This window comes from Streptomyces sp. NPDC050504, from assembly GCF_044458065.1.
GTDB lineage: Bacteria > Actinomycetota > Actinomycetes > Streptomycetales > Streptomycetaceae > Streptomyces.
The window spans coordinates 56,814-172,156 of sequence record NZ_JBITHO010000013.1 but is presented as its reverse complement, the minus strand read 5'-3'; the positions used below and the strand labels follow the sequence as shown (position 1 = coordinate 172,156).

The 115,343-nt window shown below is 72.2% G+C and carries 91 protein-coding genes and 1 riboswitch (1 of these 92 only partly in view); of the genes, 23 read left to right on the top strand and 68 right to left on the bottom strand.

Features of this window, described 5'->3' with window-relative positions:
- A protein-coding gene (locus ACIBNE_RS36885; protein ID WP_399279644.1) for an APC family permease crosses the window boundary here: on the bottom strand, positions 1 to 1,635 show its 5' portion. Its footprint begins 414 nt before the window's first position; 1,635 of the gene's 2,049 nt are visible here — the first part of the coding sequence; the start codon lies at positions 1,633 to 1,635; its stop codon lies off the left edge, out of view.
- 272 nt (positions 1,636 to 1,907) lie between these two features.
- Between ACIBNE_RS36885 and ACIBNE_RS36880 the strand changes: the two genes are divergently transcribed.
- Positions 1,908 to 2,576 carry a potassium channel family protein gene (locus ACIBNE_RS36880; protein WP_399279642.1) on the top strand — a complete coding sequence of 223 codons (669 nt, stop codon included), beginning with the start codon at positions 1,908 to 1,910 and terminating at the stop codon, positions 2,574 to 2,576.
- The gene (locus ACIBNE_RS36875) at positions 2,576 to 3,253 is read left to right on the top strand and encodes a potassium channel family protein (RefSeq protein WP_399279640.1); all 678 of its coding nucleotides are present in this window, start codon (positions 2,576 to 2,578) and stop codon (positions 3,251 to 3,253) included. Before ACIBNE_RS36880 ends, ACIBNE_RS36875 begins: the two co-directional genes overlap by 1 nt.
- A gap of 90 nt (positions 3,254 to 3,343) precedes the next feature.
- Here ACIBNE_RS36875 and ACIBNE_RS36870 read toward each other — a convergent pair whose 3' ends face one another.
- The 15 genes from ACIBNE_RS36870 to ACIBNE_RS36800 form a co-directional block, all read right to left on the bottom strand.
- On the bottom strand, positions 3,344 to 4,075 hold the full coding sequence (locus tag ACIBNE_RS36870) for a DUF3159 domain-containing protein (RefSeq protein WP_399279638.1): 732 nt from the start codon (positions 4,073 to 4,075) through the stop codon (positions 3,344 to 3,346).
- Between the two features lie 3 nt (positions 4,076 to 4,078).
- The gene (locus tag ACIBNE_RS36865) at positions 4,079 to 4,513 is read right to left on the bottom strand and encodes an OB-fold nucleic acid binding domain-containing protein (protein ID WP_399279636.1); all 435 of its coding nucleotides are present in this window, start codon (positions 4,511 to 4,513) and stop codon (positions 4,079 to 4,081) included.
- Between the two features lie 34 nt (positions 4,514 to 4,547).
- Positions 4,548 to 5,234, bottom strand: coding sequence for a response regulator (locus tag ACIBNE_RS36860; RefSeq protein WP_399279635.1), 687 nt, complete (start codon positions 5,232 to 5,234; stop codon positions 4,548 to 4,550).
- A gap of 55 nt (positions 5,235 to 5,289) precedes the next feature.
- On the bottom strand, positions 5,290 to 7,833 hold the full coding sequence (locus ACIBNE_RS36855) for an ATP-binding protein (protein WP_399279633.1): 2,544 nt from the start codon (positions 7,831 to 7,833) through the stop codon (positions 5,290 to 5,292).
- Between the two features lie 189 nt (positions 7,834 to 8,022).
- Positions 8,023 to 8,763 carry an ABC transporter ATP-binding protein gene (locus ACIBNE_RS36850; protein WP_399279631.1) on the bottom strand — a complete coding sequence of 247 codons (741 nt, stop codon included), beginning with the start codon at positions 8,761 to 8,763 and terminating at the stop codon, positions 8,023 to 8,025.
- Positions 8,764 to 8,896: 133 nt separating this feature from the next.
- Positions 8,897 to 9,844 carry an ABC transporter ATP-binding protein gene (locus ACIBNE_RS36845; protein WP_399279629.1) on the bottom strand — a complete coding sequence of 316 codons (948 nt, stop codon included), beginning with the start codon at positions 9,842 to 9,844 and terminating at the stop codon, positions 8,897 to 8,899.
- Positions 9,841 to 12,690 carry a hypothetical protein gene (locus tag ACIBNE_RS36840; RefSeq protein WP_399279627.1) on the bottom strand — a complete coding sequence of 950 codons (2,850 nt, stop codon included), beginning with the start codon at positions 12,688 to 12,690 and terminating at the stop codon, positions 9,841 to 9,843. Before ACIBNE_RS36840 ends, ACIBNE_RS36845 begins: the two co-directional genes overlap by 4 nt.
- A gap of 56 nt (positions 12,691 to 12,746) precedes the next feature.
- Positions 12,747 to 16,163 (bottom strand): FtsX-like permease family protein, encoded by a 3,417-nt coding sequence (locus ACIBNE_RS36835; protein WP_399279625.1) that lies wholly within the window; start codon positions 16,161 to 16,163, stop codon positions 12,747 to 12,749.
- 155 nt (positions 16,164 to 16,318) lie between these two features.
- Complete coding sequence (locus ACIBNE_RS36830; protein ID WP_399279623.1) at positions 16,319 to 16,993, bottom strand: potassium-transporting ATPase subunit C; 675 nt, start codon at positions 16,991 to 16,993, stop codon at positions 16,319 to 16,321.
- Positions 16,994 to 16,999: 6 nt separating this feature from the next.
- Positions 17,000 to 19,108, bottom strand: coding sequence for a potassium-transporting ATPase subunit KdpB (kdpB, locus tag ACIBNE_RS36825; RefSeq protein WP_399279621.1), 2,109 nt, complete (start codon positions 19,106 to 19,108; stop codon positions 17,000 to 17,002).
- Positions 19,105 to 20,769 carry a potassium-transporting ATPase subunit KdpA gene (kdpA, locus tag ACIBNE_RS36820; RefSeq protein WP_399279619.1) on the bottom strand — a complete coding sequence of 555 codons (1,665 nt, stop codon included), beginning with the start codon at positions 20,767 to 20,769 and terminating at the stop codon, positions 19,105 to 19,107. The genes kdpB and kdpA overlap by 4 nt, the downstream gene beginning before the upstream one ends.
- A gap of 8 nt (positions 20,770 to 20,777) precedes the next feature.
- The gene (gene kdpF, locus ACIBNE_RS36815) at positions 20,778 to 20,867 is read right to left on the bottom strand and encodes a K(+)-transporting ATPase subunit F (RefSeq protein WP_362140970.1); all 90 of its coding nucleotides are present in this window, start codon (positions 20,865 to 20,867) and stop codon (positions 20,778 to 20,780) included.
- Between the two features lie 334 nt (positions 20,868 to 21,201).
- Positions 21,202 to 21,969 (bottom strand): DUF3710 domain-containing protein, encoded by a 768-nt coding sequence (locus ACIBNE_RS36810; RefSeq protein WP_399279616.1) that lies wholly within the window; start codon positions 21,967 to 21,969, stop codon positions 21,202 to 21,204.
- Between the two features lies 1 nt (position 21,970).
- The gene (gene dut, locus ACIBNE_RS36805; protein WP_399279615.1) at positions 21,971 to 22,483 is read right to left on the bottom strand and encodes a dUTP diphosphatase; all 513 of its coding nucleotides are present in this window, start codon (positions 22,481 to 22,483) and stop codon (positions 21,971 to 21,973) included.
- Complete coding sequence (locus tag ACIBNE_RS36800; protein WP_399279613.1) at positions 22,483 to 23,070, bottom strand: PaaI family thioesterase; 588 nt, start codon at positions 23,068 to 23,070, stop codon at positions 22,483 to 22,485. Before ACIBNE_RS36800 ends, dut begins: the two co-directional genes overlap by 1 nt.
- Positions 23,071 to 23,128: 58 nt before the next feature.
- On the opposite strand from ACIBNE_RS36800, the gene ACIBNE_RS36795 reads away from it, so the two are divergent.
- The gene (locus tag ACIBNE_RS36795; RefSeq protein WP_399279611.1) at positions 23,129 to 23,587 is read left to right on the top strand and encodes a DUF3093 domain-containing protein; all 459 of its coding nucleotides are present in this window, start codon (positions 23,129 to 23,131) and stop codon (positions 23,585 to 23,587) included.
- Positions 23,588 to 23,644: 57 nt separating this feature from the next.
- Here the strand turns inward: ACIBNE_RS36795 and ACIBNE_RS36790 are convergent, their stop codons facing one another.
- The 4 genes from ACIBNE_RS36790 to ACIBNE_RS36775 form a co-directional block, all read right to left on the bottom strand.
- Positions 23,645 to 24,559: a hypothetical protein gene (locus ACIBNE_RS36790; protein WP_399279610.1), complete on the bottom strand. Its 915-nt coding sequence runs from the start codon at positions 24,557 to 24,559 to the stop codon at positions 23,645 to 23,647.
- Between the two features lie 12 nt (positions 24,560 to 24,571).
- Positions 24,572 to 24,868, bottom strand: coding sequence for a DUF4193 domain-containing protein (locus tag ACIBNE_RS36785; RefSeq protein ID WP_399279608.1), 297 nt, complete (start codon positions 24,866 to 24,868; stop codon positions 24,572 to 24,574).
- Between the two features lie 394 nt (positions 24,869 to 25,262).
- The gene (locus ACIBNE_RS36780; protein ID WP_399279606.1) at positions 25,263 to 26,504 is read right to left on the bottom strand and encodes a sensor histidine kinase; all 1,242 of its coding nucleotides are present in this window, start codon (positions 26,502 to 26,504) and stop codon (positions 25,263 to 25,265) included.
- Positions 26,505 to 26,512: 8 nt separating this feature from the next.
- Positions 26,513 to 27,166 (bottom strand): response regulator transcription factor, encoded by a 654-nt coding sequence (locus ACIBNE_RS36775; protein ID WP_028424348.1) that lies wholly within the window; start codon positions 27,164 to 27,166, stop codon positions 26,513 to 26,515.
- 281 nt (positions 27,167 to 27,447) lie between these two features.
- On the opposite strand from ACIBNE_RS36775, the gene ACIBNE_RS36770 reads away from it, so the two are divergent.
- Positions 27,448 to 27,621, top strand: coding sequence for a hypothetical protein (locus ACIBNE_RS36770; RefSeq protein ID WP_399279604.1), 174 nt, complete (start codon positions 27,448 to 27,450; stop codon positions 27,619 to 27,621).
- Positions 27,622 to 27,761: 140 nt separating this feature from the next.
- Here the strand turns inward: ACIBNE_RS36770 and ACIBNE_RS36765 are convergent, their stop codons facing one another.
- A complete protein-coding gene (locus tag ACIBNE_RS36765) occupies positions 27,762 to 28,562 on the bottom strand; it encodes an inositol monophosphatase family protein (protein ID WP_399279602.1) in 801 nt (266 codons plus the stop codon).
- A gap of 63 nt (positions 28,563 to 28,625) precedes the next feature.
- A complete protein-coding gene (locus ACIBNE_RS36760; protein ID WP_399279600.1) occupies positions 28,626 to 29,750 on the bottom strand; it encodes a ferrochelatase in 1,125 nt (374 codons plus the stop codon).
- Positions 29,751 to 29,867: 117 nt separating this feature from the next.
- Between ACIBNE_RS36760 and ACIBNE_RS36755 the strand changes: the two genes are divergently transcribed.
- The gene (locus tag ACIBNE_RS36755) at positions 29,868 to 31,121 is read left to right on the top strand and encodes an MFS transporter (protein ID WP_399279598.1); all 1,254 of its coding nucleotides are present in this window, start codon (positions 29,868 to 29,870) and stop codon (positions 31,119 to 31,121) included.
- The gene (locus ACIBNE_RS36750) at positions 31,081 to 32,409 is read left to right on the top strand and encodes a D-arabinono-1,4-lactone oxidase (RefSeq protein ID WP_399279596.1); all 1,329 of its coding nucleotides are present in this window, start codon (positions 31,081 to 31,083) and stop codon (positions 32,407 to 32,409) included. The genes ACIBNE_RS36755 and ACIBNE_RS36750 overlap by 41 nt, the downstream gene beginning before the upstream one ends.
- Before the next feature lie 60 nt (positions 32,410 to 32,469).
- Here the strand turns inward: ACIBNE_RS36750 and ACIBNE_RS36745 are convergent, their stop codons facing one another.
- Complete coding sequence (locus ACIBNE_RS36745; protein ID WP_399279594.1) at positions 32,470 to 33,588, bottom strand: hypothetical protein; 1,119 nt, start codon at positions 33,586 to 33,588, stop codon at positions 32,470 to 32,472.
- 477 nt (positions 33,589 to 34,065) lie between these two features.
- Between ACIBNE_RS36745 and sepH the strand changes: the two genes are divergently transcribed.
- Positions 34,066 to 35,178 (top strand): septation protein SepH, encoded by a 1,113-nt coding sequence (gene sepH, locus ACIBNE_RS36740; protein ID WP_399279592.1) that lies wholly within the window; start codon positions 34,066 to 34,068, stop codon positions 35,176 to 35,178.
- 61 nt (positions 35,179 to 35,239) lie between these two features.
- On the opposite strand, the gene ACIBNE_RS36735 is transcribed toward sepH, so the two are convergent.
- On the bottom strand, positions 35,240 to 36,070 hold the full coding sequence (locus ACIBNE_RS36735) for a sulfurtransferase (RefSeq protein WP_399279590.1): 831 nt from the start codon (positions 36,068 to 36,070) through the stop codon (positions 35,240 to 35,242).
- Positions 36,071 to 36,326: 256 nt separating this feature from the next.
- Here ACIBNE_RS36735 and ACIBNE_RS36730 point away from each other — a divergent pair, with 256 nt between their 5' ends.
- Entirely contained in the window at positions 36,327 to 37,106 is a 780-nt protein-coding gene (locus ACIBNE_RS36730; RefSeq protein WP_399279588.1) for a VOC family protein, read from the top strand.
- Here ACIBNE_RS36730 and ACIBNE_RS36725 read toward each other — a convergent pair.
- Genes ACIBNE_RS36725 through ACIBNE_RS36710 form a run of 4 tightly spaced genes read right to left on the bottom strand, consistent with a single transcriptional unit; the run spans position 37,078 to position 42,451 of the window.
- Positions 37,078 to 37,764, bottom strand: a complete 687-nt coding sequence (locus ACIBNE_RS36725; RefSeq protein ID WP_399279586.1) for a thymidine kinase — start codon at positions 37,762 to 37,764, stop codon at positions 37,078 to 37,080. The two genes, ACIBNE_RS36730 and ACIBNE_RS36725, sit on opposite strands and share 29 nt — an antisense overlap.
- Before the next feature lie 43 nt (positions 37,765 to 37,807).
- Positions 37,808 to 38,998, bottom strand: coding sequence for an alkaline phosphatase family protein (locus ACIBNE_RS36720; RefSeq protein WP_399279584.1), 1,191 nt, complete (start codon positions 38,996 to 38,998; stop codon positions 37,808 to 37,810).
- Complete coding sequence (locus tag ACIBNE_RS36715; protein ID WP_399279582.1) at positions 38,998 to 39,582, bottom strand: DUF5998 family protein; 585 nt, start codon at positions 39,580 to 39,582, stop codon at positions 38,998 to 39,000. The genes ACIBNE_RS36720 and ACIBNE_RS36715 overlap by 1 nt, the downstream gene beginning before the upstream one ends.
- A 46-nt stretch (positions 39,583 to 39,628) precedes the next feature.
- Entirely contained in the window at positions 39,629 to 42,451 is a 2,823-nt protein-coding gene (locus ACIBNE_RS36710; protein ID WP_399279580.1) for a GNAT family N-acetyltransferase, read from the bottom strand.
- Positions 42,452 to 42,636: 185 nt separating this feature from the next.
- Between ACIBNE_RS36710 and ACIBNE_RS36705 the strand changes: the two genes are divergently transcribed.
- A complete protein-coding gene (locus tag ACIBNE_RS36705; RefSeq protein ID WP_399279578.1) occupies positions 42,637 to 42,918 on the top strand; it encodes an HPr family phosphocarrier protein in 282 nt (93 codons plus the stop codon).
- Positions 42,919 to 43,196: 278 nt separating this feature from the next.
- Here the strand turns inward: ACIBNE_RS36705 and ACIBNE_RS36700 are convergent, their stop codons facing one another.
- From ACIBNE_RS36700 to ACIBNE_RS36685, 4 genes are all read right to left on the bottom strand, one after another.
- Complete coding sequence (locus ACIBNE_RS36700) at positions 43,197 to 43,862, bottom strand: GntR family transcriptional regulator (protein WP_399279576.1); 666 nt, start codon at positions 43,860 to 43,862, stop codon at positions 43,197 to 43,199.
- Positions 43,863 to 44,060: 198 nt separating this feature from the next.
- Positions 44,061 to 44,834: a M23 family metallopeptidase gene (locus tag ACIBNE_RS36695; protein WP_399279574.1), complete on the bottom strand. Its 774-nt coding sequence runs from the start codon at positions 44,832 to 44,834 to the stop codon at positions 44,061 to 44,063.
- A 12-nt stretch (positions 44,835 to 44,846) separates the two neighbouring features.
- Positions 44,847 to 45,005, bottom strand: a riboswitch (cyclic di-AMP (ydaO/yuaA leader).
- Between the two features lie 243 nt (positions 45,006 to 45,248).
- Positions 45,249 to 46,616: a M16 family metallopeptidase gene (locus ACIBNE_RS36690; protein WP_399279835.1), complete on the bottom strand. Its 1,368-nt coding sequence runs from the start codon at positions 46,614 to 46,616 to the stop codon at positions 45,249 to 45,251.
- 17 nt (positions 46,617 to 46,633) lie between these two features.
- A complete protein-coding gene (locus tag ACIBNE_RS36685) occupies positions 46,634 to 47,977 on the bottom strand; it encodes a M16 family metallopeptidase (protein ID WP_399279833.1) in 1,344 nt (447 codons plus the stop codon).
- A 223-nt stretch (positions 47,978 to 48,200) separates the two neighbouring features.
- On the opposite strand from ACIBNE_RS36685, the gene ACIBNE_RS36680 reads away from it, so the two are divergent.
- Positions 48,201 to 50,660 carry a DNA topoisomerase (ATP-hydrolyzing) subunit A gene (locus ACIBNE_RS36680; RefSeq protein WP_399279572.1) on the top strand — a complete coding sequence of 820 codons (2,460 nt, stop codon included), beginning with the start codon at positions 48,201 to 48,203 and terminating at the stop codon, positions 50,658 to 50,660.
- Here the strand turns inward: ACIBNE_RS36680 and ACIBNE_RS36675 are convergent, their stop codons facing one another.
- Positions 50,661 to 51,761: a CobW family GTP-binding protein gene (locus ACIBNE_RS36675; protein ID WP_399279831.1), complete on the bottom strand. Its 1,101-nt coding sequence runs from the start codon at positions 51,759 to 51,761 to the stop codon at positions 50,661 to 50,663. It abuts the gene before it with no gap.
- A gap of 238 nt (positions 51,762 to 51,999) precedes the next feature.
- Between ACIBNE_RS36675 and ACIBNE_RS36670 the strand changes: the two genes are divergently transcribed.
- Positions 52,000 to 53,712, top strand: a complete 1,713-nt coding sequence (locus tag ACIBNE_RS36670; protein WP_399279570.1) for an ATP-binding protein — start codon at positions 52,000 to 52,002, stop codon at positions 53,710 to 53,712.
- The gene (locus ACIBNE_RS36665; protein ID WP_399279568.1) at positions 53,709 to 54,404 is read left to right on the top strand and encodes a response regulator; all 696 of its coding nucleotides are present in this window, start codon (positions 53,709 to 53,711) and stop codon (positions 54,402 to 54,404) included. Before ACIBNE_RS36670 ends, ACIBNE_RS36665 begins: the two co-directional genes overlap by 4 nt.
- A 48-nt stretch (positions 54,405 to 54,452) precedes the next feature.
- Here the strand turns inward: ACIBNE_RS36665 and ACIBNE_RS36660 are convergent, their stop codons facing one another.
- The 5 genes from ACIBNE_RS36660 to ACIBNE_RS36640 form a co-directional block, all read right to left on the bottom strand.
- A complete protein-coding gene (locus ACIBNE_RS36660) occupies positions 54,453 to 56,045 on the bottom strand; it encodes a cation acetate symporter (protein WP_399279566.1) in 1,593 nt (530 codons plus the stop codon).
- Complete coding sequence (locus ACIBNE_RS36655) at positions 56,042 to 56,425, bottom strand: DUF485 domain-containing protein (RefSeq protein WP_399279829.1); 384 nt, start codon at positions 56,423 to 56,425, stop codon at positions 56,042 to 56,044. The genes ACIBNE_RS36660 and ACIBNE_RS36655 overlap by 4 nt, the downstream gene beginning before the upstream one ends.
- Positions 56,426 to 56,901: 476 nt before the next feature.
- Entirely contained in the window at positions 56,902 to 57,573 is a 672-nt protein-coding gene (locus ACIBNE_RS36650) for a response regulator (RefSeq protein WP_399279564.1), read from the bottom strand.
- The gene (locus ACIBNE_RS36645) at positions 57,570 to 58,742 is read right to left on the bottom strand and encodes a sensor histidine kinase (protein WP_399279562.1); all 1,173 of its coding nucleotides are present in this window, start codon (positions 58,740 to 58,742) and stop codon (positions 57,570 to 57,572) included. The genes ACIBNE_RS36650 and ACIBNE_RS36645 overlap by 4 nt, the downstream gene beginning before the upstream one ends.
- A 78-nt stretch (positions 58,743 to 58,820) precedes the next feature.
- Positions 58,821 to 60,938, bottom strand: a complete 2,118-nt coding sequence (locus ACIBNE_RS36640) for a type IIA DNA topoisomerase subunit B (protein ID WP_399279560.1) — start codon at positions 60,936 to 60,938, stop codon at positions 58,821 to 58,823.
- A 451-nt stretch (positions 60,939 to 61,389) separates the two neighbouring features.
- Between ACIBNE_RS36640 and ACIBNE_RS36635 the strand changes: the two genes are divergently transcribed.
- On the top strand, positions 61,390 to 61,620 hold the full coding sequence (locus ACIBNE_RS36635) for a hypothetical protein (RefSeq protein ID WP_399279558.1): 231 nt from the start codon (positions 61,390 to 61,392) through the stop codon (positions 61,618 to 61,620).
- Positions 61,621 to 61,720: 100 nt separating this feature from the next.
- Here the strand turns inward: ACIBNE_RS36635 and ACIBNE_RS36630 are convergent, their stop codons facing one another.
- The 7 genes from ACIBNE_RS36630 to ACIBNE_RS36600 all read right to left on the bottom strand — a co-directional run bounded on the left by ACIBNE_RS36630 (position 61,721) and on the right by ACIBNE_RS36600 (position 72,706).
- Positions 61,721 to 62,566: a S1 family peptidase gene (locus ACIBNE_RS36630; RefSeq protein WP_399279557.1), complete on the bottom strand. Its 846-nt coding sequence runs from the start codon at positions 62,564 to 62,566 to the stop codon at positions 61,721 to 61,723.
- Between the two features lie 206 nt (positions 62,567 to 62,772).
- Positions 62,773 to 64,323 carry an RNA polymerase sigma factor gene (locus ACIBNE_RS36625; RefSeq protein ID WP_399279555.1) on the bottom strand — a complete coding sequence of 517 codons (1,551 nt, stop codon included), beginning with the start codon at positions 64,321 to 64,323 and terminating at the stop codon, positions 62,773 to 62,775.
- A 434-nt stretch (positions 64,324 to 64,757) separates the two neighbouring features.
- A complete protein-coding gene (locus ACIBNE_RS36620; RefSeq protein WP_399279553.1) occupies positions 64,758 to 65,645 on the bottom strand; it encodes a FadR/GntR family transcriptional regulator in 888 nt (295 codons plus the stop codon).
- Between the two features lie 205 nt (positions 65,646 to 65,850).
- Complete coding sequence (locus tag ACIBNE_RS36615) at positions 65,851 to 67,776, bottom strand: ATP-binding cassette domain-containing protein (protein ID WP_399279551.1); 1,926 nt, start codon at positions 67,774 to 67,776, stop codon at positions 65,851 to 65,853.
- Between the two features lie 170 nt (positions 67,777 to 67,946).
- Positions 67,947 to 68,711: an NUDIX domain-containing protein gene (locus tag ACIBNE_RS36610; protein ID WP_399279549.1), complete on the bottom strand. Its 765-nt coding sequence runs from the start codon at positions 68,709 to 68,711 to the stop codon at positions 67,947 to 67,949.
- 70 nt (positions 68,712 to 68,781) lie between these two features.
- Positions 68,782 to 70,875 carry a glycogen debranching N-terminal domain-containing protein gene (locus tag ACIBNE_RS36605; protein ID WP_399279547.1) on the bottom strand — a complete coding sequence of 698 codons (2,094 nt, stop codon included), beginning with the start codon at positions 70,873 to 70,875 and terminating at the stop codon, positions 68,782 to 68,784.
- A 133-nt stretch (positions 70,876 to 71,008) separates the two neighbouring features.
- A complete protein-coding gene (locus ACIBNE_RS36600) occupies positions 71,009 to 72,706 on the bottom strand; it encodes a DUF4192 domain-containing protein (protein ID WP_399279545.1) in 1,698 nt (565 codons plus the stop codon).
- A gap of 111 nt (positions 72,707 to 72,817) precedes the next feature.
- Here ACIBNE_RS36600 and ACIBNE_RS36595 point away from each other — a divergent pair, with 111 nt between their 5' ends.
- Together ACIBNE_RS36595 and ACIBNE_RS36590 are read left to right on the top strand one after the other, a co-directional pair.
- Complete coding sequence (locus ACIBNE_RS36595; protein ID WP_399279543.1) at positions 72,818 to 75,079, top strand: RecQ family ATP-dependent DNA helicase; 2,262 nt, start codon at positions 72,818 to 72,820, stop codon at positions 75,077 to 75,079.
- Positions 75,080 to 75,297: 218 nt separating this feature from the next.
- Entirely contained in the window at positions 75,298 to 75,924 is a 627-nt protein-coding gene (locus ACIBNE_RS36590; protein ID WP_399279541.1) for a hypothetical protein, read from the top strand.
- A gap of 255 nt (positions 75,925 to 76,179) precedes the next feature.
- Here the strand turns inward: ACIBNE_RS36590 and ACIBNE_RS36585 are convergent, their stop codons facing one another.
- The 3 genes from ACIBNE_RS36585 to ACIBNE_RS36575 form a co-directional block, all read right to left on the bottom strand.
- Complete coding sequence (locus ACIBNE_RS36585; RefSeq protein ID WP_399279540.1) at positions 76,180 to 76,770, bottom strand: hypothetical protein; 591 nt, start codon at positions 76,768 to 76,770, stop codon at positions 76,180 to 76,182.
- 73 nt (positions 76,771 to 76,843) lie between these two features.
- Positions 76,844 to 77,584 (bottom strand): ribonuclease HII, encoded by a 741-nt coding sequence (locus ACIBNE_RS36580; protein ID WP_399279538.1) that lies wholly within the window; start codon positions 77,582 to 77,584, stop codon positions 76,844 to 76,846.
- 219 nt (positions 77,585 to 77,803) lie between these two features.
- Positions 77,804 to 78,430: a TetR/AcrR family transcriptional regulator gene (locus ACIBNE_RS36575; RefSeq protein ID WP_399279536.1), complete on the bottom strand. Its 627-nt coding sequence runs from the start codon at positions 78,428 to 78,430 to the stop codon at positions 77,804 to 77,806.
- A 170-nt stretch (positions 78,431 to 78,600) separates the two neighbouring features.
- Here ACIBNE_RS36575 and ACIBNE_RS36570 point away from each other — a divergent pair, with 170 nt between their 5' ends.
- Positions 78,601 to 80,151: an MFS transporter gene (locus ACIBNE_RS36570; protein ID WP_399279534.1), complete on the top strand. Its 1,551-nt coding sequence runs from the start codon at positions 78,601 to 78,603 to the stop codon at positions 80,149 to 80,151.
- A 175-nt stretch (positions 80,152 to 80,326) separates the two neighbouring features.
- Here ACIBNE_RS36570 and ACIBNE_RS36565 read toward each other — a convergent pair whose 3' ends face one another.
- The 4 genes from ACIBNE_RS36565 to ACIBNE_RS36550 all read right to left on the bottom strand — a co-directional run bounded on the left by ACIBNE_RS36565 (position 80,327) and on the right by ACIBNE_RS36550 (position 85,592).
- Positions 80,327 to 82,123 carry a DUF4153 domain-containing protein gene (locus ACIBNE_RS36565; RefSeq protein ID WP_399279532.1) on the bottom strand — a complete coding sequence of 599 codons (1,797 nt, stop codon included), beginning with the start codon at positions 82,121 to 82,123 and terminating at the stop codon, positions 80,327 to 80,329.
- Positions 82,124 to 82,375: 252 nt separating this feature from the next.
- Positions 82,376 to 83,284, bottom strand: coding sequence for an ADP-ribosylglycohydrolase family protein (locus tag ACIBNE_RS36560; protein ID WP_399279530.1), 909 nt, complete (start codon positions 83,282 to 83,284; stop codon positions 82,376 to 82,378).
- A 12-nt stretch (positions 83,285 to 83,296) separates the two neighbouring features.
- Positions 83,297 to 83,956 (bottom strand): histidine phosphatase family protein, encoded by a 660-nt coding sequence (locus ACIBNE_RS36555; protein ID WP_399279528.1) that lies wholly within the window; start codon positions 83,954 to 83,956, stop codon positions 83,297 to 83,299.
- 25 nt (positions 83,957 to 83,981) lie between these two features.
- The gene (locus ACIBNE_RS36550) at positions 83,982 to 85,592 is read right to left on the bottom strand and encodes an ABC-F family ATP-binding cassette domain-containing protein (RefSeq protein ID WP_399279526.1); all 1,611 of its coding nucleotides are present in this window, start codon (positions 85,590 to 85,592) and stop codon (positions 83,982 to 83,984) included.
- Between the two features lie 125 nt (positions 85,593 to 85,717).
- On the opposite strand from ACIBNE_RS36550, the gene ACIBNE_RS36545 reads away from it, so the two are divergent.
- Positions 85,718 to 86,371, top strand: a complete 654-nt coding sequence (locus ACIBNE_RS36545) for a TetR/AcrR family transcriptional regulator (protein ID WP_399279827.1) — start codon at positions 85,718 to 85,720, stop codon at positions 86,369 to 86,371.
- Between the two features lies 1 nt (position 86,372).
- Here ACIBNE_RS36545 and ACIBNE_RS36540 read toward each other — a convergent pair whose 3' ends face one another.
- Together ACIBNE_RS36540 and ACIBNE_RS36535 are read right to left on the bottom strand one after the other, a co-directional pair.
- Positions 86,373 to 86,978, bottom strand: a complete 606-nt coding sequence (locus ACIBNE_RS36540) for a YdbC family protein (protein ID WP_399279524.1) — start codon at positions 86,976 to 86,978, stop codon at positions 86,373 to 86,375.
- Positions 86,979 to 87,011: 33 nt separating this feature from the next.
- Positions 87,012 to 87,845 (bottom strand): arylamine N-acetyltransferase, encoded by an 834-nt coding sequence (locus ACIBNE_RS36535; protein WP_399279522.1) that lies wholly within the window; start codon positions 87,843 to 87,845, stop codon positions 87,012 to 87,014.
- Positions 87,846 to 88,077: 232 nt separating this feature from the next.
- Here ACIBNE_RS36535 and ACIBNE_RS36530 point away from each other — a divergent pair, with 232 nt between their 5' ends.
- Positions 88,078 to 88,608: a TerD family protein gene (locus ACIBNE_RS36530; protein ID WP_399279520.1), complete on the top strand. Its 531-nt coding sequence runs from the start codon at positions 88,078 to 88,080 to the stop codon at positions 88,606 to 88,608.
- Between the two features lie 75 nt (positions 88,609 to 88,683).
- On the opposite strand, the gene ACIBNE_RS36525 is transcribed toward ACIBNE_RS36530, so the two are convergent.
- The 3 genes from ACIBNE_RS36525 to nrdR form a co-directional block, all read right to left on the bottom strand.
- Complete coding sequence (locus tag ACIBNE_RS36525; protein WP_399279518.1) at positions 88,684 to 89,799, bottom strand: hypothetical protein; 1,116 nt, start codon at positions 89,797 to 89,799, stop codon at positions 88,684 to 88,686.
- A 227-nt stretch (positions 89,800 to 90,026) separates the two neighbouring features.
- Positions 90,027 to 92,915 carry a vitamin B12-dependent ribonucleotide reductase gene (locus tag ACIBNE_RS36520; protein WP_399279516.1) on the bottom strand — a complete coding sequence of 963 codons (2,889 nt, stop codon included), beginning with the start codon at positions 92,913 to 92,915 and terminating at the stop codon, positions 90,027 to 90,029.
- Positions 92,916 to 93,134: 219 nt separating this feature from the next.
- The gene (nrdR, locus tag ACIBNE_RS36515) at positions 93,135 to 93,662 is read right to left on the bottom strand and encodes a transcriptional regulator NrdR (protein ID WP_399279513.1); all 528 of its coding nucleotides are present in this window, start codon (positions 93,660 to 93,662) and stop codon (positions 93,135 to 93,137) included.
- Positions 93,663 to 94,226: 564 nt separating this feature from the next.
- On the opposite strand from nrdR, the gene lexA reads away from it, so the two are divergent.
- Positions 94,227 to 95,021 (top strand): transcriptional repressor LexA, encoded by a 795-nt coding sequence (gene lexA, locus ACIBNE_RS36510; RefSeq protein WP_399279511.1) that lies wholly within the window; start codon positions 94,227 to 94,229, stop codon positions 95,019 to 95,021.
- A gap of 156 nt (positions 95,022 to 95,177) precedes the next feature.
- Here lexA and ACIBNE_RS36505 read toward each other — a convergent pair whose 3' ends face one another.
- The 5 genes from ACIBNE_RS36505 to ACIBNE_RS36485 all read right to left on the bottom strand — a co-directional run bounded on the left by ACIBNE_RS36505 (position 95,178) and on the right by ACIBNE_RS36485 (position 103,456).
- The gene (locus ACIBNE_RS36505; RefSeq protein WP_399279509.1) at positions 95,178 to 97,148 is read right to left on the bottom strand and encodes an ATP-dependent DNA helicase; all 1,971 of its coding nucleotides are present in this window, start codon (positions 97,146 to 97,148) and stop codon (positions 95,178 to 95,180) included.
- Between the two features lie 37 nt (positions 97,149 to 97,185).
- Positions 97,186 to 98,964, bottom strand: coding sequence for an IucA/IucC family protein (locus ACIBNE_RS36500; protein ID WP_399279825.1), 1,779 nt, complete (start codon positions 98,962 to 98,964; stop codon positions 97,186 to 97,188).
- 193 nt (positions 98,965 to 99,157) lie between these two features.
- Positions 99,158 to 99,910: a GNAT family N-acetyltransferase gene (locus ACIBNE_RS36495; protein ID WP_399279507.1), complete on the bottom strand. Its 753-nt coding sequence runs from the start codon at positions 99,908 to 99,910 to the stop codon at positions 99,158 to 99,160.
- Between the two features lie 43 nt (positions 99,911 to 99,953).
- Positions 99,954 to 102,038, bottom strand: coding sequence for an IucA/IucC family protein (locus tag ACIBNE_RS36490; RefSeq protein ID WP_399279505.1), 2,085 nt, complete (start codon positions 102,036 to 102,038; stop codon positions 99,954 to 99,956).
- A 38-nt stretch (positions 102,039 to 102,076) separates the two neighbouring features.
- Positions 102,077 to 103,456 (bottom strand): diaminobutyrate--2-oxoglutarate transaminase family protein, encoded by a 1,380-nt coding sequence (locus tag ACIBNE_RS36485; RefSeq protein ID WP_399279503.1) that lies wholly within the window; start codon positions 103,454 to 103,456, stop codon positions 102,077 to 102,079.
- A gap of 312 nt (positions 103,457 to 103,768) precedes the next feature.
- On the opposite strand from ACIBNE_RS36485, the gene ACIBNE_RS36480 reads away from it, so the two are divergent.
- Both ACIBNE_RS36480 and ACIBNE_RS36475 read left to right on the top strand, forming a co-directional pair.
- Positions 103,769 to 104,962, top strand: coding sequence for a trypsin-like serine peptidase (locus ACIBNE_RS36480; RefSeq protein WP_399279501.1), 1,194 nt, complete (start codon positions 103,769 to 103,771; stop codon positions 104,960 to 104,962).
- 237 nt (positions 104,963 to 105,199) lie between these two features.
- A complete protein-coding gene (locus ACIBNE_RS36475; RefSeq protein ID WP_399279499.1) occupies positions 105,200 to 106,372 on the top strand; it encodes a trypsin-like serine peptidase in 1,173 nt (390 codons plus the stop codon).
- 87 nt (positions 106,373 to 106,459) lie between these two features.
- Here the strand turns inward: ACIBNE_RS36475 and hflX are convergent, their stop codons facing one another.
- The 6 genes from hflX to miaA form a co-directional block, all read right to left on the bottom strand.
- On the bottom strand, positions 106,460 to 107,953 hold the full coding sequence (gene hflX / locus ACIBNE_RS36470; protein WP_399279498.1) for a GTPase HflX: 1,494 nt from the start codon (positions 107,951 to 107,953) through the stop codon (positions 106,460 to 106,462).
- Positions 107,954 to 108,090: 137 nt separating this feature from the next.
- Positions 108,091 to 109,539 (bottom strand): M1 family metallopeptidase, encoded by a 1,449-nt coding sequence (locus ACIBNE_RS36465; protein ID WP_399279496.1) that lies wholly within the window; start codon positions 109,537 to 109,539, stop codon positions 108,091 to 108,093.
- A gap of 147 nt (positions 109,540 to 109,686) precedes the next feature.
- Complete coding sequence (locus ACIBNE_RS36460) at positions 109,687 to 111,765, bottom strand: RelA/SpoT family protein (protein ID WP_399279494.1); 2,079 nt, start codon at positions 111,763 to 111,765, stop codon at positions 109,687 to 109,689.
- A gap of 141 nt (positions 111,766 to 111,906) precedes the next feature.
- Positions 111,907 to 112,806, bottom strand: coding sequence for a diaminopimelate epimerase (dapF, locus tag ACIBNE_RS36455; protein WP_399279492.1), 900 nt, complete (start codon positions 112,804 to 112,806; stop codon positions 111,907 to 111,909).
- 132 nt (positions 112,807 to 112,938) lie between these two features.
- Positions 112,939 to 113,460: a hypothetical protein gene (locus ACIBNE_RS36450; protein ID WP_399279823.1), complete on the bottom strand. Its 522-nt coding sequence runs from the start codon at positions 113,458 to 113,460 to the stop codon at positions 112,939 to 112,941.
- Positions 113,461 to 113,567: 107 nt separating this feature from the next.
- Positions 113,568 to 114,506, bottom strand: coding sequence for a tRNA (adenosine(37)-N6)-dimethylallyltransferase MiaA (miaA, locus tag ACIBNE_RS36445; protein ID WP_399279490.1), 939 nt, complete (start codon positions 114,504 to 114,506; stop codon positions 113,568 to 113,570).
- A 182-nt stretch (positions 114,507 to 114,688) separates the two neighbouring features.
- Here miaA and ACIBNE_RS36440 point away from each other — a divergent pair, with 182 nt between their 5' ends.
- Complete coding sequence (locus tag ACIBNE_RS36440) at positions 114,689 to 114,982, top strand: hypothetical protein (RefSeq protein WP_399279488.1); 294 nt, start codon at positions 114,689 to 114,691, stop codon at positions 114,980 to 114,982.
- Positions 114,983 to 115,004: 22 nt separating this feature from the next.
- The gene (locus ACIBNE_RS36435) at positions 115,005 to 115,265 is read left to right on the top strand and encodes an antitoxin (protein ID WP_399279486.1); all 261 of its coding nucleotides are present in this window, start codon (positions 115,005 to 115,007) and stop codon (positions 115,263 to 115,265) included.
- Positions 115,266 to 115,343: the final 78 nt, after the last annotated feature.

Genomic DNA, 115,343 nt, shown 5'->3' with positions numbered 1-115,343 from the left:
CAGCGCCTCCAGCTTGTCCGTGCGCATCAGCTTGGCGTAGGCCAGGGCCCGCAGCGTGGGCTTGTGGACCTTGGAGACCAGCACGATGGAGTGGACCCGGGAGGGGCGGATGCTGTCGTCGGACGGCCCGTCGGGCGCCGCGATCTCCTCGGCGACCCGGTCGTAGTGCTTGCGGATCGCGGTCATCGTTCCGTAGAAGATCACCATGCCGAGCAGTGCGACCCAGGCGCCGTGGGTGAACTTGGTGGCCAGGACGACCACCAGCACCAGGCCGGTGAAGAAGGCGCCGAAGGTGTTGATCGCGCGGGAGCGGACCATGCGGCGGCGCTTGGCCTGGTCCTTCTCGGTGGCCAGGTGGCGGTTCCAGTGCCGGACCATGCCGATCTGGCTGAGCGTGAAGGAGACGAAGACGCCGACGATGTAGAGCTGGATCAGCTTGGTGGAGTCGGCGCCGTAGATCCAGACCAGCAGTACGGCCGCGCCCGCCAGCAGCACGATGCCGTTGGAGAAGGCGAGGCGGTCGCCGCGGGTGTGCAGCTGGCGCGGGAGGTAGCGGTCCTGGGCGAGGATCGAGCCGAGGAGCGGGAAGCCGTTGTACGCGGTGTTGGCGGCCAGGAAGAGGACCAGGGCGGTCGCGGCCGCGAGGAGCACGAAGAAGAAGGTGCCGTCGCCGAAGACGGCGGCCGCGACCTGGGAGATCACCGGGTCCTGGACGTACTTCTCGCCGACCGCGACGCCGTTGTGGATCAGGTCCTTCGCGGGGTTCTCGGCCATCTTCACGTCGGTGGCCATCGCCAGGCCGATGATGCCGCAGAACATCGTCACGGCCAGGCCGCCCATCAGGGCGAGCGTGGTCGCGGCGTTCTTGGACTTCGGCTTGCGGAAGGCCGGGACGCCGTTGCTGATCGCCTCGACGCCGGTGAGGGCGGCGCAGCCGGAGGAGAAGGCGCGCAGCAGCAGGAAGACCAGCGCGAAGCCGGCGAGGCCCTGGTGCTCGGGCTTGATCTCGTACGAGGCGGTGGGCGCCCGCATGTCGTCGCCGAGGACCAGGCCGCGGAACGCGCCCCACGTGATCATGATGAAGACGCCCGCGACGAAGACGTACGTCGGGATCGCGAAGAGCTTGCCCGACTCCTTCACGCCGCGCAGGTTCATCAGGGTCAGCAGGACGATCACGCCGATCGCGCAGAGCACCTTGTGCTCGACGACGAACGGCACGGCGGAGCCGAGGTTCTCGATCCCGGAGGAGATGGAGACGGCGACCGTGAGGATGTAGTCGACGAGGAGGGCGCTGGCGACGGTGAGGCCGGCCTTGGGGCCGAGGTTGGTGTTGGCGACCTCGTAGTCGCCGCCGCCGCTCGGGTAGGCGTGGACGTTCTGGCGGTAGGACGCCACCACCGTGAACATCAGCACCACGACCGCGACCGCGATCCACGGACTGAAGTGGTAGGCCGACACGCCCGCAATGGAGAGCACCAGGAGCACTTCTCCCGGTGCGTACGCCACCGAGGACAGCGGGTCGGAGGCGAAGACGGGGAGTGCGATGCGCTTGGGGAGGAGCGTTTCTCCCAGCTTGTCGCTGCGCAGGGCCCTGCCGATGAGGATCCGTTTGGGCACGTCGGTCAGTTTGGACACGCAGAGGATCGTAAGCGCTCGCCACGGGCCCCGCCCACCCACCACCCCCACCGGTGCGGAACTCGATGAGGGCAACTCCCCGAACGACGCATAAGCTCGTCGTGAACACGGTGGTGAACGGCCGTGACGGGCTGTCCGAATTGTTGTCAGGTAGTTGTTCGGTCGTTGTTCGACCGTGGCTCCTTCATTTGCCCGGTAGGCCGGGAAGGAAGTTGTGAGCAGGGTGTTTGTGCAGGTCAGCTGGATGACCAGGAGTGCGGGGTAAACGGGACGTGCACATTGTCATCATGGGCTGCGGACGAGTGGGCGCCGCTCTCGCGCAGACCCTGGAGCAGCAGGGTCACACCGTCGCGGTGATCGACCAGGACCCGACGGCGTTCCGCCGCCTGGGTTCGGGCTTCGGCGGGCGCCGTGTCACCGGCGTCGGGTTCGACCAGGACACCCTGCGCGAGGCGGGGATCGAGGAGGCCGGCGCGTTCGCCGCGGTCTCCAGCGGCGACAACTCGAACATCATCGCGGCGCGGGTCGCGCGCGAGATGTTCTCCATCGAGAACGTCGCCGCGCGGATCTACGACCCCCGGCGCGCCGAGGTCTACCAGCGTCTGGGCATTCCCACCGTCGCCACGGTGCGGTGGACCGCCGACCAGATGCTGCGGCGGCTGCTGCCGTCCGGCGCCGAGCCGCTGTGGCGCGACCCCAGCGGGGGCGTGCAGCTGGCCGAGGTGCACATCTCGCCCGCCTGGATCGGCCACAAGATCAGCAAGCTGCAGGAGGAGACGGGCGTGCGCGTCGCGTTCCTCACCCGGCTCGGCGAGGCGGTCCTGCCGACGTCGCAGACGGTGTTGCAGGAGGGCGACCTGGTGCACGTGATGATGCGCACCGACGAGATCGAGAAGGTCGAGGCGGCCTGTTCGCAGGGGCCCGAGGAGGGCGGTCACTGATGCGCGTCGCGATTGCCGGGGCCGGTGCGGTGGGACGTTCCATCGCGGGCGAGCTCCTGGAGAACGGGCACGAGGTGCTGCTCATCGACAAGGCGCCCACCGCCATCTCGGTGGAGCGGGTGCCGATGGCGGAGTGGCTGCTGGCCGACGCCTGTGAGATCACCTCGCTGGACGAGGCCGCGTTGCAGCGGTGCAACGTGGTGATCGCGGCGACCGGTGACGACAAGGTGAACCTGGTCGTGTCGCTGCTCGCGAAGACCGAGTACGGGGTGCCGAGGGTCGTCGCCCGGGTGAACAACCCGAAGAACGAGTGGCTCTTCAACGAGTCGTGGGGCGTCGACGTCGCGGTCTCCACGCCCCGGCTGATGTCCGCGCTGGTGGAGGAGGCGGTGAGCGTCGGCGATCTGGTCCGGCTGCTGCGCTTCAGCCACGGCGACGCGAACCTGGTCGAGCTGACGCTGCCGCCGGAGTCCGCGGTGGCCGGTACGCAGGTGGGCGACGTGGCGTGGCCCGAGGACACCTCGCTGGTGACGATCATCCGGGGGCGGCGGGTGCTCACGCCGAGCCCGGAGGAGACGCTGGAGGCGGGGGACGAGCTGTTGTTCGTCGCGGCGCAGGCGCGCGAGGAGCAACTGGAGGACCTGCTGTCCGTGCGCAGGGAGGACTTCACCGGCTAGGGCACGTCGTCCTGGTGCGTGCGCGAAGGGGCCCGGTCGTCCGACCGGGCCCCTTCCGGGTTTCTAGGCCTCGCCCCGGGGTCCGGGTTTCTAGGCCTCGCCCCGGGCCTCCTGCTTGCGGGCGGCTTCCGCGGCCTCTTCCGCCTCCATCTCCGCGAAGACGTCGATCGGCGGCGGCGCCTTGGAGAGGAACACCCAGGTGAAGTAGATCGCCAGCAGCATCGGCGGCAGCTTCAGCGCGATCAGCACCCAGCCCAGCTGCGAGGTGTCGCCCCACCAGTAGATCGGGAAGAGGATCGCGTACTTCGCGAGGAAGATCAGGCCCCACGCCCAGCTCGACTTGGCGTACGCCGCCTTGCGGCCGGGGTTGCGGGTGCGCCAGGAGAGGTTCTCCTTGAAGACCGGCCCCAGGATCAGGCCGACCAGCGGGTACCCCACCAGCGTGGAGACGATGTACGCGAAGCCGAGGCCGACGCCGTACAGCATGCCCGGCAGGTAGAAGTCCTTGGCGTTGCCCGTGAGCATCGAGAAGGCGACGCCGACGGCGACGCCGAAGACCCCGCTGAACGCGTGCTTGGCCGTGTCCTTGCGGACCAGGCGGACCACGACGAGCACCAGGGACAGCCCCAGCGCGGCCAGCGCCGACGAGTGGAGGTCCTTGTTGATCGTGTAGATCATCACGAACAGCAGGCCGGGGAGGACGGTCTCCACCATGCCCCGTACACCGCCGAACGCCTCGAAGAGGGCCGCCTCTGTGACGGTCTTCGCATCCTGCTGCGAGTCCTGCGGGTCTGTCGCGGACGGCTTGTCGAGAGACGTCACCGGCTACTCCTTGCCGAGCGGTCGGAGTTCGTATTTGGGGTTGAACAGCACCCGGCGGCCGTGGCTCATGGAGATCCGGCCCGATGCGATGAGCTTGCGGCCCGGTTCTATGCCCACGATCGAGCGACGGCCGAGCCACACCACGTCGAGCGGGGCCGTGCCGTCGAACAGCTCGGCTTCGAGCGCGGGCACGCCCGCCCTCGGACGCAGGGTGACCGTCCGCAAGGTACCAGTCACCTTGACGATCTGGCGGTCGGAGCAGTCGGAGATGCGGGTGCACCCGGACGCCTCGCTGTCCTCCCGCAGTTCCTCGGACTCTATGTCCTCCTGCGAGCTGGACAGCCGGTCGAGCATGCGGCGGAAGCGGCCGGCCGGTCTGGCGGCCCGCTCCGCCTTCTCCGGTTTCCCGGGCTTCTCGGATCGGGGTGCTGCACTCATACAGAAAGCGTACCGGCCACCTCGGACGGCCTGATCACCGCTCGAAGCGGTAGCCCATGCCCGGCTCGGTGACGAAGTGCCTGGGGTGCGAGGGATCCGCCTCCAGCTTGCGGCGCAGCTGCGCCATGTAGACCCGGAGGTAGTTCGTCTCGGTGCCGTAGGAGGGGCCCCAGACCTCCTGGAGGAGCTGCTTCTGGCTGACCAGTCGGCCGGTGTTGCGGACCAGGACCTCCAGGAGGTGCCACTCGGTGGGGGTCAGCCGTACGTCACGGCCCTCCCGGTGCACCTTCTTGGCCGCCAGGTCCACCGTGAAGCCCTCGGTCTCGACCACCACGACGTCGTCGTCCCCGCCGCCCACCGGCTCCGCGCGCCGCACGGAGGCGCGCAGCCTGGCCAGCAGTTCGTCCATGCCGAAGGGCTTGGTGACGTAGTCGTCGGCGCCCGCGTCGAGCGCCTCGACCTTCTCGTCGGAGGTGTGGCGCGCGGACAGGACGAGGATCGGTACGCGGGTCCAGCCGCGCAGGCCCTTGATGACCTCGACGCCGTCCATGTCGGGCAGGCCGAGGTCGAGGACGACCACGTCGGGGTGGCGGGCGGCGGCGAGCTGGAGCGCGGTCGCCCCGTCGGGAGCGGCGTCCACCTCGTACTTGCGCGCCTTCAGGTTGATCACGAGGGCGCGCACGATCTGCGGCTCGTCGTCGACCACGAGCACCCGGGTCATTGCGGTCCTGCCTTTCTGCGGTGGTTCGGGCGGGTCAGGTGGGGCCGCGGCCGGGTCACGTGGTGACCTGGGCGGGCAGGTCGGGGCGGTACGGGGCGTGGCCGTCGGCCGCCCTGAGCGTGAGGACCATGGTCAGGCCGCCGCCCGGGGTGTCCTCGGCGTCGATCGTGCCGCCCATCGCCTCGACGAAGCCCCGGGCGACGGCGAGGCCGAGGCCCACTCCCGCGCCGCGCGGAGCGTCGCCGTAGCGCTGGAAGGGCTCGAATATCCGGTCCTTCGCCTCGTCCGGGACGCCCCGGCCCCGGTCGGCGACGCGCACTTCGACGCGGTCGCCGAGCGCGCTCGCGGAGACGCAGACCTTCTCGGAGTCCGGGCTGTACTTGACGGCGTTCTCGACGATGTTGGCGGCGGCCCGCTCCAGCAGGCCCCGGTCGACCGCGACCATCGGCAGGGTCTCCGGGATGTCGAGGACGACGCTGTCGTCGGGCACCCCGACGAGCGCCATCGGAATCACCTCGTCGAGGTCGGTCACGCGCAGCAGCGGGGTGACGGTGCCGGTCTGGAGGCGCGACATGTCGAGGAGGTTGCCGACCAGGTGGTCCAGGCGGTCGGCGCCGTCCTCGATGGCCTCCAGCAGCTCCGCCTCGTCCTCCTGCGACCACTCCACGTCGTCGGAGCGCAGCGAGGTGACGGCCGCCTTGATGGAGGCCAGGGGGGTGCGGAGGTCGTGGCTGACGGCGGCCAGCAGCGCCGTGCGGATGCGGTTGCCCTCGGCGAGCTTGCGGGCGTCCTCGGCCTCGTCGACCAGGCGCTGCCGGTCCAGGACGACGGCGGCCTGCGCGGCGAAGGCGCCCAGCACCCGGCGGTCCTCCGCGGGCAGGACGCGGCCGGAGAGGGCGAGCGCCATGTGGTCGCCGACCGGCATGTCGACGTCGGCGTCCTCGGGGCGGCCGACGGGGTCGGGGCCGACGCTGCCCGCGCGGGTCCAGGGCTCGACGTCGCTCTCGCGTTCGAGCAGGGCGACGGACTCCATGGCGAAGGTCTCGCGGACCCGCTCCAGGAGCGCGTCCAGGCTGGTCTCGCCGCGCAGCACGCTGCCCGCGAGGAAGGAGAGGATCTCGGACTCAGCGCGCAGCCTGGCGGCCTGGTGGGTGCGGCGGGCCGCCAGGTCGACGACGGACGCGACGGCCACGGCCACCCCGAAGAAGATCACGATCGCCACGATGTTCTTCGGGTCCGAGATCGTCATGCGGTGCAGCGGCGGCGCGAAGTAGTAGTTCAGCAGGAGCGAGCCGAAGGCCGCGGACGCCAGGGCGGGGAACAGTCCGCCGAGGATCGCGGCGGCGACGGTCAGCGACAGGAAGAGCAGCATGTCGTTGGCGAGCCCGAGGTCCGCGTCGACATTGGTCAGGAGCAGGGCGAGCAGGGCGGGTCCGCCGACGCCGACGAGCCAGCCCCAGAGGATGCGTACGGCCCCCAGGCGGGCGCCGCGGGCGATGGGCAGCCCACGGCCCTTGGCGACCGCCTCGTGGGTGACGATGTGGACGTCGAGGTCGGGGCCCGACTCGCGGGCGACGGTGGCGCCGACGCCGGGGCCGAAGACGTACTGCCACGTCTTGCGGCGCGAGGAGCCGAGGACGATCTGGGTGGCGTTGACGCCGCGCGCGAATTCCAGGAGCGCGGAGGGGATGTCGTCGCCTATGACGTGGTGGAAGGTGCCGCCCAGGTCCTCGACGAGGGTGCGCTGGACGGCCAGCTCCTTGGGGGAGGCGGCGGTCAGGCCGTCGCTGCGGGCGATGTAGACGGCGAGGATCTCGCTGCCCGAGCCCTTGGCGGCCATGCGGGACGCGCGGCGTATGAGGGTGCGGCCCTCGGGGCCGCCGGTGAGGCCCACGACGATGCGCTCGCGGGCCTGCCAGGTGGAGCGGATGTTGTGTTCGCCGCGGTACTGCTGGAGGTACTCGTCCACCCGGTCGGCGACCCAGAGCAGGGCCAGCTCGCGCAGGGCGGTGAGGTTGCCGGGGCGGAAGTAGTTGGAGAGCGCCGCGTCGACCTTGTCGGCCTTGTAGATGTTGCCGTGCGCCATGCGGCGGCGCAGCGCCTGGGGCGACATGTCGACGAGTTCGATCTGGTCGGCCCTGCGGACGACCTCGTCGGGGACGGTTTCGCGCTGGCGCACGCCGGTGATCGACTCGACGACGTCGCCGAGGGACTCCAGGTGCTGGATGTTGACCGTCGAGACGACGTCGATCCCGGCGGCGAGCAGCTCTTCGACGTCCTGCCAGCGTTTGGCGTTGCGGGAGCCGGGAACGTTGGTGTGCGGCAGTTCGTCCACGAGGGCGACGGCCGGCCTCCTGGCCAGGACGGCGTCCACGTCCATCTCGGTGAAGACGGTGCCCCGGTACTCGATCTCGCGGCGCGGGACCTGCTCCAGGCCGTGCAGCATCACCTCGGTGCGGGGGCGGCCGTGGTGCTCCACGAAGGCGATGACGCAGTCCGTGCCCCGCTCCACCCGGCGGTGCGCCTCGGAGAGCATGGAGTACGTCTTGCCCACGCCGGGGGCGGCCCCGAGGTAGATCCGTAGCTTGCCGCGTCCCATGGCCCCATTGTCTTCCTCGAACGCTTATGTACGCAGCGTCGACCTTACGGCCAGCGATTCGGGCATTTGGGGTGGGGTGGGGGTCGGGGCTGCGTCTTTACGGGATTCTGATGGGGTGCGGACGGCGGGGTGGAGCGCCGTCCGCCCGGCGGGACGGCCCTCCCCGGCGGCGGCGCCCCGGACGACCGCCTACGCCTCCACGATGTGGCCGTCGCTCAGTTCGAGCACCCGGTCCGCGAGCCCCAGCAGCTGTGCGTCGTGGGTGGCGACCAGCGCCGTGACCCCCTCGCTCCGCACCACCGCGCGCAGCAGCTCCATCACGGCGAGACCGGTCTCCGCGTCGAGCTGTCCCGTCGGCTCGTCGGCGATCAGCAGGGCGGGCTTGTTCGCCAGCGCCCGCGCGATGGCGACGCGCTGCTGCTGGCCGCCGGACAGCTCGCCGGGGCGCTGCGCCGCGTGGTCGGAGAGGCCGACCAGGGACAGCAGCAGCTCGACCCGCTCCTCGCGCTCCTTCGGGTCCGCCTTGCGCAGCCGCATCGGCACGCCCACGTTCTCCGCGGCGGTGAGGATCGGGATGAGGCCGAAGGACTGGAAGATGAAGCCGAGGCGGTCCCTGCGCAGCTCCAGCAGCCCGTCCTCGCCCAGCGTGGACAGTTCGGTGCCGTCCACGACGATGCTGCCCCCGTCGGGGGTGTCGAGCCCGCCGACCAGGTTCAGCAGGGTCGTCTTGCCGGAGCCCGACCGGCCCTTCAGGGCGACCAGCTCGCCCCGGGGGATCTCGAAGGAGACCCCGCGCAGCGCGTGCACGGCCGCCGCGCCCGTCCCGTACGAGCGGTGCAGGTCCTGGACGCGGACCATCGGCCCGCCGGCCGGTTCGTCCACGACGGCCGTACCGCTGCTGGTCGTGCGTCCGCTGGTGCTGTCGGTCATGCTCGCTCCCCCGGTACGGGTCGTTCGGTCCGGGCGTCAGTATGTGCAGGGCACACGCGCTCCGGCAACGGTTGTGGCCGGACGATCGGGCGCCCCGGCGGCGGTCCGGGCGGTCGCCGGGGCGCCCGGGGGGTCACCCGTCGGGCCAGACCCCGACGTGGTCGTCCTCCGCGGTGAGCCGCACCCGGCCGCGCAGCCCGTAGCGCGCCACGTAGTCGCCGGGCAGTTGCAGCCGGCCCGCCCGGTCCAGGACCGCGAACTCCTCGGCGCCCGTACGGTCGGCCGAGCGCAGCGTCTCCGTGGACGTACGGCCGTCCCTGATCCGTACGGTACGGCGGACCTGTTCCGACACGAGGGGATCGTGCGTCACGACCAGTACGGTCGCGCCCAGCTCTTCGTTCGCGCGGCGCAGTGCCGCGAAGACGTCCTCGCCGCTCGCGGTGTCCAGCTCGCCCGTCGGTTCGTCGGCGAGGAGCACGCGCGGGGTGTTGGCCGTGGCGACGGCGACCGCGACGCGCTGCTGTTCGCCGCCGCTCAGTTCGGCGGGGCGGCGGTCGCGGCAGTGCGCGACGCCCAGCACTCCGAGGAGTTCCGCGGCGCGGGCGGTGCGCCGGGAGCGGGGCACGCGCGTGTACTTCATCGGCAGGGCGACGTTCTCCAGCGCTGTCAGGTACGGCAGGAGGTTGCGTCCTGTCTGTTGCCACACGAACCCGACGGTGGCCCGGCGGTAGCCGAGCCGTTCGCGGCGCCCCATCGCCAGCAGGTCGTGCCCCGCGACGCGGGCGGCGCCCGCTGTCGGGAGGTCCAGTCCGGAGAGGATGGACAGCAGGGTCGACTTCCCGGAGCCGGACGCGCCGACCAGGGCCGTGCACTCGCCCTCGTCGACGGTGAGGTTCAGCCCCTGGAGCGCCTGTACCTCGACGTCCTCGGTGCGGTAGACCCGCACCAGGTTGTCGCAGACGACCAGCGCGCCGTCGCCCGGCTCCGCACCGGCGCTCCGCTCGCGGGCCCTGGCCTCCAGTTCGCGCAGTTCCGGCGGCCGCGACGGCTCCGGTCCTCCCGGCTCCCGCTTCCCTGTCACGTGCCCTCCCCCGTCTCCCCCACCCGCAGGACCCGGCCCAGGCCCCTGCGCCGTGCCAGCCAGGTCTCCGCCGCCGCTGCCGCGGCGACCAGCAGGACGAAGGCCGCCGCCGTGACCGCCGCGGGCCCGTGGTCGACCCGCGGCGCGGGATCCGCCGGGCCTCCGGTGAACTCCCGGAGCTTGAGGGCGGGTTCCAGCAGTACGGGGAGCAGGGCGCCGAGCACGGCCCCGCCCGCGGCCGCCGCGAGCACCAGGGGCAGCAGTTGGAGGAGCTGGAGCGCCCCGGTGTCCCTGGCGCCGAGTCCGAGCGTACGCAACTGGGCCGCCGTGCGCCCCCGTTCGGGCGCGGACAGCAGCAGGTCCAGGACGAGCGCGAGGAACGCGAGGAGCGCGGCCAGCAGTGCGCACACGGTGTGCGCGGTGGACAGCGCGGCCAGCACCCCGTCGTCGCGTCCCGCCGCCAGCGCCTCGGCCTTGATCCGGAGTTCGCCGAGGGGGCTGCCGGGTGCGGCGCGCGGCACCAGGGCGCGCAGGGCGTCGCCGTCGATCCCGGAGCCGTACAGCAGGAGCGCGGACTCTTCGGGGTCCTTGCCCGTCAGCAGCTCGAACGCGGCCCTGTCGGCGACGAGGAGCCGTTCCGCACGGCCCTGTCGTACGGGTCCGACGGCGGGGTCGCGGATCGCCGCGCCGGGGAGCGTGCCGACGACCTCGATGCGTACGGAACGGCCGCCGATCCGGGAGGTGTACGTCGTCCCGGGGGCCGGTCCCGACTCGGCGAGCACCGAAATCGCCGCTCCCTTCCGCACGGTGCCCGGCCCGGCGCCCCGCCCTTTCGTCAGGTCCTTCTCCAGCGCCCTGCCCAGGACCGAATCCGGCGCCGCCCTCCGCAGCGCCGCCGCGTCGATCCCGACCAGGTCCGCCCTCCCGTACCGCCCGCCGTCCCGCGCTCCGGTCAGTTCGGCCCCGGCGCGGTCGACGGTCACGGTGTGCCGCACTCCCGGGGCGCGCGCGAGCCTCCGCGCGACCTCCGGGTTGGCCCGCGCGCCCACGAACGACGCGTCCGCCCCGCTCTCCCAGCCGGCCGCCGCCCGCCGCCCCTCGCTCACGGTCCCCGCGACCATGCTGCCGAACACCGCCGTGGCGAGCGTCAGCACCAGCACGAGCAGTGCGAGCCCACGGGCGGGCGCGTCCTTGGCCGCCCGGGACAGCGCGATCAGCGGTACGGCGCCGCGCCGCCGGGCGCACCAGCGCGCCGCTGCCCGTACGGGCAGCGGATAGCAGCGCACCAGCAGGACGACGGTGGCGAGTCCGAGCAGCGCGGGCACCGCGGCGAGCACGGGGTCGGGGCCCGTACCGAGCCCCCGGGAGCGGAGCGCCACCACCCCGCCCGCCGCCAGCAGCACGACCAGCGCCTCGGCGGTGATCCGGCGCGCGGCACGGGTCGACCGGTGCCCGTCGGACGCCTCCTGCCGCCCTCGGTCGCGCGCACCGGTGTCCCGTACGCCCGCGTAGGTGAGGACCGGCAGCACCAGCCAGGCGCACACCGCGACCGCGAGGCCCGAGCCGTACGCGAGCCCGCTCGCGCCCTCGGGGGCCGCCGCGTGCGCGGCGCCGAACCCCAGGGCTGCGCCGCACAGTGCGAAGGGCGCGGTCTGGGCGGCCCGGATCGCGGCGAGCCCGAGCGCGGACGCGCCCCTGGCGCGCTGGAGGCGGTGCGCCGCCGCCCGCCGCCGCACCGCGAGCAGCGCGGTGACCACGCAGGTGGCGAGGGAGACCGCGATCAGCGAGGCAAGGGCGAACGAGACGACCGCGCGGGCCTGCCGCCACTCCTTGCCGAACTCGCCCACCACCTCGGGCAGTGCGGAGGTGAAGGACACTGCGGACGCCGTGTGGCCGCCGACCGTGCAGCGCTGTCCGCCGAACTCGTCCTGGCCGCAGAAGTGGTCGTTCACGCCCTGCTGGTACTGGAGCAGCGCGCGCTGGAACCGGTCGCGTCCCTCGGCCGTGGCGAGCGCCACCGCGTCGTCGCCGCGCAGGGCGAGGCGGTAGCGCCAGGTGGCGGTGAGCTGGATCCGCCCGGCCCTCTGGAGCGTCTCCAGGGCTTCGGGCGCGGCGAGTCCGAAGACCTGGCGGTCGTACCCGGTGGCCTCGCGCGCCACCTTCAGCGGGGTGTGCAGCAGGGGGACCTCGCGGCCCAGGCGGCTCGGGCCCGGCGCGAAGAAGCCGGTGACGACCACCTGCGCGCGGGTCTGCCGGGTGCCGAGCTGGACGGTGAGGCGTTCGCCGACGCGCAGCTTCAGCGCGTCGCGGGTCCGGGTGGAGAAGGCCGCCTCGACGGGTTCCGCGCTCCCTGCCGCCCCTGCCCCCGCCCCTGCCCCCGCTCCGCCCAAGGGCGATGGCGCCCCGGGCGGGCGGCCCTGCACGTACTCCCGCGGCTTCGGCCCGTCGTCGGCGTACAGCAGCGACAGGGCGACGCTCTCGCCGCGCAGCGGACTGCGGGCGGGCTGGAGTTCGGCGCGCGTCGAATCGCGCACGAGCAGCCCCCTCAGTTCCTCGGGCTCCGCGCGCCGGACGGCGCGCTCGGACTCGGGCAGGCCCTCTCCGAGGGTGTTGACGGGCCCGCCCGGCCGTTCGCCGGCCTGCTCGGTGTCGACGGCCGAGCTGAACTCGACGCCGGGCGCGCTGCGCTGCGCCGCGTCGACGCGGGAGGCCAGGGCGCGGCCCGCGAGCCGGTCGAGCAGGGGCGGAGCGGCCGCGGCGGAGGCGGTGAGCAGTGCGACGAGCGCGGCGACGCAGACGAGCAGGGCGAGGTCGGCGCGGCCCTCGCGGAGGGTGACGGGGTCCACGCGCGCGGCCCAGGACCGTACGCGCCGCCGAAGAGCCCCGCGCCCCTTCACCCGTTTCACCCGTCGTCGCCCGCCCTCAGTACCCGCGCCAGGTCCACGCGCGCCAGGAACCGTGCGGCGAGCGTCACCACCGCGAAGATCAGCGCCGTCGTGGCGGCGGCGGTCAGCCCGACCCGGCCCCAGGGCACCGGTGTCAGCAGCGCGGGGAAGACCGGCGTCCCGTCCGCGTCCACGGTCACCACCGGCATGATCGCCGCCGCCAGGGCCGTACCGAGGACCGTGCCGAGCAGTGCGGCGAGCGCGGCGAGCCCCAACTGCTCGGTCCACAGGTACGCGGAGAGCTGACCGCGCCGCACGCCCAGCGCCCGCAGCAGCGCGAACTCCCGTCTCCTGGCGCGCGCCGACAGCACGGTGTGCAGCGTGAAGGCGATCACCGCGAACGCGGGTGCCAGGACCAGGCACAGGTTCAGCGCCCCTCGCGCGCCGTCCCGCACCGGGTCGTCCGCCAGCTCCGCCGTCCTGCGCGGCACGTCGACCGCGACGCCCAGTCCCGGATCGGCGTCCACGGCCCGTAGCGCGGCGCCCGCGTCGCCGTCGCGTACGTCCGCGAGCCAGGCGGTCTCCGCGTCCGTGAGCCGGCCCTGGGCCGCGAGGTGCGCGGCGAGCACCCGGGAGTCGGCCAGCAGCCGGGGCACGTCCCTGTCGACGCCGGGCACGGCACCGACCGCGCCGGTGACCAGGAACTCGACGGTGCCGCCCTCCGGGCGGGTGAGCTTCACCCGGTCGCCGGTCCTGACCTTCCCCGTGTCGAGCAGTGCCCGGTCGGCGAGCGCGGGCACGGCGGGGCGGTCGGCGGTCAGCCCGGTGGCCAGGGTGGTTTCCCAGTGGGGGTACTCGGCGGGGAGTTCGGGCCCGCGCAGCACGCCGTCGACGAGGGTGCCGGGGCGGGTCCTGTCGCTGCACAGGACGGGCCCGGGGGCGGGTTCCCAGAGGCGGGGGTCGGACTGTTCGGGCGGCGGCCCCGCCGGGTCCCCGCCCCGTGCGTAGCCGGGGCAGCCCGCCGCCCCCCGGCCCTGCGGCGAGGGGCCCGCCTCGCGCCAGGGGCCCCGGGCGGCGATCCCCGGCACCCGGTCGACGGTGAGCCGGTACGTGCGCCGTACGGTCTCGCCCCGCATGGCGAAGCCGAGCCGGAGGATGCGCAGGGGCGCGGTCCGCGCGGGCAGGGGCAGCCGGACGGTACGGGGCTCGGTACCGGTCTCCGTGATGTCCACGCTGCCGCGGTGCGCGAGCCCGTCGCCGTCCTCGAAGGTGACGGTGAGGCGTACGGGTACGGGGGTGCCGGGCCCGTCCGCGTCGAGCCGCACCCGCAGCGGCAGCGACGCGCCCGTCTCTCGGGACGGAACCGTCCCGCTGTCCGCACCCGAACCACCCGTCCCTCCCGGCCGAACCACCCCGCCCTCCGGCCCCGAACCACCCGTCCCTCCGAAAGCGACCCCCTGGCCCTCCAGACGGATCCCGTGTTCCGGGACGGTTCTGCCGAGCGGGGCGAGGAGTTCGGCCAGGGGTCGGTCGGAGAGGTCGGACCTGAGGTGCGGTACGGGCCCGGTCGCCGTGTTCAGCGCGGTGATCCCCACCGGCTCCTCCCCCACCCAGCCCTCCATGTCGACCAGCGGGGTCACCGAGGTCACGCCGGGCAGCCCCGCGTACGCCTGCCGCCGCTCGCCGCCCTCGACCCCGCCGCTGGGCCCCGGCTCGACGCGCAGGTCCGAACCGACCCCGAAGACCGCCTGGTCGTGGTCGCCGCGGTCCAGGACGGCCAGCGCGGTCGAGCTGAGCGCCCCGACGGCGAGCGCCAGGGCGACGACGAGCGTGGGCCCCGCGTGCCGGGCCGCCCCGCGCCCGATCTGCCAGCCGCCGAGCGGCAGCACGAGCCCCGTGCCGCGCCGCGCCAGCGGGTCGGTCAACCGGCCTGCGATCGGCAGCAGCCGCAGGACGAGCAGGGCGGCGGCCGTGGTCATCGCGACGGGCGCGAGGACGAGCACGGGGTCGACGGTGCCGCCGTCGCCGACCGGCGAGCGGTACTGGCGGAGCTGGAGCCAGCCGACGACCGCGACGACCGCGAGCGCGAGGTCCGTCCCCGCGCGCTGCGCCCCCGAGAAGCGGCCCGTGCGCAGCCGCGGCCGGGACACCGCCCGCCTGTCGCGCACCGCGCGCACGGTCGGCAGGAGCACGGCGGCGCCGTGCACCAGGACCGCGAGCAGGGCCACCGCCCAGGCCGCGGCGAGCACGCCCGTCGCGGGCGGCGCCCCGCCGGGGACGAGCCCGGCCCGGTCGAGGGCGCGGAGCAGGGGTCCGGCGAGGAACGGCGCGGCGAGGCCCGCGGGGACGGCGGCGGCCGCCCAGTGCAGCGCGGTGGCCCCGGCGAGCCTGGGGGTGCCCGCGCCGCGCGCGGCGAGCACGGCGAGTTCGGGGCGGCGGTGCTCGGCGAGCTGGCGCGCGGTGAGGACGAGGGCGGCGGTGGCGAGCGCGGCGAGCAGCGTGGCGGGGACGTAGAGCCCGGCGCGGGAGACGGCGACGGGGGTCTTCAGGGCGTCGAGCGCGCCGCCGAGGCCGTCGACGACGGCGAACCCGGTGGGTGCGCCGGGCTCGCCGCGGAAGACGGACTTGGTGGTGTCGCTGCCGCTGAACGTGGCGAGCCGGGCGGCGAGCGGGCCTGTGTCGGAGAGTTCGATGCGGGTGGTGTCGGGCAGCCCGAGCCAGAGGTCGCCCGCGTCGCGGGCGAGCGCGGGCGTGGCGGCGAAGCCCGTACGGCCGACGAGGACGACGCTCTCGGGGGTGCCGTAGGTGCCGGGCAGCGCGTTCCACACGGCGGGCGAGCGGCCGTCCGACGTGAAGGTCCCGGTGACCTTGAACCGGGTCGCGCCCGTGCCCGCGGTGTCCACGGAGAACTCGCCGCCGACGGGCACGGCGAGGCGGGCGGCCAGGGCGCGGGGCAGCGCGGCCTCGACGAAGGGCCCCGAACGGCCGCGCGGCCAGCGGCCGTTCAGCAGGTCGGCGTGGCGCCCCTGGGCCTGGAGCGTGACGACGGAGACGGTCAGGCCTTCGCGGATCCTGCCGTCGGCGCCGGACACGGGCAGGGCGCCGGAGAGCGCGGCGGGGGCGCGCGAGGCGGACCAGGTGTGGTGCGCGACGCCCTGGAACGTACGGCCGATGGCCTCGCGCACCGCCCTGTCGGTGCGGCTCGCCTCCCGCGGGGCGCCCGGCCCGTACCGTCCGGTGACTTCGACCGCGGCGTCGTCGTCGAGGGCGAGGCGCTCCCTGGCCCCCGCCTCGACGGCGCGTTCGGCGAGGACGGCCAGGGCGGCGAGGACGGTGGCCGCGAGGAGCACGGCGAGCCCGGCGGCGCAGAGGACCAGCCCGTGGTGCGCGCCGCGGCGCAGCACGGCAGGCGTCCGCGTAGCCCGTTGCCCCACCAGTCCCCCCTGGTCGCGCGCGTCCCCTGGCTGCTCGGGCCAAAGTATGGGCGCGCGCAAAAGCGGCCCGCAATGGTCTGTACGAAACGTAACCATCGCGGGCCGCAAGGAAGTTGGCCGCCGAGGGCGCTTCTCGGGGCGCCCCCGCGAGGGCGTCATCCCTTGGCCGCGGTCAGCTCCTTGAGCGCGATGTTGAGCTTCAGGACGTTGACGCGGGGCTCGCCGACGAAGCCGAGGATCCGGCCGTCGGTGTGGTCCTCGACCAGCTTCTCCACCCGTGCCGCGTCCAGCCCGTTGCGCTCCGCGACCCGGTGGACCTGGAGCTCGGCGTACTCGGGCGAGATGTGCGGGTCCAGGCCCGAGCCGGACGAGGTGACGGCCTCGGCCGGGACGTCGGAGGGGTCGACCTGGTACGTGGCCGTGGAGTTGTCCTTCACCACGGCGGCCTTGGCGTCCTTGACCCACTGGATCAGTTCGGCGTTGTCGCCCGACCGGTTGGTCGCCCCGGACAGGATCAGCTTGTACTGGGTGTTGACGCTGTTGGCGCCCAGGCCGTTGGACGGGCGGGGCTGGAACCAGCGCAGGTCGGGGGCCGGAGTCTGTTCGCCCTTCTTCAGCGGGAGGTCGTAGCGCTGGCCTATCAGCTCGGAGCCGACCACCTTGCCGTCGGACTCGACCTCCGAGCCGTTGGCCTTTCCGGGGAACACCGCCTGGGCGATGCCGGTCACGGCCAGCGGGTAGAGGATCCCGCACACCACGGTCAGGACGAGCAGGGCCCGCAGCCCCGCCCCCAGCAGCCGCACCGTCGTACCTGCAGAGTTGTTGGTCATCGCTGATCAGCCGATTCCGGGGATGAGGGAGAGGAGGAGGTCGATGAGCTTGATCCCGAGGAAGGGGGCGACGAGGCCGCCGAGCCCGTAGATCCCCAGGTTCCTGCGGAGCATCTTGTCGGCGCTGGTCGGCCGGTACCGCACGCCCTTGAGGGCGAGGGGCACCAGGGCGACGATGACCAGCGCGTTGAAGATGACGGCCGACAGGATCGCGGACTCGGGCGACGCCAGGCCCATGACGTTCAGCTTGTCCAGCGACGGGTAGGCCACCGCGAACATCGCGGGGATGATCGCGAAGTACTTCGCCACGTCGTTGGCGATCGAGAAGGTGGTCAGCGCGCCGCGCGTGATGAGGAGCTGCTTGCCGATCTCGACGATCTCGATCAGTTTGGTCGGGTTGGAGTCGAGGTCGACCATGTTCCCGGCCTCCTTGGCGGCCGAGGTGCCGGTGTTCATCGCCACGCCGACGTCCGCCTGGGCCAGCGCGGGGGCGTCGTTGGTGCCGTCGCCGGTCATCGCGACCAGCTTGCCCCCGGCCTGCTCCCGCTTGATCAGGGCCATCTTGTCCTCGGGCGTCGCCTCGGCCAGGAAGTCGTCGACCCCGGCCTCCTCGGCGATGGCCTTCGCGGTCAGCGGGTTGTCGCCCGTGATCATGACCGTCTTGATGCCCATGCGGCGCAGTTCCTCGAACCGCTCCCGCATGCCCTCCTTCACGACGTCCTTGAGGTGGACGACGCCCAGGACCCGCGCCCCGTCCGCGTCCTCCACGGCCACCAGCAGCGGCGTGCCGCCGGCCTGGGAGATCCGGTCGGTGACCTCCTGCGCGTCCGGTGCGACGGTGCCGCCCTGCTCCTTCACCCAGGCGACGACCGACCCGGTCGCGCCCTTGCGCACCTTCCTGCCGTCCAGGTCCACGCCCGACATGCGGGTCTGGGCGGTGAAGGCGACCCATTCGGCGCCCTCCAGCTGCCCCTGGTGGCGCTCGCGGAGCCCGTACCCCTCCTTCGCCAGGACCACGATCGAGCGCCCCTCGGGCGTCTCGTCGGCGAGCGAGGAGAGCTGCGCGGCGTCGGCGAGTTCGGCCTCCGTGGTGCCCTTGACCGGGACGAACTCGGCCGCCTGGCGGTTGCCGAGGGTGATGGTGCCGGTCTTGTCGAGCAGCAGCGTCGACACGTCGCCCGCGGCCTCCACCGCGCGCCCCGACATGGCGAGCACGTTGCGCTGCACCAGCCGGTCCATGCCTGCGATGCCGATGGCGGAGAGCAGGGCGCCGATCGTGGTCGGGATCAGGCAGACCAGCAGCGCGGTGAGGACGACCATCGAGGTCTGCTCGTCGGCGCCCGCGTAGATCGCGAAGGGCTTCAGCGTGACGACCGCCAGCAGGAAGACGACGGTCAGCGAGGCGAGCAGGATGTTCAGCGCGATCTCGTTGGGCGTCTTCTGCCGGGCCGCGCCCTCGACCAGGTTGATCATCCGGTCGATGAAGGTCTCGCCGGGCTTCGTCGTGATCTTGATGACGATCCGGTCGGACAGCACCTTCGTGCCGCCCGTGACCGCCGACCTGTCGCCGCCCGACTCGCGGATGACGGGCGCCGATTCGCCGGTGATCGCGGACTCGTCGACCGAGGCCACGCCCTCCACGACGTCGCCGTCGCCCGGGATGATGTCACCGGCCTCGCAGACCACCAGGTCGCCGATGCGCAGCTCGGTGCCGGGAACCAGCTCTTCGCTCTTCCCCGAGAGGCGGCGCGCGACCGTGTCGGTCTTCGCCTTCCGCAGCGTGTCGGCCTGCGCCTTGCCGCGGCCCTCCGCGACGGCCTCCGCCAGGTTGGCGAAGACCGTGGTCAGCCACAGCCACGCGGTGATCGCCCAGCCGAACCAGTCGCCCGGGTGCTGGATCGCGAGGACGGTGGTCAGCACCGAGCCGACGAGCACCACGAACATCACGGGCGACTTGACCATCACCCGCGGATCGAGCTTGCGCAGCGCGTCCGGCAGCGACTTGAGGAGCTGCTTGGGGTCGAACAGGCCGCCGCCCACCCGGCCTTCGCCCTCGGGCCGGTGTCCGGTCGGTACGTCCGGGTGCGGTGCCCGGGTCGGAGTGATGGTGCTCATGCTGCCAACCCTTCGGCGAGCGGGCCCAGCGCGAGGGCCGGGAAGTAGGTCAGACCGGTGATGATCATGATGGAGCCGACCAGCAGGCCGGTGAACAGCGGCTTCTCCGTACGGAGCGTCCCCGCCGTCGCCGGTACGGGCGTCTGCTCCGCCAGCGAGCCCGCCAGCGCCAGGACGAACACCATCGGCAGGAACCGTCCGAGCAGCATCGCGATGCCGATCGTGCTGTTGAACCACTGCGTGTCCGCGTTCAGCCCGGCGAACGCCGAACCGTTGTTGTTGGCGCCGGAGGTGTAGGCGTACAGGATCTCGGAGAAGCCGTGCGCGCCCGAGTTGGTCATCGAGTCGCCCGGGGTGTCCAGCGCCATCGCGGCGGCCGTGAAGCACAGCACCAGCGCAGGGGTGACCAGGATGTAGCAGGCGGCGAACTTGATCTGCCGCGTGCCGAGCTTCTTGCCCAGGTACTCCGGGGTGCGGCCGACCATGAGGCCGGCGAGGAACACCGCGATGACCGCCATGATCAGCATTCCGTACAGCCCGGAGCCGACGCCGCCCGGCGCGATCTCGCCGAGCTGCATGCCGAGCATGGTGATGCCGCCGCCGAAGCCGGTGTACGAGGAGTGGAAGGAGTTCACCGCACCCGTCGACGTCAGCGTCGTGGCCACCGCGAAGATCGACGATCCGCCGATCCCGAACCGCGTCTCCTTGCCCTCCATCGCACCGCCGGCCAGCTCGAACGCCGGGCCCCTGTGCGCGAATTCGGTCCACATCATCAGCGCGGTGAAGGCGAGCCAGATCACCGCCATCGTGCCCAGGATCGCGTAACCCTGTCGCAGCGAGCCGACCATCCGGCCGAACGTCCGCGTCAGCGCGAACGGAATGACCAGGATCAGGAAGATCTCGAAGAGGTTGGAGATTCCGTTGGGGTTCTCGAACGGGTGCGAGGAGTTGGCGTTGAAATAGCCGCCGCCGTTCGTCCCCAGTTCCTTGATGACCTCCTGCGAGGCCACCGCACCGCCGTTCCACTCCTGCGAACCGCCCATGAACTGCCCGACGGAGTGAATTCCGGAGAAGTTCTGGATGGCGCCGCACGCCACGAGCACCAGCGCGCCCACCACCGAAATCGGCAGCAGAACGCGGACGGTGCCGCGGACCAGGTCGGACCAGAAATTGCCCAGCTCCCCGGTGCGGGAGCGGGCGAAACCGCGCACCAGCGCGACGGCGACGGCCATGCCCACGGCGGCCGAGACGAAGTTCTGCACCGCGAGGCCGCCGGTCTGCACGACGTGGCCCATGGCCTGCTCGCCGTAGTACGACTGCCAGTTGGTGTTGGCGACGAACGAGGCCGCCGTGTTGAACGCCTGGTCGGGGTCGATCGACTGGAACCCGAGCGACCCGGGCAGCGAACCCTGCACCCGCTGGAGCAGGTAGAGGAACAGCACGCTCACCGCGGAGAAGGCCAGCACCCCGCGCAGGTAGGCGGGCCAGCGCATCTCCACGCCCGGGTTGGCGCCGATTCCCTTGTAGATCCACTTCTCCACCCGCAGGTGCTTCTCGGAGGAGTAGACCCGCGCCATGTAGTCGCCCAGCGGGCGGTAGGAGAGGCCGAGCGCCGCTATCAGCGCGAGGAGCTGGAGCACACCAGCAAGAACGGGACTCATATCCGTGCTCAGAACCTCTCCGGCTTGACGAGGGCGAGGACGAGATAACCCAGCAGGGCGGCGGCCACCAACAGACCGACGACATTCTCGACAGTCACAGCTTCGCCACCCCCTTGGCGACGAGTGCCACCAGCGCGAAGACCGCGATCGTGGTGACGACGAAGGCCACGTCGGCCATCGTGTGCTCCTAGATGAGGTACGGATTCTCGGACCTCTTGAGAAAACATCCTCCGGACGCGCATTCGGCCGCCGTTGACGTCTCCCTTACGGGCGTCGGCCCCGCATTGACGGATTCCATACGGCCGGAACTGCTCGCTGCGCCGACCCGCTCCGGCCCCGCTCCGGACAACGGAAAAGCCGATGGGCCGCACCCTGGTCAGGGGTGCGGCCCATCGGCCCGCGGACGTCACCGCCGCACGGCGGCGCCTCGCGTCAGCGCACTTCGGTGATCTCGGGGCCGCGCTGGAGCTGGCCCATGCCGCCCGCGAAGCGCGAGCCCTCGGCGGGCTCGTCCTGCTGGACGCCCTCGGCGACCATCTGCGCGTCGTTCGGCAGCTTGAGGACGATCGGGTCGCGCGGCGCCATCGGGCCCTCGCCCCGGACGACCACGGTGTCCTTGAAGACGTGCTCCAGGATCCCGGCGGCCTCGGGCTGCACAGCGCCCTGGCCGGAGATCACGCCGCGCAGGAACCAGCGCGGCCCGTCCACGCCCACGAAGCGCACCAGCTGCACGCCGTTGGTGCCATCCGGCAGCTGTACGGGGACCTGGGCGCGCAGCTCCCAGCCCAGCGGGCCCTCGACCTCGTCGATGACACCGCCCTGCTGGGTGATGCCCGAGGCGATCTCCTCGCGGACCTCGCCCCAGATGCCCTCCTTCTTGGGGGCGGCGAAGCCCTGGAGCTGGATCGCGCTGTCGCGCAGCACGACCGTCGCCGCGACGATCGCGTCGCCCGCGACCTCGACGCGCAGCTCCATGCCCTCGACCCCGGGCACGAACAGACCGCCGAGGTCGACCCGGCCGTCGTCGGCCGTCGTCACCTCGGAGATGTCCCACGGCCCGTCGGGCCGGGGCGCCGGCGGAAGGTTCACCCGGCGCGGCGCGGCCTCCTCGGCCGCTTCGCCGTCCCCGCCATCCTTCTCGACGCCGTCGACGACCTGCTCGGCCTCGTCCGCTGCGTCCTTCTTGCGACGTCCGAACACGTCACTGTCCTTCCCGGTCGGATACGACCGATGCGTATGGATTCCCACCCGTTGCGCCGCCCACCGAGACATGACCCCCGGTGGACCCGAAGCCCCCCTCGGCCCGTGCCGAGCCGGGAAGCTCCGCCACCTCGTGGAAGCGCACCTTCTCGACCTGCTGGACGACCAGTTGGGCAATCCGGTCGAAGCGCTCGAATCGCACGCTGTCGCGCGGGTCGAGATTGACCACGATCACCTTGATCTCCCCACGGTACCCGGCATCCACCGTCCCGGGGGCATTCACGAGGGCGACGCCGCACCGGGCCGCGAGACCCGAGCGCGGGTGCACGAAGGCCGCGTACCCGTCGGGCAGCGCGATGGAGATGCCCGTGGGCAGTACGACGCGCTCGCCGGGGGCGAGCTCGGCGGCCTCGGTGGTCACCAGATCGGCGCCCGCGTCGCCCGGGTGCCCGTAGGCGGGCAGCGGGACGTCGGGGTCGACCCGGCGGATCAGTACGTCGACAGGGTTGCGCATCAGGGGTTCACCTCGAAGGCACGGGCGCGGCGGCGCTGGTCGGGGTCGGCCATCGCGGCCTGGATCTCTTCGGAGCGGCCGTTGTCGATGAAGTGCTCGACCTTGACCTCGATGAAGAGGGAGTCTGCGCGGACGGCGACGGGGCCGTCCGGGCCGCCTATCCGTCCGATCGCCGACGAGTAGATCTTGCGGCCGTGCACGGCGTGCACCTGGGCCTCCAGGTGCAGGACGGTGCCCAGCGGCACGGGCCGCACGAAGTCGGTCTCCAGCCGCCCGGTCACCGCGATGACCCGCAGCAGCCACTGGAGCGAGCCCAGCGTCTCGTCGAGCGCCGTCGCGAGGACGCCGCCGTGCGCGAGGCCCGGTGCGCCCTGGTGGTCGGCGGTGACGGTGAACTCAGCGGTGACGCTGACGCCCTCGCCCGCCCTGGCCTGGAGGTGCAGCCCGTGGGACTGGCCGCCGCCGCAGCCGAAGCACTGCTCGTAGTGCGAGCCGATCGGCTCGCCCGGGGCAGGGGCGTCGGGGTGCCGGACCGGGGCCGTGGCGTCGGCCGGCGGTGTCAGGGAGGCGGAAGGCGCAGTACTCACAGGCGCAGACCTTACCCGCGCGGGTAGCCGCAGGTCGCGCCGTGCCAAGCTTGGGCGCATGCAGTCCTCCGCACCGCGCTACGACGAACGCCTGACCGCCCCCCGCTCCTGGTGGCTGATCGCCGCTCTCACCGGGGTGGCCTGCGCACTGATGATGCTGCCGCTCGGCGCCCTGCCGCTGCTCGGCGGGCTGGCCGGCGGCACGGTACTGGCCTCGCTGCTGGTGAGCTCGTACGGTTCCGCGCGCATCCGGGTCGTGGGCGACGCGCTGGTCGCGGGCGACGCGCGGATCCCGCTGTCGGCGCTCGGCGAGCCCGAGGAGCTGGACGGCGAGGAGGCGCGCGCCTGGCGCACGTACAAGGCGGACACGCGCGCCTTCATGCTGCTGCGCAGCTACGTGCCTACGGCGGTGCGGGTGGAGGTCACGGACGAGGCGGACCCCACTCCGTACGTCTATCTGTCGACCCGGGACCCGCGCGCCCTGGCTGCGGCGCTGGTCGCGGCGCGCGAGAAGTAGCGCACTGGAGCAACGCACGGGAAGCGGGCCGGGGCGCCCCCTCGCGGGGGCGCTGCACTAGCCCTCCAGCTCGCCGCGCGGCCGCTGCGGCGGCGGCAGCGCGGGCAGGGCGTCCCAGGGGACCTGTCGCCCCCGCAGGTCGTTCCTGATGCGCTCCGCGAGCTTCTTGGTGTCGCGGCGGTTCATCATCGCGCCGACGGCCGCGCCGACCATGAACGGCATGAGGTTCGGCAGGTTGCGGACCATCCGCTTCATGATCTGCTGGCGCAGCTCGCGCTTCATCTGACCGCCGAGCGCCGCGTTGATCGACATCGGTTTCACGACGTCGATGCCGCGCTCGTCGGTCCAGGAGGCGAGGTAGGCCGTGGAGCGCTCCTTGAGCGTCCCCGGCGGGCGCAGCCCGTAGACCTCGTAGAGCTCGGCGATCAGCTTCAGCTCGATCGCCGCCACGCCGGTGATCTCGGCGGCCAGCTCGGCCGGCATCGCGGGCGGCACGGGCAGCATCGCGGCCGCGCCGACGCCCGCGCCGACCGTGGACGTGCCGTTGACGGCACCCGCGATCAGCTTGTCCGCGAGCTCCTCAGGGCCGAGCCCGGGGAACTGCTCGCGGAGGGTGGCGAGGTCGCGTACGGGGATGCGGGGAGCGTTGTCGATGATCCGGTCGGCGATGTAGCCGAGCCCGGCCTTGGCGCTCTCCCCACCCTTCCGTACGCCTCGCACGACCGCCTCCAGGCGCCTGGCCCGCTTACCGGGCCCGGCGTCGGCGGCGGCCGCTTCGAGCGAGGCCGGCCGGCCCCGCTCGTCGTCCTCGGACGGACCGGCCGGAGCCGGCTGGACCAGAGGGGCGTCACGGCCTTCGAAGGGCGCTGTCGCGCCTTCCAGCGGGCTCGTGCCGCCCTTGTACGCCTCCGGCAGCGCCCTGGGGCGCGGTCGCCGGAACCGCAACTTCCGAGACGGAGTGTCGCCTGTCACGGCAGACCTGTCTCAGTCGCAGTCTCGGCAGATCGGCTGGCCGTTCTTCTCCCTCGACAGCTGGCTCCTGTGGTGGACCAGGAAGCAGCTCATGCAGGTGAACTCGTCGGCCTGCTTGGGCAGGACCCGAACGGCGAGCTCCTCGTTGGAGAGGTCCGCGCCGGGCAGTTCCATGCCCTCCGCGGCCTCGAAGTCGTCGACGTCCACGGCGGAGGCCGACTTGTCGTTCCGCCGGGCCTTCAGCTCTTCAAGGCTGTCGGAATCGACGTCGTCGTCGGTCTTCCGTGGGGTGTCGTAATCCGTTGCCATGTCGCTCTCCCCCTCTGGGTGGTTGCGGTGTCTCCAGCGCACGTAACGCGTGGGAGGCCGGACTTGTGCCCGACCTTGAGGCGGAGATTTTGCCTCACATCAAGGTCTGTTACTCAATCGACACCCAACCGGACACCTCAAAGGTGATCGTGTTGGATGGCGATCGGGACCGTACACGGTCCGAAGGTCGCGCCTCACAGGCGCCACCCCGTGTACTTCCCGTGATCTCGACCCCCGAAAACCCGGACTTTTCCTGGTTTTCGGCGGGGTGTTTGATCACGGAGAGTAGATGGCCGGAAGTTTGCGCCTGTGATCGATCACACACGAAACTCCCGGGATCGAGTCCCGAAAATTCCGCGTAAAGCGAACCGCACGAGCGGCACCGAGCAGGATCTCAGACCGGCAGGGTGACGCGCATCACGAGGCCGCCGCCCTCGCGGGGCTCCGCGATGATACGGCCTGAATGTGCCCGCGCGACGGAGCGGGCGATCGACAGGCCGAGACCCACGCCCTTGTCGCTGCCGGTCCGCTCGGTGCGCAGCCGCCTGAACGGCTCGAAGAGGTTGTCGATCTCGTAAGCGGGAACGACGGGACCCGTGTTCGACACCACCAGGACCGCCTGTCCGTGCTCGACGGAGGTGTTCACCTCCACCCAGCCGTTCTCGGCCACGTTGTACCGCACGGCGTTCTGTACGAGGTTCAGCGCGATCCGCTCCAGCAGGACGCCGTTGCCCTGCACGACGGCCGACGGCTGCTCCCCGCGGATCTCCACGCCCTTGGCGGCGGCCTCGCCGCGCGCCTGGTCGATGGCGCGGGTGGCGACCTCGGCCAGGTCGACGGGTTTGCGCTCGACGATCTGGTTGTCGCTGCGGGCCAGCAGCAGCAGACCCTCCACCAGCTGTTCGCTGCGCTCGTTGGTGGCGAGCAGGGTCTTGCCCAGCTGTTGCAGCTCGGGGGGCGCGCCCGGGTCCGAGAGGTGGACCTCAAGGAGCGTGCGGTTGATCGCCAGCGGGGTGCGCAGCTCGTGCGACGCGTTGCCGACGAACCGCTGCTGGGCGGTGAAGGCCCGCTCCAACCGGTCCAGCATGTCGTCGAAGGTGTCGGCGAGCTCCTTGAACTCGTCGTCGGGACCGTCGAGCTCGATGCGGCGCGTCAGGTCCGTGCCGGCCACGCGGCGGGCGGTACGGGTGATCTTGCCGAGCGGCGAGAGGACCCGGCCCGCCATGGCGTAGCCGAAGGCGAACGCGATGACGCTCAGGCCCACGAGGGCCAGGAGCGAGCGGTTGAGCAGGGTGTCCAGGGCGTGCTGGCGCTGGAGCGAGAAGCACGCCTGGAGCACGGCGTTGGCCTCGTCGACCGTCTCAGCGCCGCGGAGCGCGGGACACCCCTCGTTCGCCGCGATCCGGCTGCCGTCGACGAGCTTCAGCGGCATCTCGTTCCCGCTGCGCAGCGCCTGTGCCGCCAGCATGTAGATGATCGAGAGCAACAGGATGCCCGCGATCAGGAACATGCCGCCGTACAGCAGCGTCAGCCGTATGCGGATGGTGGGCCGGAGCCAGGGGAACGGGGGATCGACCGGCTTGGGGTCCCAGGTCGGCTTGGGGGGCGCCTTGGGGCGCGTGGGCAGTCCGGGCACGGCGCGGCTCAGATGCGGTAGCCGGAACCCGGCACCGTCACGATGACCGGGGGTTCGCCCAGCTTGCGGCGCAGCGTCATGACCGTCACGCGCACCACGTTGGTGAACGGGTCGGTGTTCTCGTCCCACGCCTTCTCCAGCAGCTGCTCGGCCGAGACGACCGCGCCCTCGCTGCGCATCAGGACCTCCAGGACCGCGAACTCCTTGGGCGCGAGCTGGACCTCCCTGCCGTCCCTGAAGACTTCCCTCCGGTTGGGGTCGAGCTTGATCCCCGCGCGCTCCAGGACGGGCGGCAGCGGCACGCTGGTGCGCCGGCCCAGGGCCCGCACGCGCGCGGTCAGCTCGCTGAACGCGAAGGGCTTGGGGAGGTAGTCGTCCGCCCCGATCTCCAGTCCCTCGACGCGGTCGCTGACGTCGCCGGACGCGGTGAGCATCAGCACGCGGGTGGGCATGCCGAGCTCGACGATCTTGCGGCAGACGTCGTCGCCGTGCACGAGCGGGAGGTCCCGGTCGAGCACCACGACGTCGTAGTCGTTGACGCCGATGCGCTCCAGGGCCGCGGCGCCGTCATATACGACGTCGACGGCCATGGCCTCCCGGCGAAGTCCGGTGGCCACCGCATCGGCGAGCAGTTGCTCGTCCTCGACGACGAGTACACGCACGTCGCTGTCCTTCCTACAGAGCTGTGCACGGTCTGTGCCCCTCCATCCTGCCCTTAACGGCCATAAACCGGCGGTAAGGCACCCTGGAGCACATCCCGATCCACCTGCGGCTTCGCGGAAATCCCAGGATTCTCGGGCAAGTTGAGGTTTCTCCGGCACGGGGTCTGGGGAGGACGTCTGCACACCCGCGATCACGCCTTGTATGTGGCGCGCCATGTTGCGTGATCGCCTTGCCGTCGGCACACCCCCGTGCCACCGACCCAAGACGAGGGGGCGCACCCATGGACGCTTTCACCGCAGGTCTCCTGCAACGCATAAGGGCCACGGAGTCCGACATCACGCGCGCTCGCGAGACGGGCGACGACTTCCTCGCGGAGATCGAGCAGGGAGAGCTGGACGACCTGCATCGCCTCGCCGCCGAGCACGGCGTGGAGATCGGCGCAGCCAGCGCCTGATCCGCCTGATCCGTCACGAGACAGCACAGGGCCCCGACGCCGGGAACGGCGTCGGGGCCCTGTCACGTGCGGGGCGCGGGGCGCGGGCCTAGGAGTGCGGGCCGCGGGCCGCGGAGTACGGGGTACGGGGCGTGGACCCGTCAGTCGTGCCAGGCCCCGTACTCCTCCAGGAGCGCCTGGAGCGGTTCGAACACGCCGGGCACCGCGGCCACCGCCAGGTCGCCGTCCGGCGGGCCGCCGGGGCGCCCTCCGGTGAGCGCGCCCGCCTCGCGGGCGATCAGGTCGCCCGCGGCCAGGTCCCAGGGGTGCAGGCCGCGCTCGTAGTAGCCGTCGAGGCGGCCCGCGGCGACGTCGCACAGGTCGACGGCGGCCGATCCGCCGCGCCTGATGTCGCGCAGCTTCGGGACGAGGCGCTGGGCGACGTCCGCCTGGTGCCTGCGGACCTCCGCCACGTAGTTGAAGCCGGTCGACACGAGCGCCTGGTCCAGCGGGGGCGCCGGGCGGCAGCGGATCGGCCGGTCGTTGAGGTACGCGCCGCCGCCGAGCACCGCGCGGCAGGTCTCGCGGCGCATCGGCACCTCGACGACGCCCACCACCCGCTCGCCGTCCCGCTCGGCAGCGACGGAGACCGCCCAGGTGGGCAGCCCGTACAGGTAGTTGACGGTGCCGTCGAGCGGGTCGACGACCCAGCGGACGCCGCTGGTGCCCTCGGTGGACGCGCCCTCCTCGCCGAGGATGCCGTCGTCGGGGCGGCGCTCGGCGAGGAAGCCCGTGATCAGCTTCTCGGCCGCGATGTCCATCTCGGTGACGACGTCGATCGGGCTGGACTTGGTGGCCGCCACGCCCAGGTCGGCGGGGCGGCCGTCGCGCAGCAGCTCGCCCGCGCGGCTCGCGGCCTCCAGGGCGAGGGCGAGCAGTTCGTCCAGGAGCGGGTCGCTCACTGCGTCTCCTTAGGGCGGTGCGGGGGGTGCGGGGGGTGCGAAGTGCGGGAAGGGGCGTCCGGTTCAGGCGTACGGGCTGTCCGCGCCCGCCGCCGCTGGCCTGGGCGCCCTCGCGGGGCAGCAGCCGACCGGGCAGAGGTCGTGCGAGGGGCCGAGCGGGCCCAGCGCGCAGCGCTCCACGCCCTGCCCGCGCTCGTTCGCGGCGCGCTCCAGGACCAGCTCGCGGACGGCGGCGGCGAAGCGCGGGTCCGCGCCGACGGTCGCGGAGCGGCGCACCGGCAGGCCCAGCTCGGCGGCCTTGGCCTCGGCCTCGGTGTCCAGGTCGTACAGGACCTCCATGTGGTCCGAGACGAAGCCGATGGGGACCATCACGACGGCGGGGGCGCCGGCGGCGTCCAGCGCCTCCAGGTGGTCGCAGATGTCGGGCTCCAGCCACGGGACGTGCGGGGCGCCGCTGCGCGACTGGTAGACCAGCTCCCAGGGGCGCTCGACGCCGGTCTCGTCCCGCACCGCGTCCACGATCAGGCGCGCCACGTCCAGGTGCTGCGCCACGTACGCCCCGCCCTCCGGGCCGTCCTCGGGGCCCGACGACTCGGCGGCCGCGGTGGGGATCGAGTGCGTCGTGAAGGCGAGGTGGGCGCCGTCCCTGACGTCCTCGGGGAGGTCGGCGAGCGAGGCCAGCACGCCCTCGACCATGGGCCGGACGAAGCCGGGGTGGTTGAAGTAGTGCCGCAGCTTGTCGACGCGGGGCGGCTCGACGCCCTCGGCGGCCAGCGCGGCGAGCGCGTCCGCGAGGTTCTCGCGGTACTGGCGGCAGCCGCTGTACGAGGCGTAGGCGCTGGTGGTGAGCACGGCGATGCGGCGGTGCCCTTCGGCGGCCATCTCGCGCAGCACGTCCGTCAGGTACGGCGCCCAGTTGCGGTTGCCCCAGTGGACCGGCAGGTCGAGGCCGTGCTCCGCGAAGTCCTTGCGGAGCGCTTCGAGCAGCGCGCGGTTCTGCTCGTTGATCGGGCTGACGCCGCCGAACAGGAAGTAGTGCTGCCCCACTTCCTTCAGCCGCTCCTTGGGAATGCCCCTGCCCCGGGTCACGTTCTCCAGGAACGGCACCACGTCGTCGGGGCCCTCGGGCCCCCCGAAGGAGAGCAGCAGCAGGGCGTCGTAGGGGGCGGGATCACGCAGTTCGGACATGGGGCCGATCCTGCCATCCGGGACCGACAATCGGGTATCGAGTCGTCCTTCGAAGCCGTATTCTTTAGCTCTCAATTACACGTGCTGATCTCTGACTCCGCCCCCGGGAGCGACCCCTTGCCCAGTCCCTACCGCGCGATATTCGCCGCCCCCGGCACCAAGGGGTTCTCGGCGGCCGGATTCCTCGGCCGCATGCCGCTGTCCATGATGGGCATCGGCATCGTGACCATGATTTCCCAGCTCACCGGCAGGTACGGGCTGGCGGGCGCGCTCTCCGCCACGCTCGCCCTGTCGGCCGCCGTGTTCGGCCCGCTGATCTCCCGGTACGTCGACCGGTACGGGCAGCGGCGGGTGCTGCGCCCCGCGACGCTGGTCTCGGTCGCCGCCGCCACCGGACTGCTGATCTGCGCCCAGCAGTCCGCACCCGACTGGACGCTCTTCGTCTTCGCCTTCGGCTGCGGATTCGTGCCGAGCGTGGGTTCGATGGTCAGGGCCCGCTGGGCGGCGATCTACCGCGACTCCCCGCGCGAGCTGCACGCCGCGTACTCCTGGGAGTCGATCGTCGACGAGACGTGCTTCATCTTCGGCCCGATCATCTCGATCGGCCTGTCCACCACGTGGTTCCCCGAGGCGGGGCCGATGCTCTCGGGGGTCTTCCTGGTCATCGGCGTCTGCTGGCTGACCGCGCAGCGCGACACCGAGCCCGCGCCGCACCCCAGGGACCCGGCGGCGGGGAAGTCGACGAGCGCCCTGCGCTCCCCCGGGCTCCAGGTCCTGGTGGCCACGTTCGTCGCCGTCGGGGCGGTCTTCGGCGCGGTCGACGTGGTGACCGTGGCCTTCGCCGAGGAGCAGGGCAACAAGTCGGCGGCGAGCCTGGTGCTCGCCGTCTACGCGCTGGGCTCCTGTCTGGCCGGCGCGGTCTTCGGCCTGCTGCACCTCAAGGGGGCGGCGTCCAGGAGGTGGCTGCTGGGTGTCTGTGCGATGGCCGTGAGTATGATCCCCCTCCAACTGGCCGGGAACCTGCCGTTCTTGGCCGTGGCGCTCTTTGTCGCGGGCCTGTCCATCGCGCCGACGATGGTCACCACGATGGCCCTCGTGGAGCAGCACGTACCGCGCAGCAAGCTCACCGAGGGCATGACCTGGACCAGTACCGGGCTCGCGGTGGGCGTGGCGCTCGGCTCGTCCGCCGCGGGTTGGGTGGTGGAGGCCAAGGGCGCGGGTGCGGGGTACGCGGTGCCCGTCGCGGCGGGAGCGCTCGCGGCCGTGGTGGCGTTCCTGGGACACCGCCGACTGGCCAGGCCGGTCACGGACCGCGGAGGGCTCGGGCACGATGACGAAGCGCGCAGCACGAACGGCGAACGGGTGGCGTAACTGGGCGGGGAACGTCACCGCCAGGCCCGTGCGGGAGGAGTCGCCCGCCTCCGTGGAGGAGCTGGCCGCCGCGGTCCGCGCGGCGGCCGACGACGGGCTGACCGTGAAGGCGGTCGGCACCGGCCACTCCTTCACCGCGGCGGCCGCCACCGACGGCGTGCTGATCAGGCCCGACCTGCTGACCGGCTTCCGCTCCTTCGACCGGGACGCCATGACCGTGACCGTGGAGGCGGGCACTCCGCTGAAGCGGCTCAACGCCGCGCTGTCGCGCGAGGGCCTCTCCCTCACCAACATGGGCGACATCATGGAGCAGACGGTCGCGGGGGCCACCTCGACCGGCACGCACGGCACCGGCCGGGACTCCGGCTCGCTCGCCGCCCAGATCAAGGGATTCGAGCTGGTCACGGCGGACGGCCGGGTGCTGTCCTGCTCGCCCGGCGGGACCGGGGAGGAGCGGGCGGCCTTCGCGGCCGGGCGGATCGGGCTCGGGGCGCTGGGCGTCGTCTCGGCGATCACCTTCGGCGTGGAGCCCGAGTTCCTGCTGACGGCCCGTGAGGAGCCGATGGCCTTCGACCGGGTCACCGCCGACTTCGATGCGCTGCACGCGGAGAACGAGCACTTCGAGTTCTACTGGTTCCCGCACACCGGCAACTGCAACACCAAGCGCAACAACCGCAGCGCGGGCCCCGCGGCCCCGCTGGGCCCGGTCCGCGGCTGGGTCGAGGACGAACTGCTGTCGAACGGCGCCTTCCGGGCGGTCTGCGAGCTGGGTCGGGCGGTGCCCGCGTCCATACCTCCGGTCGCCAGGCTCTCCAGCCGGGCCCTGTCCGCACGCACGTACACCGACATTCCGTACAAGGTCTTCACAAGTCCGCGCCGGGTGCGCTTCGTGGAGATGGAGTACGCGGTTCCGCGGGAGGCTGCCGTCGCGGCACTGCGCGAGGTCAAGGCGATGGTCGACCGCTCGCGGCTGCGCGTCAGCTTCCCCGTGGAGGTGCGCACCGCCCCCGCCGACGACATCGCGCTCTCCACGGCGTCGGACCGCGACAGCGCGTACATCGCCGTCCACATGTTCAAGGGCACGCCGTACCAGGCGTACTTCGCCGAGGTCGAGCGGATCATGACCGCGCACGAGGGGCGCCCGCACTGGGGCAAGGTGCACACCAGGGACGCCGGGTACTTCACGAAGGCGTACCCCCGCTTCGGGGAGTTCACCGCCCTGCGCGACCGCCTGGACCCGGACCGGCTGTTCGGCAACGACTACCTGCGGCGGGTGCTCGGCCCCTGACGGCGGGGCCCGGCTCCCGGACGACGGGGTGACGACGGGGTTACGGGAGCGACGACGGGGTTACGGGGTCACGGCACCGTTCGCCGTACCGGCCCCCTTGCCGTCGCCGTCGCCCGTCTCGTTCCCGCCGCCCGCCGCGTCGCCGCCCGTGGTGGGCTGCGGGGTGGGCGTGGGGGTCGGCGTCGGGGTGGGCTTCGGGTTCGTGCCGCCGCCGTTCGACGCGGACGGGTCCGGGTCGGGCTTGGCGGTCGCACCGCCGTCGCCCTTGTCGGGCCCGCCGCTCCTGTCGGGCGCCGGGGACTCCTTGCCGGGTTCGCCCGAGCCGCCGGTGCCGGTGCCCTTGTCCGGCCGGTCGCCCTTGCCGTCCCGCTCGCCCTTGTCCCCGCCTCCCTCTCCGGAGGGCCGTTCCCCGCCCTTCGGGTCGGACGAAGGGGTGGTGGACGGTTCGGACTTCTCGTTGCCGCCGCGCAGGACGCTGCCGACCGTGGTGCCCTTGCCGCCGCTGAGGTCCTCGTCCGCGATCAGTTCGTAGCCGGTGATGCCGAGCATCGCGACCCCGAAGACCACGGCCGCGGCCACGGCGGACCGCTTCCGGCCGCGCACCCGGGTGCCGTGCGTCGTGGCCTCGCCGAACTCGTCGTCGGCCTCCCCCGCGGGCCCCACGCCGAAGCGTCCCTGGTCGAACTCCCCGCCGGTCGGCACGGTGACCTGGCGCAGCACGCGCGTGGCGTCGTCGGGGTCCTCGACCCGCGGAAGCAGTCTCGTGGCCTCGGCGTCCCCGGGGCCGCCGGCCCGAGGGAGCAGCCGCGTCGCCTCCACGTCGGCTCCTCCGGCCCCGTACGGCCGGGCCGGCACCTGCCCGGTCCGGGGCTTCGCGCTGACCGTGACCTCGCGGATCTGTTCCCCCGTGCGGCGGAAGAAGTGCTGGAAGACCGCGCCGCCGCTGGTCGCGACCACGCTCACCACGCCCGCGCCCAGGATCGTGCCGTACACGCCCATCCTGGAGGCCAGCACGGCCGCCGCGATCGCCGCGACGGCGCTGCCCGCCACCTGGGGCACGCTCAGTTCGAGGCGTGGCTTCTTCTCGTCGCCCTCGTCATTCCCGTCCCGCTCGTCCGCGTTCCGGTTCGCGCTCCGGTCGTCCATCCCCAGCCTCTGCTTGCCCGTCCGTCCCTTCACGCACGGCCCTCCCGAGAGGCGTGCACATAAAAAGGGACATATGAGCGAAGCAGATAGTTCCGCTTACGGGGATTGTGTGAACCTCGCCACCCGACCGTAATGGGTTCGGAACCTCAACTCCCGTGCCCTTCGAGAACTTCGGCGGCGCGGCGGTCCACCCACATGGCCCGAATGGAGTACTGTGGCGAGCCCTGGCTCCGGTTTCCCCCTGGGTGACCGGGATCCCGGGAGGGGGCCGAAAGCGGCACTCGAACCGGCGGCGCCGCGGGGCCGCACGGGCGCCTGCTGCACAGAGTGACCAGGTCCGTCACTCTGCGTCGCAAACAGGTAACCGTGCCATAACGGCGATCACGGGCCCGTGCCCGACACGCCGGGCAACTCGGCAAGGTTGTGGCAGGCTGCACCCGGGCAGGCCACACTCGACTAGCGGAAGCAGCGACGCACGTGACGTCGGCAGGCACCACCCGGGAGGTCCCCATGCCCGAACTGCGTGTCGTGGCCGTCTCCAACGACGGCACACGATTGGTGCTCAAGGCTGCGGACAGCACGGAGTACACGCTTCCGATCGACGAGCGGCTGCGCGCCGCCGTGCGCAACGACCGCGCGCGTCTCGGACAGATCGAGATCGAGGTGGAGAGCCACCTCCGCCCCCGCGACATCCAGGCCCGGATACGTGCCGGTGCCTCCGCGGAGGAGGTCGCTCAGCACGCCGGGATCCCGGTCGAGCGTGTACGCCGCTTCGAGGGCCCCGTGCTCGCGGAGCGCGCCTTCATGGCCGAGCGGGCCAGGAAGACCCCCGTGCGACGTCCCGGCGAGAACACCGGAACAGGCCCCCAGCTCGGCGAGGCGGTCCAGGAGCGCCTCCTGCTGCGCGGGGCCGACAAGGACAGCGCCCTGTGGGACTCGTGGCGCCGCGACGACGGCACCTGGGAGGTCTTCCTGGTGTACCGCGTCGCGGGCGAGCCCCACTCGGCGAGCTGGAGCTACGACCCGCCGCGCAGGCTCGTCCAGGCGATGGACGACGAGGCGCGCTCCCTCATCGGCGAGACCGACGACACCGTGACCGCCCCGGAGCCGAGCTTCCCGTTCGTGCCCCGGATCGCCCGGCTGCCCAGGGACCGTCCGCTGGACCGCGCCCTGGACCGTCAGCTGGAACGCCCGTCGCGCGAGCCCAGGGATGCCTCCGCGGAGGCCGACGAGGCGCCCGTGGCGGCCGCCCCTTCGGCCAGCGAGCGCGACTCGCTGACCAGCCTCCTGGAGGCCGTGCCGAGCTTCCGGGGCGACATGGTCGTCCCCGAGCGCCCCGCGCCCCCGGAGCCGCCGACCACCGAGCCGGGCGCCGTGCCCGAGCCCGAGGCCGAGGAGCCGCCCGCGGCCGCGGCCTCCGCGGGTGCCGGAGCGTCCTCGGTCGGCGCCGGAGCGGCGTACGCGGACGTGCTGATGCCCCGTGCCGTGAGCGGCCACCGCGACCGGCTGACCGGGACCACCGACCGCCAGGCGGAGGCCGACGGCGTCCGTCCCGGCCGCCGCGCCGCCGTGCCGAGCTGGGACGAGATCGTCTTCGGCACCCGGCGCAAGAAGCAGGAGTAGGACCGCTCGTGAGGTGTGAGGGGCCCGTGCGCGGTGCGCACGGGCCCCTCATCCGTCTCCGCTACCTGGGCTCGGGCCCCGTCGCCACCGGGCGCGCCGGGTCCGAGGTCCACTCCGACCACGAGCCCGCGTACAGCGCCGCCGTGATGCCCGCGATCTCCAGTGCCAGGATCTGCTGCGCCGCCGAGACGCCCGAGCCGCAGTAGACGCCCACCTCGGCCGCGTCCCCCGCGCCCAGCGCCTTGAAGCGCGCCGCCAGCTCGTCGGCCGGCCGGAAGCGGCCGTTCTCGTCGACGTTCTCCACGGTCGGCGCCGACACGGCCCCCGGGATGTGGCCCGCGACCGGGTCGATCGGCTCCACCTCGCCCCGGTACCGCTCCCCCGCCCGCGCGTCCAGCAGCAGCCCGCGCCCGGCCAGCTCCGCCGCGCCCTCCGCGTCGAGCAGCAGCGCCGGGTCGGGAACCGGCGTGAAGTCGCCCGGCTCGGGGGCGGGCGTCGCGGTCGACAGCTCACCGGTCCACGCGGGCAGGCCGCCGTCCAGGACCCGTACGTCCGCGTGCCCCGTCCAGCGCAGCATCCACCACGCGCGGGCGGCGGCCCAGCCCTGGCCGCCGTCGTAGACGACCACCGGGGCGCCGTCCGAGACCCCGGCCGCGCGCATCACCGCCCCGAAGGCGCCGACGTCCGGCAGGGGGTGGCGGCCCCGGCCGCCGCCGGGCGGGTCGGCCAGCTCGGCCTCCAGGTCGACGTAGACCGCGCCGGGGACGTGCCCGGCCTCGTAGGCGGGGCGCCCGGGAGGCCCGCCCATCTGGTAGCGGACGTCCAGCAGGACCGGGGGCCGCTCGCCCGCCAGCTCGCTCGCGAGTTCGGATGCGGTGATGATGACAGTCATGGGTGCCATCTTGGCGCAGGGCGTGCCCGGTCCGTGGCGATCCGCGAGCACACCCGCCCCGTAACGAAGAGGAAACGGACGCGGAACATCAAACCGGGCATCCGCCCTCGGCGACCCGAAAAAAGCGGCGCGGCCGGGGCGCGCCCCGCGCCGAGGGGTGCAAGCATCTGCACGGGGCGCAGATCCGTTCCGCACAACGGCGTGCACGCTCCGTGATCCTCGAACGACCACCACGATGGTCTAGGAGAGAGTGACGATGACCGAGGCTGCCGCTCGGCAGACGCCCGGCACACCGTGCTGGGCGAGCCTGATGGTGCACGGCCTGCCCGCGACACAGGATTTCTACGGAGCGCTGTTCGGCTGGGAGTTCCGTCCGGGACCCCGGCAGCTCGGCCCCTACGTCCGCGCCGTGCTCGGCGACGACCAGGTGGCCGGCATCGGCCAGTCGCCGCCCGGACGCCACCTGCCGATCGCCTGGACGACCTATCTGGCGACCGGGGACGCCGACGCCACCGCCGAGTCGATCAGGAGCTGCGGCGGCACGGTCGCCGTGGGGCCGCTGGACGCGGGGGAGGCGGGGCGGCTCGCCATCGCGGCCGACCCGGCGGGCGCGATCTTCGGCATCTGGCAGGAGGGCGTCGAAGGGCCCGGCCGTGCGGCGGCCGGCCGGCCCGGCACGCGCGTGTGGCACGAGCTGCTGACCCGCGAGACGGGCACCGTCGGGAAGTTCTACCAGTCGGTGTTCGGCTACGACGTCGAGGCCGTGGTCTCCGCCGACTTCGACTATCTGACGCTGCACCTGGCGGGCCGCCCCGTCGCCGCCCTGCACGGCGTCGGCAACGCCCTGCCGCGCGACCGGGGCGCGCACTGGATGACCTACTTCGAGGTCGCCGACACCGACGGGGCCGCGAACCGCGTCGCGGACCTCGGCGGGCACGTCCTGCAACAGCCGCGCGAGGGTTCCGGCGGCCGCAGCGCGCTCGTCGCCGACCCGGAGGGCGCGGTCTTCACGATCGTACGGTCGGCCGCCCACTGAGTTCGGACGGATCCAGCTCCACCGGCAGCACGTCGGGCGAGAGCACCCCGGCCCGCGCCGCCGCCGCCGTCATCCGGCGTCGGTGGTGGCGCCTGCACAGCACCTCGTAGCCGATCTCGTCCGGCGACTGGTTGACGTCCCCGACCACGACCTGCGCGCCCTCGACGACCATCTCGCCGCCGACCGTGCGGGCGTTGTGGGTCGCTCGGGCGCCGCACCAGCACAGCGCCTCCACCTGGAGCACCTCGACGCGGTCCGCGAGCTCGACCAGGCGCTGCGAGCCGGGGAAGAGCTTGCTGCGGAAGTCGGTGGTGATGCCGAAGGCGAAGACGTCCAGCTCCAGGTCGTCGACGACGCGCGCGAGCTGGTCGATCTGCTCGGGCGCGAGGAACTGCGCCTCGTCGACGATGACGTAGTCGGCGCGGCCGCCCTTGGAGAGGTGGGCGACCAGATGGGCGTACGGGTCGAAGCCGTCGGCCGCCTCGACCGCGTCGGTGACCAGGCCGAGCCGCGAGGAGAGCTTGCCCTCGCCCGCGCGGTCGTCCCGCGTGAAGATCATGCCCTGGAGGCCGCGCGCGGACCTGTTGTGCTCGATCTGAAGAGCGAGGGTGCTCTTTCCGCAGTCCATCGTTCCGGAGAAGAACACCAGCTCGGGCATGGGGAGTCGAGGGCCTTTCGCATGTGAGGGGGGAGGGGGAGGTTTACGAGCGTACTTCGATGAGGGGGACGTGCTGCTCCACCGGCGTCATCGAGCCGTGCATGCCTGCCATGAGGGACTCGTGCGGCTCGTTGCGCGACGCGGTGATCACCACGTCGGCGTGGGCGGCGGCGACCACGTCGCCGATCCGGCCGAGGACGCGCTCCTCGACCGAGGGGCCGAACCAGCCCGCCGCGATCGCCTCCTCGCGGCTCGCCACCCAGAACTGCTCGCCCAGCACCTCGCGCCAGACGGTCAGGACGTCGGCCTCGGCACCCGGGACCGCGTAGACGTGCCGGGCGCGGCCCTCGCCGCCGAGCAGGGCGACGCCCGCGCTCAGCTCCCAGTCCTCGTCGAAGTCGATGCGCGACTCCTCGTCGAACGGGATGTCGATCATGCCGTGGTCGGCGGTGACGTAGAGCGCGGCGCGCGGCGGCAGTTGCTCGGCCAGGCGCTGCACCAGCCGGTCGACGTACATCAGCTGGCCGCGCCAGGCGTCGGAGTCGACGCCGTAGCGGTGGCCGTTGCCGTCGACCTCGCTGTAGTACGTGTAGACCAGCGAGCGGTCCCCCGCCGCCAGTTCGTGCGCGGCCAGGTCCATGCGGTCCTCGCCGGTCAGCCGGCCGTGGAAGGTGCCGCCGCTGAGCGCGATCTTGGTGAGCGGGGTGTGCTGGAAGGGCGGGGCCGAGACCTGCGCGGTGTGCACGCCCGCCGCGTCCGCGAGCTGGAAGACCGTCGGGTGGGGCTGCCAGGCGTGCGGATCGGTGTACGGCTTCCAGCGCAGCTGGTTCATCAGCGCGCCGGTCTCCGGGTTCCGCGTGGTGTAGCCGGTCAGGCCGTGCGCTCCGGGCGGCAGGCCAGTGCCGACCGAGGCCAGCGAGGTCGCGGTGGTGGCGGGGAAGCCCGCGGTGATCGGGCGCCCGGTGCCGCCGCGCGAAGTGCCGAGCAGGGAGTGCAGGTAGGGGGCCTCGTCGGGGTGCGCCTTGATCTGCTCCCAGCCGAGGCCGTCGATCAGGAAGACGCAGTTGCGGTCGGCCGGGGTCAGCTCCCCGATGGCCGCTTCGAGGCCGGGCACGCCCTGGCCGGCCGCGAGGGTGGGCAGCAGGTCGGCGAGGGACCCGGAGCCGTACTCGGGGACGGGCGCGGTGTCGATCGGCAGCGGCTCGGGGTCCTGCCAGGCAGCGGGCAGCGCCATCAGCGCGTGGCCGCAGTCGCCTCGGAGAGCGCCTGCGCGAAGGCGAGGGTCTGGCGCACCGTCTCGGGGCCGTCGCCCGCCTCGCTGACGCGCAGCGAGAGGTCGTCGGCCGTGGCGTTGCCGGTGTAGCCGTGGTCCGCGTCGCAGTTGGAGTCGCCGCAGGCGGCGGGCTCCAGGTCGATCCGGGAGACCGCGCCCCAGCCGATGGTCAGGACGACCTCGCGGGGCAGCGAGCCGGGGACGTACTTCTCCGGGTTGGCCACGACGCGGCTGACCACGACCGAGGAGATCCGGTCGAGCTTGACCGACTCCGTCGAGGTGGTGGCGTACGGCGTCGGGGAGCTGTTGTCCGCGGTCTGCTCGTCGGTGTGGCTGACGATGAAACGGTTGCCCGTGAGGACCAGGACCGTCACGTGGCGGCGCACTTCGTTGGAGTCGAAGGTGGTCTCCTGGTGGACCAGGTACGACGAGATCGGCTCGCCGCCTACGGCGGCCTCAACCGCCTCGGCCACGAGGGCCGGGTAGTAGCCGCTGCGCTCGATCGCCGCGCGCAGCCCCTGGGTCGTCGTACCGGTCTTCGCCATGGACTCCATCCTACGGGGGCGCGGTGACTGCCAGGGCCCTGCCGGGTCAGTAGCTGGGCAGGCGCCGGGGGCCCAGGTCGCCCCTGGCGGGGGGCGGCGCGATGCGGACGCCCGCGCCGAGCACGGTCAGGCCGTGCTGGGCGACGACGACCGGCTCCAGGGCGACGGAGACCACCTCGGGGTGGTCGTCCACCAGGCGCGAGACGCGCAGCAGCAGCTCCTCCAGGGCGGGGGTGTCCACGGGCGCCGAGCCGCGCCAGCCGAAGAGCAGCGGGGCCGTCCTGATGGAGCGGATCAGCTCGGCCGCGTCCCGGTCGGTGGCGGGGATCAGCCGGTGGCCGGTGTCGCCCAGCAGTTCGGACGCGGCGCCCGCGAGGCCGAAGGAGAGCACGGCGCCGACGGCCGGGTCGATGGCGGCGCGCACGACCGTGTCGACGCCGCGCGGGGCCATGGCCTGGACGACCGGCAGCAGTTCGGCGGGCTTGCCCAGCGCCTCGGTCAGTTCGCCGTACGCGCGGCGCAGCGCGGCCTCGCCCGGCAGGTCGAGGCGCACGCCGCCGAGGTCGGCGCGGTGGCGCAGGTGCGGGGCCGTGGTCTTGAGGGCGACCGGGTAGCCGATCTCGGCGGCGGCCCGCACGGCCGCGTCGGGGTCGGGCGCGGGGAGGGTGGGGCGGACCTCGATGCCGTACGTGGCGAGCAGGTCGCGGGCCTCGTCGGGGGCCAGGGGACGGCCGCGCGGGTCGGGTTCGGGGCCGAGCATCCGTTCGATGCGGGAGGCGGCCGCGCTCTCCGCGATGTCGTCGAACTCCGGGACCTTGCCCGGCTCGGCCGCCTGGCGGCGCCACCGGCTGTACGCGACCGCTTCGGCGAGCGCCCGGACGGCGCGCTCGGCCGCGGGGTACGCGGGGATCGGGCGGGGCGAGGCGGGCGCGGGGCCTTCGGGGGCGGGCGCGGGGGCGGCGGGGCGCGGCTCGCCGCGGGCGGGGGCCGTGCGGGTGGCGGCGGCCAGTGCTTCCGCGAGACCGCCGATCTCGACGTGGACGACCGCCACGGGCTTGGTGTGGCCCGCGGCGGCCTCCTGGAGGGCGGTCGCCAGGGTCCCGGTCGCGTCGGACCCGTCGGCCCCGTCGAACCCGGGCCCGGTGGCGCCGTTCTCGCCGACCCGGGGGATGGCGGTGACGACGACCGCGTCGCACGCGCGGTCGGCCAGGGCGGCGGCGAGCGCCTCCTTGAAGTCGGCGGGCGTCGCGGCCGTGGTGAGGTCGCGGGGGCGCAGCGGGCGCAGCCCCTCGGCGAGGCAGGCGTCGTAGGTGAGCAGGCCCAGGGATTCGGAGTTGCCGAGGATGGCGACCCTGGGTCCCGCGGGGAGCGGCTGGTCGGCGAGCAGGACGCCCGCGTCGACGAGGGCGGTGACCGTGTCGACGCGGATGACGCCCGCCTGGCGCAGCAGTGCGGAGACGGTCGCGTCGGGGACGCGGGTGACGGGGACGGCGTGACCCGGCGGGGTGGCGCCGCTGTGCCGGGCGCCCTTCACGACGACGACGGGCTTGACGGCGGCGGTGCGGCGGGCGAGGCGGGTGAACTTGCGGGGGTTGCCGATGGACTCGAGGTACAGCAGGACGACGTCGGTGTTCGGGTCCTCGTATCCGTACTGGAGGAAGTCGTTGCCCGAGACGTCGGCGCGGTTGCCCGCGGAGATGAACGAGGAGAGTCCGGCGCCGCGCCGGTGCAGTCCGGACAGCAGGGCGATGCCGATGGCGCCCGACTGGGTGAACAGTCCGATGCGGCCGCGGGCGGGGGACTGCGGGGCGAGGGAGGCGTTGAGCCGGACCTCTTCGGCGGTGTTGATGATGCCGAAGGCGTTGGGGCCGATGAGGCGCATGCCGTACGAGCGGACCTGGCGGACGAGGGCGCGCTGGCGTTCGCGGCCCTCGGCGCCGCTCTCGGCGTATCCGGCGGAGAGGACGACCAGTCCCTGTACGCCGTGCTCGCCGCACTCCGCGACGGCTTCGGGCACCCGTTCGGCGGGGACGGCCACGACCGCGAGGTCGACCTGTTCGGTGACCTCTGCGAGGGAGCGGTGGGCGGGGACGCCGTCGAGTGCGGTCAGGTCGTCGGGGAAGGCGCGGTTCACCGCGTACGTACGGCCGGTGAAGCCCGATTCGACGAGGTTGCGCAGAGCCGTGCGGCCGACGCCGCCGGGGGCGCGTCCGGTGCCGATGACGGCGACCGATCCAGGGGCGAGGAGGCGCTGGACGGAGCGGGCCTCCGCGCGCTGCTCCCGGGCGCGCTGGACGGCGAGGGATTCGGCGGTGGGTTCGAGTTCGAGGGTGAGGTGGACGGAGCCGTCCTCGAAGCTGCGCTTCTGGGTGTACCCGGCGTCCGTGAAGACCTTGATCATCTTGCTGTTGGCGGGCAGCACCTCGGCGGCGAAGCGCCGGATGCCGCGCTCGCGGGCGACGGCGGCGATGTGTTCCAGGAGCGTGGAGGCCACTCCCCTGCCCTGGTGGGCGTCCTGGACGAGGAAGGCGACCTCGGCCTCGTCGGCGGGCGCGGACGCGGGCAGGCCCCGCTCGTTGATGCGGTCGTAGCGGACGGTGGCGATGAACTCGCCGCCGATGGTCACGGCGAGCCCGACCCGGTCCACGTAGTCGTGATGGGTGAAGCGGTGCACGTCCTTGGCGGAGAGCCGGGGGTAGGGCGCGAAGAAGCGGTAGTACTTGGACTCGTCCGAGACCTGTTCGTAGAAGCTGACCAGCCGTTCGGCGTCCTCGGTGGTGATGGGCCTGATGCGCGCGGTTCCGCCGTCGCGGAGCACGACATCGGCTTCCCAGTGGTCGGGGTACGCATGGGCCGACGGGGTCTGCATGGGGCCAGCGTACGGCGCGGTCACGAGTCGCGGAGAGGGGGCGGCCGGGGCAAGGTGGGGAGGGCCGAAGGGCGGTCGGAACCGGGCTGAAGGGCTGTCCGGCAGGGGCCGAAGGTCGGTCGGAGCACAGCGCAACACATGAGAGACTGGTCTAGACAACCGCTTGAGACTTGAAGGGCAACACCATGGCTGAGCGCCGCGTCAACGTCGGCTGGGCCGAGGGCCTGCACGCCCGCCCCGCGTCCATCTTCGTCCGTGCCGCCACGGCCTCCGGCGTTCCTGTGACGATCGCCAAGGCCGACGGCAACCCGGTCAACGCCGCCTCCATGCTCGCGGTGCTCGGTCTGGGCGCGCAGGGCGGCGAAGAGGTCGTGCTGACCTCCGACGCCGAGGGCGCAGAGGCCGCGCTGGACCGTCTGGCGAAGCTGGTCGCCGAGGGCCTGGACGAGCTCCCCGAGACCGTCTGAGTGACCTTCAGGGGTCTCGCACCCCGCGCACGGGCCGCGCCGCCCGGGACGACGTCCCGGGCGGCGCGGCTCTTTCGTGCCCGTGGGGGGCTGTGTGCTGTACGGAAATCCAGTGCGGGCACCGTACGGAAATCCAGCGCGGCCACAATTGACCGCACCCCCAAATTGCGCACCCCGAAATGGCGCACCCGAATGAGGCACCCGGAAATTCGAAATCGGGCGCGCACGCATTGCCGCGTCTTCGTGTTCTCGGGCGTCTCTTTTGTACGACACCCGTGTTAAGCGCGCGCACCGACCGTGTTGACGGCGTGTTGCGAAGTCCTCGCGGCGGTCCGCAGCCGGTGCGCGCCCACCGCGCGCTCGGCGTGCAGCGCCACCAGGGCCCGCGCCCGCTCCGCGTCGCCGCGCGCCACCGCGTCCACGATCGCGCCGTGCTCGGCCCAGGACTCCACAGGACGGGCCGGCTGCTCCACCGCGTACATCCAGGCGATCTTGTGCCGGAGCTGGCCGAGCAGCGCGGTGAGCCCCTGGCTGCCGGACGCCTGGGCCAGCGTCTCGTGGAACCAGCCGCCCAGTGACCTCAGGTCCTCGCCCCGGCCCGCCCGCTCCTGGCCGAGCCGCACCAGCCCGCGCAGCACCTTCAGGTGCGCGTCGGTGCGCCGTCGGGCCGCGCGCGCCGCGCCCAGCGGCTCCAGCAGCATCCGCATCTCCAGCAGGTCGGCCGCGTCCTGCTCGGACGGCTCCGCGACGCACGCGCCCGCGTGCCTGCGGGTGGTCACGAAGCCCTCCGACTCCAGGGTGCGCAGCGCCTCGCGGACCGGGACGCGGGAGACCCCGTACCTCTTCGCGAGGAGTTCTTCCGTGAGCCGGCTGCCGCGTTCGTAGACACCGGAGACGATGTCGGCGCGGATCGCCGTACAGACCGAATGGGCCGGAATGCGCATGCCTCAACCTCCGCATTCATTCGTTTCGGTGACTCTAGAACAAAGTGCGGGAATTTCCGACGGCCACCGGGAATTCTGCGGCTTCTTTTCGCCGGTCGGCTCGCGCGCGGCGGGATCGGCGCGCACGCGCCGAAGGCCCCGGCTCCGGGAGGGGAGCCAGGGCCTTCGGGGAGGACGTGCTTCGGGGGCGGACCGCCGTCAGACGTTCACGCCGTGCGAGCGCAGGTACGCGACCGGGTTGATGTCCGAGCCGTAGTCGGGGCTCGTACGGGCCTCGAAGTGCAGGTGCGGGCCCGTGGAGTTGCCGGTCGAGCCGGAGACGCCGATCTGCTGGCCCGGGGTGACGCTCTGGCCGACCGAGACGGTGATGGCCGAGAGGTGGCCGTACTGCGTGTACGTGCCGTCGTTCATGCGGAGCACGACGTTGTTGCCGTACGCGCCGCCCCAGCCCGCCTCCACGACGGTGCCCGAGCCGACGGCGACGACGGTGCTGCCGGAGGCGGCGCGGAAGTCGACACCGGAGTGGCTGCCGGATGACCAGAGCGAACCGCCGGTCTTGTAGCCGGTGGTGACGTTCGAACCGGCGACGGGGAGCTGGAAGGAGTTCAGGCGCTTGCGCTCGGCATCGCGGGCGGCGCGCTCCTTGGCGGCACGGATCTCCTTGGCGCGGGCCTCGGCCTTGCGCTTGGCCTCCGCCTTGGCACGGGCCTCGGCCGCGGCCTTCTCGGCCGCCGCCTGCTGGGCCTCGGCCTGGGCGTCGATCTGGTCGGCGAGGGTGTCGCCGATCACGATGGCCTGGCCGATGCCGGTGTCCTCGACGGAGGGGGTCCCGGTGTCCGCGGCGAGCGCCGGGGAGGCGAGGCCGCCGACGACTCCGGTGGTGGCGAGGGCCGCGACACCGACGACCTGCGCGCTCTTGCGCGTCAGTCGGCTGGGGGCACGGTGCTTCCCGGTGGCACGGGTGAACGCCATGAAGTGGCTGGTCCTTTCCTTCCTTCTCGCCTACCGGGTTAGCTGACGGGTTCGGAGCAGGAAGGTCTCCTACGGTCGCCCCTGCGACAGGACTTCCGATTCACCCCAGGGACTGAGTGGGTCCCCGGCTCCCCAGGCTCGCGCCTGACGGGGACTCGGCGATGACTGCTCCCGGTGCCGCGGGTGCGGCGGGTGCATCTGGCGGGGCAGCAGGAAGGACGCTAAGCGGCTCGTCTTTCAATCACCAAACAGAGACGCCTTTTTGTAGCGCACGCCACAGGGCAGAGGGGCAACCTCCCTGATAAACCGGACAAAAGGGAAGGGTCTCGACGTATCACACCGTCGAGACCCTTCCCCAGGACTCCGTCGAACCGGTCCGTAATTGGCCGGTTCCAGCCCGTGAGCGGTCGGCGATCAGCCCGTGACGACCGTCACTTCACCGATGCCCAGCGCCTTGACCGGCTCCGCGATCTGCGCCGCGTCGCCCACCAGGACCGTCACCAGACGGTCCGCCGGGAAGGCGCTCACCACGGCGGAGGTCGCCTCGACGGTGCCCGTCTCGACGAGGCGCGCGTACACCTGCGCCTGGAAGTCGTCCGGCAGGTACTGCTCGACCTGGTCGGCCAGCGTGGCGGCGACGGAGGCCGCCGTCTCGTACTTCAGCGGGGCGACGCCCACCAGGTTCTGCACGGCGACGTCGCGCTCGGCGTCGGTCAGGCCGTCGGCCGCCAGCGTGCGCAGCACCTTCCACAGGTCGTCCAGCGCGGGCCCGGTGGACTCGGTGTCCACCGAGCCGCTGATGGCGAGCATGGCCGCGCCCGTGCCGTCGGCCGACGAGCGCAGCACCTGGCCGAAGGAGCGCACGCCGTAGGTGTAGCCCTTCTCCTCGCGCAGCACCCGGTCGAGCCGGGAGGTGAGCGTGCCGCCCAGGCAGTACGTGCCGAGGACCTGCGCGGGCCAGACCCGGTCGTGCCGGTCGGGCCCGATGCGGCCGATCAGCAGCTGCGTCTGTACGGCCCCGGGACGGTCCACGATCACCACGCGGCCGGTGTCGTCCGCCGTGATCGGCGGGACGGTGCTGCGCTCGGCGGTGTCGGCCGTCCAGGCACCCAGGGTTTCCGCGAGCAGCGCGGGCAGGTCGACGCCCGCGAGGTCGCCGACGATCACGGCGGTGGCCGTCGAGGGGCGGACGTGCGCCTCGTAGAAGGCGCGGACGGCCGCCGAGTCGATCCGGGCGACGGTCTCCTCGGTGCCCTGGCGGGGGCGCGACATCCGGGACTCGGCGGGGAACAGTTCCTTGGAGAGCTGCTTGGCCGCGCGGCGGGCCGGGTTGGCCGCCTCGTGCGGGATCTCGTCCAGCCGGTTGCGCACCAGCCGGTCGATCTCGTCGTCCGCGAACGCGGGGGCGCGCAGCGCCTCGGCGAGCAGCCCGAGCGCCTTGGCCAGACGGGAGACCGGGACCTCCAGGGAGACCCGGACGCCCGCGTGGTCGGCGTGCGCGTCGAAGGTGGCGCCGCACCGCTCCAGCTCGGCGGCGAACTCCTCGGCGGAGCGCTTGTCGGTGCCCTCGGTGAAGGCACGCGCCATGATCGTGGCCACGCCGTCCAGACCGGCGGGCTCGGCGTTCAGCGGGGCGTCGAGGCAGATCTCGACGGCCACCACCTGCTGGCCGGGGCGGTGGCAGCTGAGCACCGTCAGACCGCCCGGCAGCGCGCCGCGCTCGGGCGCGGGGAAGGCCCACGGGGTGGCGGGGCCGGCCGTCGGCTGCGGGTGGAACTCCATGGACACGACGGCCTCGGTCACTGGTCCGCCCCCTCTTCTTCCTCGGTGTCGTTCTTGGCCGGGAGCGGCTCGTACACCAGCACCGCCCTGTTGTCGGGCCGCAGGCGCGCGGCCGCGGCCTCGCGGACCTCGTCCGCCGTGACGTCCAGGACGCGCTGTACGGCCGTCAGCGCCAGCTGCGGGTCGCCGAACAGCACCGCGTACCGGCACAGTTCGTCGGAGCGGCCCGCGACCGTGCCGAGCCGGTCCAGCCACTCGCGCTCCAGCTGGGCCTGGGCGCGCTCCATCTCCTCGGGCGTGGGGCCCTCTTCTGCGAAGCGGGCCAGCTCCTCGTCGACGGCGGCCTCGATGTCGGGCACGTCGACGCCGCCGGAGGTCTTCACGTCCAGCCAGCCCAGCGAGGGGGCGCCCGACAGCCGCAGCAGGCCGAAGCCCGCGGCGACGGCCGTGCGGTCGCGGCGCACCAGGCGGTTGTGGAGCCGGGACGACTCGCCGCCGCCCAGCACGGTCAGCGCCAGGTCGGCCGCGTCGCACGCGCGCGTGCCGTCCTCGGGGAGGCGGTAGGCGGCCATCAGGGCGCGGGCCGGGACCTCCTCGTGGACCTCCTCGCGCAGCTGCTCGCCGATGATGTCGGGCAGCGATCCGTCGCGCGGGGGCTGCTTGCCGTCGTGGGACGGGATGGAACCGAAGTACTTCTCGACCCAGGCGAGCGTCCGCTCGGGGTCGATGTCGCCGACGACCGACAGGACGGCGTTGTTCGGCGCGTAGTAGGTGCGGAAGAACGCGCGGGCGTCCTCCAGCGTGGCGGCGTCCAGGTCGGCCATCGAGCCGATCGGGGTGTGGTGGTACGGGTGGCCCTCGGGGTACGCGAGGGCCACCAGCTTCTCGAACGCCGTGCCGTACGGCACGTTGTCGTACCGCTGGCGGCGCTCGTTCTTGACGACGTCCCGCTGGTTCTCCATCGACTCGTCGTCGAGCGCGGCGAGCAGCGAGCCCATGCGGTCGGCCTCCAGCCAGAGCGCGAGCTCCAGCTGGTGCGCGGGCATGGTCTCGAAGTAGTTGGTGCGCTCGAAGCTGGTGGTGCCGTTGAGCGAGCCGCCCGCGCCCTGCACCAGCTCGAAGTGGCCGTTCCCCTTCACCTGCGCGGAGCCCTGGAACATCAGGTGCTCGAAGAGGTGAGCCAGTCCTGTACGGCCCTTGACCTCGTGGCGCGAACCCACGTCGTACCAGAGGCAGACCGCTGCGACCGGGGTCAGGTGGTCCTCGGAGAGCACCACGCGCAGGCCGTTGGCCAGCTTGTGCTCTGTCGCTGTCAGGCCGCCGGAACCGGCCTGCGCTGTGGCCGTGTGACCCATGGGCATGTACGTCCCTTCGATCGCGATGTGGAGAAGTCCTGCCACTGTATGCAAGCGCACCGACGCCTGGCGAAGTTCCCGGTTCCCCGGCCCCACCCGGCCGTGTCCCGCGGGGCTCCACCGGCCGCGTCTTCCGGGTCGCGGTCGGCGTTGTCAGTGGGACGGTCCACAATGGTGCGCGTCAGATCAGTCCTGGTTCAGCCTTGTTGGTGAAGGAGCCGCAGCAGCGATGGCCCGCCGCAGCACGAAGACCCCGCCGCCCGCCGACGATTTCGAGGAGAAGATCCTCGACGTCGATGTCGTCGACGAGATGCAGGGCTCCTTCCTCGAATACGCGTACTCGGTGATCTACTCCCGCGCACTGCCCGACGCGCGGGACGGCATGAAGCCGGTGCAGCGCCGCATCGTGTACCAGATGAACGAGATGGGCCTGCGGCCCGAGCGCGGCTTCGTGAAGTGCGCCCGCGTCGTCGGCGAGGTCATGGGCAAGCTGCACCCGCACGGCGACGCGTCGATCTACGACGCCATGGTCCGCATGGCGCAGCCCTTCTCGATGCGCGTGCCGCTGGTCGACGGCCACGGCAACTTCGGTTCGCTGGGCAACGACGACCCGCCGGCCGCCATGCGGTACACCGAGGCGCGGATGGCGAACGCCGCCTCCCTGATGACGGAGTCCATCGACGAGGACACCGTCGACTTCGCCCCGAACTACGACGGCCAGGAGCAGGAGCCGGTCGCGCTCCCGGCGGCGTATCCGAACCTGCTGGTGAACGGCACGACGGGCATCGCGGTCGGCATGGCGACCAACATGCCGCCGCACAACCTCGGCGAGGTCGTCGCCGCCGCCCGGCACCTGATCAAGCACCCGGGCGCCGACCTCGAATCGCTGATGCGCTTCGTGCCGGGCCCCGACCTGCCGACGGGCGGCCGCATCGTCGGCCTGTCCGGCATCAAGGACGCGTACGCGAGCGGCCGGGGCACCTTCAAGATCCGCGCGACGGCGACCGTGGAGGACGTGACGGCGCGCCGCAAGGGCCTGGTCGTCACCGAACTGCCCTTCGCGGTCGGCCCCGAAAAGGTCATCTCCAAGATCAAGGACCTGGTCAACGCCAAGAAGCTCCAGGGCATCGCCGACGTCAAGGACCTCACCGACCGGGCGCACGGCCTGCGCCTGGTCATCGAGATCAAGAACGGCTTCGTGCCCGAGGCCGTCCTCGAACAGCTCTACAAGCTGACGCCGATGGAGGAGTCCTTCGGCATCAACAACGTGGCGCTGGTCGACGGCCAGCCGCTGACGCTGGGCCTCAAGGAGCTGCTGGAGGTCTACCTGGACCACCGCTTCGAGGTCGTGCGCCGCCGCAGCGAGTTCCGCCGCACCAAGCGCCGCGACCGGCTGCACCTGGTCGAGGGCCTGCTCGTCGCGCTGCTCGACATCGACGAGGTCATCCGGATCATCCGCGAGAGCGACAACAGCGCGCAGGCCAAGGAGCGCCTGATGGAGCGCTTCTCGCTGAGCGAGATCCAGACGCAGTACATCCTGGACACCCCGCTGCGCCGCCTCACCAAGTTCGACAAGATCGAGCTGGAGAGCGAGCGGGACCGGCTGACCGCCGAGATCGCCGAGCTGACCGCGATCCTGGAGTCGGACGCCGAGCTGCGCAAGCTGGTCTCGGGCGAACTGGCCGCGGTGGCGAAGAAGTTCGGCACCGAGCGGCGCACGGTCCTGCTGGAGTCGGCGGGCGCGACCGCCGCCGCGGTGCCGCTGGAGGTCGCGGACGACCCCTGCCGGGTGCTGCTCTCCTCGACCGGCCTGCTGGCGCGCACGGCCAACGGCGATCCGCTGGTCTTCCCCGAGGACGCCAAGCGCGCCAAGCACGACGTGATCGTCTCGGCGGTGCCCGCGACGGCCCGCGGCGACGTGGGCGCCGTCACGTCCACCGGGCGGCTGCTGCGGCTGACGGTGATCGACCTGCCTCAGCTGCCGGACACGGCGGGCGCGCCGAACCTCGCGGGCGGGGCGCAGCTCTCGGAGTTCCTGTCCCTGGAGGACGACGAGCGGGTGGTGTGTCTGACGACGCTCGACGAGTCGTCGCCCGGCCTGGCCATCGGGACCGAGCAGGGCGTCGTCAAGCGGGTGGTGCCCGACTATCCGGCGAACAAGGACGAGCTGGAGGTCATCGCGCTCAAGGACGGCGACCGCATCGTCGGCGCGGCCGAGCTGCGCACGGGCGAGGAGGACCTGGTCTTCATCACGGACGACGCCCAGCTGCTGCGGTTCCAGGCGGGCCAGGTGCGCCCGCAGGGGCGTCCCGCGGGCGGCATGGCGGGCATCAAGCTCGCGGTCGGCGCCAAGGTGATCTCGTTCACGGCGGTGGACCCGGCGGTGGAGGCGGCGGTGTTCACGGTCGCGGGCTCCCGGGACACGCTGCTCGGGGACACCGAGGGCACGTCGAAGCTCACCCCGTTCGACCAGTACCCGCGCAAGGGCCGGGCCACGGGCGGTGTGCGCTGCCAGCGGTTCCTGCGCGGCGAGGACATGCTGACGCTGGCCTGGGCGGGGGCGACCCCGGGGCGGGGCGCGCAGAAGAACGGCACACCGGTCGACCTGCCTGCGCCGGACCCGCGCCGCGACGGCTCGGGCACCCCGCTGGGCCGGTCGGTCGCGGTGGTGGCGGGCCCGGCCTCGTAGCTACTCCTGTTCCTGGTCCGGTTCCTGTACGAAGCGCAGGACGCCCCACATGCCCCGTTCGGCGGTGGCGGCGTCCTGCGTTTCGGCTTCCCGCTCCCGGCAGGCGTCCAGCGCGGAGTTCAGCGCCGCCGTGTCGATGCCGGAGCCGATCAGCACCAGCTGGGTGAGGCGGGGTCCGTCGCCGGTCGGCCACGGCTCGGGGTAGAACCGCAGGAACCTGCCGACCGCGTGCACGGCGTAGCGGTTGCGGGGGTCGGCCGCGCCGAAGGAGACGTACCCCTTGATGCGGTAGAGCCCGGTGGGCCGGGTGTCGAGGAACGCCATGAGGCGCCGCGGGCTCATGGGGTCGGCCGTCTCGAAGGCGACGCTCTCGTAGGCGGCGTGCGCGTGGTGCGCGTGTCCCTCGGCGCTCCCGGAGCCCTCGGCATCCTCGGCACCCCGGGCGTCCTCGCGCAGGTCGTCGAAGGACAGCTGCCCCGCGATCTGCTCGTCCTTGGGACGGCAGGCGAACAACACCTCGGGGTCGATCCGGCCGTACGCGGCGGGCAGTACGGCCGTGCCGGGGCTCAACTCGGCCAGGGCCGCGCCGATGCGGGCGCGCTCCTCCTCCGGGACCCGGTCGGTCTTGTTGAGCACCACGAGGTCCGCGATGGCCAGGTGCCGGTCGGTCTCCGGGTGCCGCTCGCGCGTCGCGTCGAACTCGGCCGCGTCGACGACCTGGAGCAGCCCCCCGTACACCACGTGCGGGTTGTCGCTGGCGAGGACCATCCGGACCAGCTCCTGCGGCTCGGCCAGGCCGCTCGCCTCGATGACGATCACGTCGAGGCGGGCGGAGGGCGCCGCCAGCTTCTCCAGGTAGAGGTCCAGCTCGCTGACGTCGACCGCGCAGCACATGCAGCCGTTGCCGAGGGAGACCGAGGAGCCGGCCTGGCCCGCCACGGACATGGCGTCGATCTCGATGGAGCCGAAGTCGTTGACGATCACGCCGATGCGGTTGGCTCCGCTGTTGCGCAGGAGGTGGTTGAGCAGGGTGGTCTTGCCCGCCCCCAGGAAGCCCGCGAGGACGACCACGGGGATCTGCTGCCGGGTCGAGGTGCTGATCGGGCTCGGCGTACTCGGTGTACTCGACGTACTCGACGTGCTCGGCGTACTCGGCGTACTCGGCGTACTCGGCGTGCTCAAGGGGGCCTCTCCACGTGCTCGGAAACGAAGCGCTCCAGGCTACCCGCGCGGACACGGCCGCACGGCGGGAGCGGCTCGGCCGGACAGCGGGAGCGGCTCGGCCGCACGGCGGCCGGAGTTTCCGGAAAGGGCGAACGACCCCTTACCGTTCGTACGCATGACTCCCGTACCGCCCCCGCACCCCCGTCGGCGGCGGTTCGGCTGGCCGCAGCGGGTCTTCTCGCAGGTGCTGCTGATGCAGCTGGCCATCGCCGCGGGCGTGACCGTGCTGGCCACCGGGCTCTTCCTCGCCCCGCTCAGCGCCCAGCTCGACGACCAGGCCATGCGCCGCGCGCTCGCCATCGCCGACACCGCGGCGTCGCCCGAGCTGGCCGACGCGCTCCTGACGTCGCCCCCGGTCGCCGGGGGCCGCGTGCAGGCCCAGGCGGAGCGGATCCGGCGGGCCACCGACGCCGAGTACGTCGTGGTGATGGACCGGCACGGGGTGCGCTGGTCCCACACCGACCCCACCAAGATCGGCCGGACCGTCTCCACCGACCCGAGCGACGCGCTCGCGGGCGAGGAGGTCATGGAGATCGACGACGGCACGCTGGGCCGCTCCGCGCGCGGCAAGGTGCCGCTGCGCACCGGCGACGGGAAGATCGTCGGTGCGGTCTCGGTCGGCATCGAGTACGACAGCGTGCGCGCCCGGCTCCTCGCGGCGATCCCCGGGCTGCTCGCCTACGCGGGCGGGGCGCTCGCGGTCGGCGCGCTCGCCGCGTACCTGATCTCCCGCAGGCTCCAGCGCCAGACCCACGACCTGGCGTTCTCCGACATCTCCGCGCTGCTCGCCGAGCGCGAGGCGATGCTCCACGGCATCAGGGAAGGCGTCGTCGCGCTCGACGCGCACGGCAGGATCCGGCTGCTCAACGACGAGGCGCAGCGGCTGCTGGGGCTCGGGCCCGACGTGGCGGGGCGGGCGCTGGAGGAACTGCTGGGCGCCGGCCGCATCACCGACGTGCTGACCGGCCGCGTCACCGGTGACGACCTGCTGACCGTGCGCGGCAGCCGGGTGCTGATCGCCAACCGCATGCCGACCGACGACGGCGGCGCCGTCGCCACGCTGCGCGACCGCACGGAGCTGGAGCGGCTGGGCCGGGAGCTGGACTCGACGCGGGGCCTGATCGACGCGCTGCGCGCCCAGGACCACGAGCACGCCAACCGCATGCACACCCTCCTCGGCCTCCTGGAGCTGGAGATGCACGAGGAGGCGGTGGAGTTCGTCACCGAGGTCGTCGGGGTGCACCGCGCCACCGCCGAGCAGGTCACCGAGAAGGTCCACGACCCGCTGCTCGCGGCGCTGCTCGTCGGCAAGGCGACGGTCGCGGCCGAGCGCGGCGTCTCGCTGCGGCTGACGCGCGGCACGCTGCTGCCCGACCGGCTGGTGGACCCGCGCGGCCTGGTGACGGTCGTCGGCAACCTCGTGGACAACGCGCTGGACGCGACGGCGGGCGAGCCCGGGTCCCTGGTCGAGGTCGAACTGCGCACCGAGGGGCCCTCGGGCCGCACGGTCGTGCTGCGCGTCGTCGACAACGGGCCCGGTGTCCCGGCCGGGCAGCGGGAGTCCGTGTTCGACGAGGGCTGGTCGACCAAGGAGCTGCCGGCCCACGGCAGGCGCGGTCTGGGCCTGGCCCTGGTGCGCAGGCTGGCCGAGCGGCAGGGCGGGAGCGCCCGGGTCGGGGAGGCCGCGCAGGGCGGCGCGGAGTTCACCGTCGTACTCCCGGAGGCCCTGACCGAACTAGACGGCCTGACCGAACTGACCGGACCGACCGGGCCGGACGAACTGGATGAACTGAACGAGCAGGGCGAGCGCACGGGAGACACGCGATGACCGACCACCCCTTCCAGGTGCTGGTCGTGGACGACGACGTCCGCGTCGCCCAGATCAACGCGGCGTACGTCGAGAAGGTCCCCGGCTTCCACGTCGCCGCCCAGGCGCACTCGTCGGCCGAGGCCCTGGCGCGGGTCGCCGACGGGCCGGTCGACCTGATCCTGCTCGACCACTACCTGCCCGACCAGAACGGCCTCGCGCTGGTACGGGAGCTGCGGCGGCTCGGCCACCAGAGCGACGTGATCATGGTGACGGCGGCCCGTGACGTGGCCACCGTGCAGGCGGCGATGCGCCACGGCGCGCTCCAGTACCTCGTCAAGCCGTTCAACTTCGCGGGCCTGCGCACCAAACTGGAGGCGTATGCGGAGCTGCGGCGCACCCTCGACGGGGGCGGCGAGGCGGAGCAGGCCGAGGTAGACCGCATCTTCGGCGCCCTGTCGATGACGAGCGAACCCGACCTGCCGAAGGGCCACTCGCCGACCACCGCCGAACTGGTGCGCCAGGTGCTCCTGGCGGCCGACGGGCCCGTGTCGGCGCAGGAGATCGCGGAGCGCGCCGGGGTCAGCCGCCAGACCGCGCAGCGGTACCTCAAGCTCCTGGAACGGGCGGGCCGGGTGCGGCTCACACTGAAGTACGGCGAGACGGGCCGCCCCGAGCACCGCTACGCCTGGACGTCCGCGCCCCGCCCCTGAACCACCCGGCACCCGGCACCCGGCACCCGGCACCCGCTACGGCTACGGCTATACCGCCCCCGCGCCCGTCAGCGAACGCACCTCCGTCTCCGCGTGCTTGGCCTCGTCCGGCGGTTCGGGTGAGGTGACCGTGCCGAGCCAGCCCGCCAGGAAGCCCAGCGGGATCGAGACCAGACCCGGGTTCTGGAGCGGGAAGAACTGGAAGTCCACACCGGGGAAAAGGGATTCGGGGCTGCCCGAGACCACCGGCGAGACCAGCACCAGCAGCACCGCGGGCACCAGTCCGCCGTACACCGCCCAGACCGCGCCCCTGGTCGTGAAGTTCCGCCAGAAGAGCGAGTAGAGCAGTACGGGCAGGTTCGCGGACGCGGCGACCGCGAAGGCGAGTCCCACCAGGAAGGCCACGTTCAGATCGCGGGCCAGCAGTCCGAGCCCGATGGCCACGACCCCGACCCCCGCGGCCGCCACCCTGGCGACCGCGACCTCGCTGTACTGCTTGCCGTGCCGCCGCCGGAGCGAGGCGTACAGGTCGTGGGCCACCGACGCCGACGAGGCGAGGGTGATGCCCGCGACCACGGCGAGGATGGTCGCGAAGGCCACCGCGGCGACCACCGCGAAGAGAACCGTTCCTCCTGTGGACCCCTCACCACCGCCCACCTCCTGCGCGAGCAGCGGCACCGCCGTGTTCCCCGAGGCGTTCGACGCCCGCACCCGGTCGGGGCCGACGATCGCCGCCGCACCGAACCCGAGCACGATCGTCATCAGGTAGAAGCTGCCGATCAGACCGATGGACCAGACGACCGAGCGGCGGGCCGCCTGCGCGGTGGGCACGGTGTAGAAGCGGGACAGGATGTGCGGCAGGCCCGCCGTGCCGAGCACGAGCGCGAGCCCGAGGCTGATGAAGTCGAACCGCGCCGTCCAGTCCCCGCCGTACTTGAGGCCGGGCGCCAGGAAGTCCCGCCCGTGCCCGCTGCCGCGCGCCGCCGAGTCGAGCAGCGCGTTGAAGTCGCCGTGGAAGCGCACCAGTACGAGCACGGTGAGCGCGACCGCGCCCGCCATCAGCAGCACCGCCTTGACGATCTGGATCCAGGTGGTGGCCCGCATGCCGCCCAGCGACACGTAGACGACCATCAGCGCGCCCACCCCGATGACGGTCCAGGAGCGCGCGCCCTCGCTGGTACCGCCCAGGAGGAGCGCGACCAGACTGCCCGCACCCACCATCTGCGCCACCAGGTAGAGCACCGAGACGGTCACCGACGACGTGCCCGCCGCGATCCTGACCGGACGCTCGCTCATCCGGGCGGCGACGACGTCGGCGAGCGTGAACCTGCCGCAGTTGCGGACCAGTTCGGCGACGAGCAGCAGCACGACCAGCCAGGCCACCAGGAAGCCCACGGAGTACAGCATCCCGTCGTAGCCGTACAGCGCGATCAGCCCCGAGATGCCGAGGAACGAGGCAGCCGACATGTAGTCGCCCGCGATGGCGAAACCGTTCTCCATGGGGGAGAAGAGCCGCCCGCCCGCGTAGAACTCCTCGGCCGAACCGCGCCTGCTGCGGCTCACCCAGGTGGTGATGCCCAGGGTCACCGCGATGAAGACACTGAACAGCACCAGCGCCAGGGTCTGGTGATCGCCCCTCACGCGCCGACCCCCCGCGTCATCTCCTGGGTGTCCCAGCGCAGTTCGAGGGCCGCCCGATCCCGACGCAACCGAGCGTGACGCGCATACGCCCAGGTCAGCAGGAACGTGCTGAGGAACTGCCCGAGCCCGGCGACCATCGCGACGTTGACCGCCCCGGCCACCGGCCGCGCCATCAGCCCCGGCGCCACGGTCGCCGCGACCACATACAGCAGGTACCAACCGAGGAAGCCCACGGACGCCGGCACGACGAACCGCCGATAACGCCCCCGCACCTCCTGGAACGCCGCGCTCCGCTGCACCTCCAGATAGACGTCCGCAACGCTGTGCCCCGCGCCCCACGCCCCCATGTCCCCACGCACATCGGGCACATCACGGAACACACCCGCCCCGCTCACCCCATGGCCACCTCGCGCATCACATACGCCCGGCACCTCACGTACACCTCGCACATCGCGTACGTCACCTGGCTCACATACCTCGTGAGCACCGTGCCCCTCCCGCCCCGCAGGCCCCTCGCTCACCGCACGCACCACATGCACCCCGTGCCCCGCACGAGCCCCTCGACCCTCACGCACCCCGCGCGGCTCACGGCCCTCGCCGGTCTCCCCGGCCGACCGCGCGCCGGGCACGTCCACGCCGCCCGTCTCGCCCGCCTCGTCCAGCTCACCCCATCCGGAGGCCAGCGCGTCGTACCAGGGGTCGTCGAGTCGCGATGCCGCCGCACCGCTCCCTTCGTCCTTGCCCACGGACTTGTCCACCGAAGAACTCTCCTTGTCCACGGTCCGCTTGGACCGCGTGCCCAAGGATGGGCAGACCAGGAAGATCCCAGACACTTCCTTCCTCGGTGTTCACCCCTTTAGGTGATGGTCGTCCCCGGTGGCTGCGCGAGACCCCGTTGGTAGGCATAGCGCACGGCCTGCGCACGGTCCCTGACCCCGGCTTTGGTGAAGAGGTTGTTGATGTGGGTCTTCACCGTGGCCGTCGAGATGTGCAGCGCCCGCGCGATCTCGGTGTTGGCCAGGCCGTCGGCGACCAGCGACAGCACCTCGGCCTCACGCCGCGTCAGTCCGTCCGGCAACTCCTCCCCCGGCTCGTGGCGCGGCGGTGGCGCGGTGACCTGCTCCAGCAACCGTCTCTGGATCGCGGGGGCGAGACCGGCCTCCCCGGAGAGCACGGCATCGATGGCCCGCACGATCTCGTCGCCGCCGACGTCCTTGGTCAGATAGCCACGAGCCCCGGCCCGCAGCGCGGGAAACAGCGACTCGTCGTCCGCGAACGTCGTGAGCACCACGACCTGCGTGCCCGGGTACCCGGCCCGGATCCTGCGGGTCGCCTCCACCCCGTCGCAACGGGGCATCCGCAGGTCCATCAGCACCACATCGGGCGCGAGCTCCGCGACGAGGGCGACGGCCTCCTCCCCGTCCTTCGCCGAGCCCACCACCTCGATGCCCGGCAGCAGTCCCAGCAGCATCACGATTCCCTCGCGCACCACCGTCTGGTCGTCGGCGACCACCACGCGCGCCGTCACGTCGGCACCCTCAGTCGCACCATGAAACCCTCCCCCTCCGGTCCGGCTTCCAGGGACCCGCCGAGCAGTTCGGCGCGTTCCCGCATTCCCAGCAGACCGTAACCGGAACCGCTGACAGCCAACTCCCCCACCGGCCCTTTCCCACCCCAATCCCTCACCTCCAGTTCGACCTGGGCCGGTTGATAGGCCAAGAGGATCCGCACACCCGCGCCGGGCGCGTGCTTGCGCACATTCGTCAGCGCCTCCTGGGCGACTCGCCGTACGGCCTGGGACGCCTCGGCCGGCAGCGTCCGCCGCTCGCCGGCCACCTCCACCGAGGCCCCGTCAGCCGCCGACACCTCCCGCAGGAACTCCTCCACCGGCGTCATGTCGCCGCGCAGCGCGGAGAGCGCCTGCCTGGTCTCCGCCAGCCCTTCCCGCGCCATGCCCCGGGCGGCGACCACCCGCTCCAGCACCTGCTCGCGGTCGGCACCCCGCTCGATCTGGATCCGGGCGGCCTCCAGGTGGACCAGCTGCGCGGAGAGACTGTGCGCGAGCACGTCGTGGATCTCCCGGGCTATTCGGGCCCGCTCCGCGAGGGCAGCCGACTGGGCCTGGGCGTCCCTGGCCGCCCGCTCCTGGGCCAGCAACCGGAATCCGGCGGCGCGGGCCTGGGCGTCCAGCCGCAGCGAGGACCCGGCGAGCACGACCCCGCCGCCGAGGAACAGCATCTCAACGAGACTCGCACCGCTGCCGAGCGCCTGGATCGTGAGGACCACCGCCGCCGTCGGCACTGCCGCCACCAGCGGCAGCCGCTCCATGCACTGCACGATGCAGACGATCCAGATGATGAAGGCGGGCTCCCGGGCCCCCGCCGCGTACGAACAGCCCCCTCCCGCGACCAGCGCGGCGACGACCGCCAGCGAGACGGTCAGGCGCTGCTCGTGGGTGAACCTGCGGAAGGCGTGCACCCCGCCGAGGACCAGTCCGCCGCCCGCGAGCGGGACCGCGAGCAGAGCTCCGCGGAACACCCCGGCGTCGTACGCCTCCCAGAGCATCCAGACGGTCATCGCCAGCCACATGGCGACGTCGACCGCGCGGCGCAGCAGGGGCACTCCGAGCTGGGACAGGGCCTCCTTGGAGGGCCACGCCGCCCAACTTCCGCGCGCTGTGCTCGACTGCGATGTCATGTGTCGAGCGTAGGGAACGGGGGCCTTTCGGCGGACCGGCCCCGGGGTGGATTTCCGCTCTCCACCCCGGGGTGGAGATCACGCGTCGATGCGCGAGCGGTCCAGTGTCGCGGCGGAGCTGGTGATGAACTCCTTGCGGGGCGCCACGTCGTTGCCCATCAGCAGGTCGAAGACCGTCTCGGCGGCTTCAAGGTCGCCGATGTTGATGCGGCGCAGCGTGCGGTGGCGCGGGTCCATCGTGGTCTCGGCCAGCTGGTCGGCGTCCATCTCGCCGAGGCCCTTGTACCGCTGGATGGAGTCCTTGTAGCGGATGTTCTTGCGCTGGAACTCAAGCAGCGTCTGGCGCAGCTCGTTGTCCGAGTAGGTGTAGACGTACTTGTCCTGGCCCTTCTTGGGCTGGACCAGCTCGACGCGGTGCAGCGGCGGCACCGCGGCGAAGACGCGCCCGGACTCGACCATCGGCCGCATGTAGCGCTGGAAGAGCGTCAGCAGCAGCGTACGGATGTGGGAGCCGTCGACGTCGGCGTCCGTCATCATGATGACCTTGCCGTACCGCGCCGCGTCGATGTCGAAGGTCCGGCCGGACCCCGCTCCTATGACCTGGATGATCGCGCCGCACTCGGCGTTCTTCAGCATGTCCGACACGGACGACTTCTGGACGTTGAGGATCTTGCCGCGGATCGGCAGCAGGGCCTGGAACTCGCTGTTGCGGGCCAGCTTCGCCGTGCCGAGCGCGGAGTCCCCCTCGACGATGAACAGCTCGCTGCGCTCCACGTCGTCGCTGCGGCAGTCGGCGAGCTTGGCGGGCAGCGAGGAGGTCTCCAGCGCGGTCTTCCTGCGCTGCGCGTCCTTGTGCTGACGGGCCGCGATCCTGGTGCGGGCCGCCGCGACGGCCTTCTCCAGCACGGCCCTGGCCTGGGCCTTGGCGTCGCGCCTGGTGGACGTCAGGAACGCCTTGAGCTCCTTGGCGACCACGTTGGCGACGATCCGGTTGGCCGCGGACGTGCCGAGCACTTCCTTGGTCTGGCCCTCGAACTGCGGCTCCGCGAGCCGCACGGTCACGACCGCGGTGAGGCCCTCCAGGGCGTCGTCCTTGACGATGTCGTCCTCGGCGACGCGCAGCAGCTTGGCCGCGCGCAGCGCCTCGTTCATCGTCTTGGTCACCGAGCGCTCGAAGCCGGTGACGTGGGTGCCGCCCTTGGGGGTGGCGATGATGTTCACGAACGACTTGAGCGTCGTGTCGTACCCGGTCCCCCAGCGCAGCGCGATGTCCACGCCCAGTTCGCGGGTGACCTCGGTGGGCGTCATGTGGCCACGGTCGTCGAGGACCGGGACGGTCTCCTTGAAGATGCCCTGCCCGGTCAGCCGCAGCACGTCGCAGACGGCCTTGTCCTGCGCGAGGTACTCGCAGAACTCGCTGATCCCGCCGTCGAAGCGGAACGTCTCCTCGGTCTTGCCCGCCCCGTCGATGCCGCGCTCGTCGCGGACCAGGATGGTGAGCCCGGGGACGAGGAAGGCGGTCTGCCGGGCGCGCTGGTGCAGCGTCTCCAGGGAGAGCTTGGCGTCCTTGAGGAAGATCTGGCGGTCGGCCCAGTAGCGGACGCGGGTGCCGGTGCGGCCCTTGGGGACGCGCTTGCCCTTGGTCAGGCCGCTGCCCGCCTCGAAGGGGGCGTCCGCGCCGTCGCCGCCGAAGCTGCCGGGGACGCCGCGCCGGAAGCTGATCGAGTGGACCGTGCCGCGGTCGACCTCGACGTCGAGCCGGGCCGAGAGCGCGTTGACCACGGACGCGCCGACGCCGTGCAGACCGCCGGACGCGGCGTAGGAGCCGCCGCCGAACTTTCCGCCCGCGTGGAGCTTGGTCATGACGACCTCGACCCCGGAGAGCCCGGTCTTCGGCTCGACGTCGACGGGGATGCCGCGGCCGTTGTCCCGGACCTCGACGGAGCCGTCGTCGTGGAGCACGACCTCGATGTGGTCGCAGTAGCCGCCCAGGGCCTCGTCGACGGAGTTGTCGATGATCTCCCAGAGGCAGTGCATCAGACCGCGGCTGTCCGTGGAACCGATGTACATGCCAGGGCGCTTGCGAACCGCTTCGAGCCCCTCGAGTACGAGCAGGTGCCGCGCGGTGTAGTTGGAACCGTCCCGGTCTGCTCCGGTCAGCAGCGCAGTGGACGGCACGGACGTCTCGGCGGTCACGCGGTTCGCTCCTCGCTGAATTTCATTTGAGGCCCAGTGGGTAAGGGCTCGACTTCGATTGCCCGTCAGAGGGTACCGATGCCTGGTAGAGCCGTTGTAACGCCACCCTAGAGAACCCTCATGCTAGTCCAGAGTCGTACGCAAGTTCGATCCCTCGTTGGAGTGACGCGCACATCACGTTCCCTTCCAGGCATGAACCATTTAGGCTCCGGGCACGTCCTCATGAACAACCCGGCAAGCCGGCCGGGCGGACGAGACCCTGAGCAAGCACCCGAGCAACACGAAGCAAGCGAAACCGTAAAGCACCGCAATACGGCACATTCGCCGCCAACCGGCAACAGACAGCCAACTGGAAAAGAAGTTTCGAAGAAAAGCCACGAGCGGGAACGTTTTCGGCCTGGTTGGATGTTGACCCTGGTACGACAGCTCGTCGAGCTAGAGAAGAGGCGACGTGACTACTGTTCTGACCCCCGCGACCCCGCTGACGGCCACCGACCGGTGTGACCGCTGCGGCGCCCAGGCGTATCTGCGCGTCGTCCTGATCAGCGGCGGAGAACTGCTCTTCTGCGCCCACCACGGCCGCAAGTTCGAGCCAGAGCTCAAGAAGATCGCCGCGGAGATACAGGATGAGACCGACCGGCTGACGGCCGCCAAGGCCAGTGCCGGCGAAGAGGAACACTGACACCTCGCATCCCGACGAGCCAGGGGCCGGTCCAGGACCGGCCGACGGGCGGCTTCCCCGTAGACATGAGGGGGAAGCCGCCCGTTCTCGTACACGGGCCCTACGCGGGCCCTCCGGCCCCTCCCGCCCGCATCCAACGGAGCACCGACGAGATGCGCGTGTAGACCCCCGGGTACGCCGCCTGCCCGCAGCCGCTCCCCCAGGACACCAGCCCGATGAGCCGCCCCCTGGCCACCAGCGGCCCGCCGCTGTCCCCCTGGCACGCGTCCCGCCCGCCCTCAGCGTCCCCCGCACAGAGCATCGAGCCCGCCCGGTACTCCCCGTCCTCGTTGCCCGGATAGGCCCGCTCGCACGCCTCGTCCGGCAGCACCTGCACGGGAGCGGAGCGCAGTGCGAACGCGTAGGTGCCGATCCCCGTGGTGTCGCCCCAGCCGTAGACCCTGGCGTGCGTACCGGGCTGGTACGCCTCGTCCCCCGCCGCCGCCATGGGGAGCGCGTACTCGGACGGCAGCTCGCCGCGCAGCGTGAGCACCGCAGCGTCCCCCGCGTTGGTCGCGGGGTCGTAGCCGGGGTTGGTCCAGGTGGCCCGTACCGGAATCTCCTGGCCGCCGGACTTGCGCAGATCGTTGCGGCCCACGATCACGCGCAGATCGCGCACCTCGCTCAGCGGCACGCCCAGCACTTCCCTGCTGAGGCAGTGCGCGGCCGTCAGCACCCGGGTCGGCGACACCACCACTCCGCCGCAGAACTGGCCCGCCCGCATACCCCCGAACCGGTCACGGCTGGCCAGCGCCACCACCCACGGGCTGTCCTTCGTGCTCGCCGTCTTGCCGCCGACGACGATGCTGTCGGCCTGGGCGGGGGCAGGGGCCGTGAGTGGCAGCACCGCCACGCCCGCGGTCAGGGCGAGGGCCCCGGTCAGGGTTCGGGTGATGGGACGGCGCATACGGCCTCCTGACTCTCCGGTGAACTAGGTCCACCCAGAGTCAATCAGCGGACGGCCGCCCGCACCCGCACACGGGCCGTCGCGGATCGCGTACGGGTCGTACACGGGTGCGGGAGCCCGGACGTGCCGATGGCCCGGCCCCCTGCGGGAACCGGGCCATCGCGGCGTGCCACCGGCACGCCGGACACCGTTCGTACTGCCTGGGACTAGTCCAGGTAGTCGCGCAGGACCTGCGAACGCGACGGGTGACGCAGCTTGGACATCGTCTTGGACTCGATCTGACGGATCCGCTCGCGCGTCACGCCGTAGACCTTGCCGATCTCGTCCAGGGTCTTCGGCTGGCCGTCGGTGAGGCCGAAGCGCATGGAGACCACGCCCGCCTCGCGCTCCGACAGGGTGTCGAGCACCGAGTGCAGCTGCTCCTGGAGGAGGGTGAAGGAGACCGCGTCGGCCGGGACGACCGCCTCGGAGTCCTCGATGAGGTCACCGAACTCGCTGTCGCCGTCCTCACCCAGAGGGGTGTGCAGCGAGATCGGCTCGCGGCCGTACTTCTGGACCTCGATGACCTTCTCGGGGGTCATGTCGAGTTCCTTGGCCAGCTCCTCCGGGGTGGGCTCGCGGCCCAGGTCCTGGAGCATCTGGCGCTGCACGCGCGCGAGCTTGTTGATGACCTCGACCATGTGCACCGGGATGCGGATGGTGCGGGCCTGGTCGGCCATGGCGCGGGTGATCGCCTGACGGATCCACCAGGTGGCGTACGTGGAGAACTTGTAGCCCTTGGTGTAGTCGAACTTCTCGACCGCGCGGATCAGACCGAGGTTGCCCTCCTGGATCAGGTCCAGGAAGAGCATGCCGCGGCCGGTGTAGCGCTTGGCCAGCGAGACCACCAGGCGGAGGTTGGCCTCCAGGAGGTGGTTCTTGGCGCGTCGGCCGTCCTCGGCGATGATCTCCAGCTCGCGCTTGAGCTTCGGGGCGAGCTTGTCGGCGTTGGCCAGCTTGTCCTCGGCGAACAGACCGGCCTCGATGCGCTTGGCGAGCTCGACCTCCTGCTCGGCGTTGAGCAGCGGGACCTTGCCGATCTGCTTGAGGTAGTCCTTGACGGGGTCGGCGGTGGCACCCGCGACGGCGACCTGCTGGGCAGGCGCGTCGTCCTCGTCCTCGTCGGAGAGCACGAAGCCCTTGGCCTCGCCCTCGGTCTCCTCTTCCTCGCCCTTGCCAGCGCCGGGCTGGAGGTCCTCAAGCGGCTCGTCGCCGTCGAGGAGCTCGTCGTCCTTCTTGCCGGCGGTCTTCTTGGCGGCCGTCTTCTTGGCGACGGTCTTCTTGGCCGCGGTCTTCTTGGCGGCCGTCTTCTTCGCGGCCGCCTTCTTGGCGGGGGTGGCCCCCGTGGCGTCGTCGGACGCGTCCACGGCCTCCGCGGCGTGGACGGCGGGGGCGGCGACGGTCCTGGTCACGGTCTTGGCCGCGACGGTCTTGGTGGCGGTGCGCTTCGCCGGGCTCTTCGCTGCGACGCTCTTGCGGGCGCGCTTCGGCGACTCCGCAGCACTGACCATCAGCGTCACACCCTCTTCCTCGAGGATCTGATTGAGGCTGCGCAGAACATTCTTCCACTGGGTTGGCGGAATCTGGTCAGCCTCGAAGGCCCGACGCACGTCATCGCCGGCGATCTGCCCATCAGCCTTTCCCCGCTCGATGAGCGCCATCACAGACTCGGACTCGGCGATCTCCGGCGGGAGCGTACGGGATGTGCTGGCCGACACGAACAACCTCTCGGAACGATGGAAACGGCTTCCGGCTCCGTCCCTGCTGGGACCGGAACCGACGACCGCCGGTTGGGGATGTACCGACGGCGCGGGCTGGACCTAGGACCTCCACAGCGCCCAGGGGGGCGGCTGTATTCCTTCCTCGGCCATCACCTCTTAAGTCATCGCGGTGTTTCCAGGAGCGTTACGCCCAATCCACGTGGCCCGAGTCACACCCCATACAAGACAAGCAGTGACTAATCGGTGCAGGATCCCACATTGCGTCGCCGAGCCCGAGGGCCCGGCGATACGCGTCGCGTCAGCGGAACGGCATCACGAGGAAGACGATGAGACGACCCGGCCTCGGGCCGCGGGGTGCGGGACGGAGCGGCCGGCCGCCGCTGGGTGCGGTCGGTCACCACGGGGCGCGGCCAGTGCCCGTGCGGCGGGGGTCAGTGCTCGCGGGGCGCGGGAACGACCCGCTCCACCTCGGGGTGGACCGTGAGCAGTTGCCGCATGGCGGACTCGGCGGCCGCGGCGTCGCCCGCCGCGAGGGCGTCCACGATCCGGCCGTGGTGGGCGAGCGAGGACTCGGACGGGCGGTCGCAGCCGGTCGCGGGAGCCCCCGAGACCTGGAGCGCGGCGGAGACGATCCCCGACAGGTGCTCCAGCATGCGGTTGCCCGCGACCTGGATGAGGAGGGAGTGGAACTCGGCGTCCGCGCGCGAGAAGGTGATGCCGTCGCCCTGAGCGAGGGCGTGGCCCATGATCTCGACCATGTCCCCGAGCCGCTGCTGGATGTCCTCGCGGCCGTGCCCGGCGGCGAGGCGGGCGGCGAGCGGCTCGATGGTCCAGCGCAGCTCCCCGAGCTCGCGGCGCTGGTCGTCGCGCTGCGGCCCGAAGGCCCGCCACTCGATGATGTCGGGGTCCAGCAGGTTCCAGTCGCTGACGGGACGGACCCGCGTGCCGACGTTCGGGCGGGCGCTGACCAGGCCTTTGGCCTCCAGGACGCGGAGGGACTCGCGCACGACGGTGCGGGAGACCTCGAAACGCTGGCCGATCTCCTCGGGAACGAGCGGGCGGTCGGCGCCGAGGTCGCCGGAGACGATCATCTGCCCGAGCTGCTGGACGAGTTGGCCGTGCAGGCCGCGGCCTCGGTTGCCCGCGGTGCGGCGGCCCACGCGGCCCAGCTCGACGTCGACACCGTCCCAGGCGGGGGGTCCGACGCGGTCGGCGCCGGGCGCCTCTGCGTAGGGGTAGCGGTCGAGTCCGCCCTGGGGCGCGAGGCTGGGCTCGGCGGAGCGGGCGGCGGTCATCATGGTGTGCGCAAGGGTACTCACGCATCCTTTGTCGGCGGGGCCCGCGTGGCCCTTGAGGTCTTTGGTGAAAAGCACACGAAAGGGTGATCGGCGCCTGCCTCACAATTGACGACTTATCGTAAAGAACCGGGCATTTTCCGGGGAGTTACGACCAGGACAGGACCGCCCGCCGCCGGGGACGTCAGCCGGTCACCACCGGAAGCGGGAACCGGGAGCCACCGACCTCTCACCAACGGGCCCTGACGCGAAGGGCGGTGAGCAGGTACGCGCCGAGCAGGGCGGACAGCGACAGCGCGAGCGCGACCCCAACCGGCTGGGCGACCACGTGCACCACGCCCAGCAGCCACCGGTCGAACTCGTAGGGCCACTGCACCCAGGACAGTTCCCGCAGCCTGGCGGGGAGGCCCGCGATCGAGCGCGCGGACGGCGCGTCAAGGGCCCTGCGCACCAACGGAACGAGCAGGATCGGTACGGCGAGCACGGCGGCCACGCCCGCGGCGGTGGCCCGGAAGACCCCGGCCGCCAGCAGCCCCGCCCAAGCGCAGCCGAGCGACAGACCGACCCAACTCGCGGCGAGTGAGCGCCAGTTCGACGGTACGGCGATCAAGTCGTCGCCGTACACGATCCGCAGCGCCTCGGCGTCGACCACCAGGACGAGCATCGCGAGCAGCACGGCGGCGCATCCGGTGACCAGGAGCTTGGTGAGCAGCATGCCGACGCGGCGGGGGACGGTGCCGCGCCCGGCCGCGAGCGCGGGGTGACGGAACTCGTCGCCGAAGGAGAGGGCGCCGATGAGCCCGGCGCCGAGCGCGGCGGGCGGCAGCGGGAGCAGGCCGGGCCAGCCCGCGAGCGCGGCGGGGAGCGGGGTGCGCCCGGTGCGGGCCAGCAGGACGGCGAGGAGCGCGGACGCGGCGACGGTGGCGGCCGCGACGAGGGGCGCGGTCCTGACTCCGAGGAGGCGCCGCAGTTCGTACCGGAGGGGGTGCAGGGGACCGCGGGGCGGGCGGTGCGCGATGGGCGGCGGGAGGGGGGCGGGGGGCTGGTGCGACAGGTGCGACAGGTGCGTCCCGGTCGACGGAGCGTGGAGGGCGGGTTCCGCGGTGAGGGGGTTCGCCCGGAGGGCGGGCGCGGGGGGCCCGGCGGGGCCCGGAGTGCGGACAGGGGACGAGGGCTGGCACGGGGGCTGGGACGGGCCGTCGGCGGGGGCGGGGGACGGGGACGGGGACGGGCCGTCGGCGGGGGCGGTCGGGGCCGCGACACCGGTGGGTGCGGGCGCGGGGCCCGTATCGCCGATCTCGTCGGCGAGGTGGTGGATGAGGACGCCGTGCCGATGGGCGGCGTCCCCGACCTCGGCGCAGCTGCTGCCGTACACGGAGAGCAGGCTGCCGTCCTCCGGGACCACCTCCACGGAGCGCCGCGCGGCGCGGGCCTCGCGGCTGACGACGGCGGCGAGGCGCGCCGCGTGCGGGCTGCGGACGGCGACGCGGGGACGGAGCCTGGTGCGGGCGAACTCGGCCGCGTCCTGGTCGGCCACCAGGCGCCCGGCGTCGACGGTGACGACGCGGTCGGCGTGCTTGGCGGCCTCCTTGGGGTCGGAGGTGGTGTAGAGGACCGCGCCTCCGTGTCCGGCATGGGCGCGCAGCAGCCCGTACAGCCAACCGAGTTCGCGGGGCGAGAGCCCCTTCGCCGGGTCGTCGAGCACGAGGGTGTGCGGATCGCCCAGCAGCGCGGACGCCAGGCCGAGCCTGCGGTCCATGCCGAGCGAGAGCACGCCGAGGCGCTGGTGGCCGAGCCCGGCGAGGCCGACGACCTCCAGCAGTTCGTCGGCGCGTGACGCGGGGACCCCGGCGGCGGCGCAGAGCATGCGGAGCTGGCCGCGGACCGTTCGGGCGGGGTGGCCCGGCACGTCCCCGAGCAGCACGCCCACTTCGCGGGCCGGGTGGGCGATGCGGTGCAGGGGGCGCCCTTTGAAGTACGTGACGCCCCGGCCCGGTTCGAGTTCGAGCATCAGCCTGAGGGCCGTGCTCGTCTCCGAGCAGGCGGCACCGAGGAGGGCGGTGACCCGACCGGGTCGGGCGTCGAAGGTCAGATCGTCCACGACCGGTGGGAGTCCTCGGCGGGGGGCGCTGGTCAGTCCGATGGCCTGGAGCATCGCATCGCTTCTCTCGCGGGAGGTGAGACCGCTCGGCGGCAGGTGGGTACCGCAGCAAGATAACGCGACATATCCGGCATTTGATGCAGCACGGGGCTGAGGGTGTCACCGCGTGCGTACGGAACCGGCAGCGCGACGCCGCTCCGCCGCCGGGGTGCTGCCGCTCCGGCTCAGACCTCGGGGCGCAGCATCGGCGGGTTGAGGAGGGTCGCGCCGCCGGCCCTGAAGAGCTGTGCGGGGCGGCCGCCCTGCCGGGTGGTGGTGCCGCCCGCCGGGACCAGGAAGCCGGGCGTGCCGGTCACCTTGCGGTGGAAGTTGCGGGGGTCGAGGGCGACGCCCCAGACCGCTTCGTACACCCTCCGCAGTTCCCCGACCGTGAACTCGGGCGGGCAGAAGGCGGTGGCCAGCGAGGAGTACTCGATCTTGGAGCGGGCCCGCTCGACGCCGTCGCCCAGGATCTGGGCGTGGTCGAAGGCGAGCGGCGCCTGCTGCTCGTCCTCGCGGCCGAAGGCGCCCTCCTGCCCGAGCAGGTCCTCCACGGGCGCCCAGCGCGCGCTGTGCGCGTCGCCGCCCGCGCGGGGCGCCGGAAGGTCGGGGGCGAGGGCGAGGTGCGCGACGCTGACGACCCGCATGCGGGGATCGCGCTCGGGGTCGCCGTAGGTCGCCAACTGCTCCAGGTGCGCGCCGTTCTCCGCTACGGGGGCCGCCGGGTCGTGGGCGCACAGCCCGGTCTCCTCGCTGAGCTCGCGCGCCGCAGCGACGCCCAGGTCCTCGTCCGCCTTGACGAAGCCGCCCGGCAGCGCCCAGCGGCCCTGGAACGGCTGCTCGCCACGGCGCACGACCAAGGCGCACAGGGCGTGACGGCGCACGGTGAGCACGACCAGGTCGACGGTGACGGCGAAGGGCGGAAAGGCCGACGGGTCGTAGGGAGACATGGAGCGATCATAGTCGTCTGCCTGACGATAAACACTCCCTTCGCATGGTCCGGAGTCAGACGGTCCGGAGTCAGACTCCCAACTGGAGCCGTCCCGCCGCCTCCTCGACCATGCCGAGGCCGAGCCTGCTGACCCTGACCGCGAAGGGCTCGCCCGCGACGCGCAATCCGCTGAACTGCACCGCGCCCAGCGGAGCCGACCGCATCGGGGCCAGCGCGACCGTACCCGCGGGGGCGTCGGGGCGGATGCCCGCGAGCACGGTGAGCAGCTGGATCCCGGCGGCGGCCGCCAGGGCCGCCGGGCGGCAGGCCGCCGGGTGCGGCGCCGGGGCGCCGCCCGCCGTGCGCTGCTCCCCCGCGTACATCTCCGGCAGCCGATGGCCGAACGCCTCGGCCGCGTCGAGCGCCCCGCGCAGCAGCGCCCCCGCCTCCTTCTCGAACCCTGCCGCGGCGAGACCGGCGACGGCCACCGCCGTCTCGTGCACCCGTACCGCCCCCGCGCGGTGCCCGAACGGATTGTGTCCCGGCTCCTTCGCCCCGAGGCTGCGCAGGCCCCATCCCGAGTCCATCGCGGGCCCGCCCAGCAGCCTGGCCACCTGCTCGGCCCGCACCTTGTCCAGCAGCCCGGGGGCGAACCGGCCCGCGCCCAGCAGACCGGTGTCGAGCAGATGGGCCGCCCATCCGCCGAGGTGCGGCACCTGCGCCCCGTTCGCCGTACGGGCCGCGGCCGGACGGCCCCCCGCCCGGTCCTCGATCCAGAACGCCTCCCGGAACGTACGGCGCAGCGCTGTGGCCCATTCCCGCCAGGCCACGGGGTCGGCGACGCCTCCCGTCCCCACGCCGCCCCGGCCCCCGCAGTCGTCGAGCAGATCGGCACCGAGCAGCGCCGCGCGGTGGGCGTGGGCCTGGGTCTCGGCGCGCTGCGGTCCTCCGGGCCCCTGCTCCCGCAGCAGCCCGTCGGGACCGGCCGAGGAACGCAGCCAGTGCAGACAGCGCTCGGCCGCGGGCAGCAGTTCTGCGACCTCCTGGTCCGGCAGCCCCCAGCGCCTGGCTTCCGCGAGCACCGCGGGAAAGGCGAGCGTGGCCTCGATTCCCGTACAACTGGGCGGGAGGTACGGGCCCGCGTCCCGGAACGGCCCGGGGATGCGGCCGAAATCCGCTCCCGCGGCCAGGATTTGGGTGCGGGCGAGCAGCCTCAGAGTGGCCGCGGCGAGTCTGGTGCCCAGGGGCAGGGTCATGCGCGCGGTCCAGAGCGCCTCGGCCGGGGCCACTCCGCAGCGCCAGGGCACCCCTGCGGCGGGGATCACGTCCGTCGGATGGCCCGGTGCGCGCAGCAGCAGTCCGCGCAGGTCGTCGACGCAGCCCTTCAGCAGGGGTCCCACTCTGGGGTCGTCGCCGTCGGCCGTCGTATCGGCGGGCAGCCCGCCGCCGGACTTGCCGACCGGCCGCACGGGACGGTCGGAGCGGATCCGCAGTTCGATGGTGTGGGTTCCGCCGGGCGCCAGCTCCACTTCCCAGCGCAACAGCCCGGCCGAGGCCAGTACGGACTGCGGCGACGGTTCGGCGGTGACCACCGCAAGTGCGTCCCCAGTCGACCAGCGCATGCCGGAGTCGTGGACTCCCGCGGAGAGTTCGGGCCCGGTCCTGCCTCCGGCGATTGCGGCCAGATCCGCCAGGTCCGTGCCGAGGGCGATCTCCACGGGGAGCCTGAGGGGGCGGGGCGACGAATTGCGCAGGGTGATCCGCTCGATGCCCTCGGCGTCCCGCAGCCGCTCGACGCCGACCTCAGGGTCGGGGCCCTGAGCGCCCGGAGTGCGCACCACGGACAGGAACCTGACCCGCTCCGCCGTGACCGATCTGCTCTGCACGGCGACCGGTTCGCGTCCGGCGATCCGCAGCTGGCAGCGGGACAGCAGGCGCCTGCCCGACAGGTAGAAGCCGTCCAGGCCTTGTCCGGTGAGCTGTCCGTGCTCGGCGGAGAGCACCACCCAGGGGAGGGCGACGCAGCTGAGGGCGCGGTGGGCCGGGGGCAGCTCGGCCTGGCGGGGGCCTGCGGGCGGTGCGGAACCGGCGCCTTCGGGCGGGCGCCCCCCGGGGTGCGGGGGCGGTTGTGCGGCCGATGGGCTCCCCGGGCGAGGGTTCTGGCCGGGGACGATGGGGGCCATGGGTGGTCTCCTGTGCCTTCTGTGCGCTCCGGACAGCCGTGACGGACGCGGTGGCGCGCGGCGAGCGGCTCCGCCGTACAGGTGAACGTCGGCACCCGGCGCCTGGTCACGGCTCCCGTGTGTCGCACGCCGCTCATTTCCCGGCCCCTCCGCCGGGACGGCCGGTCTGCCGGTCCGTCCGTGTGCGGCGCCGGGGCGCTGCGTCGGAGGCGTCTGGCGAGGTGGCAGGACGGCGCTTCCCGGCTTCCCGTGAACCGGGTCCGCGCGTGTTGGGCTCCCGCGTGCCGACTCCCTTCGCCCGAGGAGCCCGCGTCCGGACCGGGCCCTCGGCACGAGCCGTGCCGCCGGTCGCACCACCGACCGCGCCCTCTGTCACGTCCTCTGTCACGCTCTCTGTCACGCCCCCAGCCACACCCTCGCTCGCGCCCCCGATGCGGGCAGGCTCCCCGCCGCTGGCCCGCTCGCCACTGGTCCGCTCGCCACTGGTCCGCTCGCCACTGGTCCGCTCGCCGACGCTCCGGCGCACTCGCGTCCGCAGTCGCCGCCTGGGCCGCTCCGCATCGGGGAGGGCGCCGTCGGTCTCGTCCCGCAGGCAGTTCCGCAGTTGCTCCGGGTCCAGACCCTGGTTGCACGCCTGGTGGAGCAGCTGGGCGAAGTGGTACTCCGGATCGGCGCGCAGCGCGAGCCCGAGGGCGATCCGCGCCTCCGGCTCGTCGCCCGACGACCAGGCCACCCATCCAGCCAGGCTGAGCGGGGCGGCCGCGTACTCAAGGTACGGGCCGACGCAGCGGCGCGAGAGCGCCCGCCAGAGTCGCAGCGCGGGCGCCGCTTCCGTTCCTTCCATCCACCGCGCCGCCTTGTCGCGCGTCACCCGGTCCTGGAGGCCGCAGATCATGCGTGCCGCCTCGTCGTCGGTGATCAGCCAGTCGTCCTCGGCGTCTCGGGCCACGTCGCCGCCCGCTCCCGTGCCCGCTCCCCCACCCGGCGTACCGCTCGCGCCCGGTGGCTTCCCCGCATCCGTGAAGTCCACGGCGTCCGTGGTGCCGTCCCCTCCCCGAGACCGCTCCAGTCGTCGCATCACCGCCCGGCACAGCTCCAGCGTCTCGCTGCGGGTCCGCTCCCAGCCGCCGTCCACCAGCAGCGTCCGGGGCAGCAACTGCGCCGCCACGTCGTCGAGCGCCCTCTGCTGGTCCTGTGCCTCGGCCCCCTGGCGCGGAGCGAGCCGCGCCTCCATGTCCCGCAGCGTCCCGCGCACCTGGATGCCCGCGTACGCGGCGGCCGCCGCCATGACCGTCGTTCCCGGAAGCTCAAGCGGTCGGCCGTCGGCCGGGCAGCAGCGGCTGTCGGGGCAGCAGTACGACCAGAAACGGCCGCCTGAAATGCAGATCGCCTCGTAGACGGGGACGTCGAGCGCGCCGCAGGCCGTCCGCAGCCGCTGGGCGAAGGGGCGCAGACGCTCCATGACCTGTCGGGCCGACGCGTCCCGCGCAGGGTCCTGGCAGAGGAACACGACGATGCCGTCGGGCCGGGAGCCGCGGCGCCCGCTCTCCCCGATCAGGCACTCGGCGAGCTGCTCGGCGACGGGCGACCACTCGCGCGGCGATTCGGGGATGCCGAGCCTCACACGCCCGCCGAAACGGCCGCGCGAGCCGTGGAGCGCGACGAGAACGACGGAGTCCGTCGGGTGGAAGCCCAGAATGTACGGGAGCGCGTCGGCGAGTTCGGCGGGGCCGCGCAGGGTGATCCGCTGTTCGTCGGTCGCTTCGGTCGAGTCGTAGTGCTGGTTCGCCGAGTCGTGGTGCTGGTTCGTCGAGTCGTGGTGCTGGTTCATGGCAAGACCGTCCCGCGACCCGCACCGACCCCGCCACCCCTGTGGATAACGTTATCCACAGGCTCGGACGGCCGTTCGCGCTTTGTCAGTCCCATCGGGTTGCATGGGGGCATGACCAACGCAGACCCCTCGGCTCCCGCAGTCCCCGAGACGCCCGTCGACCCCTCGGGCTCCCCGGCCCCCGACGGCCGCGAGGGCACGGGCGCTCCCGCGGACCGGGCCGCGCTCAGGGCCTCGGCCGACGCCGTGCTCGCCCGCCTCGTCGGCGATCCCACGGGAACCGCTCGGCTGCGCGAGGACCAGTGGCGGGCCATCGAGGCCCTCGTCGCCGACAAGCGCAGAGCGCTGGTCGTGCAGCGGACCGGCTGGGGCAAGTCCGCGGTGTACTTCGTCGCGACCTCGCTGCTGCGCGCGGGAGGCGCGGGCCCGACCGTGATCGTGTCGCCGCTGCTCGCGCTCATGCGCAACCAGGTCGACGCGGCGGCGCGTGCCGGGATCCGGGCCAGGACCATCAATTCCTCGAACACCGAGGAGTGGGAGACCGTCCAGGCCGAGGTCGCGGCGGGCGACGTCGACGTCCTCCTGGTGAGCCCCGAACGGCTCAACAACCCCGATTTCCGCGACCAGGTGCTGCCCGCGCTCTCCGCCGCCACGGGGCTGCTCGTGGTCGACGAGGCGCACTGCATCTCCGACTGGGGCCACGACTTCCGGCCCGACTACCGCCGTCTGCGCACCATGCTCGCCGACCTGCCGCCCGACGTCCCGGTCCTCGCCACGACGGCCACGGCCAACGCCCGGGTCACCGCGGACGTCGCGGACCAGCTGGGCACCGGCGTCGGAACCGACGCGCTGGTGCTGCGCGGGCCGCTGGACCGGGAGAGCCTGAGCCTCGGAGTGCTGCGGCTGCCGGACGCCGCGAGCCGGTTGGCCTGGCTGGCGGACCACCTCAAGGAGCTGCCTGGCTCGGGAATCATCTACACCCTGACCGTCGCGGCGGCCGAGGAGGTCACGGCGTACCTGCGGCAGTGCGGGCACACCGTCGCGTCGTACACGGGACGGACCGAGAACGCCGACCGGCAGCAGGCGGAGGACGACCTCCAGGCCAACCGCGTCAAGGCCCTCGTCGCCACGTCCGCGCTCGGGATGGGCTTCGACAAGCCCGACCTCGGTTTCGTGGTCCACCTGGGTTCGCCGTCCTCACCGATCGCCTACTACCAGCAGGTGGGACGCGCGGGGCGCGGGGTGGAGCACGCGGAGGTGCTGCTGCTGCCGGGCAAGGAGGACGAAGCGATCTGGCAGTACTTCGCCTCGGTCGCGTTCCCTCCCGAAGAGCAGGTGCGGCGCACTCTGGACGTGCTGGCGCACGCCGACAGGCCGCTGTCGCTGCCCGCGCTCGAACCCCTGGTCGAGCTGCGGCGCACCCGCCTGGAGACCATGCTCAAGGTCCTCGACGTGGACGGTGCGGTGCACCGGGTCAAGGGCGGCTGGACCGCCACGGGACAGCCCTGGGTGTACGACACCGAGCGGTACGCCTGGGTGGCGCGGCAACGCTCCGCCGAGCAGCAGGCGATGCGCGAGTACGCGACGACGAGCGGCTGCCGCATGGAGTTCCTGCGCCGCCAGCTCGACGACGAGCAGGCCGCGCCGTGCGGGCGCTGCGACAACTGCGCGGGGGCCAGGTACAGCGATCGGGTGTCGGCCGCCGCGCTGGACGCCGCCCGCGGTGAACTGGGCAGGCCGGGCGTGGACGTCGAGCCGCGCAAGATGTGGCCGACGGGACTCCCCGCGGTAGGCGTCGACCTCAAGGGCCGCATCCCGGAGCGCGAGCAGGTATTCGCCGGGCGGGCGCTCGGGCGGCTCTCGGACATCGGCTGGGGCAATCGGCTGCGCCCCATGCTCGCCGACCAGTCGCAGGACGGGCCGGTGCCCGACGACGTGGTGGGCGCCGTGGTGAGCGTGCTCGCCGACTGGGCCAAGGGTCCCGGCGGTTGGGCGTCCGGGGCCCCCGACGCCCCGCGCCGACCGGCCGGGATCGTCACGGTCGCCTCGCACCGCAGGCCGGTGCTCATCGAGTCACTGGGTGCCAGGATCGCCGAGGTGGGCCGGATGCCACTGCTCGGTGCCGTGGCGCACGCCCCGTACGCCGAGGACGTCAGGATCTCCCGGAGCAACAGCGCCCAGCGGGTCCGCGCCCTGCACGAGGCGTTCACGGTGCCGCCCCAACTGGCCGAGGCCGTGGCCTCGGCAGGGGGACCCGTCCTGCTCGTCGACGACTACTCGGACACCGGCTGGACGCTCGCGGTGGCCGCGCGGCTGCTCCGTCGGGCTGGAGCGGAGGGGGTGTTTCCGCTGGTCCTCGCCGTACAGGGGTGAGAGAACGCGTCACCAGGGACAGTTCTGGGCAGGGATATGAGTGTCATACCCGCAGATAACAGTCAGTTGCACCAATTGCTCGTTGCCGCTTGCCGGTGGGGCAGGAAGAATTGGGAATCGCTCCCCGCACGGTCCGTTCGCGGTCCGCAAGGGCTGTGCCGCGGCGCGCCCTCACCCGCCCCTGCCCGCACTGTGGGCGTGTATGCGAAGGGAGGACCGTGACCCTCGGATTCGTTCCGTCCGCCACCTCCAGGTCGGTCTCCGCCGACTCCGCCAACCGCCTTGCCAGGATGCTGGAACCCGCCGAGTGGGCTGCCGCGGGGATCCCGCTGCTGCGCAACCCGCGCGAGGTCGTCAGCGGGCTGCACGCCAGGCACCGGCCGACTCCCGCCACCGCGGTCGTCGCCGTGCTGGACCACGAGGAACGGCTCGCCGCCAGCGCGTCGTTCGCCCGTCGCTCGGCGCCCGTGGACGGCTGGGAGTTCCGCAACGCCCTCCTGGCCCATCTGCGCCGGGTCATCCCGCACGACCTGCGGCGCCGCACCCCGGTGCGTACCGCGGTCCTGCTCTACTGCCGCGAGGGCGACGAGCGCTGGACCGAAGAGGACGGGGCCTGGATGTGGGGGCTGCGAGACGCCTGCACCCTGCACGGGCTGCGCTGCGGCGCGTACATCACGCTGACGCGCGGCGGCTGGCAGGTGCTCGGCGAGGGGCGCGGGGGACGCAGCCCGAGTTCGGACAGCCGCCCCTCTGCTTTGGCCGACGCCCTGGCCGAGCCCGATCCGCTGCCGGTCCGCACCGGCGGTGGCGCGCGCGAGGCGCTGCGGCGCACGGCGGCCCGCTGAGCACCGCACAGCGGCCCCGACCGCGGTCGCGACTCCTGCGCCTGCGCGACGGTCTGGTCTGACGGTCTGCGCGATGGTCTGGTCTGACGGTCTGCCCGACCGTCCGGTCCGGAGTCTCGCCGCGCGCATGGACGCGCACCGCGCGCCGCCGCCCGTACATGCGGCGACGGCCGTGCGCCGACCGTCCGCCCGGGAGTGGGCGGCGCGGTCGGCTCACGGCCGTGCGTACGGTCCGGCGCGGTGCCGGGCCGTGGGTCAGACGCTCGCGCCGAGCGCGGCGTTGATCCGCTCGGGGTCGCCGCAGACGATCAGCAGCGAGCCCGCGCGGCGCAGCGCGGCCGGCAGGGTACGGGCAGTGTCGTCGGCATCGCCGCCGTTGACCGCGACAACAACGACGGGCCGGGTCTTGGCCCGGTCCACCGAGGCGATGTCGGCGAAGAAGACGTCGTCACCCGCTTCGTGCTGGGCCCAGTAGGAAGCCTCGCCGAAGGACAGCTCGTGTGCTGCCCACGGGTGCGGCTCACCGGTGGTCAGCACCAGGACGTCGCCCGCTGCCCGACCGGAGTCGAGCAGCGTGTCGACCGCTTCCTCGGCTGCGTCGACGGCGCCTTCGGCGGATGAGGGAACCAGTTGGATCTGCGGCTCGGAACGTTTCTCCGGAGGCGCGGGCCTGGCGGGACCGGGCTTGGGGGTGCCGGGGCGCGGCGTGGCCGCGGAACGCGGACCGGGTACAGGACGCGGACCGGGTACGGGACGGGGGGTCGACGCGGTGCGGCCGACGGCCGGAGTTGCGCGGGGCCCCTGGGCGCTCTCGTGAATCTGAGACTCCTCGGGTATGAGAGGCATGGGTGGATGTCTATCAACCGCCGGCACGAGAGGCGTCGGCGGGTGGCTGTGGGCGCGTACGGCGTACGCGCGGTCAGAAGTCGAAGCCGAGTTGGCCCCCGCTTTCCAGTGCGGCGGCCTCGGCCGAGATCCGGGTCTTCTTGAGGTGGCGCCACTGGGGCAGGGCGTCGAGGTAGGACCAGGACAGCCGGTGGTACGGCGTCGGTCCGAGCTCTTCCAGTGCCGCCTTGTGCACGGGTGACGGGTATCCGGCGTTGGCCGCGAAGGCGAAGTCGGCGTAGTCGCCCGCTCCCGCGGAACCGGCCCCCGCGCCCCCATCGGCCACCCCCAGCTCGGCCATCATCGTGTCGCGGTGCACCTTGGCGATGACCGAGGCGGCCGCGACCGCGATGCAGGACTGGTCGCCCTTGATGACCGTACGGACTTGCCAGGGTGCTCCGAGGTAGTCGTGTTTGCCGTCCAGGATCACCGCGTCGGGCCGCACCGGAAGTTCCTCCAGCGCGCGCACCGCGGCGAGCCGAAGCGCGGCGGTCATTCCGAGGTCGTCGATCTCCTCGGGCGACGCGTGCCCGAGGCCGTAGGCGGTGACCCACCCACGGAGCTCTTCGGCGAGCTCCGTGCGGCGCTTGGCGCTGATCAGCTTGGAGTCGGTGAGTCCAGCGGGGGGTCGGCGCAGTCCGGTGACGGCTGCGCACACCGTGACCGGCCCGGCCCACGCACCGCGTCCGACCTCGTCGACACCGGCGACGATCTTGGCCCCGGTGGTAGCGCGAAGTGAGCGCTCGACGGTGTGCGTAGGTGGTTCGTACGGCATGGCGCCAGACAGGGTACGCCGACAGACCCCGCCCGCGACACCCCGGGATGGCACTGGGTGTCCGCGAAGCCTTCGGAAAGTCCGGAGACAGGGGGCGAGGGCCCGTACGACGGGCCGCCCGCGCGGGTCCACGGACCGCCCTGAACGCACACCGGGAGGCACACCGGAAGGGCCGACACCGCCCCTCCGGCGAGTCCCGGCCCCCTCCCCACGAGGGCCTCAGGCGCGCGCGGGCCTGAGGAGCGGCAGCATCACCTGGTCGACCATCTCCGCGAGCTCCTCGTCCGGCCATTCGCTGCCGCACACCTTGGTGCGGTACATCATGATTCCGGGGATCACGTCGAAGATCAGCTCGCCCGCGATGTCGGAGCGCACGTCCCCACGGCCGATTCCGCGCTGCACCACTTCCTTGAAGAGCCTCGTCGAGGGTTCGATGACCCCGGTGACGATCAGCCCGTGGAGCCGTTCGGCCGTGGCGCCGTCGCATTCGTGAATGACCGAGCGGAGGGCGGATCCGGACCGGGAGAGCATCGCGTCGCGGGTGCGACGGCAGAGCTGGTAGAGGTCCTCGCGGATGCTGCCGTGGTCGGGGGCCACGTCGAGGTCCGGAAAGCCGGCCCGCAGGGCGTCCGCGACGAGGTCGGCCTTGGACGGCCAGCGCCGGTACACGGCGGCCTTGCCGGTCTGGGCCCCGGAAGCGACGCCCTCCATGGTGAGCCCGTGCCAGCCGACCGTGCTCAGTTGTTCCAGGGCGGATTCGAGGATCGCCCGCTCCAGTACGGGGCCTCTGCGGCGCAGGGACACCGGATGCGGCCGGGCGGCGGCCGACTGGTGCGACTTGATCATCAGCAACTCTCCATCGTGCGCGAATAGTTGGTCCGGCGGCGACCGTGCGGCGCCGCTGCGGCGACTCCGCTGCGGCAGCTTCAGTGAACGCTTGCGTTCACTGAAGGGGAATCACTACCGTTGACGCAACAGTGAACGGCTCCGTTCACTAAACCGCCGGTGGGGGATCCATGGTGTCAACCTCTCAATTAGACGAACCTCGCGAGGCGGGCGCTGCCCGCAGAGAAGGGCGTCCGGGAATCGCCCTCACCGTCATCGCGGCCTGCCAGCTCATGGTGGTCCTGGATGCCACCATTGTGAACATCGCCCTTCCCCACATTCAGGACGCGCTCAAGTTCTCGACGACGGACCTCTCGTGGGTGCTCAGCGCGTACACCCTCACTTTCGGCGGTCTGCTGCTGCTCGGCGGCCGGGCTGGTGACATCCTCGGACGCCGCCGGGTCTTCATGGCCGGAATCATCGTCTTCACGATCGCCTCGCTGCTCGGCGGACTGGCGCAAGAGCCCTGGCAGTTGCTCGCGGCCCGCGCGCTCCAGGGCGTCGGAGGCGCGATCGCGTCGCCCACCTCGCTCGCGCTGATCACCACGACGTTCCCCGAAGGACCCGAACGAAACCGCGCGTTCGGCGTGTTCGCCGCCGTTTCGGCGGGCGGTGGAGCCATCGGACTGCTGCTCGGCGGGATGCTCACCGAGTGGCTGGACTGGCGTTGGGTGCTCTTCGTCAACGTGCCGATCGGCATTCTGATCGCCGCGCTGACGCCGGTCTACATCAGCGAGTCGCGCAAACACCCGGGACGCTTCGACATCTCCGGGGCGCTGACGTCGACGGCGGGCATGGCCTCGCTGGTGTACGGGTTCATCCGGGCGTCGGAGGAGGGCTGGAAGGACTCGCTGACTCTGGGTTCCTTCGGTGCGGCGGTGGTGCTGCTCGCGGCGTTCGCGGTCATCGAGTCGCGGGCCAAGGAGCCCATCACTCCGCTCAGGATGTTCGCCGACCGGAATCGATCGGGTACGTACATCATCATGCTGAGCCTGGCCGCGGCCATGTTCGGAATGTTCTTCTTCATCGTTCTCTTCGTGCAGAACGTGCTCGACTACAGCCCGATCCAGTCGGGTCTGGCGTTCCTGCCGGTGACCGTCGCCATCGCCGTGGGGGCCGGGCTCTCCCAGCGCCTCCTGCCGGTCCTCGGTCCCAAACCCTTCATGGTCACGGGATCCGCGATCACCGGGATCGGGCTCTTCTGGCTGACGTTCATCTCCCGCGAGAGCTCCTTCGCGGGCGGCGTGCTCGGGCCCATGATCCTCTTCGGCTTCGGCATGGGTCTGAACTTCGTCACGCTCACGCTCACCGCGGTCTCCGGGGTCGAGCAGCACGAGGCGGGCGCCGCCTCGGGACTGCTCAACGCAACGCAGCAGGTGGGCGGTTCGCTCGGCCTCTCCATCCTGGTCACGGTATTCGGCACCGCGAGCCGCGACGAGGGCAGGGAACAGGGCCGCGCCTTCATGGAACAGGCGACGCCCGAGCAGAAGGCGGAGTTCACCAAGACCGGCGAAATGCCCGCGCCCTGGGGACACGAGGTGCTCACGCAGGGCATCTCCACGTCCTTCGTCGCGGCTGTCGGAATGGTGGCCCTCGCCCTGCTGACGGCGGTGCTGGTGATCCGGGTGCGCAAGAGCGACCTGGAGGCGCTGAGCGGAAAGGCGTCGGCGCCCGGCGCGTAGCCGGTGACTCGGTCCGCACGGGATGTGCCGTACGGGATGTGCCATGCGGACCGAGTCGCACGAGCGGTACGGGAGGTACGAGCGGCGCAACGGTCTCGTCGGGTGCAGCGCACGGCCTCAGGCCCCCGCCCGGCGCCCCGGTCCGGCACCCCGGTCCGATCCAGTCCGGTCCGGCTCAGCGGCCGAACTCCCCCTCGGGCACCTCGTACTCGCCCTCCTCCTCGTACTCGCCCTCGAAACCGCCGCGCTCTCCGCCCGTCTCGCAGCCATAGGTGTACGGGTCGACTCCCCGCTCCTCGAAGATCTCCCGCGCCCTCGCCTCGCCCCGACTCATGGCGTACCAGGGGTCGTCGTCGCCCAGTCGGCCCTTGATCCCGCTGAGCGCGCAGGAGCGGAGCGGCTCGGGCAGCCGGTCGAGCGCCGGGACCGCGTCCGCGGACAGACCCCTGAGGTACGAGAGGTCGATCTTCTCCGCGCCCTCGCCCTTCGCGGCGGCGCGCTCGTACCGCTGTACGTTCTGCTCCGCGACCAGCGCGTCCGGCGAGAGCAGCCCGAATGCGAGCACGGCGGCCGCGGCACTGGCGGCGATCACCTGGGGCAGGCGGCGCGCTCCGAGGATTCCGGCGCCGATGATCAACAGGAGCACCACGCCGAGCCAGATCTCCATCGCGGCCACCGAGACGCGCAGCCTGGTCAGCCCGTACGCGTCAACGTACAGCTCCATGCGGCGCAGCGCCGATACGACCACGACCAGGGTCAGTACGCACAGCACGCCGAGCACGACCCGCACCAGCGTGCGGTCGCGGGGGTCCGAGCGCGGCGCCCAGCGCAGCGCGAGGGCGATCACCAGCAGCGTGAGGAGGGTGGCGCAGAGCAGTTGCCAGAAGCCCTGCCGGGCGTACTCCGCGTACGTCAGCCCGGTCTTCTCCAGGACCTTGTCGTACCCGCCGAAGAGCACGGCGAGCTGTACGGCGATGAACACCGCGAACAGCGCGTCCAGCACCACCAGCGGAAGTGCCCATTCCATCCGGCCCCGGGCGCGCCCCTCGCGCGTCTTGATCCGGTCCCAGCGCACCGGCGCCGCAGCGGTGCGCGCGGCCGCCAGAGCACCGACCAGCCCCGCCAGGAAGAGCAGCGCCCTCCAGGGGCTGTCGTCCATCGACACGTCGGGGGCGAGGCTGCCCAGGAGGTCGGCGAAGGCGGCGTCCGCTCCGGCGAACAGCGCGCCGAACACCACCAGCAGTCCGACCGCCACCAGGGCGGGGCGCACGAAGCGGCCCCAGCCGCCGCGCGGTTCCTTCGTACGGTCCCGCAGTCCGCGCCAGCCCCAGACGGCGCCCGAGCCGAGCGAGTCGACCAGGCCGACCGAGCCCAGGAGCACCCCGGGCCAGTTGCGCCCGCCGTGCAGCGCCAGAGAACCGAGGGCCAGCGCGGAGACGACCGCGAGGAAGGTCGGCCAGCCCGCGTCGCGCAGGGCGGGAACGGCGAGGAGACCCAGTCCGCCGACGGCCCAGACGAAAGTCCAGGGACGGAGGCGGCGCCCGGCCGCACGCGCCGCGAAGAACGCGCCGACGGCTGCGGGAACCGCGACGATCAGCAGGTTCACGCCCAGTCCGCCCTCGGAGAGCAGCACGGCGGCGAGCAGGCCGGTGGCGAGAGCCGCCCAGAGGGCGGTGCCGGGTATCAAGGCGGGCGGGGCGGGCCTGAGCCCGGCCACCCAGGAGACGGGGGCTTCCCCTTGTCCGGCCGTGCCCGACGGCCGGAAGGGATTCTCCGGCCCGCCGCCCCCCTGGCTCTGCGGCAACGGCGGCGCGACCGGCAGCGATCCGAGCACCGGTGCGGCAGGGGGCGCTGGAACTGGGGCCGACGCGTCGGACGGCGTTGCCCCGGGTGGCGACGGCTCTGGCGACCGCTCTGGCGACGACGCGGACGACGACGATGACGCGGATGACGCGGACGGTGTTTCTGACACGGAGCCCCTCCCGGCCGGGCCCCGCGTACGGCCCGCGCGCGCAGGCCCCGGCTTTCCGTTCGACGCACGCCGACCATGATCATCACGGCGGTGTGGCCGTCAGCGTATTCCGGGGAGCCCCGGCTGCCGATGCCCCTGACGACAGCTGTGGCGGGACCGTGACAGTGCCGACGGCTCCGGTCCGGGCCCCGCAGCGGGCCCCGGACCTGGTCAGTCCGGGCCCCGGTCCGGGTCAGTCCGGTCGGACCGTGCTCACACCACTCGCGCGGACGCCCACTCCGGCAGTGCCTCGGTCTGCTCCAGCCAGGCCGCGGGAGGGGCACCGACCGGGCTGCCGCCGAGCACGCCGCCGACGATGGCGCACGTCGTGTCGACGTCGCCGCCTGCCTGGGCAGTGGCCCAGAAGGCACCCTCGAAGTCCCCGAGCGACCGCGCGGCGGACCAGAGGGCGAACGGCACGGTGTCGTGCGCGCTCGTCCTGCGTCCGTTGCCGAGTACGGCGGCGACGGTGCCCGCGTCGTCGTAGTCGAGCATGTCCTTCGCCCGGCGCAGCCCGGCCGTCACCGCGCTGCGCGGCACGAGCGCGATCACGCCGTCGAGCAGTGCGGCGGGTTCCGGCGGGCCCGCCGGATCGGCGGCGAGCGCCGCCGCGGCGGCCACGGCCATGGCGCCCACGACGGCCTCGCGGTGCTGGTGGGTGGTGTACGAGGAGATCTCGGCCTGGTGCGTGGCCTGCTCCGGGTCGTCCGCGTACCAGGCGCCGAGCGGGGCGATCCGCATCGCGGAGCCGTTGCCCCACGAGCCCTGCCCGTTGAAGAGCGCGGCGGCCAGCTCCCGCCAGTCGCCACCCTCCCTGACCAGCCGGAGCATGCGGTTCACCGCGGGACCGTAGCCCCGGTCGAAGTCGTGGTGCTCGGCGAAGGAGCGGGCGAGCGCGTCCTGGTCGATGCGGTCATGGGCGGCGAGCACGGCCAGCACGGAGCAGGCCATCTCGGTGTCGTCGGTCCACTGCCAGGGGCCCTGCGGCACTTCGCGCCGCTTGAGCAGGGGATAGTTGACGGGAACAAAGTACTGGGAGCCCAGGGCGTCCCCTACGGACAGTCCGCGCAGGCTGTCCAGAGCGCGTTCGAAGCGCCGTTCGGGAGAGTAGTCAGCGGTCATCGCCCAGCCACTCTATCCGGTGACGCCGTACGGCTCCGGGGTCCGCCAGCGCTCGAACGGCCGGTCAAGCGCGTAACGGCCGTCCTCGCCGAGCAGCAGGGTGCGCGTTTCCGCGTTGCCCGGGTTGGAGAGCGACTCGAAGTCCGCCACCGTCCAGTGGAACCAGCGCATGCAGAACAGCCGCATGGTGAGACCGTGGGTGACCAGCAGGACGTTCGGCGGATGGTCGGGGGCCTCGAAGCTGCGGTAGAGGCTTTCCAGGAACGCTCCGACCCGGTCGTACACGTCCGCTCCCGATTCCCCCTGGGCGAACCGGTAGAAGAAGTGTCCGTAGGCGTCGCGGTACGCCTTCTGGAGCCGTACGTCGTCCCGGTCCTGCCAGTTTCCCCAGTCCTGCTCGCGCAGTCGCGGCTCCTCTCTGACCCGCACCAGCGCGGGGTCCAGTCCGAATGCCCGGAACGTTTCGTGCGTCCGGCGGTAGGGCGAGACGTAGACGCTGACCCGCTCCGTTCCGAACGCTTCTCTCAGCTGCGCCCCCGTCCGCTCCGCCTGCGCCCATCCGGTCGCGGTGAGCCTCAGGGCGTGGTCGGGTTCTCGCTCGTACACCGTGTCATCGGCATTGCCCTCCGACTCTCCGTGCCGGACGAGGACGATGCGCCTCGGTCGTGCCATGCCACGACCCTAGATCGAATCCGGCTCAATCGAGCAGTTGTCCGGACTCCATCCGGCGGATGTTTCCGGTGAAGCGGCGCCGCAGCAGTCGGTCGTGGGAGACGACCACCAGCGCACCGGTCCACTGTTCCAGCGCCTCTTCCAGCTCTTCGACCAGGCCGAGTGCGAGGTGGTTGGCCGGTTCGTCGAGGAGCAGCAGGTCGGCGGGGCGGGCCAGCAGCCGGGCGAGGGCGAGCCGCCTGCGCTGCCCCGCGGAGAGGGAGCCCACGGGCACGGAGAGGTCGCGGGGGCGGAACAGTCCGAAGGAGAGGAGCAGTTCGGCCTGCTCGTCCTCGGTGAGCGCCAGTCCTCGTCCGAAGGCCGCGAGCACGCGCTCCGCCGGCCGGTGGACGGGTATCTCCTGGGCCAGGAAGCCGATGCCGCCCCTGCGCACGACGCTGCCTCCGTCCTGGTCGAGCACGCCCGCCATGAGTCGCAGGAGCGTGGACTTGCCGGCGCCGTTCCCCCCGTGGACGAGCAGCTTCTCGCCCGCGCCCACCGTCAGCTCCCGTACCGCGAGCCGGTCGCCGACGCGCACGTCGCGCAGCGCGACGAGCTCTCCCGCGGTGCTGCCCGCCAGGGGCCGGGCGGCGAACCGCAGCGGACGGGGCGGCTTGGCCACGGGCTCGGCGCGCAGTCGGCGCAGCCGTTCCTGGGCGTTGCGTATCCTCCCGGACACCGATGCCTGGACCCGGCCGCCCGCCCGGTCGTACGCCATCTTGTTGTTGTCCTTCATTCCCCGGCCCGGGGCGACGCCGTGCGCGGTGGTCGCGGCGAACTCTTCGAGGCGGGCGGTCTCCTCGCACCACTCCGCGTACTCCTGCTCCCACCTCCTGCGCGCGGCGGCCCGCCCTTCGCGGTATCCGGCGTATCCCCCGCCGTACCGAACGACTGTGCGGCGGTCGGCGTCGACTTCCAGGACGGCCGTGGTGACGCGCTCCAGGAAGATCCGGTCGTGGGAGACGGCGACGACGGTCCCGCCGTGAGCCAGCAGGGCGCCTTCGAGCCAGTCCAGGGCGGACTCGTCCAGGTGGTTCGTCGGCTCGTCGAGCAGCATCACCTCGGGCGCCGCGGCGATCAGGCAGGCGATGCCGAGGCGCGCCTGTTCGCCGCCGGAGAGGCTGCCCAGTTCGCGGTCCCGGTCTATGTGGGCGAGCCCGAGGCCGTGCATCGCCTTGTCGACGCGGGCGTCCGCCTCGTACCCCCCGCGGAGCTCGAAGGCCGTGAGCAGATCGCCGTACGCCGTGAGCGCGGCCTCGTCCCCGTCCCCGAGTCCGGCTTCCAGCTCGCGCAGTCGGCTTTCCATGGCGCGCAGTTCGAAGAGGGCCGAGTCGATCGCATCGCCGACGGTCCGGTCTCCCGGCAGTTGGGGCGTCTGCGCGAGGAGTCCGGCTCCGCGCTCCGCGACGGTGACCACCTCCCCCTCGTCGGGCCGCTCCAGGCCCGCCAGGAGATGAAGCAGAGTGGACTTCCCCGCGCCGTTCTCCCCCACGATGCCGATTCGTTCACCGGGGCGCACGGTCAGCGAGACGTCGTCGAGCAGCAGTCGTTCGCCACGGCTTTTCGTCACGCGGTGCAGAGAGATCTGAGTGGGCAAGGGCGCCTCCAGTGCGTACGGGGAAGACGAAACCGGCGGCCACCACAGCCACCAAATGCAATCTAAGTTGCATTACTTCGAGTGTGACACACTCGACCCATCTAACGCAACAGGAGTAGCAATTGATTGAGGAATCCGCTGTCGCCCCCGGCACCCGCCGCCCCGGCGGCCGCACCGCCCGCACCCGCGCCGCGGTCCGTGACGCCGTGATCACCGGCCTCGCCGAGCACGGGTACCCCGCGCTGACCGTCGAGTACGTCGCCGAGCATTCGGGCGTGCACAAGACCACGCTCTACCGCCGCTGGGGCAACCTCGAAGGCCTCATCGCCGACGCCCTCGACCTGGCCGGCGAGGACGGCTGGTCGCCGCCCGACACGGGCAGCCTGGAGGAAGACCTGCGCGCGCTCGCGCACGAGGTGGTCGCGTCCTTCACCGACCCCGCCGCCGCTGCCGCGCCCACCGCCTTCGTCGCAGCGGCGTTCCAGTCCGACCGCGCGGCCGACGCGCTGCGCGCCTTCTACACCACGCGGTTCGCGCGCTGCGAGACGCTGGTCGAGCGTGCCGTCGAGCGCGGCGAGGCACCCGCCGGGATCGACGCGGGCGCGTTGGTGCGCGCCGTATCGGCGCCGCTGTTCTTCCGGCTGTTCGTCACCCGGGAGCCGGTCGACGCGGCCCTCGCCGACCAGTCGGCCGTCGCGGCCCTCGCCGCGGCGCGCGCGGGGGCGTTCAACGCTCCCGGGGAGACTGCCCCGGCCCCGGAGCCCCCCGCATCCGCGTGACTCACACGGTCCAGGACGGTTCCAGATCCACGACGTCCCCCGACAGCGCCGCCACGTCCAGCTCGGTCTCAGCCCGCTGCGAAAGCCGCTCCACGCGCTCCGCGCGGTACTTCCCGTGCTCGGCCGCCGACCGCCACATCGACAGGACCAGGAACTCGCTGCCCGACGCCTCGGCGAACAGCCCGCGCAGCATTCCGGGGGAACCCGCCATCGCCGGGTTCCACACCTTCTGCTGCATCAGCGCGAAGTGCTCGACGCGCTCCTCGTGCACCACGCAGTGCGCCACCCTGACCACGTCCGCGTCGGTGAACTTCGGCTCGAAGCCGGTCTTCACGTCGAACCGGTACTCGAAGAGCTTGACCTCGATGTCGCGGTACGTCCCCGACTGCCCCCCGGCGAGCCGGTCGTGCGAACGCGCCATGAAGGAGTCGTAGAAGGACCGGCTCTCCCAGAACGCGAAGACGTGGGCGACATCCGGCCGCGTCCGGCTCCACCCCCCGCCCTGCCCTCTGAACCCCGGCTCACCCAGCAGCCCCGCCCACTTCCGCTGCCCCTGCTCGAATCCGCGACGGTCGGCCACGGTGCAGCGAATCCACTTGACCAGCACCGCGCCATCGTACGGCCCACAGCACGGCGCCCGTCAGGCCCCGGCGGAGACCGCCCTTACCAACTGCGCGCGATCCTCGGCGTCCAGTTCGATGCCGAAGACCGAATCCAGCACCTGTACCAACTCCCCTTCCGGCACCCGCCGCAGCTCCCTCGCACCGTCCGGCGAGGTCACCGTCAGTTCGTCGCGCACGAGTCGGACGCGCGTCCGCTCGCCCGGCCGCTGGACCACCACCTGTCCGACGAAACTCGACCGCGGATGCGTCGAGCTGTAGTGGTTCATGACGGTGAAGTCTCCGGGGTAGAGCCGCTGCGGCGCGAAGGCGTACAGATCGACCCACCCTTCGGGGCGGAGCGTGCGCAGTACGAGGATCCCTTCGTCCTCCGCCTCGATACCGAAGGACCAGGCGCCCTGTTCGACCCGCACGCCCGCTCTCAGCGGCACCGGTTCCAGGATGCCCTGCGCCCCGAATCCCGTGTCGCACAGCCATGGTTCGCCGTCGACGGTGACGACCAGCAGCGCGTGCGTCACCGGAAGCAGTGCCGTCCCCCGCGTGCGGTTCCGGGCGCCCCGCCCTTCCACCGCGAATCCGATGCGCTCCAGCGCGGCGGCGAACAGAGAGTTCTGTTCGTAGCAGTAGCCGCCCCGCCTGCGCCCCACGAGCTTCGCCTGAAGGCTCTTCAGATCCAGCGGGACCGGCCGCCCCAGCGCCACTTCGAGGTTCTCGAAGGGGATGGCCGCCACGTGCGCCCGGTGCAGCGCCCGCAGGGTCTCCAGGTCGGGCACCGGCTCTTCGGCGCCCCCGTTCCCGCCGTATCCGATGCGCCTCAAGTAGGCGTCGAGGTCCAGCTCTTCACCGCTCCACATCACAAGCCCCCCCAGAGTCCCGCGCCCGCCGCGCGGCCGCTGCCCCATGATCGGCGCGGCGGCACCGTACGCCAACCCGCTTTTCGCACGCCCCTGTCCGTTCCGCCGTCCCGCGAAGAGATCGAATGTTCCCCGAACAGATCGGACAACGTCCGGCGCGCTCCACCGCCCGCTGAAAGACTGTCCCGGGGGCGCGCACCAAGGCGCCCGGTTACTCAGGGAGGGAAGCCCGGTGAGCAGTGTCAGCAAGGGGATCCGCAAGGTGGAGGTGGCGCTCCGGTGGGATCCGAGCCCGCTCGGATCCCCGCCCCACGACCTGGACGTAATCGCCGCGACCTACACGACGGACGATCCCGCCGAAAGTCCCGCCTATCTGGTCCACTTCGACAGCCGCTCCCCCGACGGCACCATCTATCTGAACAGGGACAGCCGTACGGGTCAGGGTTTCGGCGACGACGAGGTCATGACCCTGGAGCTGGAACGGCTCGCCCCTTCGTACACCCGGGTCGTCGTGGGCGTGGCCATACAGCAGGGCGAGGGATCGACGGCGTTCGGCGACATCGCGGGACTCGGCTTCAAGATCCGCGAGGGCCACACGGAACTGTACGCACACGACTTCGCCGCGCTGTCCGCGTCGACCGCGGCCACTCTCGCCGAGTTCACCAGGGACGAGTCCGGCGCCTGGCGGTTCCGCGAGACAGTACGGGGGTACGACGCCGATCCCGACGCGTTCGCCCGCACGATGGGCGGGCACGGCGTCTGAGCCACCGCACGGGCAGGCGCAGGGGTGAGGGGCGGCGGGTCGGAACACCCGCCGCCCCTCCCTCGTCCCCTCCGGCTACTTGCGGAAGGCCCGCAGCCTCAGCACGGGGGCCACGCGGTCCGCGAGCCACTTCAGGCGCTCGTCCCCCGCCGCGAGGCCCGCCCGTGCCGCCTCGCACCAGTCCTCGCGGTCGAGCAGCTCGAAGTACGCCGCCCGAGCCGCACCCCACCGCACCTTGAGCCGCCGGTCCTCGGACCAGAGGAGGGTCTCCGTCATCAGGTAGTGGGCCACCGTCGCCGCCGCGAAATAGCGCTCGGCCGTCGGCTCCAGACGCGCGACGTGACGGACGTGGGCCTCCAGCAGCGCGACCCCGTGGGGGTAGTGGCGCAGCGATTCGCCCATGCCCTCGCAGTACGTCATCACATGGAGCACCCGCCCCGCCTGATCCACCACTTCGGCGTCGTCCCCGCACTCGTCGAGGACTTCGTGGAGCGCGGTCACCCGCGCGACCCGGTCGGCGAAGTAGCTGTTGAGGAAGTCGCCGTCGAGGGCGCGGCGCAGCAGCCACGGCCGTACGGCAGGGTGGTCGCCCATCTGTCGGCACAACTCGTGCACCATGTGGACGCGCCCCCAGCCGGTGACCCGTTCCGCAAGCCAGAGCTGTGCCTCGACGCCACCGGGCAGGCGGGCCAGCGCCTCCACCGCGAGGATGCCGAAAGGGTTGGAGAGCAGGCCGATGGTCTGGATCCGCGGAATGTCCCGCGCTGTGCCGGCCTCGACGAGCAGGGCCAGCCCGATGGCCACGACCCCGGTCTCGGTCCCGTACCGCACCAGCCACCGCCCGGTCTTCCTGACCTTCGCGGCAGGCGTCCTCCGCACGACGGCGCCGATGCGCTCGTTGCGGCAGTACGGCGCCGGAACACCGCGCAGCCTGACGGCCAGTTCACCGGGCGAAACGGGCGGGTCACTGGTGTCGTCGAAGTATTCGGCAAGGACCCGTGCCGCTGCGGTGTCGTCCCGGGTGTGGTCCAGGTGCTGTTTTCGGAACCCCCGGCGACGGCGTTCGTCGTCGGGAAGGGGCTCTCCACTGCGGTGGAAAGGGCTGTCCGGCGTCTGGCGGTGGAGCCGGAGAGCGTGTTCGAACAGAGTGGTCTGGGGTCCGGGCAGTCCAGTCCCGGCCGTCTCGCTCACCGGCGGGCGGAGGACTCGATTCTCTTGATCATGAGCCGAAGCCTGCCACCGCCGCACCGTCCGCGACAAGCCCCTGCGGGGCGCCTGGCCGGGTTCTCAAGCTCCCGCACAGCGACGCGAAGGTACGGGACGCGAGGGTACGGCGAAGGGGACCGGCCAGAGACCGGTCCCCTCCTGTCAGCTACAGGCGCACGTCACGTCGGGACGGACGCCCTGTAGGACTCCGTTCAGCTGCAGCCGCTGGTCGAGCCGCAGCCCTCGCAGATGTAGCAGGAGCCGGCGCGCTGCATCTTCGTACCGCAGGAGAAGCAGAGCGGGGCGTCGGCGCTGATGCCCAGCTGCATCTCGACCAGTTCGGCGCTGGTGTGCGCCTGCTGCTTCACGGCCGGGGCCTCCTCCACCTTCGGAGCGGAGACGGCCTTCAGCTCCTGGGCGCGCGGGGCGGACTGGGCCAGGCCCTCGACGTCCAGCTCGTCATCGGCGGGCTCGTAGGAGCCCGTCTCCAGGTGGCGCTGGCGCTCCTCGGCGGAGTGGATGCCGAGCGCGGAGCGGGTCTCGAAGGGCAGGAAGTCCAGCGCCAGGCGGCGGAAGATGTAGTCGACGATCGACTGCGCCATCCGCACGTCCGGGTCGTCCGTCATGCCGGCCGGCTCGAAGCGCATGTTGGTGAACTTCGAGACGTACGTCTCCAGCGGCACGCCGTACTGGAGGCCGACCGAGACCGCGATGGAGAAGGCGTCCATCATGCCCGCGAGGGTCGAGCCCTGCTTGGACATCTTCAGGAAGACCTCGCCCAGGCCGTCGTCCGGGTAGGAGTTGGCGGTCATGTACCCCTCGGCGCCGCCCACCGTGAAGGAGGTGGTGATGCCGGGACGGCCCTTGGGGAGGCGCTTGCGGACCGGGCGGTACTCGACGACCTTCTCGACGGCCTTGCGGATCTCCGTCTCCGCCTTCTGCGTGACCTCGGCCTTCTCCTTCTCCTTGGTCTTGGCGGAGAGGGGCTGGCCGACCTTGCAGTTGTCGCGGTAGATGGCGAGCGCCTTGACGCCCATCTTCCACGCCTCGAAGTAGACCTCTTCGACGTCCTCGACGGTGGCCGTCTCGGGGAGGTTGACCGTCTTGGAGAGGGCGCCGGAGATCCAGGGCTGGATCGCGGCCATCATGCGGACGTGGCCCATCGCGGAGATGGAACGCTCGCCCATGGCGCAGTCGAAGACCTCGTAGTGCTCGGTCTTGAGGCCGGGCGCGTCGATCACGTTTCCGTTCTCGGCGATGTGCGCGACGATCGCCTCGATCTGCTCCTCCTGGTAGCCCAGGCGGCGCAGGGCCTGCGGGACGGTGCCGTTGACGATCTGCATCGAGCCGCCGCCGACCAGCTTCTTGAACTTGACCAGGGCGAGGTCGGGCTCCAGGCCGGTGGTGTCGCAGGACATCGCGAGACCGATGGTGCCGGTCGGGGCGATGACGGACGCCTGGGAGTTGCGGAAGCCGTTCTTGGCGCCGAGGCGGATCACGTCCTGCCAGGCCTCCGTGGCGGCGGCCCAGATCGGGCTGTCCAGGTCGTCCACGCGGACGGCCTTGCCGTTGGCGTCGGCGTGCTGCTTCATGACGCGCTGGTGCGGCTCGGCGTTGCGGGCGTAGCCGTCGTAGGCGCCGACGACAGCGGCGAGCTCGGCGGAACGCTTGTAGGAGGTGCCGGTCATCAGCGAGGTGATGGCACCGGCCAGGGCGCGGCCGCCGTCGGAGTCGTACGCGTGGCCGGTCGCCATCAGCAGGGCGCCGAGGTTGGCGTAGCCGATGCCGAGCTGGCGGAAGGCGCGGGTGTTCTCACCGATCTTCTGCGTCGGGAAGTCCGCGAAGCAGATGGAGATGTCCATCGCGGTGATGACCAGCTCGACGACCTTGGCGAAGCGCTCGACGTCGAAGGACTGGTTGCCCTTGCCGTCGTCCTTGAGGAACTTCATGAGGTTCAGCGAGGCGAGGTTGCACGAGGTGTTGTCCAGGTGCATGTACTCGCTGCACGGGTTCGAGCCGTTGATGCGGCCGGACTCCGGGCAGGTGTGCCAGGCGTTGATGGTGTCGTCGTACTGGATGCCGGGGTCGGCACACGCCCAGGCGGCCTCCGCCATCTTGCGGAAGAGCGACTTGGCGTCGACCTCCTCGATGACGTCGCCGGTCATGCGGGCGCGCAGGCCGAACTTCTCGCCGGACTCGACGGCCCTCATGAACTCGTCGTTCACGCGGACGGAGTTGTTGGCGTTCTGGTACTGGACCGACGTGATGTCGTCGCCGCCCAGGTCCATGTCGAAGCCCGCGTCGCGCAGGGCGCGGATCTTCTCCTCTTCCTTCACCTTGGTCTCGATGAAGTTCTCGATGTCGGGGTGGTCGACGTCGAGGATGACCATCTTGGCCGCGCGGCGGGTGGCGCCGCCCGACTTGATCGTTCCGGCGGAGGCGTCGGCGCCGCGCATGAAGGAGACGGGGCCGGAGGCGTTGCCGCCCGAGGAGAGGAGCTCCTTGGAGGAGCGGATGCGGGAGAGGTTCAGGCCGGCTCCGGAGCCGCCCTTGAAGATCATGCCCTCTTCCTTGTACCAGTCGAGGATCGACTCCATGGAGTCGTCGACGGACAGGATGAAGCAGGCGGAGACCTGCTGGGGCTGCGGGGTGCCCACGTTGAACCAGACGGGGCTGTTGAAGCTGAAGATCTGGTGCAGGAGGGCGTACGCCAGCTCGTGCTCGAAGATCTCGGCGTCGGCGGGGGAGGCGAAGTAGCCGTGGTCCTCGCCGGCCTTGGTGTACGTCTTCACGATCCGGTCGATGAGCTGCTTGAGACCGGTCTCGCGCTGCGGGGTGCCGACGGCCCCGCGGAAGTACTTGCTGGTGACGATGTTGACCGCGTTCACCGACCAGAAGTCGGGGAACTCGACGCCACGCTGCTCGAAGTTGACCGAGCCGTCGCGCCAGTTGGTCATGACGACGTCACGGCGCTCCCACTCCACCTCGTCGTACGGATGCACGCCGGGGGTGGTGTGGACGCGCTCGATGCGCAGCCCCTTGCTGGCCTTGGAACCCTTGGCGCGGGTGCCTCGTGCCGGGCCGCTCGTCGTCTCAGTCATGTGCCGCCTCCCTGTTTCGGGGCAAAACGCCCTGAAGTGCCATTTTCTTCCCGTGGCACGGTGTGTGTCTGATGTCCCGGGCAGCGCGAAGGGCGTCACCCTGGACAGGTCTGTTCTGCTGCCCGGCAGCGATCGACGGACGGGGCGACCCGACGCCCGCCTCCTGGCGCGGCGCCCGTCACCCGGCCGACCGGTCCGTGGACCGACCGGCCCGTCGGTCTAGTCGGCAGCGGTGGCGGGAACGGGGACGGGGACCTCTCGGGTCCCGTCGGTCCCGCACTCCTCTGCGTGGTCCGTGGGAGGCCGCTGCACGCGGAGCTCCGCAATCGCGGCCTCGAAGTCCTCCAGCGAGTCGAACGCCCGGTACACGGACGCGAAGCGCAGGTAGGCGACGAGGTCGAGTTCCTGAAGCGGGCCGAGGATGGCCAGGCCCACGTCATGAGTGGTCAGCTCGGCGCTGCCGGTGGCGCGCACCGCCTCTTCGACCCGCTGGCCGAGCTTGGCGAGGGCGTCCTCGGTGACCGGACGTCCCTGGCACGCCTTGCGCACGCCGGAGATGACCTTGCTGCGGCTGAACGGCTCGGTGACACCCGACCGCTTGACCACCATGAGCGAGCACGTCTCCACCGTGGTGAAACGGCGGGAGCAGTCGGGGCACTGGCGGCGGCGTCGAATCGACGTCCCGTCGTCGGTGGTGCGACTGTCGACGACCCGACTGTCAGGGTGCCTGCAGAAGGGGCAGTGCATGGGTTCCTGGCCTCCTTCGCGGCACGGCTGACGAGCCTCGACCGGCCCGTCGGACCTCTCGAAGCAGCCTCAATCATAGGTGATGGCCACAGGCCTCCAGGACCAGGGACCACAACTTCTGGGTTGCTGAGCCAATCCAACCACTAGATCTGGGGTTTGGCCTCATTTCCAGCCCCAGCGCGTGTCGCACCGCCGAGAGGCGGGCGAAGCGGGCGGGACGGGGCCGCCGGGCCGCGGTACGGGGTTCCCGCGCGGCCTCGGGGGACGGCCACGAGGGTACGGGAAAACACACCGCTACCGGGATTCCGGGAGGCCGGATGGCAGACTGGGACACGGCACCGCAGCGCCACGCTCCAGCGGTGAAGGGTACCGTAATCGCCCGAATTGCCTTTCGTTGCTCCGGTCACCCATTCGACCGATATGCAGGCGCGGGGGCCACCCATACACCCGGCTTTCTGATCCCGTAAGGCATTCTGCGAAATTTCACTCGAACGTGTGTTTGGCGCAACCTTTCGAAAGCAACTACCGTTGTCCAGCTAGGGAGAACATCCGAGAGGGGCCGACGTGACCACCACCGCAGACAGTGCCACCATCACTGCACAGAACCGCTCTCAGAGCCGACTCGAGCCGGTGCATGCCATGAATGACGCAGCCGTAAGCCCTGAAGGGGCCGAGCCCTCACGACCTACGCGCTCGCTGCCGGGCCGACCTCCAGGGATCCGTGCGGACAGCTCGGGCCTCACGGATCGGCAGCGACGAGTGATCGAGGTCATCCGGGACTCGGTGCAGCGGAGGGGCTACCCGCCGTCGATGCGGGAGATCGGCCAAGCGGTGGGCCTGTCCAGCACGTCGTCCGTGGCCCACCAGCTGATGGCGCTGGAGCGCAAGGGCTTCCTCCGCCGCGACCCGCACCGCCCCAGGGCGTACGAAGTGCGCGGCTCGGACCAGCCCAGCAACCAGCCGACCGACACCACGGGCAAGCCCGCCGCCTCGTACGTTCCCCTGGTCGGCCGGATCGCCGCAGGCGGCCCCATCCTCGCGGAGGAGTCGGTCGAGGACGTCTTCCCCCTCCCCCGCCAGCTGGTCGGCGACGGCGAGCTGTTCGTACTGAAGGTCGTCGGCGACTCGATGGTCGAGGCCGCGATCTGTGACGGCGACTGGGTCACCGTGCGCCGTCAGCCGGTCGCCGAGAACGGCGACATCGTGGCCGCCATGCTGGACGGCGAGGCCACGGTCAAGCGCTTCAAGCGGGAGGACGGCCACGTCTGGCTGCTCCCGCACAACGCCGCCTACCAGCCGATCCCCGGCGACGAGGCCACGATCCTCGGCAAGGTCGTGGCGGTGCTCCGACGGGTGTGAACCCCGCCGGTCATGGACCGGGCCCCGGGACCCACTGCGCCGGTCCCGGGGCCCTGCTTTATGCCCACCGCTCTTTTCCATTTTCGATTTTCCGCTTTCCGCCATTCGGCTTTCGCCGCTACGGACGCGCGGACGCCGTACGTCACGGACTCCGGGCTACTTGCCGTCCGCCTTCGCCGCAGCGTCGATCGCGGCCAGTGACCTGCGGACCTGATTGCGGTCCGTGGTGTACCAGAAGTCGGGCAGTGACGTCTTGAGATAGCTGCCGTACCGCGCGGTCGCCAATCGCTGGTCGAGTACGGCGACCACGCCCCGGTCCCCGGTGGCACGGACCAGCCGCCCCGCCCCCTGGGCCATGAGCAGAGCCGCGTGCGTCGCCGCCACGGCCATGAAGCCGTTGCCCCCCGCCTCCTCCACCGCCTTCTGGCGGGCGCTCATCAGCGGGTCGTCGGGGCGCGGGAACGGGATCTTGTCCATCACGACGAGCTGGCAGCTCGGCCCGGGAACGTCGACGCCCTGCCAGAGCGAGAGCGTGCCGAAGAGGCAGGTGCGCGCGTCGGCCGCGAAGTTCTTGATCAACTCGCCCAGGGTCTCCTCGCCCTGGAGGAGGATCGGCAGGTCCAGGCGGGTGCGCAGCTCCTCGGCGGCGCTCTGCGCGGCCCGCATCGAGGAGAACAGCCCCAGCGTGCGCCCGCCGGCCGCCTCCATCAGCTCCGCGAGTTCGTCGAGCATGTCGGTGCGGGACGCGTCACGCGTGGGCTTCGCCAGGTGCTTGGCGACGTACAGGATCCCCTGCTTGGGGTAGTCGAAGGGCGAGCCGACGTCGATGCCCTTCCACTGGGGCAGATCGTCGCCCGTGGTGCCCTCGGGCGCGAGGCCCAGCGACGCCCCGACCCCGTTGAAGTCTCCACCGAGCTTGAGGGTGGCTGAGGTGAGGACGACCGAGCGGTCGGTGAAGAGCTTCTCGCGCAGCAGCCCGGAGACCGAGAGCGGCGCCACTCTGAGCGACGCGCCGAACCGGTCGTGCCGCTCGTACCAGACGACGTCGTACTCCGAGCCCTGGGTGATGCGCTCGGCGACGTCGTGGACGTTCTCGACCGAGGCGAGGGCCTGCTTGCGGACGGCGTCCTCGTCCTGGACGGACTTGTCGCGGGTGGCCCCGATCCCCGAGATCACGTTGCGCGCGGCGTCGCGGAGCGCCATCAGGGCGTACGAGAGGTCCTCGGGGACCTCTTCCAGGCGGCCGGGCAGCGCCAGCTCCATCACGCGCTCGAAGCCCTCGGCGGCCGTCTGGAGGGAGTCGGCCGTCTTCTCGTTCACCAGCTTCGCCGCGCGGCGCACCGCGCGGTTGACCTGGCCCGGTGTGAGCTCGCCGGTGGCGACGCCGGTGACCCGGGAGACCAGTTCGTGCGCCTCGTCGACGATCAGCACTTCGTGCTGCGGGAGGACGGGGGCGCCCTCGATCGCGTCGATGGCGAGGAGCGCGTGGTTGGTGACGACGACATCGGCGAGCTTGGCCCGCTCGCGCGCCGCCTCCGCGAAGCACTCCGCGCCGTACGCGCACTTCGTCGCTCCCAGGCACTCCCGGGAGGTGACGGACGACTGCGCCCACGCCCGGTCGGACACGCCGGGGGTCAGGTCGTCGCGGTCGCCGGTCTCCGTCTCGTCGGACCAGTCGCGGATCCGCAGCAGGTCCTGGCCCAGCTTGCTGCTCGGCGCCGCGGCCTCGAACTGGTCGAACAGTCCCTCGTCCTCCTCCTGCGGGACGCCCTCGTGGAGACGGTGCAGGCAGAGGTAGTTCGACCGGCCCTTGAGCATCGCGTACTGCGGGCGGCGGCGCAGCAGCGGGTGCAGCGCATCGACCGTGCGCGGCAGGTCCCGCTCCACGAGCTGCCGCTGGAGGGCGAGCGTCGCCGTGGCGACCACCACGCGCTCTCCGTGGGCCAGGGCCGGCACCAGATAGCCCAGGGACTTTCCGGTGCCGGTGCCCGCCTGGATCAGCAGATGGGCGTTGTCGTCGACGGCCTCGGCAACGGCCTCGGCCATGGTGACCTGACCTGGCCTTTCCGTACCGCCGACGGCGGTCACGGCGGCGTGCAGGAGCTCGGAGAGGGATGGCTTCGTCATAGCTCGACCAGCGTACGGGCCGCCACTGACAATCCGATCACGCCAGCGGATTCGGAACGGTGCCGTGGACGGCCGCGTGGGGCCGGTTCGGCCGGTCGCGGTAGCCGTCGAGGTGCAGCCTGTTCCGGTTGAGACAGAGCCGGTCGATGCGCGGAGTGCGCATGTCGAACATCTCGAAGCGTTCCTTCAGCTCGGGGAAGCGTGCCTGGTAACGAAGGATTTCGGCCCGTACGGACGACCAGAAATCGTCCTCCGGAACTCCCAGCTGTTCCTCGCAGAGCGGCGCAAGGTAGCGGAAGACCCCGATGAAGAGGCCCGAGTGGATGAACTGGGTGAGGAAGGCGGGCTCCTCGGTCAGCAGCACGGACCGCACGTCGTCGGGCATCGCGTCGTGCTCGGGCAGCGGGACGGCGCTGATGTTCACGTCGTCGACGAAGTCCTTGATCGCCAGGCGCACGGGGACGTCGGACTCGTCGAAGACCACGATGGCGTTCTCGCCGTGCGGTGAGAAGACGGTGCCGTACTGGTAGAGGAAGTGCAGCAGCGGCGGGAGCAGCGCGGCGAAGAGGCGGGCCAGCCACGCCTTGGGGGTGAGGCCCGAGCGGTCGACGAGTTCGGCGACGAAGGCCCTGCCCCGCGGGTCGGTGTGCAGCAGGGAGGCGAGGGTGCGGGCGCGCTCGCCGGGCGGCAGCCGCAGGGGCTCGCGCCAGATCGCCCCGAGCAGTTCGCGGTACTGGTACGGCACCTCGGGGAGGTGGTCGTAGTGGGGGTGCTCGACGGCGATGGACGCCACCTCGCCGAGGAGCACGACACCACATTCGTCCCTGAGGTACGGGTCGGCCTCGCGCAGCCCGAGGACCCAGGAGGTCACGGCGGGGGCCGCGAGGGTGCGTTCGGTGGGGAGGCCGCGCCAGACCAGGGTGTTGAGGACGGAGAGCGGGAGTTTGACCGTGTGGCGGTCGGGGCGGGAGGTGTTGAGGAAGGTGCGGATGGACTGCTGGGGCAGCCGTACGTCCGGGTCCTCGTGCAGCGCCACGATCTCGTCGTGGGCGACGGCCTGGGCGAAGAGCGGCAGGACGGTCTCGTCCCACTGCCAGGGGTGGACGGGGAGGCAGAGGTACACGGCGGGGTCCAGGCCGCGGGCGCGGAGCACGGCTCGGAAAGACTCCAGCACCGGGGCGTCGAGTTCACGGGCGTAGAGGCGGTCGGCGGTGTCGAGTCCGGGGACTCCGCTGTAGGTGGCCAGGCGGGTGCTGACCGCGATCCAGAGCAGCTTGGCCGGTCGGCGCGATTCGGGGGCCCAGTGGGCGCTGTCGGATGCGGAGAAGCCGAGACGGCCCTTGTTGATCACGATCCAGGGGTGGCCGGTCTGGTGGCCTTCGAGCTCCGCGTAGCCCAGCTCGGCCAGTTGGGCGGCGGGCAGCGCGGTGTGGTCGAGGCGGGCGTCGGCGGCGAGCGTGGCGTTCAGCTCGCGGACGAAGTGACCGAGGGTGGCGCCGTCCAGGTCGAGGGTGCGGCGGACGGAGACGAGGAAGTCCAGCGGGTCGCGGAAGGGGCGGCCCCGGTCGTCGCGGATGGACTCGGGGTCGACGCGCCAACTGCCGTAAGAGCCGCGGCGGGCGTGGAAGGCGAGGCGGCGGCCGTCGTCGAGGGCAAGGGTGTAGGGAGCGTCCTCGGTGGTGGTGGTGCTGTCGCCCTCGGCCTCGGCGGACGGGACGTGGTGGTTCCCGGCTCCCTCCTCGGCTCCGTCGGTGGGCGCGTGGGGCGCGGCGGGGACCGGCGTGATGATCTCTTCGTAGGCGAACTCCCCCAGCATCTTGGCGAGGAGCCGCGCTGCCGCCCGGTCCCAGGATTCCCTGTTCAGCTCAGGAGTGATGAGGGGCGCAGGGGTTTTCGGCACGGGGACTCCTCGGGGTGGAACCGATGCGGGTCGAGCGGTGTATTCAAGGCAGGTGTAGTCAAACGGCAGCGGGACGTTCGCCGGGCGGTTCACGGACAGCACGGCTCATTTACAGCACGGCGCGGTGGGCGCGGTCGCGGACCATGAGCGCGGCCCGCTTGTCGGGCAGGTCGGCTTCCGCCGAGAAGCGGAAGCCGGCGCTGAGAAAGGCGGAAATGGAAGGGGTGTTGCGCAGGTCCGGTTCGGCCACGACGCGTGCGCAGTGCGGGCGGTTGTCGAGGACGAGGTCGGCAGCGGCGCGCAGCAGGGTGGTGCCGACGCCCCGGCCGCGGTCGGCGACGCCGCCGATGAGCAGATGGAGACCGGTGTCGTGGGGGCGGGCCGGGTAGTGGCGGGCGAGGGGGTCGAGGTCGGCGCGGTAGATCTCCCAGTAGCTCATGGGGACGCCGCCGAGGGTGCCGAGGCAGGGGACGCTGCGCCCGTCGCCCCTGAGTTGTCGGCGGAGGTGGTCGGCGGTGATTTCTTCCGCGCCCGCCAGCTCCCAGAAGGCGGCCACGGCCGGGTCGTTCATCCAGCGGGTGATGAGAGGGAGGTCGCGTTCGATGCGTACGGGGACGAATTGGAAGACGCCGACGGAGGTGGTGGCGGGACCCCATGCGGCGGGGGTGTCGAGCAGGTCGGTGTCGTCGCTGGGGCTGCCGGGACCGGTGTCGCAGGTGGTGCTGTCGGTGGGGCCGGCGGCCGGGTCAGCGGTGTCCGTCGTGAGCAGGGAGAGGAGTTCGTCGGGCAGCCGGAGGTCCAGGGTGTCCTCGGTTCCCCCACCGGGCTGGGCGGTGGGAGTGGTGTCGGCGTCGGTGCTCACAGCGGCGCTCTCCTGTCTCGGCACTGGGGCGGCTGGTGTTCCTTCAAGAACGAAGGGGGTTGGCGATGGTGACGTAGACGGACTGGGTGTCGACGGGGCCGACGAGTTCGTCGAGTCCGTGCAGCCGGGTGAGGAGGTTCGCCTTGCAGCGCAACGTCCCGGTCTCCAGGAGTTGTGCGGGTAGGGGGGATCCGAGTCCGGTGACGCTGCCGAGGAACTGGCGGAGGGCGGCGATGAGGATCCGCTCGTCGGCCAGGTGCTGGACGCCGAAGGCCCCGATCAGTCCCAGGACGTTGTTGATGGCCAGGTAGTAGGCGAAGCGCTCGTCGGTGACGGCGTCGGAGACGAAGGTGTCGCTGACGGCGCCGATGCCGGGCAGCCGCTGTTCGAGCGCGTCGCGGTGGGATTCGCGGAAGTAGTAGCCCTGGTTGTCGCGGTACCTGCCGCCGATGGGCCAGCCGTCCGCGTCGAGCACCACCAGCGTGTTCTGCTGGTGGGCCTCCAGCGCGATGCCCGCGGTGCCGTCGAGCCAGAGCACCGGGCGGACGACGCGGTCGAGGTAGCGCAGGAACCACTCGGCGGATGCCGCGCCGACGGGGCGGCCCGCGCGGGCGGCGAGGCGGGTGACGATGTCGGCCAGGCGGGAGTGCGTCCCGATCCGGTCGGGCCAGGGGCGGGGCGCGGTGAGTCCGGCGATGCACACGGCGTCGTCGGTGCGGCCGAAGGGGTTGTGGCGGAGCAGTGCGTCGAGGCCGGGGACGGGGTCGCCCGCCTCGGTGTCGACGGCCAGCCAGGCGGGGTCGCGGACGATGTCGAAGTTGGGGTGGGCGGCGCGCCACTCCTTGGACAGTCCGGAGCGCAGCAGGCGGTGGACCTCCACACCGCGGTGGAGTTCCTTGCGGAGGTTCTCGCGACGGGAGTTGGTGATGCGTACGCCGAGGGAGAGCTTGAGCATCGAGGGGGCGCCGGGGCGGTGCACGGTGCGGACGGACGAGGTGGGGTGCCAGTGCTCGCCGTACGGGCCCAGGTCGTGCAGGAGCCCGGCTTCGAGGAGGGCGGCGACCTCGGGGCGGTGCTTGACCTCACGGGCCTGCCAGGGGTGGAGCGGCAGGGGGGAGGTCCCGGGAGGAAGGGCGAGGTCCGCGCAGTAGCGGCGGAGCAGGTGCTCGGCGGGGAGGGCGCGGCCGCTCTCGGTCCAGGCCGAGTCGGTGGCGAGGACGGAGTGGTCGACTGCCATCCAGTGGAGGGGGAAGGAGCCGCGCAGTTCGGGTGAGTAGAGGCGCGCTTCGGCCTCGGAGAGTCCTTCGCGGCTCTTGGGGGTGGGGTGCAGGGGGTGGCCGAGGAGCAGGGACTGCTCGGCGGTGAGGAAGAGGTCGGCCGTGGGGTCGGAGGCCGGGGCGCGGCGGCGGTCGGCGATGAAGTCGGCTGTCCTGCGTACGGAGTCGGCGACGCGGGCGACCAGGTCGGCGCCGTCGGCGGAACCGGACTCCCGGCTGAGCAGCGCGGCGACGGTGACGGCGTCGGCCGTGGGGGCGCCGTGGGGGCCGCCTTCCAGGGCGGGGCCGTCGAAGCGGTGCCAGCCGGTGGGCGACCAGTAGCGGACGGGGACGAGCAGGGCGGTGCCGCTGGCCTCCAGCGGGATGCGGAGGGTGTCGCCCTCGGGGCGGGCCAGGTCGTTCTCCCTGACCCAGCAGCGCAGCAGGTTCTCGACGGCGGCGGACTGGGCCGCGGCCATCGGGTCGGGGGCGTCGAGCGGGTCGGGGGCGGTCGCCGCGGGGGCCGCGTGTGCTTTCGCGCCCGCGGGCGCGTTCAGGCCCGTGTCCGTGGCTGCGTCCGTGTCCGTGGCTGCGTCCACGTCGATGCCCGTGCCTGTGCCTGCGCCCGTGCCTGTGCCCGCTTCCGACGGAGGAAGTTGCTCGCTGGGATCCCCCGACTTCTGCCGGGGCACGGTCGGTTCGACCGCGAGGGGGGTGCAGGTGCCGCCGGGCGCGCCCTGCTGGTTGGGACCGTGGTGATCGACGACACGGTGGTCGGTGGCGCGGTGGTCGGTGGGCCGGTGGTCCGTGGGCCGGTGGTCGGAGGCGCGGTCGTCGGCCTCGGGTGCGTCGGGTGCGGGGGTGGGGTTCACGGAGGTCTTCCTTGGGGTGTCGACCGGGTCGGCCGGGGTCAGCACGGGAGGCCGGGAGGGGTCCGGCGGTGCGCCGAGCGCTCGGCGGCCGTCAGGGCGTCGGCCAGGCGGTCGAGTACCGCCGCGGCCTGTTCGTCGGTGAGGGTGAGAGGAGGAAGCAGGCGTACGACGCCGGAGTGGCGACCGCCGAGTTCGACGATGAGGCCCCGGCGCAGGCACTCCTGCTGGACGGCCGCAGCCAGGTCGGGGGCGACGGGCGGGGCGCTTCCGTCGGGGGCGGCCGGGGCGTCGGGGTCGACGAGTTCGACGCCGATCATCAGGCCCTTGCCGCGCACGTCCCCGATGCAGGGGTGGTCCGCGGCGAGGCCCTGGAGCTGGCCGAGCATGCGGGCGCCCAGGGTGGCGGCGCGCTCGGCGAGGCCGTTCTCGCGTACGTGGGCGAGGGTGGCGGCGCCCGCGGCCATGGCGAGCTGGTTGCCCCGGAAGGTGCCCGCGTGGGCGCCGGGTTCCCAGGCGTCGAGTTCGGAGCGGTAGACGATGACGGCCAGCGGGAGGGAGCCGCCGATGGCTTTGGAGAGGACCATCACGTCGGGGACGATCCCGCTGTGTTCGACGGCCCAGAAGGCGCCGGTGCGTCCGACGCCGGTCTGCACCTCGTCCGCGATGAGGGGGATGGAGCGCGTCGTGGTGATGTCGCGCATCCGTCGGAGCCAGTCGTCGGGGGCGGGGATCACGCCGCCTTCGCCCTGGACCGGTTCGAGGATCATGCCCGCGGGGGCGGGGACGCCGCTCTTGGGGTCGTCGAGCAGGGTCTCGGTCCAGCGGGCGCCCAGCTCGGCGCCGCGCTCGCCGCCGACGCCGAAGGGACAGCGGTAGTTCTGCGGGAAGGGCAGCCGGGTGACGCGTACGTCCGTGGCGCCGCCCGAGGCGTCCAGCGCGCCCGATGTCATGCCGTGGTAGGCGCCGGTGAAGGCGAGCAGCCCGCTGCGGCCGGTCGCGGTGCGGACGAGCTTGAAGGCCGCCTCGACCGCGTCGGTGCCGGCCGGGCCGCAGAACTGCACACGGGCGTTGTCCGCCAGTCCGGCGGGGAGCGTGGCGAACAGTTCGGTGGTGAAGGCGTCCTTGACCGGGGTCGCCAGGTCCAGGACGTGCAGCGGGGCGCCGGAGTCGATGGCCTTCTTGATGGCCTCCAGGACGACGGGGTGGTTGTGCCCGAGCGCCAGGGTGCCCGCCCCGGAGAGGCAGTCGAGGTAGCGGCGGCCGTCGGCGCCTTCGATGGTCAGTCCCCTGGCCCGGACCGGCACGATGGGCAGCGAGCGCGCATAGGTGCGGGCAGCCGATTCGCGCAGCGTCTGCCGCCGCAGGATTCCCTCGTGGGCGGCGGGCAGCACCACCGGAGCAGGTTCGGTCACGGCCACGGCTGCAGGTCCTCCCGCTGTAACAGTTGCGTTGCACGTCGGTACAGCGCTCGCCCCGGCGGCCGCCGACGTTGAACGCTGCCTCTGTGTCCCCCGTACGTACCAACGACGCCGACCGCTCCGGATCACGGGTAATCGGAAGATCCTTTCGGGACGGAACCGCGGCCCTGCCGCGTACCGTCCCCAACGGCACCGGCATAGTGGGGGGCCGCACTCCGGCTTCGAGCGGTACCGCCGGGGCGCACGGGACCGACGAACCTGTCGGTCCGAAGCGAAGTGTTTGAGCAAACGAAGTTCCAGGGGGATCAAGAGATGCGACCCATTCGCCCGACGCTGGCCGCGGCTTCCATCGCCGCCGTGCTCGCGCTCACGGCCACCGCCTGCCAGGGCGACGACAACGCGGGTGACAAGCCGGGTGGTTCCACGTCGGCGGGTCAGTCCGGCGGGAGCGGTGCCGACGACGTCCTCGCCATTCCGGGCGACATCAAGGACCGGCTCAAGGAGCACGGCATCGACCCGGAGAAGTGGAAGAACGGCGAGTGGAAGAACTGGGACAAGGACAAGTGGCTCCGTGAGGCCAAGGACTTCATCAACCCGATCATCGACGGGCTGTGGGATCCGGACCGCATGCGGGACGCCGACAAGACCCCGAGCAAGCCGATCGACGACAACGACATCTCGGGCGACAAGGGTGTCACCGACCCGACGCCGGCCAAGGTCGACGCCCAGCAGGTGAAGACGCCGTACCACGACAACGTGCCGGAGTCCGGGAAGCTGTTCTTCGACGGCCCCGACGGCTCGATGGTCTGTTCGGCCACCGTGGTGAAGGACCCGGCCAACCCGGGCAAGTCGAACATGGTGTGGACCGCGGGCCACTGCGTCCACGCGGGCAAGAAGGGCGGCTGGTACCGCAACATCGCCTTCGTCCCGTCGTACAACAACCAGGGCAAGTCGCTGGACGAGCTGCAGACCGCGCCCAAGGAGGAGATCGCGCCGTACGGCGTCTTCTGGGCCGACTGGGCGCAGACCTCCGACCAGTGGATCTCGCAGGGCGCGCCGGTCGGCGGCCTGGGCGCCCCGTACGACTTCGCCGTGCTGCACGTGGTCCCGGAGAAGGGCGGCAGCACCAAGTCCCTTGAGGAGACCGTCGGTTCGGCGCTGCCGGTCGAGTTCAACGCCCCGGCCGTGCCGAAGATCGACAGCATGACGGCGACGGGCTACCCCGCGGCGCCGCCGTACGACGGCCAGAAGGCCATGCAGTGCGCCGACAAGCCGGGCCGCCTGTCGCTCGCCAAGGAGCAGCCGACGATGCACCGCATCGGTTGCTCGATGACCGGTGGTTCGTCCGGTGGCGGCTGGGTCGCCAAGGGCCAGGACGGCAAGCCCGCGCTGGTGTCGAACACCTCCATCGGCCCGGTTCCGGCCGGTTGGCTCGCGGGTCCGCGCCTGGGCCCCGAGGCCAAGGCGCTCTACGACGGCGTCAGCAAGAAGTTCGCCGGACAGTAACCGGGCAGTAGCCGGGCAGCAAGAAGCCGCAGGACTGCGGGCGACCGGCAGGCGGCGGGCCGGGGCCTTCGAGCCCCGGCCCGCCCCACGGGCCGGCCGCGTCATAGAGTGGGCCCGCACCGCGGGCGGATCAGGCACCGATCCGCCGTCTCGCGTGACGTGCTCATGGCAAGCGCCTGGCGTGTGCCGGGCCCTTCCAGGTAATTCAGTACAGCAACATCAGGGGGAATCGTTTCCATGCGATCCGTACGTCCGCTGCTCGCCCTCACCGGCACGGCCGCGGTTCTCGCACTCACCGTCACGGCCTGCGGGCCCGGTGACGACAAGGCGTCCGACAAGCCCGCCGCCTCCTCCCCCGCCGACACCGGCGGCGCGGACGGCGGCGACGACTCCGTCATCCCCTCCGACCTGGCCGACAAGCTCAAGAAGCACGGTCTGGACCCGGAGAAGTGGAAGAACGGCGAGTGGAAGAACTGGGACAAGGACAAGTGGCTCCGTGAGGCCAAGGACTTCGTCAACCCGGTCATCGAGGGCCTGTGGAAGCCGGAGCGGATGAAGGAGGCCAAGGACCCGTCCACGACGATGTCCGCGGGCACCGCCGCCGGCGTCCCGGGCGCCAGCGACTCCGAGCCCCGCCCGGTGAACGCGGTGCCGGAGAAGACCCCGTACTCCGCGTACTCCGCGGCGGTCGGCAAGGTCTTCTTCGACTCCCCCGAGGGCTCCATGGTCTGCTCGGGCACCGTCGTCAAGGACCCCAAGAACCCGGGCAGGTCCAACCTCGTGTGGACCGCGGGCCACTGCGTCCACGCCGGTGGCGCGGGCGGCTGGTACCGCAACATCGCCTTCGTGCCCTCGTACAACAACAAGGGCAAGTCCGAGGCCGACCTCAACAACGCCGCCCCCGAGGAGATCGCCCCCTACGGCGTCTTCTGGGCGAACTGGGCCTCGACCTCCGGCAACTGGATCCAGGACGGCGGCCCGGCCGACGGCAAGGGCGTCCCGTACGACTACGCCGTGCTGAGCGTGAAGCCCGAGCGCGGTTCGAAGTCCCTGGAGGAGACCGTCGGCATCGCGATGGACGTCGAGTTCAACGCGCCCGACGTGCGGCAGATCGGTGCGATGGGCGCCTGGGGCTACCCGGCCGCGCCGCCGTACAACGGGCTGCTGATGCACAAGTGCGTCGACCGCCCCGGTCGCCTGTCGATCAGCTCGGACACGCCGTCGATGTACCGCATCGGCTGCACCATGACCGGCGGTTCCTCCGGTGGCGGCTGGTTCATGAAGCGGGCCGACGGCAAGCTCGCGCTGGTGTCCAACACCTCGATCGGCAAGCGCCCCAACGGCTGGCTCGCCGGGCCGCAGCTGGGCAGCGGCGCCCAGCAGATCTACTCGGCCATGGGCGACAAGTAGCCCGCCCCGGCCGACCGTTGACACGGCGGAGGCCCGCACCCCCGATCGGGGGTGCGGGCCTCCGCCGTTGCCGGTCCTCGAAACCGGTCAGTGCTTCGCGGGCACGAACCTCGCCAGCTCGGCGGCCAGCTCCTCGTGCACCCGCGCCTTGAGCAGCGTGCCCTCCGGGGTGTGCTCCTCGGAGACCACCTCGCCCTCCGCGTGCACCCGCGAGACCAGACCGCCGTGCGTGTACGGCACGACCGCCTCGATCTCGACCTCGGGCCTCGGCAGCTCGGCGTCGATGAGCGCGAGCAGCTCCTCGATGCCCTCACCGGTGCGCGCCGACACCGCGATCGCGTGCCGTTCGTTGCGCAGGAGCCGCTGGAGCACCAGCGGGTCGGCCGCGTCCGCCTTGTTGATCACCACGAACTCGGGCACGTCGGTCGCGCCCACGTCGCGGATCACCTCGCGCACGGCGGCCAGCTGCTCCTCGGGCACCGGGTGCGAGCCGTCCACCACGTGCAGGATCAGGTCGGACTCGCCGACCTCCTCCATCGTGGAGCGGAACGCCTCGACCAGGTGGTGCGGCAGGTGCCGGACGAAGCCGACCGTGTCGGCCAGCGTGTAGACCCGGCCGCCCGGCGTCTCGGCCCGGCGCACGGTCGGGTCGAGGGTGGCGAACAGCGCGTTCTCCACCAGTACGCCCGCGCCCGTGAGGCGGTTGAGCAGCGAGGACTTTCCGGCGTTGGTGTACCCGGCGATCGCCACCGACGGAATCTTGTTCCGCTTGCGCTCCTGCCGCTTGACGTCACGGCCGGTCTTCATCTCCGCGATCTCCCGGCGCATCTTCGCCATCTTCTCGCGGATCCGCCGCCGGTCCGTCTCGATCTTGGTCTCACCGGGGCCTCGGGTGGCCATGCCGCCACCGCCGCCGCCACCCATCTGCCGGGAGAGCGACTGGCCCCAGCCGCGCAGCCTCGGCAGCATGTACTGCATCTGCGCGAGCGCCACCTGCGCCTTGCCCTCCCGGGACTTGGCGTGCTGGGCGAAGATGTCGAGGATCAGGGCGGTCCTGTCGACCACCTTGACCTTGACGACGTCTTCGAGGTGGATCAGCTGTCCCGGGCTCAGCTCACCGTCGCAGACGACGGTGTCGGCACCGGTTTCGAGCACGATGTCGCGCAGCTCGCGGGCCTTGCCCGAGCCGATGTACGTGGCCGGGTCCGGCTTGTCCCGGCGCTGAACGACACCGTCCAGCACCAGCGCGCCCGCCGTCTCGGCGAGCGCCGCCAGCTCCGCGAGGGAGTTCTCCGCGTCCTGGGCCGTGCCCGACGTCCACACGCCGACCAGCACCACGCGCTCCAGGCGCAGCTGCCGGTACTCGACCTCGGTGACGTCCTCGAGCTCGGTGGAGAGGCCCGCCACGCGCCGCAGCGCGGCGCGCTCGGAGCGGTCGAACTGGTCGCCGTCCCGCTCTCCGTCGATCTCGTGGCTCCAGGCGACGTCCTCTTCCATCAGGGCATCGGCCCGAAGGCTCTCGGTGCGGGGCGTCTCCGCGAAGCTCTGCGCATCCTGGGAAGTGGAAGAAGAGGAGGTCATTGGATCCTTACGTCGATGGGGTCGATAGCTGTCGCTGACCGTCACAACGTCCGGTCCGGGAGAAAGATTCCCGGTCGCCGCCGTGCCGTGCGACCCCTAGATGGTGGCACGGTGCAGCGGCGGGCGTCATCCGGGTTTCACCCGACGGGCGTGGAGCGCCAGTCCTCGTGCCCCGGCATGGGCGGCGTCTTCGCCCCGTACAGCCAGTCCCGGAAGAACCCGGAGAGGTCACGCTCCGCGATCGACGAGGCGAGCCGGGTGAAGTCGGCGGTCGAGGCCGAGCCGTCGCGGTACGCGCGCACCCAGGTGCGCTGGAGCCGGTCGAACGCCTCGGCGCCGATCTCCTGGCGCAGCGCGTACAGCACCAGCGCGCTGCCGTCGTACACGACGGGCCTGAAGAGGCTGATCTTCTGGCCGGGTGCCGGGGGCTTCGGCGCCGCCGGCGGGCCGCCCGCGGCGCGCCAGGCGTCGGACTGTTCGTACGCGTCGTGCATCCGGGCGTCGAGGGAGCGGCCCGCCTTCTCCTGCGCGTACACCGCCTCGTACCAGCTGGCGTGGCCCTCGTTGAGCCACAGGTCGGACCAGGCGCTCGGGGAGACGCTGTTGCCGAACCAGTGGTGGGCCAGCTCGTGCACCATGATCGAGTCGATGTACCACTCCGGGAACGACCGGTTCATGAAGAGGTGCCGTTCGAACAGCGAAAGGGTCTGGGTCTCCAGCTCGAAGCCGGTGTGCGCGCCCGCGACGAGGATGCCGTACGTCTCGTACGGATAGCGGCCGACCTTGCCCTCCATCCACTCGACGTGGCCCGGGGTCTTGCGCAGCCACGGCTCCAGCGCCTCGCGGTCCGCCTTCGGCACGACGTCGCGCAGCGGCAGTCCGTGCGGCCCCGTCCTGTGCACCACGGCGGAGCGCCCGATGGACACCTGAGCCAGTTCGGTCGCCATGGGGTGGCTGGTGCGGTACGTCGAGGTGAGGCGGTCGGCGACGGCGCGCGGCTGACCCGTGGGCAGGCCGTTGGCGACGGCCGTGTACTCCTTGGGGACGGTGACGCGGAACGTGAAGTACGCCTTGTCGGAGGGGTGGTCGTTGCACGGGAAGACGCGGTGCGCGGCGTCCGCCTGGTTGGCCATGGCCAGGCCGTCGTCCGTGCGCACCCAGCCGCCCGCGTCCTGCTCCCCCGTCGGGTCGCTGGTGTGCCGGACGGTGATGCGCAGGGTGCCGCCCGGAGGGACGGGCGCGGACGGGGTGACGACCAGGTCCTCCTCGGCGGTCGCGAAGGGGGCGCTCTCGCCGTTCACCTCGACGGATTTCACCTCGCCGTGCGTGAAGTCGAGGTTGACCGTCGACAGCCAGTCGGTGGCGCGGGCCTCGATGGTGGTGACGGCGTCCAGGGGCTGGGTGTTGCTGCCCCGGTAGGTGAGGCCGATGTCGTACGAGAGGACGTCGTAGCCGGGGTTCCCGAGGTGCGGGAAGAGCGGGTCGCCGATCCCGGCCGGCCGGGGCGCGGGCGCCGCCGCGACGAGGAGCGAGGCCGATGCGACGGCCAGCAGGGCGGCACGCGAGCGCCGAGAGGTGAGCAGCATGGACCACCGCTATCAGCGCGCGCCGTGCGGGCCGTGACGGCGCGCGCCGGGCCGCCCCGCACCCACTCGAACGAGGGCCGGGGCGAACGTGCGGCCGCGGATTCCCGGGCGGCCGGATCCAGGCCGACAGCCCTCAGGCGGCCGCTCTCAGGTGGTCGCCGGGTGCTGGGCCCTGCTGACGTCGTACACGCCGGGGACGTCGCGCATGGCGCGCATCAGCGCGGGCAGGCCGGCCGCGTCGGGGATCTGCAGGGTGTACGTGTGCCGTACGCGCTGTTCGCTGGGGGGCTCGACGGTCGCGGAGACGATCGCCGCGCCCGCCGTGGCGATGGCCTCGGTCAGGTCGGCGAGCAGCCGGGGCCGTCCGAAGGACTCGGCGACGAGGGTGACCCGGCACTCCGCCGAGTCGCCCCAGCGCACCTCGACCGACTGCCGTCCGGCGGCGCGCATCCGGGCGACGGCCGGACACTCCAGGCGGTGCGCGGTGACGGCGCCGCCGCGCACCAGGAAGCCGGTGACCTCGTCGGGCGGTACGGGGGTGCAGCAACCGGCCGTCCGTACGGGCGTGTCGGGGAGGTCCACCACGGCGTTGGCGGCGGTCGGACGGTCGGCGGTCACGGCCGCGGGCGGGCGGGGGGCCGCCGCCGGGTCCTTCGCGCCCTCCGGGTTCGCTTCGAGCCAGCCGCCGATCGCGATGCGGGCGGCGGGCGTACGGGCGTGGTCGAGCCATTCGGGCGAGGGGCCGGACGCGGAGTCCTGGGCGAGGAGAAGTTGGACGGTGTCGCCGTCGACGAGGACCGTGCTGAGCGTGGCGAGCCTGCCGTTGACCCGGGCGCCGATGCACCGGTGGGCGTCCTCGCCGTACTGCGCGTAGGCCGCGTCGACGCAGCTGGCGCCCGCGGGGAGGCCGAGCGTCCCGCCGTCCGTGCGGAAGACGGTGATCTCGCGGTCCTGGGCGAGGTCGGCGCGCAGCGTGGTCCAGAAGGTGTCGGGGTCGGGCGCGGACTGCTGCCATTCGAGGAGCCGGGAGAGCCAGCCGGGCCTGGTCGGGTCGGCGCGCTCGCCGTCCTCGGCAGGCTCGGCGCCCTCCGCGGGGGCCGAGGGGTTGCCGAGCGCGATGACGCCGGCCTCCGCGACGCGGTGCATCTGGTGCGTGCGGATGAGGACTTCGGCGACGGAGCCGTCGGCGGCGGCGACCGCGGTGTGCAGCGACTGGTACAGGTTGAACTTGGGGGCGGCGATGAAGTCCTTGAACTCCGAGATGACCGGCGTGAAGCAGGTGTGCAGTTCGCCCAGCACCCCGTAGCAGTCGGCGTCCTCGCCGACCAGGACGAGCAGTCGGCCGAAGTCGGTGCCGCGCAGTTCGCCGCGTTTGATGCGGGCGCGGTGCACGGAGACGAAGTGGCGCGGCCTGATGAGGACTTCGGCGGCGATGTCCGCCTGGGCCAGCACCTCGCGGACGTTGTCCGCGATGGTGGCGAGCGGGTCGGCGGAGGCCGCCTGGGCCGCGATGAGCGCGCGGGTGTGCTCGTACTCCTCCGGGTGGAGGATGGCGAAGACCAGGTCCTCCAGCTCCGTCTTGAGCGCCTGGACGCCCAGCCGTTCGGCGAGCGGGATGAGCACGTCGCGGGTGACCTTGGCGATCCGCGCCTGTTTCTCGGGGCGCATCACGCCGAGGGTCCGCATGTTGTGCAGCCGGTCCGCGAGTTTGATCGACATCACGCGCACGTCGTTGCCGGTGGCGACGAGCATCTTGCGGAAGGTCTCGGGCTCGGCCGCCGCGCCGTAGTCGACCTTCTCCAGTTTGGTGACGCCGTCGACCAGGAAGCGGACCTCTTCGCCGAACCCTTTCCGCACCTGATCGAGGGTCACATCGGTGTCCTCGACGGTGTCGTGGAGGAGGGCCGCGGTCAAGGTGGTGGTCTCGGCGCCCAGTTCGGCGAGGATCAGGGTCACGGCGAGCGGGTGCGTGATGTACGGTTCGCCGCTCTTGCGGAACTGGCCGCGGTGCGAGGACTCGGCCAGAACATACGCCTTGTGCAGTACGGCGAGGTCCGCATCCGGATGGTGGGCGCGGTGGGCGTCCGCCACGTGGCCGATGGCGTCGGAGAGCCGGTCCCGCGACGCGTGGCGCAGCAGGGCGACGCGGCCGAGCCTGCGCAGGTCGATCCGGGGACGGCCGCGCCTGCGGATGGGAGCACCAGGGTTGGTGGCCTCTGCGCTCATGGGGGCACCTCCGGCAGCGTCGACCGGCGGTGTGGGCGGGCTGGGTGCCCGCCTGGCCGGTGCTTGATGCTACCGAGCCCACCACGTGGCGCAGTCCGGCTCTCGCTCAGCGTGAACCGGATCACCCATTCGAGCGAAGGTTCAGGCGAGCGCGGTTTCGACTCGGGAGAACCCGTCGGATCCGGCGAGCCAGTCGGCGGTGAGCACGCCCTCGGCGACGATCACCGCGGGCCCGGTCATCTCGATCTCGCCGTCGGGCCGCTCCGTGATCACGAGCGTGCCGCCGGGGAGGTCCACGGTGTACGCGACCGAGTCGCCGGTCACCGCGGGGTCGAGGCCGTCCCTGCGGGCCGCGGCGACGGCGACGGCGCACGCGCCGGTGCCGCAGGAGCGGGTCTCGCCCGAGCCGCGCTCGTGGACCCGCATCGCAACGTGCCGCGGGCCCCGGTCGACGACGAATTCGACGTTGACCCCGTCGGGGTAGACCTCGGCGGGGCTGAACGGCGGCGCGGTGAACAGGTTGCCCGCGTGGGCCAGGTCCTCGACGAAGGCGACCGCGTGCGGATTGCCCATGTTCACGTTCCGCGCGGGCCAGGTGCGGCCGTCCACGGTGACGTCGACGCCCTCGTCGGGCAGGGCGGCGCGGCCCATGGAGACGGTGATGTCGCCGTTCTTCGCGAGGTGGACGCGCTTCACGCCGCCCCGGGTGGCGACGGCCAGGTCGCCCGCCTCCACGAGGCCCGCGCGCTGGAGGTGGTGCGCGAAGACCCGCACGCCGTTGCCGCACATCTCCGCGATCGAGCCGTCCGCGTTGCGGTAGTCCATGAACCACTCGGCCTCGGCCGCCATGGCGGCCGCGTCGGGGTGCGCCGCCGAGCGGACGACGTGGAGCAGCCCGTCGCCGCCGATCCCGGCCCTGCGGTCGCACAGTGCGGCGACGGCGGCGGCCGGCAGGTCGATGGCGTTGTCCGGGTCGGGGACGATCACGAAGTCGTTCTGCGTGCCGTGGCCCTTGAGGAAGGCGATCTGCGGGTTGCTCACGGTCCCACTGTACGAGGGGCCTGTGACAACGGGTCCGGCGGTCCCGGGATCCGGCGCGGCGAGGAAGGCACGCGGCGGGGAAGGCGCGCGGCGGCGGGCCGCGTCTCGGGCCGCGGGCCTCGGGACGCTGTGTCAGCCGCGCAGGCGCGCCACGCGCAGGATCGCCAGCGCGACCAGGACGCCCGCCACCGCCACGTACAGCAGCACCATCCGCCAGTCGGCGCGCTCGCCCGAGCCTCTGGCGGGCAGTCCCGGCCAGGTGTAGCCGACCCGGCGGGCGGCCATCATGCCCCAGCCCGCGGCGCAGCAGCTGATGAGCAGTCCGAGCATCGCGACGACGGGGCCGCCGTCGCCGAACTCGAAGGCGAGCGGGAAGGCGAACATCAGGGAGCCGAGGGCGGCGAGCACCACGATGGGCGCGAGCTGCCAGATCCGCAGGCGGCGCTGGGGGCGGAGTTCGACCTCCACCTCGGGGGCGACGATCGCGGACTCGTCGGGCCCGTCGGGGCTCAGGCCGCTCGGGGTGCGCGGGTACGGGAGGTCGGGCGCGTCTCCGAGCGGGTCGACCTCGGGCACGTCGCGCACGACGTCGTCCTGCTGGTCGTACTGCGGATCCGGTGCGCCGTGTTCTCTGTCGCGAGGGCCGGCCTCCATCGCCACGCGCCCTCCCCACTCGGATTCCACTGGTCGATCGATGCTCGATGATGGCACGGCCGCGGGCACCGGAATGACTGCCTTGGCCTCCCGATGCCATCACGTGATCAGGCTGTAACCGCTCGTTCGACCAACGCCAGCGCCTGGTGCGGGAGTTCCCCGCGGTCGTGGGCCGCCCCGCTCAGCCACCGCACGCGCGGGTCCCTGCGGAACCACGAGTCCTGTCGGCGCGCGAAGCGCTTGGTGGCGCGCACGGTCTCGGCGCGCGCCTCGTCCTCGGTGCACTCTCCGGCGAGGGCGGCGAGTACCTGCTGGTAGCCGAGGGCGCGGGACGCCGTGCGCCCCTCGCGCAGCCCCTGTGCCTCCAGGGTGCGCACCTCTTCCACCAGTCCCTCGTCCCACATCCGGTCGACGCGTACGGCGATGCGTTCGTCGAGCTCGGGACGGGCCACGTCCACGCCGATCTGTACGGCGTCGTAGACCGGCTGTTCTCCGGGGAGGTTGGCGGTGAAGGGCTTCCCGGTGATCTCGATCACTTCCAGCGCGCGGACGATGCGGCGGCCGTTGCTCGGCAGGATCGCCCGGCCCGCCTCCGGGTCGGCGGCGGCGAGGCGCTGATGCAGTGCGCCGGGTCCGCGCTCTTCGAGTTCGGCCTCCAGCCGGGCGCGCACCTCGGGGTCCGTGCCAGGGAACTCCAGGGCGTCGATGGCGCCCTTCACGTACAGGCCCGAGCCGCCGACGAGGATCGGGGTGCGGCCCGCGGCGAGCAGCCGGTCGATCTCGGCGCGGGCCAGCCGCTGGTACTCGGCGACGCTGGCGGCCTCGGTGACGTCCCAGATGTCGAGCAGGTGGTGCGGGACGGCGCCGCGCTCGGGGAGCGTCAGTTTGGCGGTGCCGATGTCCATCCCACGGTAGAGCTGCATCGAGTCGGCGTTGACCACCTCGCCGCCGAGCTGCTGGGCGAGGAAGACGCCCAGATCGGACTTTCCGGCTGCCGTGGGGCCGACGACGGCGATGACCCGCGGGGCGGGAGCTGCACTTCTCACTTCCACAGTCTCGCAAACACCCGGGCCCCTTCTCGAACGAGCGACGTGACGGCACAGGCCCGGCTTCGTTGGCTGTTGCGAGGTTCCTCCCGCCGGTTCGCGGACCGGTGCCCCCGGGCGACGCAATGAGGCGCTCCGGATGGAGCGGGATTTCACCCACACGAGTAGGCTATGGAGTAGATATGGGCGTTTTTGCACTGTTCCGCCGGAAGTCCAAGGACGCGGCCGACGCGGCAACCGAGGAGACCTCGGAGGCCACGCCGACGGCCGGGGCCGCGGACGGGGCGGACGCGGCGGAGGCCGACGGCGGAGCCGTCGTCACCGCCGGGGCCGAGACGTCCGAGGACGGATCCGCCGGGGCCGCCGGAACGTCCGCCGCCGAAGGCGCGGCGGCCGCTGCCGAGGGCGTGGAGATCCCCAAGCAGCAGTCGGCCGACGCGGCGGCGGACAATGAAGGCGAAACCGCCCGCAAGTAGCACTGATGAGGGAAGGTGACCCATGGGCTTCCTGGACACTCTGAAGGCCAAGCTGGCCCCGGCGAAGGACAAGGCCGCGGACCTCGCGCAGCAGCACGGGGACAAGATCGGCCAGGGTCTGGACAAGGCCGCGAAGACGGTCGACGAAAAGACCAAGGGCAAGTACAGCGACAAGATCGAGTCGGGTACGGGCAAGGCCAAGGAGGCTCTGGACCGCCTCTCCTCCCAGAAGGACGACGGATCTCCCCAGAAGGACGACGGGGCCCAGCCTCCGGCCTCCTGACGGTCGACCGACCGCGAACGGCGGACGGCCGTGGAGCGCGCTGCTCCACGGCCGTCCGCCGTTCCGCTTACGTGTAGC

Excerpts from the sequence above, each read along its gene's own strand:
- ACIBNE_RS36875 (WP_399279640.1), top strand. The coding sequence starts at position 2,576 with ATGCGCGTCGCGATTGCCGGGGCCGGTGCGGTGGGACGTTCCATCGCG.
- ACIBNE_RS36865 (WP_399279636.1), bottom strand. The coding sequence starts at position 4,513 with ATGAGTGCAGCACCCCGATCCGAGAAGCCCGGGAAACCGGAGAAGGCG.
- ACIBNE_RS36860 (WP_399279635.1), bottom strand. The coding sequence starts at position 5,234 with ATGACCCGGGTGCTCGTGGTCGACGACGAGCCGCAGATCGTGCGCGCC.
- ACIBNE_RS36855 (WP_399279633.1), bottom strand. The coding sequence starts at position 7,833 with ATGGGACGCGGCAAGCTACGGATCTACCTCGGGGCCGCCCCCGGCGTG.
- ACIBNE_RS36850 (WP_399279631.1), bottom strand. The coding sequence starts at position 8,763 with ATGACCGACAGCACCAGCGGACGCACGACCAGCAGCGGTACGGCCGTC.
- ACIBNE_RS36830 (WP_399279623.1), bottom strand. The coding sequence starts at position 16,993 with ATGACCAACAACTCTGCAGGTACGACGGTGCGGCTGCTGGGGGCGGGG.
- kdpB (WP_399279621.1), bottom strand. The coding sequence starts at position 19,108 with ATGAGCACCATCACTCCGACCCGGGCACCGCACCCGGACGTACCGACC.
- kdpA (WP_399279619.1), bottom strand. The coding sequence starts at position 20,769 with ATGAGTCCCGTTCTTGCTGGTGTGCTCCAGCTCCTCGCGCTGATAGCG.
- dut (WP_399279615.1), bottom strand. The coding sequence starts at position 22,483 with ATGCGCAACCCTGTCGACGTACTGATCCGCCGGGTCGACCCCGACGTC.
- ACIBNE_RS36795 (WP_399279611.1), top strand. The coding sequence starts at position 23,129 with ATGCAGTCCTCCGCACCGCGCTACGACGAACGCCTGACCGCCCCCCGC.
- ACIBNE_RS36785 (WP_399279608.1), bottom strand. The coding sequence starts at position 24,868 with ATGGCAACGGATTACGACACCCCACGGAAGACCGACGACGACGTCGAT.
- ACIBNE_RS36770 (WP_399279604.1), top strand. The coding sequence starts at position 27,448 with ATGGACGCTTTCACCGCAGGTCTCCTGCAACGCATAAGGGCCACGGAG.
- ACIBNE_RS36760 (WP_399279600.1), bottom strand. The coding sequence starts at position 29,750 with ATGTCCGAACTGCGTGATCCCGCCCCCTACGACGCCCTGCTGCTGCTC.
- ACIBNE_RS36750 (WP_399279596.1), top strand. The coding sequence starts at position 31,081 with ATGACGAAGCGCGCAGCACGAACGGCGAACGGGTGGCGTAACTGGGCG.
- sepH (WP_399279592.1), top strand. The coding sequence starts at position 34,066 with ATGCCCGAACTGCGTGTCGTGGCCGTCTCCAACGACGGCACACGATTG.
- ACIBNE_RS36735 (WP_399279590.1), bottom strand. The coding sequence starts at position 36,070 with ATGACTGTCATCATCACCGCATCCGAACTCGCGAGCGAGCTGGCGGGC.
- ACIBNE_RS36730 (WP_399279588.1), top strand. The coding sequence starts at position 36,327 with ATGACCGAGGCTGCCGCTCGGCAGACGCCCGGCACACCGTGCTGGGCG.
- ACIBNE_RS36725 (WP_399279586.1), bottom strand. The coding sequence starts at position 37,764 with ATGCCCGAGCTGGTGTTCTTCTCCGGAACGATGGACTGCGGAAAGAGC.
- ACIBNE_RS36720 (WP_399279584.1), bottom strand. The coding sequence starts at position 38,998 with ATGGCGCTGCCCGCTGCCTGGCAGGACCCCGAGCCGCTGCCGATCGAC.
- ACIBNE_RS36715 (WP_399279582.1), bottom strand. The coding sequence starts at position 39,582 with ATGGCGAAGACCGGTACGACGACCCAGGGGCTGCGCGCGGCGATCGAG.
- ACIBNE_RS36710 (WP_399279580.1), bottom strand. The coding sequence starts at position 42,451 with ATGCAGACCCCGTCGGCCCATGCGTACCCCGACCACTGGGAAGCCGAT.
- ACIBNE_RS36705 (WP_399279578.1), top strand. The coding sequence starts at position 42,637 with ATGGCTGAGCGCCGCGTCAACGTCGGCTGGGCCGAGGGCCTGCACGCC.
- ACIBNE_RS36700 (WP_399279576.1), bottom strand. The coding sequence starts at position 43,862 with ATGCGCATTCCGGCCCATTCGGTCTGTACGGCGATCCGCGCCGACATC.
- ACIBNE_RS36695 (WP_399279574.1), bottom strand. The coding sequence starts at position 44,834 with ATGGCGTTCACCCGTGCCACCGGGAAGCACCGTGCCCCCAGCCGACTG.
- ACIBNE_RS36690 (WP_399279835.1), bottom strand. The coding sequence starts at position 46,616 with ATGGAGTTCCACCCGCAGCCGACGGCCGGCCCCGCCACCCCGTGGGCC.
- ACIBNE_RS36685 (WP_399279833.1), bottom strand. The coding sequence starts at position 47,977 with ATGCCCATGGGTCACACGGCCACAGCGCAGGCCGGTTCCGGCGGCCTG.
- ACIBNE_RS36680 (WP_399279572.1), top strand. The coding sequence starts at position 48,201 with ATGGCCCGCCGCAGCACGAAGACCCCGCCGCCCGCCGACGATTTCGAG.
- ACIBNE_RS36670 (WP_399279570.1), top strand. The coding sequence starts at position 52,000 with ATGACTCCCGTACCGCCCCCGCACCCCCGTCGGCGGCGGTTCGGCTGG.
- ACIBNE_RS36665 (WP_399279568.1), top strand. The coding sequence starts at position 53,709 with ATGACCGACCACCCCTTCCAGGTGCTGGTCGTGGACGACGACGTCCGC.
- ACIBNE_RS36645 (WP_399279562.1), bottom strand. The coding sequence starts at position 58,742 with ATGACATCGCAGTCGAGCACAGCGCGCGGAAGTTGGGCGGCGTGGCCC.
- ACIBNE_RS36630 (WP_399279557.1), bottom strand. The coding sequence starts at position 62,566 with ATGCGCCGTCCCATCACCCGAACCCTGACCGGGGCCCTCGCCCTGACC.
- ACIBNE_RS36615 (WP_399279551.1), bottom strand. The coding sequence starts at position 67,776 with ATGCTCCAGGCCATCGGACTGACCAGCGCCCCCCGCCGAGGACTCCCA.
- ACIBNE_RS36610 (WP_399279549.1), bottom strand. The coding sequence starts at position 68,711 with ATGTCTCCCTACGACCCGTCGGCCTTTCCGCCCTTCGCCGTCACCGTC.
- ACIBNE_RS36605 (WP_399279547.1), bottom strand. The coding sequence starts at position 70,875 with ATGGCCCCCATCGTCCCCGGCCAGAACCCTCGCCCGGGGAGCCCATCG.
- ACIBNE_RS36600 (WP_399279545.1), bottom strand. The coding sequence starts at position 72,706 with ATGAACCAGCACCACGACTCGACGAACCAGCACCACGACTCGGCGAAC.
- ACIBNE_RS36595 (WP_399279543.1), top strand. The coding sequence starts at position 72,818 with ATGACCAACGCAGACCCCTCGGCTCCCGCAGTCCCCGAGACGCCCGTC.
- ACIBNE_RS36585 (WP_399279540.1), bottom strand. The coding sequence starts at position 76,770 with ATGCCTCTCATACCCGAGGAGTCTCAGATTCACGAGAGCGCCCAGGGG.
- ACIBNE_RS36580 (WP_399279538.1), bottom strand. The coding sequence starts at position 77,584 with ATGCCGTACGAACCACCTACGCACACCGTCGAGCGCTCACTTCGCGCT.
- ACIBNE_RS36575 (WP_399279536.1), bottom strand. The coding sequence starts at position 78,430 with ATGATCAAGTCGCACCAGTCGGCCGCCGCCCGGCCGCATCCGGTGTCC.
- ACIBNE_RS36570 (WP_399279534.1), top strand. The coding sequence starts at position 78,601 with ATGGTGTCAACCTCTCAATTAGACGAACCTCGCGAGGCGGGCGCTGCC.
- ACIBNE_RS36560 (WP_399279530.1), bottom strand. The coding sequence starts at position 83,284 with ATGACCGCTGACTACTCTCCCGAACGGCGCTTCGAACGCGCTCTGGAC.
- ACIBNE_RS36555 (WP_399279528.1), bottom strand. The coding sequence starts at position 83,956 with ATGGCACGACCGAGGCGCATCGTCCTCGTCCGGCACGGAGAGTCGGAG.
- ACIBNE_RS36535 (WP_399279522.1), bottom strand. The coding sequence starts at position 87,845 with ATGTGGAGCGGTGAAGAGCTGGACCTCGACGCCTACTTGAGGCGCATC.
- ACIBNE_RS36520 (WP_399279516.1), bottom strand. The coding sequence starts at position 92,915 with ATGACTGAGACGACGAGCGGCCCGGCACGAGGCACCCGCGCCAAGGGT.
- nrdR (WP_399279513.1), bottom strand. The coding sequence starts at position 93,662 with ATGCACTGCCCCTTCTGCAGGCACCCTGACAGTCGGGTCGTCGACAGT.
- ACIBNE_RS36505 (WP_399279509.1), bottom strand. The coding sequence starts at position 97,148 with ATGACGAAGCCATCCCTCTCCGAGCTCCTGCACGCCGCCGTGACCGCC.
- ACIBNE_RS36500 (WP_399279825.1), bottom strand. The coding sequence starts at position 98,964 with ATGCTGGGGGAGTTCGCCTACGAAGAGATCATCACGCCGGTCCCCGCC.
- ACIBNE_RS36480 (WP_399279501.1), top strand. The coding sequence starts at position 103,769 with ATGCGACCCATTCGCCCGACGCTGGCCGCGGCTTCCATCGCCGCCGTG.
- ACIBNE_RS36475 (WP_399279499.1), top strand. The coding sequence starts at position 105,200 with ATGCGATCCGTACGTCCGCTGCTCGCCCTCACCGGCACGGCCGCGGTT.
- hflX (WP_399279498.1), bottom strand. The coding sequence starts at position 107,953 with ATGACCTCCTCTTCTTCCACTTCCCAGGATGCGCAGAGCTTCGCGGAG.
- ACIBNE_RS36465 (WP_399279496.1), bottom strand. The coding sequence starts at position 109,539 with ATGCTGCTCACCTCTCGGCGCTCGCGTGCCGCCCTGCTGGCCGTCGCA.
- ACIBNE_RS36460 (WP_399279494.1), bottom strand. The coding sequence starts at position 111,765 with ATGAGCGCAGAGGCCACCAACCCTGGTGCTCCCATCCGCAGGCGCGGC.
- ACIBNE_RS36450 (WP_399279823.1), bottom strand. The coding sequence starts at position 113,460 with ATGGAGGCCGGCCCTCGCGACAGAGAACACGGCGCACCGGATCCGCAG.
- ACIBNE_RS36440 (WP_399279488.1), top strand. The coding sequence starts at position 114,689 with ATGGGCGTTTTTGCACTGTTCCGCCGGAAGTCCAAGGACGCGGCCGAC.
- ACIBNE_RS36435 (WP_399279486.1), top strand. The coding sequence starts at position 115,005 with ATGGGCTTCCTGGACACTCTGAAGGCCAAGCTGGCCCCGGCGAAGGAC.